The organism is Mycobacterium pseudoshottsii JCM 15466, from assembly GCF_003584745.1.
GTDB classification, from domain to species: Bacteria; Actinomycetota; Actinomycetes; order Mycobacteriales; family Mycobacteriaceae; genus Mycobacterium; species Mycobacterium marinum.
In genome coordinates this window covers 634,386-749,728 of sequence record NZ_AP018410.1, presented here as the reverse complement: position 1 = coordinate 749,728, position 115,343 = coordinate 634,386, and the positions used below count along the sequence as shown (strand labels likewise).

The following is a 115,343-nucleotide window of genomic DNA, read 5'->3' as shown; positions in this document are numbered from 1 at the left end:
AGCCTCACCGCCCGCCCCGCCGGCCCCGCCCGCGCCGGCGCTTCCGGCAAGTAGCCCACCGCCGCCACCGGCGCCGCCATTGCCACCGTTGCCACCGGCCGTCGTGACCGCGCTGGTGAAGCCGGAACCGCCCGTACCGCCGGCCCCGCCGGCCCCGCCCTCACCCACGATTCCGGCGGCGCCGCCGGCGCCGCCGTTGCCTCCGAGCCCGCCATGATTGCCGGGATTCATCCCGCTTACGCCCCCGGCCCCGCCGGAGCCGCCGGCACCGCCAGTCCCGTAGAGCCACCCGCCGGAACCCCCGGCGCCGCCCGCCCCGCCATCACCGCCGGCCCCGGAGCCGCTGGCGACTGCCCCGGCGCCGCCGGAGCCTCCGGTCCCGCCGTTGCCGATCAGCCCCGCCGCGCCACCGGCACCCCCGGCCACCCCCGGGTTGGCACCCGGCGCCCCGTTTCCACCGTTTCCGTACAGCAATCCGCCCGCCCCGCCGGCTTGCCCCGGCGCTGTCCCGTCCGCGCCATTGCCGATCAGCGGACGCCCCAGCAACGCCTGCGTGGGCCCATTGATCAGGTTGAGCAGACTCTGCTGAACGTTGGCGGCCTCGGCGGCCCCATAGCCGCCCCCGCCCGCGCTCAGCGCCGCCACGAACTGGTCATGAAACGCGGCCGCCTGCCTACCCAGCGCCTGATAGTTGTGGGCATGATCGGAGAACAACGCCGCCACCGCCGCGGACACCTCATCACCGGCGGCGGCCAGTACCGAGGTTGTCGGCGCCGCGGCAGCCGTGTTGGCCGCGCTGACCGCGGACCCGACACTCGCCAAATCCGTTGCTGCCATTGACAGCATCTCGGGCACCACCACGACAAACGACATCTGACACCTTTCGGCCGGGCCGCATGGCCCGGTCAGCGCCGACGCATCCTGAAGGATTCGATGCTATCGCGATCCCGCCGGCCCATCTGGGGTTTGACCAGGCCACTCGCCCCGCCGTCCCGCGGCCGGACGGCGCCATCAACCCGCCAACCAGCCCGGCCATGCCGGACCGACAGCAAAGCGGTGAGCCCGGTTCGGCCGACACCGGATGCCGCGCACGACCGCGCGCAGGACGCTCGTCGGTCGCAGCTTCGCCGCAGCCATCCGCTAGCAGTAGGCGCGTAGCGCACGCAGGCCGCGGTCCGACGGAATCGATCCCAAATCCCCTGACTTTCTTCGCCACTCAGCCGCACTCCGGCGCCGCCACAAAGTTGCCGCGGTGCACGGTGCACCAGTTTCAACTGGTGCGGCGACGGCAGGCAGAATGCTCAGGATGGGATCGGCAACGCGGACTTATGGCGGGGTCAGCGCCACCGAGCGCAGCGGCGCAGCCGCGAGGCGGGCTGGGGTGACCCCCCCCCCGATGAAGCTAACCGCAGCCAACGCGAGCGCCCTCGACATCCCGGTCCCGAACTATGACCGCAGCCAAATCAACATCGGCATCGCGCATTTCGGCGTTGGTGGCTTCCACCGCGCGCACCAGGCGATGTATCTTGACCGGCTGCTCAACGCCGGGCTCGCACGCGACTGGGGCATCTGCGGTATCGGCGTATTGCCGGGTGATGAGCGGATGCGCGATGCGCTGCGCAGCCAGGACCACCTCTACACGTTGATCCTCGAGCATCCCGACGGCACCCGAGAGCCCCGCGTGATCGGCTCGATCGTCGACTACCGTTACGCACCCGATGAACCCGAGTCGGTCATCGAGTTGCTCGCCGACCCGGCGATCCGCATCATCTCGCTCACCATCACCGAGGGGGGTTACACCGCACCGCGCAGCGCCGCCTTCGAGCTGGTGACCGAGGCGCTGAACCGCCGTCGCCAACGGGGCCACGGGTCACCGACGATCGTCTCCTGCGACAACATCGTGGAAAACGGCAAAGTTGCCGAGCGCGCGTTCACCAGCTACGCGGACATGTCCAATCCCGCACTCGCACAATGGATGCGAGAAAACACCAGGTTCCCCAACTCCATGGTCGGCCGGATCACGCCAGTCACCACCCCCGAGCTGATCGAGCGGCTGGACTGCGAATTCGGTGTGCGCGACGCCTGGCCCGTCGCCGCCGAGCCATTCGCCATGTGGGTTCTCGAAGACGACTTCAGCCACGGGCGGCCCCCACTGGAACAAGCCGGCGTCGAGCTGGTCGACGATGTGGCCCCGTACGAGGCGATGAAGCTGCGGCTGCTCAACGCCGGACACCAGGGCCTGTGCTACTTCGCCTACCTGGCCGGGTATCGGCTGGTGCACGAAGCCGCCCAGGACCCGCTGATCGCCGAGTTCCTCCGCCGATACTTCGACGAAGAGGCGGCGCCGACCCTGACCGCGATTGGAGGCCTGACCGAATTCAAGAACGGACTGCTCCCACGCTTCGCCAACGCATATGTCCGCGACACCGTCGCCCGGTTGTGCGCCGAATCCTCGGACCGCATCCCAAAATGGCTGCTACCGGTGGTTCGGGACAACCTCCGCTCGACCGGCCCGGTTCGGCTGTCGGCCGCGATCGTCGCCAGCTGGGCACGCTATGCCGAGGGCATCGACGAGGCCGGCCAGCCGATCGAGGTGGTGGATCGCCTCGCCGACATGTTGGAGCCGATAGCGCGTTCGCAGCGCCACGACGCACGCGCATTTCTGGCCAATCGCGCCGTGTTCGGTGACCTCATCGACCAGCCCCGCTTCGTACAGCCCTATCTGTGGGCGCTGGACTCGCTGCACCGGGTCGGTGCCCGCGCGACGCTGCAGGCGCTACTCGACAAGGACGGATCCTGATGCCCATGTCTAGACGCGGTGCGGTCCGAATGGCATCGGCGGCGCGAACGTGACCCTCGTCGCCGGCATCGACTCGTCCACCCAGTCCTGCAAGGTGCTGGCATGTGACGCCGACACCGGTGAGGTGGCCCGCAGGGGCCAGGCCGCACACCCCGATGGAACCGAAATCGATCCTGCCGCATGGGAATCCGACGCACACACAGCGATCGCGGCCGCCGGCGGATTCGACGATGTCGAGGCGGTGGCGGTGGGCGCCCAGCAACACGGCATGGTGTGCCTGGACATGGCCGAAGTGGTGGTGCGGCCCGCGCTGCTGTGGAACGACGTCCGCTCGGCCGACGCGCCCCTGGCGCTCATCGACGAACTCGGTGGCCCACGGGCGTGGGCACAAGCCGTCGGCCTGGTGCCGTTGGCCGCGGTCACGGTGGCCAAGCTGCGCTGGCTCGCCGACAACGAACCGCAACATGCCGACCGCACCGCCGCGGTCTGTCTGCCTCATGACTGGCTGACGTGGCGGTTACGCGGGGACACCGATGTCGCCACGCTGACCACCGACCGCAGCGACGCCAGCGGCACCGGCTACTACGACGCCGGCAGCGATCGCTACCGCTTTGACCTACTCGAACTGGCCATGCACGGCCGCCGCCCCAACCTGCCCAGGGTGCTCGGACCGTCGGCGCGAGCTACCCGCGGCAGCAAAATATTCGGCGCGGGTCTGGGCGACAACGCCGCCGCGGCGCTGGGCCTGGGGGCCGACGAAGGCGACGTGATGGTCTCGATCGGGACCTCGGGGGTGGTGTGCGCCGTCGCGGCCGATCCGGTTCGCGACGAGGCGGGTCTGGTTGCCGGGTTCGCCGACGGCACCGGACGCTATCTGCCGTTGGTGTGCACGCTCAACGGTGCCCGGGTGCTCGATGCGGCGGCGGCGATGTTGCGGGTCGACCACGACGAGTTGTCCCGGCTGGCGCTGTCGGCGCCGCCCGGCAGCGCCGGACTGGTTCTTGTCCCGTACTTGGAAGGCGAGCGAACCCCTAACCGGCCCAAGGCAACTGGCGCACTACATGGCCTGCGGCTGGCCAACGCCACGCCCGCGCACCTGGCCCGGGCGGCGGTGGAAGGGCTGCTGTGCGCATTGGCTGACGGCCTGGCGCAGCTCACCGAACACGGCGTGGTCGCACGCCGGGTCCTGCTGATCGGCGGCGGCGCCCGATCGCAGGCGCTGCGCGAGATCGCGCCGCTGATATTCGGTGTGCCCGTGCTGGTTCCGGACCCCGCGGAGTACGTCGCCCTGGGGGCTGCCCGGCAGGCCGCGTGGGCGCTGCGCGGCTCGACTCGGCCACCCTCGTGGCAGCCACCGGCAACCGACGAGTACACCGGCGAGCCGTCACCCGCCGTACGCCAGCGCTATGCGCAGGTGCGCGAGCTGACCGAAGGAGTGGCTAGCGTCCCGGGCCCGGGCGAAACACCGCCAGCACCCGATACTTCGCGGTGAAACTGGCCTGGTCGTATTGCTCACCCACCTCGCCGTCATGAGCAAGCACGGTCGGCGCGTCCACGGTGCTGAAGCTGAATTCGGGCACTTGCAGTTCGTGGTAGAGCGGGCTGCGCTGCAGCCGGCACAGGGCCAGCGCGGTGAGGATCCTGACGGTCGCCAAGCGGCGTCCGGTCTCGAGGATGCGCACGTCGATCAGGCCATCGTCCATGCGGGTGCGCCGCGAGGGGGCGAATCCGGCCGGCAGGTACACCGAGTTGCCGATGAGCAGCAGCGATGTCTGCAGCGTCTTGTTGTCGTACCGGATGCGCACGGGCTGGTCTTTGCGCAGTGTGTGCAACATCGCGTACATGCTGGCCAGCGGTTTGCCGATGCGCTTTTCCAGCTTTTCCCGGTACCGGACGAATTTGGGGTAGGCGCCGATGCTGGCCGTGTTGATCACCATCTGGCTTTCGTTCAGACACAACAGGTCGACGCGCGCCACGCTGCCGCGCCGGACCGCGTCGATGGTCTGTGCCACGCTGTCGCAGCCGATGTCCTTGGCGAAGTGGTTGAAGGTTCCGGCGGGAAACACCGCCAGCGGCAGTCCCGCGTCAACCGCCGCCGCCGCGGCGGCGGCCACCGTGCCGTCACCGCCACCGACCGCCAGCACTTCGGCCTGTGCGGCCGCCTCGCGCAGCACCCGCTGCGGGTCGTCGCCCGCGGCCAGTTCGACGATCCGCGCCTTCGGCAGGCCCGCACGCACCTCGTCGATGACCTGGGCCCCGGTGCCGCTGCCCGATGCCGGGTTGACCACCAAGACCACTCCGGAACCGTCGGGCCGCTGCGGTGTTTGCACCCAGAGCGGTTCCGTTTTGGGCAGCGCCGTCTCGATAATCGGTGGGACCAGCCGGCCGCCCAGCACGGCAACGCCGGCACCAATGCCGAATCCGGCCAGCACATCGCCGGGATAGTGCACCCCGGTCGCCACCCGCGACAGCCCGACCAACGCGGCCAGCACCGAAAAGCCTAGGCCCAGAGGCGGATTCTCCAGACCTACGCCGATGGCAAATGCGGCGGCGCTGGCGGAGTGCCCGGACGGCAGCGAATTGGATGTCGGCCGGCGTCGGACTCGTCTGGCCAGCGGCACCGAGTCCGAGAGCGGACGCGGGCGCTGCCGGATCCGCTTGGCCACCTGGTTGGTAAACAAGCTGGCCGTCCCCAGCGTCACCACCCCGCGCACCGCGCCCCGTTGCGCGGACTGACTTCTCGACGCGAGCAGGCCCGCGGCCATCGCGAACCACAACTTGGAATGGTCGGCCGCGCGGGTCAGCGGCGGCATGACCGTGTCGAGCAGCGGGGTGGGTATGTCGGCAATCGCTTCGAACAATTCCCGATCCAGCGCCCCCAGGCCCCGGGTGATCTGTTTGATGCTGCGCGCTCGTTGCCACGGCCGCCCGTTCATTCGCTCCACCCTAACCAGCGCCCGGGCGCGGGCTTCAGCACTGGCGGTTCGGTTTGCGCCAGTCTCCCGCGCGGCGCGCCCAAGACAGCCGGATCGGGTCGCTGGGGTGGGGTCGCAGCGGGGTGGTTTCGATGGTCATCCACCCCGAAAGCGGGAGCGACTCCACGACGGCCATCAGCTCGCCGGGGTCGCGCGCACGCCATAACCCCAGCATCCGCGGGCCGTCCGGGCCGGCCGGCAGCGCCCAGAACCGCACCAGATGACCGGCCTCGGCCAGCTCGTGACAACGGCGGGCCTCGCGCTCGGTGGCGTCGTCGACAACCCGCGCCGACGTGCCGGACGGGACGGTGAGCGTGGTCGTGATCAAGAATTCCGGCGCCTTACCGGGCCGAGGGGTTACCCCAGCACCGAGCGGGTCGTTGGGGTGGGCGCTGAGCACGGCGACCTCGTCGCTGCGCCAATCCTGCAGCGGCACCGTCGCCAGCAGCTTGCGCAGTGACGGCTCGTCGCGCGCGGCGAACAGGCCCAGGGTGCACCATTGGCCCGGTCCGCACGGCCGACGCCACAACCGCAGCAGGCGGCCCTGGGCGCCCAGCTCACGCCAGCCGGCGTTCTCGCTCACCCGGGCCCGATCGATCTCAGCCGCCGGTGTGCCCCGGGGAACCTCGATGGTCATGCTGACCAGAAATTCCATGCTGTCTCCCGGTGCCACCGTTGCGCACCGGATGCCTACAGCGCAAGAACTGCCAGGAACTTCGGGTACCGCGGTCACGCGGTAGAGCGTGTGAAGCCCTTAGAAGACGCGCACCCAGTCGACGAGCATTTCCTGGGGATACGTACCCGCCGCGGGGTCGCCGCCACCGGAACCACCGACCGCAAGGTTCAACACCGGGAACACGGTGTAGTCGGGGTCGTTGAACGGCCATTCACGGATGGGCTCGTTCAAGTCCTCGATGCCGGTGGCCGGAACGCTGAAGTAGGGCTGCATGCCGTCGGCATAGTCGAGCCAGAAGTACATGCCGGTCACGTTCCAGGTGACCCGCCAGTTGTGCCAGTTGTCGTCCACACCGATCGGGAAGGTCGCGAATGCCGTTCCGTCGGGGTTGGCGTGCACGGTGGTCCCCGACGGCCAGGAGCCGTTGCCGTACCACTCGATCAGGTCGATTTCGCCGCTGCGGCCGGGATCGTCGTTGGACAGCCACCAGGCCGGCCACATACCGGGCGCCAGGCAGTTGAACTTGATGCGGGCTTCCCAGGTGGTCCCGATGCCGCCGCGCCAGAGGCCATGCACCAGGCCACCGAAGTAGTCGTTGCCGCTCCTGGTGGCGCGCAGGACCAGGTTGGAGTTGCCGTCGAGGAAGACGTGTTGACGGTTGTCGCGGTACTGCCCCCAAAATTCGGGCCGGTCAAAGCCCACTGGGTTGCGGATTGGCGTCCGGTGGTTGGACACCTGCCACTTGGACGGATCGGGGGCAGAGCCGGCCGGGCCGTCAAACTCGTCGTGCCACAGAAATATGGGGCCGGCGCCCGCCGCGGGGGCGGCGGGGGCGGGTTCCGGGGCGGCCGGCGGGGTCGGTGCGGCGCCGGCAGTCGGGGCCGGGATAGCGGCCGCAAGCGCGCCAAATCCTGCCATCATGATCATGCGACGGCGATCAATCTCCTGCATGAGCATGGGACGATAGCAGCTAACGCCCCGCTACGTTGACTCCGAGCGAGCAATCCTGGGATAACCGCAGGTCACAACGCTAACCGGGGAACAATTCCGCGGCCTGCCAACGGGTGCCGGTCGCGGCGGGACGGCTCGGTTCCGCGATCGATCCGCGAAAAGCAGATCAGCACAACGCATCTCGGTACAGCGCGAAGTCCACCAACCCCGAAGCGCCCTAGCCACTTGAGGGTTCGCCCAGGGCTCCGGCGTTGTTGATTAGCAGGCTTGTGAGCTGGGTTGATGATCTTTGGTGCCGCGCTATTGGGGCCGGAGTGTAGGCACGGGCTATCTGGAGAACGATCGAGTTGGTTACTGTTCGTCGTTGGTCTGGAGTTGCCCGTGCCTACCGTTTCAGTATTGCCTGTGTCGTCGGTTCCAGAGGTGTTCGACCGCTGGAGTCCTGGTGAGCGCAGCGAGCTCATCGGATCGGAGTTTCTCGATGTGTTGGCCTCGGTGCCAGACCCGAGGGACCCACGCGGTCGGAGGTATTCGCTGATGGCTTTGTTGGCGATCGCGGTTCTGGCCACTGCCGCGGGGATGCGCGGCTATGCTGGTTTTGCCACATGGGCGGCCACCGCTCCCGATGATGTGTTGGCCCAATTAGGGGTCCGGTTCCGGCGGCCCAGTGAGAAGACCTTCCGCGCTGTTTTGTCTCGGCTAGACCCCGCCGACCTCAACGCCAGGATGGGCAGTTACTTCACTGCACACGTGGCCAGCCGCGACCCCAGTGGATTGGTGCCGATCGCGTTGGACGGCAAGATGCTGCGTGGTGCTTTACGCGCCAAAGCGACAGCCACGCATCTCGTGTCGGTGTTCGCCCACCGTGCCCGATTGGTGCTCGGTCAACTCGCTGTCGCCGAGAAAAGCAATGAAATTCCCTGCGTACGTGCCCTGCTCACGCTGCTGCCGGGTAGCTTGCGGTGGCTGGTCACCGTGGATGCGATGCATACCCAGGTCGTCACCGCGAAGTTGATCTGCGCCACCTTGAAGTCGCACTACCTGATGATCGTCAAGTCCAACCAAGCCAAAATACTTGCGCGTATCACCGCGCTGCCCTGGGCCGAGGTGCCCACAGCCGCTACCGACGACTCCCACGGCCACGGCCGTGTCGAGACCCGCACCCCGCAAATCATCACCGCTGCACGAGGAATCGGCTTCCCCTACGCAAAACAAATCATCCGGATCACTCGTGAACGCTTGATCACCGCCACCGACCAGCGCAGCGTGGAGGTGGTCTATGCCATCTGCAGCCTGCCGTTCGAGCACGCCCGCCCTACCGCGATCATGACCTGGATGCGTCAACACTGGGGAATCGAGAACAGCCTGCACTGGATACGCGACGTCACCTTCGACGAAGACCGTCAAAGGGCACATACCGGAAACGGCGCACAGGTCCTAGCAACGCTACGCAACACCGCGATCAATCTGCACCGCCTCAACGGCGCCGACAACATCGCCGAAGCCTGCCGGATCACCGCTTTGACCGCCAACCGCCGCCTAGACCTCCTCAATCCACAATCCCCCAGCTCACAAGCCTGCTAATCAACAACGCCGGAGCCCTGAGGGTTCGCCGAGCTTGACCAGCGTCTTGCCGATATTTGCCCCGGTAAACAATCCGTTAAGCGCATCTACGCAGGAGTCAATACCTTCGTAGACGGTCTGCCGGTGCTTGAGACGCCCCTCGGCCTCCCATTTGCGCAGGTTGGCGAAGGCCTCGTCGAAACGGCCCCATTGATCGAGCGCGTTGAACCCCTGCATCAACGCGGTCTTGGACAGCAGGTTGACGTAGTTGGCCGGCCCCGGATGTTCACCGGTCAGATAGCTAGAGATAACCCCGCACAGCACAACTCGGGCCTTGGGGGCGAGCCGGCCCAGCACCGCGTCGAGGATCGGGCCGCCGACGTTGTCGAAATAGACATCGACGCGCCGGGGGCAGTGCGCTTTGAGCGCCGCGTCCAAGTCGTCGTTCTTGTAGTCGATGCACGCGTCGAAACCGAAGTTCTCGACCACCGCCCGGCATTTCTCCCGCCCACCGGCAATGCCCACCACTCGGGCGCCGGCGATCTTGGCGATCTGCCCGGCGATCGACCCGGTGGCGCCGGCCGCGTCGGAGACCACCACGGTTTCCCCCGGCTGCGGCCGGCCGATGTCGGTCATGCCGAAGTAGGCGGTGGCGCCGGTGGGGCCGTACACCGACATGATCGCCAACTGGTCATCCTCGCCCGGAATCGGCGTGCTGAACACGTCGTCGCGGATGATCACGTACTCCTGAAACCCCGTCAACGTGGTCACCACGTCGCCGACGGCGTAAGCGTCGCAACGTGATTCGACCACTTCACCGATCCCGGCGGCCCGGATCACCTCACCCAAGCGCACCGACGGCAGGTAGCCGGGCTGGTCATCGAGCCAGGTCCGTGCGGCGGCATCGATACCGACGTAGGTGGTACGCAGGAGCGCCTCACCGTCGGCCGGTTCGGGTGCCGGCATGGTGACCAGCATCGTGTCTCCGGGTTGGACTAGGCCGCTGGGGCGACGACGCAACACGATCTGACTGTTCAGCAAGTCCGACACATACCGAAACTACCCAAGGAAGAGGCCCTATTCGGCACGAATCCGGTGTGGGAGCATCTGTGCATGAATCCAGAGGATGACCCCGAAGCTCGGATCCGCCAGCTCGAGCAACCGCTGGCCGATGCGGCGCGCGCATCCGAACTGGGCAGCTCACAGCCGGCCGGCGAGTCTGCCTACCAGAACTACCAGGGTTATCCGGGTTACCAGCCGCCGCCGGGCTCGGTGCCACCGTCACCACCGCCTTATGGCTATCAGCCGGCCTTCCCCGGGGCCACGCCGCGTTCGTCCTCGGGCAACCGGGCGTTCTGGATAATTGCCGCCGTTTTTGTCGTCGGCATCCTGGGGGCGGTGGCAGCGGTCGCCCTGTTCGCGGTAAACCGGGTTTCCGAACCGTTCACAACTTTGTCGCCCGGCACCACGGTGATCTCTACCCCACCGGGGCCGATGTCCCCGGGGAACAAGACCCAAACCCCGACCGCCGGGCCATCGACGTCGGCCGGGCCGCCCGCGGGCAGCACGATCAGCGTTGTGGGTGTCAACCAGAGCCAGACGATTACCTGCAATGACAACATCGTCACGTCAGCGGAATGTCCAACACGGTCACCATCACCGGCCACTGCGCCAGCGTTTCGGTGTCTGGGCTGCAGAACACGGTCACCGTCGAGACCGCCGACCGCATCACGGCCTCGGGACTCAACAACAAGGTGACCTACCAGTCGGGCTCACCCAAGATCAGCAAGTCCGGCAGCGGGAATGTCATCGAACAAGGCTGGCCAGCGCGGCACCCGCATCTCGCGGGCCGGCACCGGCGCGGGACCGACTACTCGGGCTCGCCGGACGAGTCGTCCAGGACGCTGACCGCGATGCCGTACGGCAAGAAGCGGACCTTGCGCCTGGAATCGGTGTTGTCCTTGTTCGCCCGCAACGCGTCCAGTTCGGTCGCATAGACCTGTTCGACGCGGGCACCGCCATCGGCATCCACCGTGTAGATGGCCCACACGCCGTCGCCGGCTTCGCCCGCGGTTTCCGGCGCGGGGCGCCGGCGATGCCCGGGATCTTCGAAGATCATCGACCACGCGGGCCGGTCACCCGGGCCGGAGACGAACCTGCCGATTCGCTCGAACGCGTCGCGCAGCCCCTCACTTCCCTCCCTGATCACCCGATCGAAGTCGTCGGGATCAAATCCGAAACCACCGTTGTCGCCCACACCATCTCCTCGCGGTTCATGCCCTTGATGCCCAGTCTGCGCGCACCCAAGCCGATGCGCCACGTGCCTACGGCCCGGGTTCGGGCGGTGGCGGCTCGACCGGCGCCGGCTCCGGCGGCGGTGCTGGGGGTGGGGGCGGGTTGATCGGAATGGGAATCGATACGAACGGCAGGTGCAGGTACATCGTCATCCGGGCTTGGGTAGGCACCGGTGGGGCCGGGGCGGGTTCGGGCACCGCGACCGGCGGCGGCACTTCCGGGGCCGGGGCCTGCACCGGGGTCAGTGCCGGAGCCTGCGGGGCCGGAGTCCGCCGGGGCTGCGTCGCGGGCGCAATGTATTGCGGCGGCGGCTTGACCACCGTTGGGCGCGGCGCCCGCACCACCGGGGGTGGCTGTACCACCGACGGCGGGGCGGCCACCGGAACCGGGGACGCTGCCGGCGCCGGACCAGGGGCGGGCACCTGCGCGGGCGCCTTGGCCGGCACCGGAGTCGCCGTCTTCGGCGGAGCCGCCGGCGACGCTGGGGTCAGAACCCCTTCTCGCGGGCTTGGCTGGGTGGCCGCAGCGGGACGGACGTCCGAGGTGAGCGTCACCACCATCAGCCCGGCGGCAAAGGCGGCAATCCCCAGCATCGCGCTACCGGCCAGCACCAGCGGCCGGCGCCGGCCCTCGACGGCGTCTTCGCCGTCATCGGCGAGGGCACTGTAGGCCAGCGCGCCGGCGCCGCGGTCCGCGTTGGCGCAGACGTCGAGGTAGCTGGGGGCGAGCGCACGAGGATTCACCTCGCCGGTGCCCGGATCCAGCGCATAGGCCAGCGCCGAGGTGGACGAGGCGAACAGCGGCGCATTGGCCGACGCCAGCGCCGCTCCCCGGGCCAGCGCCATGTCCGGCTCCTCGGGAACGCTCACCACCAGCGACGTCGCCGCCTCCAGCACGGGCTTGAGCGCGACGATGTCGACCCCACAGCCGACGACGAACACGCCCTCGGCCACCGACTGCGCGGTCGCCAGCCCGCCCACCAGCGAAGTCAGATCGGCCGCCGTGGATTCGGCACCCAACGACCTGCGGTGCAGGTCGACGATCGAGCCGTCGCCGATGTCAACTACGGCCAGCGTCGCGCTGTCGGCCTCGACGAACAGCATCGCGATGTATTCGTAGTCAAGCGCGCAGCCAACCGTTTGGGCCAGCGCGGCGGCGGCCAGCAGGGGCGAGACCAGCATGACGCTGCCGGCATCATGTCCGGCGAGTTCGGCACGCAGGGCCGCGACGTCGGTGGGTTCTGTCCAGGTCACGCCCGCCGACATCAGCCGGTAGCCGCCTTCGATCGCACCCTCGCGGGTGCCGATCAACGCGGCCACCGCGGCAGCGGGTGCGCCTTGCGAGCGGTCGGCCGTGTCGAGCTCGAACGTGTCTTCCTCGACCGTCACCCCGTCCGCATCAATGCCTTCGACCAGCACCAAGCGAACCGCGCCGGGCTCCATCGATACCCCAAGCACGATGTCCATAGCCCCTCCAAGCCGGGTGATAGCTAGCCATGGAGTCTGGGGCGGACGAGCGCACCGCGCGGGCCGCCGTCGACAGTCTTCGCGCCGCAATGCGGGTGCGACGAGTTACATCCGGATCAGCTGGCGCGTATGCAGTTTTGCCAGCTCAAACACTACTCGCCCGGGCCAGGGCGCGGACCGATTCTGATCAAGCTCAAATCGGCCGGCGCTGCGGTGCTAGCTCAGGGGGTGCCGGGGCTCATGAAGGGGTTCTGCGGGCCGGGGTTCTGCGAGACGGGACTCGGCGGCGCCTGACTGGCCGGCACCCGGATGGGTATCGGGATCGGCAACAGCGGGACATGCAACCACTCCGTGGTCATCTTGACCGTCGAGGTGGTGCTCGGCGGCGCGGTCGTGGTTGGGGGCGCCGTCGTGGTCGGCGGCGGCGTGGTCGTCGGGGTGGTCGTCGCGGCGGTGGTGGGCGGCACCGTCGTCTTGGTGGTCGTCACCGGGGGCGCCACCGTGGTTGTCGCCGTTGCGACCGGACGCGGCGGCGGCGCGACACTGGTGGGAGCGGGCGCGGCGCTGGGCGCCCGCGCGGCGCTGGCGGGCGGTGGGACAAAGCTTGGCTCCAGCGCCTTGGGCGGCGCGGAGCTCGCGGCAATGGATCGAGATGGCGCCGGTAGCGGCCCCACACTGGGCACTACCGGACTCTGGCGGCGCTCGATGGCCGTCAACGTGAATGCCACGCCCCCGATCGCGGTCATCGCCACCACGGCCGAGAGTCCGATCAGCACCTGGGACACCCGAAATCGCCGCCACGCCGGTTCTTTGAGCGGTTCGATCATGTTCAACCGCATCGACCAGCAGGGGCCCTCTTCGCTGTAGGAATCGCCCTCGAATCGCACCAGCCCTTCACTGGGAAAGTCGGTCTGTGACCAGGCCAATTCGCGATCGGTCAGGGCGTCCTGGTCGATCACCATGACGTCACCGGCCGGCGGCTCGATCACTGTCGTTGCGGCGGTAGCCGCCGAAGCCGCCGGCAAACCGATCGACGTTCGGGTGCGGAAGTCGAGTTCCTTGCCGCGGGCGGCCAGCGCCAGCGCACCGTTTGCCGCCGCGCACGCCGGTTCCGGCACGACCAGCACGGGTAGCCTGGTATGGACGGAAAGACGTTGTGTGACAAGCGGAATACTGGCGCCGCCGCCAACGGTGACCACCGCCGAGAGATCGGCCCAGCTGGCGTTGTTACGGGCGAGCAGGTCATCGAACGCATAGACGAAACCGGTGAGCTGATCCTGGATCAGGTCTTCTAGCTGATCTCGCGTGACCTCAATGGTCGTCGCGGATCCGGCGAGATCGACGGCCAATTCCGTTACCGCGTCGATGGACAACCGCTCTTTGGCCGCACGACACTGCTCTCTGAGCAGGCCGAGTTGACTGGCCGCGGCGGTCCCGGCCTGGTCGACGCCGTTGGGGCCAAGTTCCTCGATGACGTGCAACATCAACGCCTGGTCGATCTGATTGCCCGAGAAGTCCTCGTAACGCATTGTGGCGCAGACGGGCTCGAAATCCGACTTGGCCTCCATCAGCGTGACGTAGGAGGCCGAGGCACCGAAATCCAGCAGGCCCACGACCCCATCGGCCGGAATACCCAGTTCCGAGTTCGCCGCCGCCATCGCCGCCACCGCATCCGGGACCAGCCGAGGCGCCATGCCACTGCGGACAAAGCCGACGTGTGTCCGCAAGCCGTTACGCAGCGCCTGTACCGCTGTCGGTTTCCAGTGCGCCGGAACAACAATCACAATTTCGGAGGAATTCGAATCAGCCCCGGCAGCAACAACCATCGCGTCCAGCGCCTCGACCATCAGAAGATCCGGATCATGAGCCGATCCGTCCGGAGACACCAATGCGACCGAGTCACCGATGCGCTCGACAAAGCCGCTCATGAAGGTGCCGGGCTGGTCCAGGCTCGGGTTCTCGCCGAGCACACCAATTTTCGGGGCGCAGTGCGGGTACAGTGTGAGCACGGCACGGCGAATAACGGCAGGCTTACCGTTAGACGCCGCAACCAAGTTCATGGTCCCGATCGACAACCCCAGCGGGTCGTACATATGAGAATACTTTCGTCGAAAGGGTCGGTGGCCAGCGTTAACCATAGTCGTGAACGGGCCGTATATAGTTCCTTGCCAATCTGATTGGTATGCGCTCGAGGCCGTGTCGTCATCAAAAAGGTATAAACGCCACCTTGACAGACGGTGCCAAATCAGACCACGGTGAGGGGCAGCGAACGCCTGGGCTGGAACTGAAACTGTGCACCATGACTTACCTTGGCTACCAACACCTCCGGCAGCTCGTCGGCCGGTTTTTCGGTTCGCACCAGCTCAGCAGTCCAGTCGGTGTCCGTCCCGGCCACCCGAACCTCGAGGTGGGGTTCGACGGCGGTCGCGATCGCCTGCAGCGGCTGCACGGATTCCGGCGTGCACAGCGAAATCCATGCCCCGTCGTCGTGGGCCGGCGAGCGATGAACCAGCAGTCGGTCCGCAACCGTCTCGGCCACAACGTAGCCAGCGGGATTGAACAGTGGATGCAGTTCGAACACCCGCAGCACCCCTTCGGCGCCGCCGGGTAGTCCCAGCGCCCGTTGAATGCGTTCGGCGGCCAAACCGGCCACTCCGGTCAACTGGCGGGTGCCCACGGATACGGCCAGTTCGGCGTCCGCCCCGGCCCGTTCGCGCACCGCGATGCCGAACGACAGGTTGAGCAGGTGCATCTGCAGACACACTTCCTCCGCCATCCGCACCAGCGCGGAGTGCGAGAAGTCGGTGAAGTCCAGATCGGACAGGAGCGCACCCGAGTAGTCCGCCAGCCCCTCCTCGGAGGGATCGATCGCAGCTAATTTCCAAGCGGCGGCCTTGGTTTCACGGACCACGTCCAGCGCCGGAATTCCCTTGACCTCGGGATAGGCCTCGTCGATGATGACCGTCCAGGCACAGTGCGGATGCCGGTCCGCTGGGCTACGGGGCGGGCGGTGAATCGGACGCACCTGGGCGCGTGGGTTGGTTGCGATCGCGGTCGCATCGAACGTCGGGTCCTCGATGGTGTGACACATCCCGAAGACGTACTCATCGCCCATTGGTTCGACGTCGAGCAGGGCGCCGCAATGGTCCAGGTGGAATTCACCGTGCCAGCGATCATGGAGCCCATAGCGGAAGTCCATGAACTGCGGCGGAGCGCCGATGTCCAGCTGGAGGCCTTTGAAGATGGTGGGCACGTCGGTGCCCTCGAAGTTGAGCGCCCGCTGCATGCGCTTGGTGTAGATCGGGCTGGCACCCGCCCATTCTTCGATGGCGATCTGCAGCATCTCCTCGCGGCCGAACGCCTGAATGCACCAAGCCATCCCCGAACGGTCGATCAACTGGCCGATCAGCAGCAGCTCAGGTACCAGGATTGCCAGCTCGCTGCGGGACAACCCCGCGTACCGGGATTGGCTCATACTCCCAAGGTAAGCCACCGCGGGTCGAGTTCAAAGACGCGGGGCGCGCCGGGCAGCAGTTGTGCTGCAATGGCGTGATGAGCCGAAACGATGTCTCGCCCGATGTCACCGCCGACATTGCGGCGATCCAACAGGTCAAATACCGCTACCTGCGCGCGCTGGACACCAAGCATTGGGACGAATTCGCCGACACCCTGACCGAAGATGTCGTCGGCGACTACGGGTCGTCGGTCGGCACCGAGCTGCACTTCACCAACCGCACCGACTTGGTGGACTACATGCGCTCAGCACTGGGCCCCACCATCATCACCGAACATCGGGTTACCCATCCGGAAATCACCGTCACCGGCGATACGGCGACCGGCCGCTGGTATTTGCAGGACCGGGTGATCGTCGCCGAAGCCAATTTCATGCTCATCGGTGCGGCGTTCTACCGCGACCAGTACCGGCGCACCGCGGCCGGCTGGCGGATCACCGCCACCGGCTACGACCGCACCTACGAGGCGACGATGTCATTGGCCAATATCGGCTTTCAGGTGAAACCCGGTCGCGCTCTTGCCGATTGATCTGAGGGTCACTTGGCGATTGCGATCACCGCGCCGGGACGCAGCCAGCGGATGATCTGCACCAGCGTGGCATCGTCGATCGCCACGCACCCGGCGGTGGGGCCGCCGTCGGTGGTGTGAAAGAAGAACGCCGAGCCGCCCCCGGGAACTTTGTTCTTGTTGACGCCCATCACCACCGAGTGCTTGTACTGCGGAATCTGCAGGTTTTCGCTCGCGGACGTGCTGAACGGACAGTCGGACTTCTTACACACCTGCATGGAGTTGAAGGTGGGGCTGTTGTCGTCGCCGCTCCACCAGTGATTGGGTCCGACTTGGGTATAGGGCAGTCTCCCACCGGGATTCGGGGCAGTGCCGAACGCGGAGTCGAGGCTGTAGACGCCCATCGGGGTTGCCGGATAGCCGCTCTTGGCCTTCGGCGCCATCCCCGCCGAACCGACATGGGTGGTGATCCCGGCCTTGAGCGGCTGCCAGCCGGCGGTGGTGCGCTGATAGATATCCATCTTTGCGTTCGAGCCGCCGGTTGAGACCACCGAAACCACCTGGGTGGCGTTGCCGACCGAGTTGGCAAACCAGGGATTACCCGCCGCCGCGGTCACCGGCGCGAGCCCTACCGCCACACCGACGGTGCACACTCCAGCGAACAGAACAGCTACCAGTCGACGCACCGTTTCATCGTCAAGGTTGCCAAACCTGAAGGTCAAGTAAAGGTTTCGTTCCGGTTGGGCCACTGCTCCGAGATCACCCGGCGAAACCCGCAGCGCGGTAAGGCGTTAACCCGCGCTGACCAGCTCGGCCGGCTCCTGCTCAGCTACCGGGACCGGCCGAAGCACCCACAGCCAGAACAAGAAAAACACGTAGCCCAGCGCCCAACCGGCGATTACGTCGGAGGGGTGGTGCACGTTCAACGCGACTCGGGATATCCCCACCAACAACACGCTCAGCGCACCCACGACCACTGCCAGGATGCGCATCCAGTGCACCCGGATCATGGGAAGCAGGAAGGTCAACATCGCCAGGACACTGGCCGTGAGCTCCAGGGCGTGCCCCGACGGGAACGAGGCGGAATGCGCAGCGACGAGCTTGGTCACCGGTCGCGGCCGGTCCGCCAGTCCCTTGGCGATCATGGTGACGATCCAGTTCAACGGCACACAGGCCAGTAACAGCAGCGCCATCCGCATCTTGCGCTGCACCAGCGCGATCGTGATCGCCACCAAGCCGACGATCCGCGTGGTGATCGGGCCCAGCACAAACGAGACGGCGAACCAGAAGTTGACCCATCCCGGGTGCTTGACCCCAATGTCATGGGACGCGTTCAACAACGACCAGTCCATGGCGTGCAGCCAGCCCCAGTCCTGGCGATAGCCGATCCACATCAGTGCGTAGACAACGATGGCGGCCAGGGCGAGCAGAAGAGGCAAAGTCATTCGTGGGCGGGTCATGCTCAACGGATACCAGCATCGATGCAGCGCCGCGAAAACGGGCCCATACTGGCGGCATGGCGGTGATCATTCGGCGGCTGTTCGGCATCGGCAAGCTCAGCGAGGATTTTCGGGCTCAGGTCGAGGCCGAAGGGCTCATCTACCTCGAGGAGTATGTTCCGGTCACCAGGCGATTTACCGGAACCATCCCGGGCGTACGGGCCTCACACAGCGTCGCGAGCTATCCGGGCGCCTTGGCGTTCACCCAGGAGCGGGTACTGGGCACCCTCTCCTCGCTGCCCAAGCTAGCCGGCCGGGCCATCGACGTGCGCTGGGACGCACCCCACAGCGGTGCGGCGACAGCCGACATCTCGTCGACGGGGGTGCAGGTCGATATCGATGTCGCCAAGGTCGACCCGCGGTTTCACGGCGACCTCTCGCTGCACTTCAAAGCGGACATCCCCGAGGACGTGCTGGCGCGGCTGCCGCTGCGTTCACTCGCCTTCGACGTGCCGCCGGAGTACGTCTTCCGCGCGGTCGGGGTTACCTACAGTCCCTGATGGTGATGTCGGGCCACGGCGGACGCCGCAGCACCGCGAGACTGCCGATCACCGCCGCGAACAGGCCGGTGAGCACTCCGACCAGCGCGATGCGGTTCGCATCGACGGCAGGCACCCATTTCGCGTCGCCGCCGCGGATGACGAACACGCCGATCGGGACGGCAGCCAGGCCGTAGGGCTGCCCGGAGTCGGCGTCCGGGCCGCGGCGGAGCCGGCCGCGGCCTTCCTGGATCTTGGCCACCGGAATCACCGTCGCACCGTCGGGGGTGACGTGTGGCTCGCCATAGACACGTCTGACCGCCGGGTCGGCGGGCAGGTCGTCGAAAACATCGGGAACCTTCACGGGCCACCCTTTCGTTTGTCTGCCTTCGCAATGCTCGTCTTAGTGTTCGTACTCTTCCTAGTCTTCACATTTCTACGATGGCTGTGTGACTGACTACGCATTCACCGCCCAAGAACGGCAAGCGGTGTATCGCGTGATCACCGAGCGGCGGGACATGCGTCACTTCGTCCCGGGCGCCGTGGTGCCCGAGGACGTGCTGACACGCCTATTGCATGCCGCGCACGCCGCACCCAACGTGGGCCTGATGCAGCCCTGGCGGTTCATCCGGATCACCGACACGGGGCTGCGCAGACGCATCCACACCCTGGTCGACGAGGAACGGGCGCTGACCGCCGGGGCGCTGGGCGAGCGGGCCGAGGAATTTCTCGCACTGAAAGTCGAAGGCATTCTCGAGTGCGCGGAGCTGATGGTGGTGGCCCTGCGCGACGGGCGCGACGGGCACATCTTCGGACGGCGAACGCTGCCGCAGATGGATCTCGCCTCGGTGTCCTGCGCGATCCAGAATCTGTGGCTGGCCGCCCGCTCCGAAGGCCTGGGCATGGGTTGGGTGTCGCTGTTCGACCCGCATCGGTTGGCGGATCTGTTGCGGATGCCCGACGGGGCCGAACCGGTGGCAGTCTTGTGCCTGGGCCCGGTGCCCGAGTTTCCGCAGCAGCCGGCGTTGGAGCTGGACGGATGGGCCGTTGCGCGGCCACTGCCGGAGTTCGTTTCGGAAAACCGGTGGGACCAGCCGTGACCTTCGGCGCATCCGCTGCACCCGGTATCGTCGCCGCCGCGAGCGCGCTGAAGGGGTGAGGCCAAGATGACGGGTGCGGGCAGCGGCAGCAACGACGGCGGGCAAAATGTGCTGATCGTGTACTGGCACGATCTGGGGCGCTACCTGGGCGCCTACGGCCACCGCGATGTCGACAGCCCGCGGTTGGACCGGCTCGCCGGCGAGGCAATCCTGTTCACCCGCGCGCACGCCACCGCCCCGCTGTGCTCGCCATCGCGCGGCTCGCTGTTCACCGGCCGCTACCCGCAGAGCAATGGCCTGGTAGGTCTGGCCCATCACGGCTGGGAGTACCGCTCCGGTGTCCGGACCCTGCCCCAGTTGCTCGGTGAACATGGCTGGCATTCAGCGCTTTTCGGGATGCAACACGAGACTTCGCAGCCGAGTCGACTGGGCTTTGATGAGCTGGACGTCTCGAGTTCCTACTGCGACTACGTGGTGGACAAAGTGCAGAACTGGCTGCATGAGGGCGTCGCAGCCCTTGCCGGGCAGCCGTTTCTGCTCACCGCCGGGTTCTTCGAAACTCACCGCCCCTACCCGCACGAACGCTACGAGCCCGCGGACAGCTCGACCGTCGACCTGCCCGACTACCTGCCCGACACCCCCGAAGTGCGTCAGGATCTTGCGGATTTCTATGGCGCCATCACCACCGCGGACGCGGCCGTCGGCCGCATCCTGGACACGCTCGAACAGACCGGGCTGGACGCCAGCACCTGGGTGGTGTTCCTGACCGATCACGGCCCGGCCTTTCCCCGCGCCAAGTCGACGCTGTATGACGCCGGTACCGGCATTGCAATGATCGTCCGTCCGCCCAAGCGCCTGGCGGTGCCACCTCGGGTCTATGACGAATTGTTCAGCGGGGTCGACCTGCTACCAACCCTGCTGAGCCTGTTGGGAATCGACATTCCCGCCGATGTCGAAGGCCTCTCCCACGCGCACGCGCTGATCTCGCCTGAGGCCGACGCGGATGGCCGGCCGGTTCGTGAGCATGTCTACGCCATGAAGACCTACCACGACTCGTTCGATCCCATTCGGGCTATCCGCACCAAGGAATACAGCTACATCGAGAACTACGTCTCGCGGCCAATGCTGGATTTGCCCAAGGACATCGAGGAAAGCCCGTCCGGGCTGGCGGTCGCACCCCTGGTTTCGTCACCGCGTCCGGCGCAAGAATTGTATGACCTGCGCAGCGACCCCACCGAGACCGCCAACCTGCTGGCCGGCGAGGGCGCCGCGTCCGCGGATCCTGTCGCGGCCGAACTGGCGGCGCTCCTCAACGATTGGCGCCAGAGCACCGGGGACGTGATCCCTTCGGATTTCGCCGGTTCCCACATCGCGGCGCGCTATACCGAAACCTACCTGAAGAGCCATCAGCCGACGCCACGCGAGGACTCGTCAGCGGCGGCGGACCGTGACATCGAAGGTTAAGTCGCACAGGACAATAACTAGGAAACGTCAGCGGAGCGGCGGGCGCCACCCACCTCGGCCACGATGAACAACCGCCGGAAGGGGAACATGGTCGTGCCATCGGACCGCGGCGGATAGGCCTCATCCAACAGCGGAATCAGTTCTTGGCGGAACTGTTCCCAGCTCACGTCGTCGAGCCGTTCCCGCACCGGAACCAGCGCGGTGCCGGTAATCCATTCCAGCACCGGATTCTTGCCGGTGAGCTGGTGCAGATAGGTCGTCTCCCAGGCATCGACCTTACATCCGGCGTCCATCAACAAACCTGCGTAGCTTGCCGGTGAGCCGACCACGGCACCAACCCGAAATGGTATGTCGCGCATCAGTTTTGCATAGTGTTCGCGGCGGGCCAGCGCACGCACCACAGCATGCGATGGTGTTTCGAAGTTCCCCGGAACCTGAACCGCGATCCACGATCCGTGCGGCAGCTCCGTTGCCCACTGGACCATCAGGTCGGCGTGTTCGGGCACCCGGTGCAACGCGGCGCTGCTGATCACCACATCGGTGTCAGGCTTCGGCTTCCACGTGCGCAAGTCGCCTGTAGTGGCATCGATTCCACGTTCCCGGGCGGCCGCGACCATCTGCGGCGAACTGTCCCACGCTTCGATGATCGCCTCGGGCCAGCGTCGCGCCAGGTATCGGGTCAAGTTGCCCGGCCCGCAGCCGAGGTCGACCACTCGGCGCGCCCGTTTGGCACCTATCCGCGAGACCAGGTCATAGAACGGGCGGCCGCGATGATCCGCAAAGGCTAGGTAGACGTCGGGATCCCACATATCGGTCCTCCTGATCAACACCGTCGCCAGATGGGTGCCATAGGACAAACCTACTTACCGAAAACGCCCCTAACACGCACCCAAACCCACGCAGAAATTGACGATACTGTCGGAACAACCCACGCTCTGGGATATCGACGCGATAGCATCGACGGGATGTCGGAGATTTCGGAGACGTCCGGGACTTCTGAGACCGATCCCATTGATCCGCCGGTCCCGATTCCCGATGTGCCCGGCGGGGAAGCCGGTGCCGAAGGCCTGCCCCCACTGTCGGCGCTGTCGCTTCGGCAACGCCTCGTTGTCGAGTCATCGGCAGTCGGCGATATCGCGCTACGCACCTACGCGTCCTCACTGCTGTCCACCACCGTGGCACCCGCCGTGGTCGCTCACGCACTGCGCCGCCTCGACTCCGGTGGTGAGCGGGCAAACCTGAATTTCTATGCCGAGCTCGCGGCCGAACAAGATCCACGCAAGTCCTTTGCGGCGCCCACCGAATTGCCCAGGATTTCGGCCCGCCCGGCCAGCCCGCTGGCGGAGTGGATCGCCCGTGGCAGCGTCGACGACATCTCTTTCACCAGCGGCTTTCGCGCGATCAACCCCAACATGCGCCAGCACTGGAGCGCACTGACTTCCAACAACGTCGTACGCGCGCAACACTGGCGCCACGACGACGGGCCACGGCCCACCCTGTGCGTCATTCATGGCTTCATGGGGTCGTCGTACTTGCTCAACGGACTGTTTTTCTCCCTGCCGTGGTATTACCGATCCGGCTATGACGTGCTGTTGTACACGTTGCCTTTTCATGGGAAGCGAGCCGAAAGATTCTCGCCATTTAGCGGTTTCGGATTCTTCGCAAGCGGGTTGAGCGGTTTCGCCGAGTCGATGGCCCAAGCGGTGTACGACTTCCGGTCTATCGTGGACTACCTGCACCACACCGGTGTCACGCGAATAGCACTGACTGGCATATCGCTGGGCGGCTATACCTCCGCGCTGGTGTCGTCGGTCGAAAACCGGCTAGAGGCCGTGATCCCGAACTGTCCGGTCGTCACACCAGCAAAGCTATTCGAGCAATGGTTCCCGGCCAGCAAACTGGTCCGGCTCGGACTGTGCCTGTCCAGCATCAGCCGCGGCGAGCTGGATGCCGGGCTGGCGTTTCACAGCCCGCTGAACTACCGGCCGCAACTACCCAAGCACCGCCGGATGATCATCGCCGGCCTGGGCGATCGGATGGCTCCACCCGATCACGCGGAAACGCTTTGGGAACACTGGGATCGCTGCGCGCTGCACTGGTTTCCCGGCAGTCACGTGCTACACGTGAGTCAGTTGGACTATCTGCGGCGGATGACCGCGTTCCTGGGCGACTTCATGTTCGACTAGCGGTTTCGGTCGGCGCAGCGCGGTGCAACCCGGCACCCGGGGTGGACCACACCAGCCGCATCAGCAGGTTCTCCGGCGCGTCGGCGTATCCGTCGAGCGCACGGGTGGAGGACAGTTCCATGGCCGCAAGCGTGGGCCCATGGTTTCCCCGTTGCGGTATCAGGGTGGCCAACGGTGCTGCGACGGCCGGTTGCTCATCGGTGCGGAATGCGCACGCGGCGGCAACCGAATAATCGGCTCCCGACCGACCGCGCGCGGCGATCTCGATGGCCATCCAGGTTTCCAACGCCGGATGCGACCAGATCTCGGCCAGTGTGTCGGGCAGCGCAGCGTCCACAATCACCCGATATGCGGCCAGATACTCCGAGTCGCCGTGCTGCACGCCCCGCCAGGTCTCGCGGAGAGCGTGATCGGAGTCGGGATCCAGCAGCGACGGCAAGTCCTCGGCCGCGACCAAGCTGACCTCCCAGCCGATCTCGCGCAGGTGATCAGCGAGCCGGCGGGCGGTAACCCGGGCGGTCTCGTGCAACGGGATGCGCGCTGCGCGAGCCTGCAGCGCCGCCAGGTTGGTGGCCGCCGACACCGTCAGTCCGATCCAGGTCTGAGTTTCACCCGACCCGGTGGTGCGGCCGGTGATGCGAATCGCGTCAACGCGGATGCCGTAGCAGTTCAGGTATCGAGCTATTACCGGCAGCGGCAGCACGTCGATGTCGGAGGCGGGCGGCCCGATGCGCAATGTCACCGTCGTGCTGGTGTCGGCTTCGGCCCCTGGCTCAGCGGGCCGACGGCGCATCATCGCCACTCGCCGGTGCAGGATGGTTGTCAGGTAAAGCCCGCGCCACCAGGCGAAGAGCACGATCACGACGAAGGCGGCGATGCCGATCAGCCAGTAGTCCCTGCGGGAATGCCAGGGATAGGCCATCACGGCGGGCACCACCGCGAGCAGCGCCAGGGTGATCCGCCCGGAGCCCGGCCGAGGTATGGATCGATCAAAGCTCACGCGCAGTCCTTCCTTCGGCGTCCTTGCGTCGGCGCGCTATTGCCACGGTCGCCGCTACACCCGCAACGAGCACCGTCAAGGCGGCGGCGCCGGCGAACGCCACGTTTCGTGGGGTGGTGTTCCGCGGCTGCGGTGCCGGCGGAACTGACACCGGCTTTGCCGGTGCCACCTGCGGCGCACCCCCGTCGGCGGCGGGCAGCTCCCAGGTCAGCGCCGCCGCTGGGTCCAGAATTCCGGCTCCGACGACGTTGGACGGATCCCTGGCACCGTTGTGTGCCGTGGCGGTGAGGCGATGCATCACCTGCGCCGCGGTCAGTTCGGGATACTTGCTGCGGACCAGTGCGGCGACGCCGGAGACGTAGCCTGCCGCGTAGCTGGTGCCGCTGAGCGGCGTCAGTTGCTGGCGCTGGTTGGGCAGGCCGTTGGCCAGACCACCGCCGCCAGCGTTGCTCACCGAGACAATGTTTTCGCCGGGAGCGGCGATGCCCACCCACGGCCCGGCCATGGTGAACTTCGACGGCTGTCCACCCGCAGTCAACGATGCCACCGACAGCACGTAGGGCTGCCACAGCGACGGGATCGACACCGAGGTGACGCCGGCCCAGTTGCGCGGATCGTCCGGATGGCTCAGGTCGGTCAGCGGATTGGACTCACACGTGCCGCCGCTGCCCGAGCCACCAGCTCCGCTGTTGCCGGCGGCGGCCACAATCACCACGTCTTTGTCCACGGCCGCATAGCGGATCGCGGCGCCGAGCGCGGCCTGGTCGACCTGGCGGTCCGCCGGCAGACAGGTGATCGAGGAAATGTTGATCACCCGCGCGCCCCGGTCGGCGGCATGCACAATGGCCCGCCCCAGGGCCGCGACGTCGATCGTCGCTCGCTCCACCGAAGGATCCCCGCCGCTCGAGCGGGCCGAGAACTTGTCCGATGTCACTCTGATGGACAGCAGGCGTGCCGCGGGTGCCACGCCCGAGAAGCCGTCGTTACCGGGCTGGCCGGCGACGATCCCGGCGACCAGGGTGCCACGGCCATCACAGTCGGTCAGCCCGTCCGTCGAATCCACGAAGTCGCCACCGGCATCGACGTTGGGTAGCCGTGGGCCCGGCTGCACGCCGGTGTCCAGGATTGCCACCAGCTGACCTTCACCACGCGAAAACTGCCATGCGGCAGGAAGGTTCAGCATCGCTTGGCTGGCTCCCGGGACGCTGATGTCGGTACCGGGGATCAGCCCCGAGACGCTGCAGGCGCCACGTTGCTCCATCGTCTGTACGGGCCCGGGGGTGCCGCTTGGCGGCTGCACCGAGTCATCAACCGCCGGAGGGCTGATCGCCGATACCGGCGGCGCGGCCCACAACGCACCCGTGGTGAAAATGGCCAGAATTGCTGTGAGGCAGGCCGAACCGGCCCGCTTCATCGATTGAGCACCCAGGTGAACAAGCCCACCAGATACGCCATGACCGGGATAAGCGAGGCGTCCAAGCCCGCGGCGAGGAAGCCCAACAGCCGCCGCAGCGGCAGCGAGTAGCTTTCCGGCGACGCGATGACGGGATTCAGTGCGACCACAACCCAGGCCACCGCCAGCACGGCCAGCACCACCAATGCGCCGAAGGCGGCAATGAAGTGGCCGGTCGCGGCGTAGAGCACCAACAGCGTCCCGCCTACCAGATAGGGCTGGGTGAGCAGCCATGCCTTGCAGGCGGCCGAATCCCAAATTCGGGCGCGCAACGTAGCGGTCGCCGCGGTTGCCGCGACCACGTACCAGCCCAGAGCGCTCACCGTGTCCGGGCGCAGCGCGATTGCCACCGACCCCAGCACGCTGAGCAGTACGGCCGCGGCGATGAAACCGCTCTGGTGGGCGTCACTGACCCGCACCCGCCGCGGCAGGTCTTCCAACACTCGCAGCGATGGAGCCGACGGGGTGGGGTCCCCCGGCGCCGGGATCACCGGCAACGGGAAGCGCGCCCACACCGCGGAGAGCTGAGCAGACTGGATGGTGACCAGCAGCGCCGCCACGATCAACCCGCAGCCAATGCTCGACACCGGCAGCTGCCAGAGCAGTTCGGCGCCGGCCGCAAGCAACAGCGCGGCCCCGACCACAGCCACGGCGGTGAACAGCGCGACGATGCGCTCACGCTGCTCACCGGGAACCATCAGACAGATCAGCGACCAAGCGGTCACGCCGGCGGCCGCGAGCAGCACCTGCGCGGCACCAAACGATCCGGGCACCGCCAGCGCCAGCGCCGCGCCGACGGGCGCCAACGCGGCGATCGACAATGCGATACCGGTTCGTGGCGAACGGGCGCCCAACAGCAGACCGGCCAACGCCATGGCCACCGCGATCACACTGACGATGAGCAGTCCGGCCAGTGCACCGGTGGCCGCCCGGTAGGCGACCGCCAGCCCGGATCCCGCCAGCGCCACACCGATCAACGCCGCCAGCGCGCCGCGTTGCAGATGCCGGGCGTCCCAGGGCCGCAACCGCGAAGTCGAGAAGATCATGGCCGCGTCGGCGATGTCCTCAACGATTCCCGGCGCGGCCGGACCGGTGGGTACCGGCTGCAGCACGAGCAGATCGCCGTCGACCACCCCGACGGTGTCCAGGCTGGCGTCCAGGCTGAACGGCGCCCCACCGACGGGCGCCAGGCTCAGATGTCCAGCTATGCCCAGGTCGGCCGATCCAGCGTCACCGTCTTCGGCCACCGGAATCACCAACCGCTGTACGGCAGGCAGGATTTCGCGTAGCGGTAACTCCGCGGGCAGCGCAACTTCCGTCAGCCGGCTGTCCGCCAGAATCGCAACGCGGACGATCGGCATGACGGTGCCGGACATCATTGGGCCCTCGAAAGGCGCTGCGGCCGTTGCTGGGACATCATGCTCTCTTTCTCATTGCTAGGAGGTCACTAGGAGGGTTGACTCGAGAAATCTCGGGACAACCTTTGGCCGGGGAACCACTGGCCGTCCGGCAGGTTGGCGATCAGTTGGTCTATCGCGACCGCTGTCGCGAAGGGAGTCCCGGCGCTGAAGGTGGAAACCCATTCACCGTCGAAGGCGCGCGACGGGCTGACCAGCACTCGCCCCGCGGTGGTATCGACGATGCTCAGGCCGACGTCGGTGGTGGTGTGCTCGCCGTCGCGATTGCAGCCGGCGACAATCTCGACGTAGCTGCGCGGCCCGGAGAAGACGGCCTGGACCACCGGCCGCGCCGAAACTGGAATGCCGAGGTAGTCGAGAACCTCGTCGAGCGACTCGCCGGAGCGCAACCGCTCATCGGCTCTGGCACCAACCCGCATCGGCATGCTGAATTCCTCGAAGCGGGCCGGCGGCCGGGCCGACAGTCCGACCCCGAGCACCGGAACCAGGGCCCTGGGGTCGTCGATGTCCATTGCCGTGAAGGTGACCAATTGGGCCTTACGCAGCGCGACAACGGTGTTGAAGCTCGGGTGGGCCTTGCCGGCCTTGCCCATGATTCCGGCACTTTGCGCCACGATGCCGCGCAACAGATCCTCGCCGCCGTTGCCCGTGCCTGGACCCACGTAACGCAGGTCCAGCCACCGCTCGGGAAAGCAGACCACTTTGATCCACTCGGCCACCGCCGGATTGACCACACCGTCCGAGGACAACAGACCTAGCTGGGTCAGCTCATCTCGTTGCCGCGCGAAAAAGACACTGCGCTGGGCCTCATCGCTGTAGGGCGTGGTGATCGCGAGCACCCACGGAAAGGTGCCCGCGCCAACCATCTCCGCAATGAACCACGCGTTCTCGACCGTGAGTTCAACTGCGTTGGGCATTGACTCCATTTAAAGGATTAGCCGCCCCATTTTGCGGCTTCGGACGTGTCGCGAGCCAGCATGGCCATGGTGTTGGCTTCGTGGGTTCCAGACATCGACTGGTAGGCCCGCACCAGGTCTTCCATCGCCTGGTTCCACTGCGCCTGCCACGCCTGGTAGGTCACCCCGGTGTCACCTTGCCAGGCGCTGGACAACGCGGCCTGCTCGGCGGAGATGTCGGCACCCAGCCCCTGCATCGTGCCGGCGTAGCCCGACATGTCCCCGGCGTGGGCCAGCATCGCCGGGTAGTTGTACATGATCTGTGACATCACAAACCCTTTCGTTCTATGACTGAACTCAGAAACCGGTGTACGCAGAGGCGGCCGCAGCGTCGGCAGCCACATAGGTGCCGGCGGCTTCGCCCAGGTTCGCCTGCGCGATATCCAGCAAGGTGTTCACCTTGGCGGCTGCCGCGACGAAACGCGCGTGGGCGGCCTGAAAAGATGCCGCGGACTCGCCCTGGTGAAAAGCCTGCGCCGACAGCGCAGCCTGCTCGGCCTGGCTGATGGTGTGGCGCATCAATCCGGCCTTCGCACCAAACGCTGCCTGCGACGCCACCAACTGTGGAATGTGTGCATCCAAAAGACTCATAACTATCTCGTTGTCTCCTCTCGGCGTGGGTTTCGGTCACTCACTTTGTAAACCGTCTTCTCTCCCTTCCTGGGGGCTGTCCCAGCTGCCCGGCACCATCGGCATCCGGGGACCGTTTCCAAATTCGTCCACCGCGAGCTCCGTCAGGCCCGCGGCCTGCAACACCGCCTCGGTGGATACGGTGCCGGCGAAGCCGAATTGCCCGGCCCCACGCTCGGACGCCCGTGCGGCGTCGTCGGTCGCCGCCGGCCCGGTGACACCATTTGCGTCCATATCCAGGAACTCGTCGCCGTAGTCCCGCATTTCGGTTCGCCGACGTCGCCGGCTGCGCGCGGAGGCCCGGCTGGCCGCCGCCGCGCCGGCCGCCGGGATGGTCGCAGCCGGCGCCTTGGCACCGCTTCGACCGCCTACCGTTGGCCCCAGGCTGGGACCCCAATCACCGCTGCCACCAACGGCATAGAGAAAACTCGCCGGCGCCGGAGCGCCCGGGCCCGGTGGCGCAGTTCCGGGTGCGCCGGCGCCGGCGCCCGACGCAGGAGCCCCCGCGGAGCCGGTGCCCGGCGAAGCGAGGCTGGCCGCCGGGAACACAGACTTGGCAGTGACGGCCGCGGCGGCCAGTGGCGCGGCCGCGGCCGGTACCTCCGCCGCAATCTGGATGGGCGTGAACGCTATGGCGCTCAAGGCCAGACCCGGCGCCGCCGGCAGCAGGAAAGGAGAACTCAAGATCAGGGCCCAGGTCGGCCAGCCGACGAGGTTGAAGAAAATCTGATAGCTCAACGCGAACAACAGTGGGCCGTAGGTGATGATGGCCTGCAACGGGTTGGTCAGGAACGCGATGATGATCTTGATCGTGTTTCCGATTGGGTCCTGCAGGAATTCCCAGATCAAATCGAACATCCAGGTGTTGAACCCGGTGTAGGCATTCCACAGATATTGCAGCAACTGCCAAAGCAACTGCCAGGGGTCGGAGCCCCCTGCCGCTGCGGCCCCGGACTGCGCCTGGGCCGCGTCGGCGGCAAGGTGAGCCACCTGCCCACCGCCGGGGTTGACCACCTTCGGCGGCGGACCGGTGCGCGGCGCCGAGGCCAGCGCCGCACCCGCAGTCGCCTGATACAAACCCATGGTGGTAGCGGCCAGCACCCACATCCGAACGTAGTCAGCTTCATTGAGCGCGATCGGAATCGCATTGAGCCCAAAGAAGTTTGTTGCGACCAGGACACCGTGCAGGGCGTGATTTGCGCCCAGCTCGGTGAGCGTCGGCATTGCCGCCAACGCGCCCGAGTAGGCCACCGCAGCGGCCTCGTGCTCGGCCGCCTTGCCGGCACCATCGGCGCTGGCCTGCAGCAGCCACGCCACATACGGAAGATGCGCGGCCACGTACTGGAAACCGCTTGGCCCCTGCCAGGCTTCCGCTTGCACCGCCGCCAGTACCTCACTGAGTTCCGCCGCTGTCAAGGCATACTCGGCGCTGAGCGCGCTCCAGACTCCGGCCGCTGCAAGCAGCGAAGCCGGGCCGGGACCGCTACTCAGCATCGCCGAATGCACCTCGGGTGGCGACGCAATCCAGATAGGACCGGCGGCAACAGCCATTGTCAGGCGCCTGCGATCCCGTAGGTAGCAGCGGCAACCGCATCGCCGGCGAGATAGCTCACGCCGGACTCACCCACGCCGAGACCGGCTCGTCCCAACTCTTCGACACCCTCGGCCGCCACCGCAGCGTGCTCAATGCCTTGGGCACTGAACCCGGCCGCAGTCTGCAACGACACCGGATCGACCGCGGCGGGCACCACCGCTGAGATCACTGGGGATGCGCTTGCGTGCGCAGCCGCCAGCCGGGCGGTCAGCGCTTCCACCGCAGCACTAGCCGCGGCCAATCCCTCCGGAACCACTCGCAACGTCATGACTAATTTCCCTTCTGCTGCGTTTCAGTAACTGTCGCGGCCTCACCGACAAGCGGATTGACCAATTGCACGTACGTCGGATCATCACTGTCGCCCAACAACATCGCTCGTCCCGCCGGTAGGCGACTGAACCGCTGACCGCGGATCTTGCCGCTGTCTTGCGGGTTGCCCGCCAACATCAACGTGGTCGCCTGCAGATCGTTGAACCGGCGCAACAGCGGGCTGGTCATCAGCGCGTGCGCCGATCCGGACGCGCGCGCCGTGACGATCACCCGCAACCCGAGATCTGCGGCTTGGGCCAGCAGACCGATCAGCGGTGTCCACGGCCGCTGCCCGGCAAAGGGACCCGACATCGCGGCCGTGTCCGGGATCTGGTCAACGTCATCGATGATCAGGTAGTGGGTGTGGCCATGATAAGTCCACCGGGCCAGCTCCGCGGCAGACATGCCCGTCGGCGGCCGTCGTGAGTCGATCAGGTTGGCCAGGCCCAGCATCGCCGGGACGATCCGGTCGATGTTGGCGGTGTACTCGTTTTCGGGGAATAACGGCTCGTCAACGAGATGCAGCCGTCGATCCAGCACGGTGAAAGCCACCTGATCCTCGGTGGAGTGCTCACAAACGGTGCGGATGATGTGGCGCAGCAGGGTCGTCTTGCCCGATTTGCTGTCACCGAACACCATCAACAGCGGGTTCTCGGCAAGGTTGAGCACCACCGGCGCCAAGTCTTCTTCGCGCTGACCGATGACGATCTGATCCGGGCCGCGGTAGAGGTTTCCGACCGCGTCCGGGGCAAGGTCGATCGGCAACAGCCGCACCGGTGGGGCGGCCATGCCCGGGTAGCGCGCGTTGATTGCCGGCACCTGATCCAGCTCTGGCGCGGCGAACAGGAAATGCTCGGCGGCCATGGTTAGCCCGCGGCCGGGCTGGTCGTGCGGAACGGATTCGGCCGGTCGACGCAGCGCGCCGACCACCCGCACGTTGCTGTCCCGCGCGTCGTGCAACCGCAGTTCGAGACGCATCCCGAGACCGTCGCGCATCGCCAACGGCACCTCCAGCCAGCTGGGGGTGGTGATGATGACGTGGATCCCGTACGCCATGCCGACATTGACCAACTCAGTCACCCTGGCCAGCAACGGGTTACGAGTGTTGAACTGGTCGGTGTTGTCGCGGCTGAACGCGTACAGGTTGTCGATGACCAGGAATACCTCGCCGAAACCGTCGTCGGGGACCGAACCATGGGCCTGACCGTTTCCACCCCGGTCCCGGAACACCTCGCGCTGCTGACGCGCCAGCAGCAACTGCTCCAACTCACCGAAGGTGCGCCGAATGCGTTCGGGTTCCAGTGCGGATGCGACGCTACCGACGTGGGCCAGGTCCTGCAGCGCCCGCAGTTGCCCGCCGCCGTAGTCCAGGCAATAGAACGTGACCTCGCTGGGCGAATGCAGGCTGGCGGCCGACAGCATGAACGACTGCAGCGCGGTGGACTTTCCGGATTTGGGACCACCATGGATCACCAAGTTCCCGGCCGACGAGGTCGCATCGAACACCAGCGGGTCGCGGCGCATCTCGAATGGCTTGTCGATCTCGCCGAGGGGCCAGCGCCACTGTCGTTGCGCCACCCCGGCCGTGGCCAGCAGCGTGCTCAACGGGATGGGCTCGTCCAACGGCGGCAGCCACAGCCGCGGCGCCTGCGGACCGTAGCGGGCCAGCTGTTCGCCGATCGTTGCGATCAGCTTGCGCGGCGGACCAACCGGGTGCTCCTCTTCGACCTCGGAGATGACGGTGTCCGGATCCGGCTCCACCGCGGTGGCGGTGAACAACTTGGGCTCCGGGATGTTGTGCACAACCCGGGTCTTGGTCTGCTGGGGCGGCTCGTAGATGCCGTCGACGTAGGTGCTGCGGAACCGGATCGGGGCCGCACCCGGCGCCGGAACCAGAAAGCCGACGCCCTTGTGCTCTTTGCCCGCCTCGATGTGGTAGGCGTCCTCTACCCCGATGATCTGGCGAGAAACGCTGGCGCTGGCGACTTTCAGCCCGATCCGATAGGAGGTGTTCTTGTCGATGTCCTTGATCTTGCCGACATCGAGGGTCTGGGACGCGAACAGGATGTGGATGCGGAACGACCGGCCTTTACGAGCCACGTAGTCGAACAGCTCCGCGTACTCGGGATGGTCGGCCAGCATCAGGGTGAACTCGTCGGCGACCACGAACAGCGTCGGGATCGGGGGAAGGTCAAGTCCGGCAACGCCCGCCGATTCCCGGGCGTTCTCGTATTCGAGCACCGAGTTGAAGGCGCTGCCCTGGATCTTGCGGCCGGCCTCGCGCAACAGCGTCTCGCGACGAGCCACCTCACCGCGCAGGGTGTCGGCGAACCGGTCGGCCAGCGACTTCTTCTCGGCCATGTTGGAGATCACCGCGACGACCTGAGGGAAATTCCGGAAGCTGTCCGCCCCGGCCTCACCCTTGAAGTCGGCGTAGATGACGATGAGCCGCTCCGCTGAGTGAGTTGTCAACAGCGACAGCAAGATCGACATCAGGGTCTGGGATTTCCCGGACCCGGTCATGCCGATCATCAGGCCGTGTGGCCCCATCCCGCCTTCGGCCTCGTCCTTCAGGTCGAACATCAACGGCTCGCCGCTGGCGGTGATGCCGATCGGCACGCGCAACTCGTCGTCGCGGCGGCGCTGGCCCCAGATTGCCTGTACATCCAGCTGTGAAGCGTCCGGGATGCCCAGCAGCGTGGTGAAGCTCGCGCCGCGGGTGGCCGCCGAGCGCAGCCCGGCATGCGTTGGGTTGGAATCCCACCGCGACAGCCGGCGGGCCAGGTGTGAGGCTTCGTCGGCACCCAACTGGTCCGCGTGGTCAATGTAGGCCTGCCAGCCGCCGCCGGTCTGCCAGCGGGTGATGGCGCCATCCTCGATGCGCAGGATCGGCTTCTCCGGATCCGAATACTGCTCGCGGTGCGGAAGGGTGGACGAACAGTGCACGACGGTGACCCCGGCGCGGCCCATAGCCAGCATCGACGCGTTGATGTCGTAGTCGGGATCGTCGACCACGATCAGCAAGTGCCGCAACGCGTCTGCTGCTGAGCCGGCGTAGGCGGGGCGATCGAGTATCGCGGGAGCCAACATTTCGACCAGGTCATCGGGGTCGGCCGCCAGGTAGCGGGCCGGGCCCACGCCGTCGGCCTGACCGGGGATGTCGACGTGCGGCAACCACTTCAGCCAGGACCACTGGCCGCTTTCCAGGTCGCGGGTGGCCAGCGCCACTCCCAGCACCGTCGGGTCGTGCCAGGTCACCGCTTGGGCAACCCAGGCCCGCAGCGCGTCGCGCACCTGGGCACGGTCCCCGACGAGGGTGACCCGCGAGACCTTGGTCAGATCGATCCCGGTCGGCACGTCACGAACCGTGCGTTGGGTGTCGAGCAGGCTATGTAATGCACTGTGCGACACCGGCTCCAAGTCGATTTCATCCGCGGTGTCGCTAACCCGCAGGGTGGTGGTGAGCGGCACGGAATGGCGGCCGGCCCGCAGCACCAGGAAGTCGGGATCGTGCGGGTCGCGCTCCCATTGCCGACGGGATCCGGGTACCGCGGCCAACGCGTCCGGGTCGGGATGGGACCACTGCGCCGCGGCCCGCTGCTGAGCCGCCTGGGCCCGGATGTTGTCCCGCACCACCGACAGATAACGCAGGTAATCGGCCCGTTCGGCGTCGACTTCCTCGGTGCGCATCTTCTTGTCGTTGCCGCGGAAGAGCGCGGTCGCGGCCAGCAGCAGCACGAAGGGGAAGAACAGGGTCTGCGGGGAAATCATCTTCATCCCGGTCGCCACCAGGGCGATGATCATTCCGACGATGAGGATCACGATCAGAACAGGCATCGCACGCCGCAACATCGACGGCGGAATCACCCGCGGCAACTCCGGCGGAGCTTCGATGGTGATGGTGCCCTTGCGGGTATTCGGCGGCGCCAGCCGCCGGCGGGCCTCGAAGATCAGTCTGCTCATCGGGGCTCCCCCTCGGCCGATTCCGGACGACCCGGCTTGCTGTCAGGTGCCAACCCGTCGTGGGCCATCAGTGCGTCGGCGCGGGACAGCGTCGGGCCTGGCGCGAACAACGACAGGACGGACCACGGAATCAGTACCGGGGGATCTTGCAGCCCAAGCGCCTCAACCGTCTTGCGGCCGCCTTCCCCTTCAGTGTCGATGCCGTAGCGCACCCCGGTGTCGGAGACCCAGAACAACGACCCGGTGGGCGGCGCCGCAGGGCCACCACCAGCGGTCTGGGTGAAGTAGCCGGTACCTGGCGCCAGGGCAACTCGGGTTGCCACAGCACCGTTTTGCGATCCGCCACCCACCAAGTCGACGGTGTGGACCGCGTCGGGCACCGGCAACGCCGCTCCGGACAACAAGGTCAGCGAGCTGGTCGTCGCACCGACCGGTTTGCTCCAGTAGGCGCAGGTGATGGGATTGCTTTCGGTGTCGACAAGGTGCATCGGTGTGGCGGGATAGCGGGTGGTATCCAGCATTCGCGACACCGGCAGCTTGGCGACGTCATCGGCACCGATCCGCGGCGGCTGCTGCAGACCGTAGGAGTTGGTGTTGCGCAGGATGGCAGCCAGCACCGGCGAGATCGGCTGCAGTCCGTCCGGCAGCACGGCATAGTACTGAATGCTGTTGTCACCCAGGGTGTAAGCCTGAACCACTGAGCCAATAGGCCCGGGCACGGCAAAGGCCGCCGGATTGCCTGCGTCGGGAATGGCCGGTGCCGCCAGCGGTGCCGCCTCCGGTATCGCGTTGAACAAACCCGGCGCGATGGGTCGCGGCGCGGGCAGGTCGGTGCCAAATCCCAGCGCATTGGTGACCGCATGGTCGGCCAGGTCCATCCGGCTGCGCTTGCCGTCCCACAGCAGCCAGCTACTGGTGCCGTCATTGACCAGAATCACCTGCCCGGCGCCGAGCGCGGTTGCCCGGTGGCCGCTGGGCTCCGGCGAGCCGGCGATCACCGTAACGCCGGTGCTGTGGGCGGCGCTGCCGCCTTGCGACCCACTGCTGATGGCGTCGCACACCGTCCAGTCGGAGTCGCGGGCCTCGCTCTGCACCATCCGCTCGGGGGCACCAGGAATGCCGATCAGGTTGCCGCGCGGAAAACGGTCCAGCTCAGTACTTTTCACCGTCGTGGGGTTGACGGGGTGGCCAACGATCAGCCGGGCGGAGGTCAGGTTGAGCACCGGGTGCAGGGTGTCTCCGACCCGCACGTACAGCGCGGCGGTGGACCGATCGGCGAGTACCGCGTTGCCCCCCACCTGGCCGTTGGGCCGGATGAGCGAGAATACGAAGCAGCCAACCAAACCGGTGATGAAGATCGGCACACCCATCAGGACCGAACGCGACTGGGTGCTCAACGGGTCGACCAGCATCCGGGTGTCGTGCAACGCGATACCCGAAGCGATGCGGCGCATCACGAACCGCCAACCGGTCACCTGGTGACGGGTGACGAAACCGCGCCGGTACTCGACCTTGTCGGGGTTGTCGTTGACCGGGGTACGCGACGTGAACGATCGCCGGGCACCGGCCCATTCGCCATCGGGCTCATTGGTCGTCATGCGGGCACCGAAAGACCCAGGCCGCGCAGCAGCGGTTCAACCGACCTGCCCACGTCGGAGCCGGTGATTGTCATTAGCTCGTCATCGCTGAACTCGCCGGATCCAGCGTGCTCGGAGTGGTCGAGCCGGAATTCGCGTTCTTCTTCGGAACGTTCGACGATGTTACGCACGAACCGGCCGTTGCCGGCGATGTCGAGGCTGCGCCGCGAGACTCCGTTGGAGTCCGGAGTTGAGCCGGCCGCCAGCCTGGCGAACAGTCCCTCCAAGTCCTGCAGCGCCGCCGGTTCGAAGATGCTGTCGCGCTGTTCGGCCATCTTGTGTGCGATCTCCACCAGCTCGTGTGAGGTGTACGAGGGGAAGTCGATGCTGCGGGTGAATCGCGAGCGCAAGCCCTCGTTGGTATCCAGAAACTTGTCCAGGTCGGCCCGGTAACCGGCGATGATCACCACCAGCCGATCACGGTCGTTTTCCATGCGGGCCAGCAAGGTGTCGATGGCCACCAGCCCGAAGTCGTTCTTGGCGCCGGTTGCTACCAGCGCGTAGGCCTCATCGAGGAACAGCACCCCGTCCAGTGCGCTGTCGATGATGGCGTTGGTCTTGGCCTCGGTTTCGCCGATGTGTTGGCCGATGAGATCGGCGCGGTGCACCTCCCTGATGTTCTCCCGCTTCAACAGACCAAGGCCGCAATAGATCTTGGCAACCACGCGCGCAATCGTCGTCTTACCGGTCCCGGGCGGGCCGGCGAAGATCAGGTGGTGGGTGCGCTGAGCTACGGCAAGCCCCCGCTGCTTACGCACCAGCTCCATGGCCACCGAACTCTTCAGCCGGGAAACCTGGTTTTTCACCTCTTCCAGTCCGATGAACTCGGCCAGCTGAAGCTCGGCCTCGTGCAGCAGCACGCCCTTGCGCTCGTGGGCGGAGGGGTCGACGAAGTCGTCGGCGCTGGGCTCGGTTTCGGGATCCCAGGGGTCGGTACGAGCCTCGATCTGACCTGTCGTGGTGGTCACAATCCCAAAGCTGGTGTCGGAGAGCGCGTGCTCGATTTGCTCGGTCTCCGGATGGGCGGCATACAGGTCCTGCAGGACTTCGCTTGCCGACTCCTCGTCCACGTGGGCACGCAACACCAACGCCTTGGCCAGTGCGCCATCGACCGCGGCGACCGGAACGGGGCCGTCCGGTTCCTCGAGGTAGGACAGCGCCGGGGCAAACATGCCCAACCGGGCCAGCGCGGTGCCCAGGGTGATCTTGGCCGCGTGCGCAAAGGCCTCGTCAAGTTCGGAGTCGTTGACGATCGGGGTCAGCAGCTTGACGACATCCGACCAACGCTGGGCGCGGTAGTTGATGACGACCGCGAGCCAGCGCGCGTCGCGCCAGCTCGGCCGGCGGTCGACAATGCCCGACACCAACTCGTTGGCCTTGGCGAATTGCGCCGACTCTCCCGCCAGCGCCAGTGCCGCCGCGTACGCGAGATGAAAGCCATCCGGGTCGGTCGCCCGAAACCGCAGATAAAGGCCGGTGTCGTAGAGAAAGCCCAACGACCCGGCCGCCAACTCCACGTGGCGCTGCAACGTACCGGCCGTACCCGCGGTCCGCGAGACCGCCTCGAGGACTCCAATTGACTGATCTCCGGCGGCCGCCAATCCGGTCCATGCGTCACACTGATCGCTGGCGACCCGGGTCAGCGCACCGAAACCCGATCGTGCGGCGTCCAGGTCAGCTGGGCGCTTGCGGTCATAAACCGCGATGCCAAGCGCGCGGCAGCAGGTCGCGAACCGGCTGACAACGTCAGCGTCCACCCGGCCGCTTACCCGCGACGTAGGGGACTGAGCAGCAGGCATGCCGATATCACCACGTTTCACGCTTCTGCTGTCTCCTGAACCTCACGTTGTTCTGAACTACCGTCAAAATCAGCCCTGAAGTTAGCATTGCATAAGCTAACTGTCGAGGTGATTGCGAGCACGTTACTCACCACCGGACCTCGCGCCCCAGTGCGCTGAACTGCAACTTATAGTCCCCCGGCGGACTACTGCACACAGCTTGCATCCACATGATGAATATTTCCTCCCCAGACGAGCCCACCGAGCGTCACCAAGCACTCCGGAGTAGTGAACATGATTTTCATTATCAAAACTTGGTTGACGCCCGGACCACCCACCAGCCGACCCCTCACCACGGTTGATCACCCGCAGAACGCATCGCCTGGGCGGCGTAAACCACAAGCCGCCCAGTGGTCGGATCCGGGCATCCAGAAGTTCCGAGCCGAACCGAATCCGGCATCGATAACGGCATCGAATCGCTGATCAGGGCTTGGTGGCGCTCATCAGGGTGTTGCGCGCGAACATCGCCGCAACCTCGGACCCGGGACCGGGTACCGGTCGGCCCACCTCGCGCAGGTAGTTGTTCAACGGGGTGCCCAGCGCGGTCCAGCCGTGTTCGCTAAACCAGTCGGCGGCCGGGGCACATCGCTAGTTGTAGAGCAGCTGGAAAAACGGCCGCTCACCTCCAGCAGCCACGGCGGCGCGTTCTTCCTCCAACTTGGCGGCGAACTCCGCGTCGGGCAGCGGTGCACCATCCTCCACCGCGACATGACTGCCGAGGCAGGCCAGGCTGTCGATGCCGGTAAACAGTTGCTCTTGCGCCGCAGCGGGCAGATAAATCAGCAACCCTTCGGCGATCCACGCCGACGGAGCTTCGGCATCAAAGCCGCTGTCCCGTAGCGCCTGGGGCCAATCGTCTCGCAGATCGACGGCGATCTCCCGACGCTCGGTGCGCGGCCGAACACCATGGCCACCGAGCACCTCACGCTTGAAATCGAGGACCTGAGGTCGGTCCAACTCGAAGATGGTGGTCCCGTCCGGCCAGGACAATCGGTAGGCGCGCGAATCCAGCCCCGCCGCCAAGACCACCACCTGCCGCACCCCCGCCTCGACCGCGCGGCGGAAGTAGGCGTCGAAGTACTTGGTGCGGGCACCCTGGAAATTGACGAAGTGCTTGCCAAAGTCGTCGCTCTGCAATTCGTGGTCCGCTGCGTTGCCGTCCAGGACGTCGGCCCAGGAACCGCCGACGGCGCGGCAGAACAGCTCCGCGTACGGGTCCACGGCCAAGGGGTCGGGCTTCAGCGCCTCTAGTGCAAGTGCCGTGGCGACGAATAGTGCCGTCAACCCAACACTGGTGGTGATGTCCCAGCTATCGCCTTCGCTACGCACCCAACCGATATTACGCGGCTAGTCGCTCGGCGCATCCGAGTCGGTGTCCCAGGTACCCGGAAGCATCGGCATCTTCGGACCGCCACCGAACTCGTCGGCGACCAGAGTGGTCAACCCCGCCGCCGTGGCGGCCGATTCGCTGTGCACCGTGCCGGCGAATCCCAGTCGCCCGGCACCCTGCGTCGAGGCCACCGGCTCATCGTCACGGGGTCCGCCCCAGTCCGGATCGACCTCCACGTCCATGAACTCCTCGCCGTAGCCACGTTCCGTCTTGCGCTTGCGCCGACGCCGACGTGCCTCCTCGCGCGCGGCCGCCGCGGCGGCCAGCGCCGCGGAATCCGGCTCCGGCGCCTTTCTCCTGGCGCTCGCGGCCGCGCTGGCGCTCATGCCTTCGCCATAGCCGATACCGGGACCACCCCCCACCACGAAGGGGAACCCGAAGCCCGCTGTGGCCGGGGCGGGCGGGGGCGGCGGCGCGGCGTTGGCCACCGTGCTCGCCGCGGACGGCGGTGCAGATGGCGGCGTGGGCGCCGCCACCGACGCGGCGACCGTGGGGGCCAACGCAACGCTGGGCGGCATCGGCGGGGCGATCGGCGCGATGGCGGCCGGAAGGGCGGCCGAATGCAGACCGGCCAGCCCGGATAGCCCGGCCAATCCCGATATCGCCCCCAGATTGGCAACAACGCCACCGAGTGCAACGGCGAGCAACTGCGGGGATTGCGCCAGCGCTTGAATGATCTGGGCGATGTGCGTCGGCCAATCGAACAAGACGAGTTCGACCATGAACTCGATGGCGCCGATCGGATTGGTGAACAATTCCTTGATGAAGGTCTGAAAGTCCTGACCGAACTCCAGGGCACGAACCAGCCACCAGATCGGTTGGGCTGCGTTGACGTAGTCGTCGTAGGGGATGCCGTTCACGGTCCCTTCGGCGGGATCCCAGATGATCCTGCCGCCGCTGATGATGCGCAGTACCTCGGCAACGAAGTAGTCGATCGGGGTGGGATCGCCCCCATGGTCATGGTCATGGTCATGGGCGGCGGCCGGCGCTGCCAGGATGCGCGGAGCCGGAGTGCTCGGTGGCGTCGACGCCACGGCGACCGCGGATACCGCTTGATAGGTCGACATGGTGGTCGCCGCTTGAATCCACATTCGGACGTAGTCGGCCTCGTTGGCGGCGATCGGAATGGTGCTGATGCCGAAGAAGTTCGTCGCCATCAAGACCCCGTGGATGACGTGGTTGGCGGCCAGCTCCGGCATGGTCGGCATGGCCGCCAATGCGGTGGTGTAGGCGGCGGCCGCCGCCTCATGCTGTGCAGCCGCCTGCGCACTGGTCGCGCTGGCCCACATCAGCCACATCAGGTATGGCACATGGGCGGCCACATACAGCTCTGCGCTCAACCCCTCCCAGGCCCCGCCCTGCACCGCTGCGAGCACGCCCATGAGTTCGTCTGCCACCGACGCGTACTCGGTGCTCAACCCCGCCCACGCCGCAGCCCCCGACAGCAGCGACGCCGGCCCCGGGCCGCTGCTGAGCAGGGCCGAATGCACCTCAGGCGGCGAGGCGAACCACACCGGAGCCACCACGGCCAGCACTGCCAGAGATGAATATGATTGTCATTATCGACATTCGACACCACGGACGGCCACATTGCAAGTCCGGCGGGAAACCACTTCCTGGGGGTTTTGGAGGCCGCCATCAGGTCCATCAACGCCGGTGGGCGGCCCAACGGATCGGGCCGAACGGATCTGGTCAGGGCGCGCCGAAGTCCACGCCCCTTCCGTAAGATGGAGAGTCAGCCGCGTTGGCCGGACCGCCCGCTCGGGCGTTACACCAACCGACGGCCGGTCCTGATCCGGCGGTCCAGGTCCCAGAGCATGAAATTGAACGGGAACTCGCGCACGATTCGCGGCATCATCCGATTCAGCGCACCCACCACGGCAATCAACCGATCGAACCGCCGTTGCTTGGCCGCATCCCAGGGCAACCGCATCTCGTCACGGAACCGCTGCGGCAGAAAACCGGTGGTGATCAGCAGCGCCAAGCCTTCCGACCACCGCCGCAGCGGGCCCGGCAGGGCAACCCCGCGCACCCGGGACGCGGCGATCGGATACAGATATTCGCGCACGGCGTCATCAATGTGGATCTTCTGCAGCGACTCCTGCCAGTACCGATCAAAGGCGGCCCGATCCGGCGGCCACAGTTCGGCGGGCACCTGCAGGGTGGTGCCCATCGACATGCCGTCGCGATAGTGGCGATCGGCCTCCTCGTCGTCCATCTCGCCGACGAAAGTTCGATAGATATCAACGCCGCCCTTATACAGGCAGGCCGCCACCCACAGCTGCAGCTCCACGTCGAAGGCGCTGTAACTCACCGGGCTCTCCGGTGTCGAGTAGACCTGGGCATGGACCCGGTTCACGGCACGGCGAAAGGCGGCCTTTTGCTCATCGGTGCCGGCGCTGGCCACCGCAACGTAGGTGAAGGTGGTTCGGGCCCGTTTTATCGGGTGGCGGTCGATTCGACCGCTTTCGACCCGACTTTCCATCACGCCGTGTCCAACTCCAGGACGCGCCAACTCCATGATCACGTTGGCCGGACCGGCCAGCAGCGCCACCCCCATCAGCCCATCCCCGAAACCGCCGCGTTTTCGCTGCCTGACCTGGCGCGGCGGGTCAGAGATCGGCCGCTCGACATGCGGCGCAAGCCGGCCCGCCGCCTCCTGGATCGTCACCGAAACCCCCTGCCCGCGGGTATCAATTGTGAAAACACCTGTTTCCCGATGGTGTCGTGCTACCGCTTTAATGTCAAGATATTTGGCAATGACTAATAATACCGAGGGGTCCAGCGCCCCAAGCATGCGTCCGTACCGGGGAGTGGAGGCGACCGAACGGCTCGCAGCTCGCCGCAGCCAGCTACTCCAGTCCGGGCTGGAACTGCTCGGTTCCAGCGATCGCGATATCGCCGAGCTAACGGTGCGGGGCATCTGCCGCCAGGCCGGCCTGTCGGCACGCTATTTCTACGAGAGCTTCCCCGACAAGGATGAATTCATCGGCGGGGTCTTCGACTGGGTGGTCGGCGATCTGGCCACCACCATCCAGGCCGCGGTTGCGACGGTGCCCCCTCCCGAGCAGGCCCGCGCCGGGATCGCCGAAATTGTGCGCACCATCGTCGGTGACGCCCGCATCGGGCGGCTGCTCTTCAGCACCCACCTGGCCAATCCCGTGGTCGTGCGCAAGCGCACCGAATCCAGCGCACTGTTCGCCATGCTGTCGGGCCAGCATGCCGGCGATGCGCTCAGAATCCCGGCCAACGACCGGATCAAGGTGGGCGCGCACTTCATCGTCGGCGGCGTTGCCCAGACCATCAGCGCCTGGATCGAGGGCGACGTCGAACTCGAGCCCGGCCAGCTCGTCGACCAGCTGGCTTCGCTGCTCGATGAACTCTCCGATCCCAGGCTTTACGGCCTCAGGGGAACAAGGGCAGGTGCCACAGCCGCGTCCCCGGCTCAATAAGCCACAGCCGCGCCAGCGTGAGTCGCATGATGCGTTGCGCCCCGGTGATCATCACGACGGCTATCGGTAGCTCGATGAACAGCGCGGACCCCACCGACCACCAGCGGTCGCTGGGCCCCGCCGTCATCAGATCGAACCAGGCGTCACAGATCAGCAGCACACCGGTGGTGAAAGCGGTCAGCAGCAGCAGTTGGCGGCGCAGATAGCCCAGCACCGCGGTAGCCGCCATGAAGGCCACCAACAGGATGTCGAAGCCCACCCAAGTGGCCGGCCAGTTGTGCGCCACGTAGTTGCCCGGCAAGGTCAGCCCCAGAAATACCGTCCACGGGATCAGCACCAGCGCGCAACTGATGATGAGCCGCAGTCGGATACGACGAGTCCGGGAGAGGATCGTCGGGTCCACCAACTCGCCAAGCGGCCGTTCCAGCCAGGAAATCAGATCACGCCGTTGCTGCGGGCTCAGTGCCGCGATCTGATCGTCGGTCAAGATAGCGTCGGTCACGCTTACCTAGTGCCCCGCTGCCACCGGAGGCCGCCGGTCTGCCGCCGTGCGGGGCACCGCCGGCGTGTCGTCGGCAGTGAACTCCTTTATCCAGCAGGCGAATTCCAGCGTGATGCCATCGGGATCCTGGAAGTAGAAGGAGCGAACGTACACCCCCGGATGCACCGTCGCCGACACCTGGAACTCGCTGTGGTCGTGATTGAGCACGGGGCCGACCCGCACGCCCTTGTCCTTCAACCGTTGCCGGTAGGCGTCGAACTTTTCCGCCGGTACGTGAAAGGCCAGATGGTTCATGGTGCTCACGGCGCTGGTGATGTCGCCAATGCCGGGGATGGCCCCCGGCGACGAGATGCCCGGGACGCGATCGGGTGCGTCGGCGAACCAGAAGAAGGCGACGCAGTCACCGTTGCCCGCATCGAAAAAGAAGTGCTGGCCCTGGCCGCCGGGCAGGTCGAGCGACTTGATCAGCGGCATCCCGAGGATGTTGCTGTAGAAGTCCACGGTACGAGCCATGTCCGAACAGGCCAGCGCGACGTGGTTGATTCCGCCGAACTCGAATTCGGTATTGGTGTTGTGCGGCTTGATCATCTGTTGACTCCGATCAAGTGCGTGGCCTGGCCACGATTCAAATCTGAATCTAACATCAGATTCAGATTTGTTCCAGAGGAGGTACGCCAGGTGCCGGAGTTCCCGACGCACCGCGGACGCCAGACGCAGGCCGCGATCGACACCGCCGCCCGGACGGTTATTGCGCGCAAGGGCATCTTGGCCACCACGATTGCCGACATCGCCGCCGAGGCCGGCCGCTCGGCGGCATCCTTCTACAACTACTACGACTCCAAAGAAGCGATGGTCCGCCAGTGGGCACTGCGGTTTCGCGATGAAGTCAACCAGCGGGCGCTGTCGGTGACCAGCCACGGTCTCTCCAATCGGGAGCGCGCCTATGAAGCCGCCGCCGCGCACTGGAACACCTATCGCAACCGCCTCGCGGAGATGGTCGGCGTGTCGCAGTTGGCCATGGTCAATGAGGACTTTGCCCAACAGTGGGCCGATATGTGTGCAATCCCCATCAGTTTCATCAAGGAAACGGTCAAGCGCGCCCAGGCCGAGGGCTACTGCCCGGGCGACGACCCGCAGCTGGTCGCCGAGGCGATCGTGGCAATGTTCAACCAGTTCTGTTACATCCAGCTCAGCGGGTCTCGCACCAAAGAACCCGACGACCTGGCCTGCATCCAGACCCTGGCCAACATCTACTACCGAGCCATCTACGGCGTGGAGGTCTCCTGAATTGTCCGCTGCAACCGGCACGCCCGAGATCAACCGCGAGTTCGTCGGGCTGAGTTCGCCGACCGCCGGACGAGCCGGTGCCGGCGGACACCCGTGCCAAGGGCTCTATCACCGTGCCGCCGGAACCAGGCCAACGGTGGCGATGATCGCCACGCACTACCAGATCGATTTCTCCGAGCACTACCTCGCCGACTACATGGCCGCCCGCGGCATCGGGTTCCTGGGCTGGAACACCAGGTTTCGCGGCTTCGAAAGCAACTTTGCGCTGGACCACGCGCTGGTCGACATCGGGGTCGGGGTGCGCTGGCTGCGCGAGGTCGCCGGCGCGGAAACGGTGGTGCTGCTGGGTAACTCCGGAGGCGGGTCGCTGATGGCCGCCTATCAGTCACAGGCGGTGGATCCAAACGTAACGCCGCTGGCGGGAACGCGCCCGGCGGCCGGCGTCAACGAACTACCCACCGCGGACGGCTACGTGGCCACCGCCGCCCATCCCGGCCGCCCGGAAGTGCTGACGGCCTGGATGGACGCCGCCGTCATCGACGAAAACGACCCCGTTGCAACCGATCCCGACCTGGACCTGTTCAACGAGCGCAACGGGCCGCCATACTCCCCAGAGTTCCTCAGCCGCTACCGGGCGGCGCAGGCGGCGCGCAACGAGAGCATCACCGACTGGGCCGAGGACGAACTCAAACGCGTACGCGCCGCGGGATTTTCCGACCGGCCATTCACCGTGATGCGCACCTGGGCCGATCCGCGCATGGTCGACGCCAGCATCGAACCAACCAACCGAGAGCCCAATCTGTGCTACGCCGGAAAACCGGTGCGGGCAAACCGCTCAGCGCGCGGCATCGCCGCGGCCTGCACGCTGCGCAACTGGCTGGGCATGTGGAGCCTGCGGGTGGCGCAGACCCGGGCGGCACCGCACCTAGCCCGGATCACGTGTCCCGCCCTGGTGATCAATGCCGACGCCGACACCGGAGTGTTCCCCTCCGACGCGCAGTGCATCTACGACGGGCTCGCCAGCACGGACAAAGCACGCGCCTCCATCGATACCGACCACTACTTCACCACCCCCGGCGCACGCGACGAACAAGCCGACACCATCACAAACTGGATAGCGAAGCGGTGGCAGTGAACCAGCCGTTACGAGTTCTGGCCCACTTCGTGCCCGGCGAGAAAGTACTTGAATTTGTTGCCGCACAGCGCGATTGGCTCGAAATCAGGTGGTGCGCCGAAGACGACGACAGTGGCTTCTATCGGGAGTTGGACCACGCCGAGGTAATTTGGCACGTCTTGCGTCCACTCTCGGGCGCCGACCTGCAACGCGCGCCGCGGTTGCGGCTGGTCCAAAAGCTCGGCGCCGGAGTGAACACGATCGACGTGGCGACCGCGACCAAGCACGGCATCGCGGTCGCCAACATGCCCGGCGCCAACGCGCCTTCGGTCGCCGAGGGCACGGTGCTGCTCATGCTGGCGGCGCTGCGCCGGCTGCCGGAGCTCGACGCGGCGACCCGGCAGGGACGGGGCTGGCCAACCGACCCGCAACTGGGCGAATCGGTGCGCGACATCGGCAGTTGCACCGTCGGACTGATCGGTTACGGCAACATCGCCAAGCGGGTGGCCACCATAGTCTCCGCGATGGGCGCAACCGTGCTGCACACCAGCACCCGAGACGACGGGAGGCCCGGCTGGCGGCCCCTGCCCGAACTGCTGGCCACCAGTGACATCGTCTCGCTGCACCTGCCCTTGACGCCGCACACCGATCGGCTGCTCGACGCCGACGCCCTGGCCCGGATAAAGCCGAATTCGTTGCTGATCAACACTTCTCGCGGCGCCGTCGTCGACGAAGACGCCCTGGTTGACGCGCTGCGCAGCGGATCGCTGGCCGCCGCCGGGCTCGACGTGTTCGCCGTGGAGCCGGTGGTGCCCGAGAATCCGTTGCTGCGCCTGGACAACGTGGTGCTCACCCCCCACGTCACCTGGTACACCGTCGACACCATGCGGCGCTATCTGACCGAGGCCGTCGACAACTGCCGCAGCCTGCGCGACGGCCTGTCACTAGCCAATGCGGTCAACTGCCAAGCCGATTGTTAGCTTGGAGGTGCTTGGCCGATATGGCGGTTCAGCAATAAAGCAAGGGAAGGTGAGCAATGCCGATCGCGATAACCCCTGAGTATCGGGACCTGGCCGATTCGGTGCGATCACTGGTAGCGCGCGTGGCGCCGTCGGAAGTGCTGCACGCGGCTATGGAAACTCCGGTCGAGAATCCACCGCCCTACTGGCAAGCGGCGGCCGAACAAGGCTTGCAGGGTGTTCATCTCGCCGAGTCCGTCGGCGGACAGGGTTACGGGATCCTCGAGCTGGCTGTGGCGCTGGCCGAATTCGGCTACGGGGCGGTCCCCGGTCCGTTCGTCCCGTCGGCGATCGCCAGCGCACTGATTTCGGTGCATGACCCCGAGGCCAAGGTGCTTTCCGAACTCGCCAGCGGTGCCGCCATCGCGGCCTACGCGCTGGACTCGGGGCTCACCGCAACGCGCCAGGGGCTAGAGGACGGTGGCGTGCTGGTCATCCGCGGCGAGGTCCGCGCGGTTCCAGCCGCAGCCCAGGCCTCCATTCTGGTGCTGCCGGTCGCCATCGATAGCGGCGACGAGTGGGTGGTGCTGCGCGCCGAGCAACTTGAAATCGAACCGGTCCGCAGCCTCGACCCGCTGCGCCCCGTCGCACACGTCCGCGCCAACGCCGTCGAGGTTGGCGATGACGTGGTGCTGAGCAATCTGAGCATGACCACCGCCCACGCGCTGATGTCCACCCTGCTCTCGGCCGAGGCGGTGGGTGTAGCCCGCTGGGCCACCGATGCCGCGTCGGGTTACGCCAAGATCCGCGAACAGTTCGGCAGGCCGATCGGCCAGTTCCAGGCGATCAAGCACAAATGCGCCGAGATGATCGCCGACACCGAGCGCGCCACCGCCGCCGTGTGGGACGCGGCCCGCGCGCTAGACGAGGACAGCCCGCACATCGAGTTCGCCGCGGCCGTCGCCGCGACACTGGCACCGGCCGCAGCCCAGCGCTGCACCCAGGACTGCATACAGGTGCACGGCGGCATCGGCTACACCTGGGAGCACGACACCAACGTCTACTACCGCCGGGCCCTGATGCTGGCGGCCTGTTTCGGCCGCAGCGTCGAGTACCCGCAGCGGGTGGTGGACACCGCGACCACCACGGGCATGCGAGCGGTGGACATCGACTTGGATCCCGACACCGAGAAGCTGCGGGCCGAGATTCGCGCCGATGTGGAGGCCCTCAAGCGGATGGATCGGGAGCCCCGAAAGGCCGCGATCGCCGAAGGCGGCTGGGTGCTGCCATATCTGCCCAAGCCCTGGGGACGGGCCTCCAGCCCGGTCGAGCAGGTCATCATCGCCCAGGAGTTCAGCACCGGTCGGGTAAAACGGCCCCAGGTCGGCATCGCGGCGTGGATCCTCCCGTCGATCGTGGCGTTCGGTACCGAAGAGCAGAAGCAACGATTTCTGCCGCCCACCTTCCGCGGCGAGATGATCTGGTGCCAGCTGTTCTCGGAGCCCGGCGCCGGCTCGGACCTGGCCGGTCTGAGCACGAAGGCGACACGGGTAGACGGCGGCTGGCGCATCACCGGACAGAAAATTTGGACCACCGCCGCTCAGTACTCGCAATGGGGCGCGCTACTGGCCAGAACCGACCCGAACGCACCCAAGCACAACGGCATCACCTACTTCCTGCTGGACATGAAAAGCGAAGGCGTACAGGTAAAGCCGCTGCGCGAGCTGACCGGCCACGAAATGTTCAACACCGTCTACATCGACGATGTGTTCGTCCCGGACGAGTGTGTCCTGGGCGAAGTCAACCGGGGCTGGGAAGTCAGCCGCAACACCCTGACCGCCGAACGAGTATCGATTGGCAGCACCGACAACAACTTCCTGGCCACCTTGCCGCAGTTCGTCGAGTTCGTCCGGGACGGCCAGTTCGATCAGGTCGCCCAGCACCGCGCCGGACACCTGATCGCCGAGGGTCACGCCGCCAAGGTGCTCAACCTGCGCTCCACCCTGTTGACCCTCTCGGGTGGGGACGCCATGCCGTCGGCGGCGATATCCAAGCTGTTGTCGATGCGCACCGGTCAGGGCTATGCGGAGTTCGCCGTGTCGTCGTTCGGCACGGATGCCGCGATCGGCGACACCGACGAGTTGGCCGGTAAGTGGGGCGAGTACCTGCTATCCAGTCGCGCCACCACGATCTACGGCGGCACCTCCGAGGTGCAGCTCAACATCATCGCCGAGCGGCTGCTGGGCCTGCCCCGCGACCCGTAAGCCGCAAGCGGTCTGTCTGCGATTCGGTTCGATCCGCGGCGGGCTTCGCGCACCGGCCAGTTCCTTGAACCAAGGCTCGATCAGGTTCAGCCAGCAACTCGACGTCGCCATGAAATGAAGATGCCGGCGGCGGCCTGTTGTGCGCCGCACATTTCACGATCTCTGCTGTGGGATCCGCCGACAGTTTCATCGAGGCCGGTTGCTCGCCATGGGCCCCCGCTGTCTAATGACTTCGATGGAATTGATGATGCCGACCGATGCGTCCTTCCTGTTCACCGAGTCCCGCGAGCACCCCATGCATGTGGCCGGTTTGCAGCTGTTCGATCCTCCCGACGCGGCCGGTCCGGGATTTGTCGATGAGATCTATAGATGCCTGGCGGCAAATCGAGAGGGACAACCCGCATTCCGCAAGCACCCCGCAACATTGTTGGGCGGTATTACCAACCTGGGCTGGCAGTACGACAACGAGATCGATACCGACTATCACGTGCGGCGTTCGGTGCTTCCGCATCCCGGGAGGGTACGCGAGTTGCTCCAATTGGTTTCTCAGCTACACAGCCACCTGCTCGATCGCCATTACCCGTTGTGGGAAATGCACGTGGTGGACGGGTTGGCAGACGGCCGGTTCGCGATCTACTCCAAGTTCCACCATGCCCTGCTCGACGGTGCCTCGGCATTGATGCTGCTGCAGCGCGCACTTTCGGATGACCCTCGCGACACCGAAGTGCGGGCACCATGGAATCTGCCCCCGCAGCCGGATCACGCGGTTGGCTCTTCCAGGCTGGGATCGCTGGCCAACACGGCGGGATCTCTGATGGCACTCGGTCCATCGACAGTGTCCTTGATCCGCGCTGCGCTGGTTGAGCAGCAGTTGACCCTGCCATTTGGGGCTCCGCGCACCCTGTTCAACGTGAAGGTCGGCGGCGCGCGCCGATGCGCAGCGCAGTCATGGTCGTTGGATCGGTTCCGGGCCGTAGCGAAATGCGCGGGGGTCACCATCAACGATGTAGTGCTGGCAATGTGCGCCGGTGCGCTGCGCCAGTACTTGCTCGAGCAGAATGCGCTACCGGATGCGCCGCTAGTTGCCTTGGTCCCGGTTAGCCTGCGTTCGCAAACCGATGACTCCGGCGGCACCATGGTCGGGACCGTGCTTTGCGGTCTCGCGACCGACACCACGGATCCGGCGAAACGACTGGAAATGATCAGTCAGTCGATGCGCCGAAACAAGAAGGCATTTTCCGAATTGTCCCCGCTGCAGGCAAAAGCGTTGTGGGCCTTCAATATGGCGCCTTTGACGCTGACAGCTGTTCCGGGCTTCGTCCCATGGACAAAGCCGTCGTTCAATGTCATTGTGTCGAACCTGCCGGGACCGACCAAACCCATGTACTGGCACGGAGCCCGGCTGGACAGCATCTATCCACTGTCGATCGCTCACGACGGTCAGGCGCTGAGCATCACTCTGCTCAGCAACGCCGGCACGCTCGAATTCGGCCTAGTCGGGTGCCGTCGCAGTGCCCCGCACTTGCAGCGACTCCTGCTACACCTGGAGACGTCACTGTATGGCCTGGAACAGGCCGTCGGACTCTAGAAGTTCACTGCCAGCGTGGCGCGGCCCGGCGAACTGCTCATCACGGATCGTCAGACAGGCAAGCAAGAATGAGTCGATCACTGATGAATTCGGCATGACTCCGTCCTCGTTTCCAAAGCGAGGCGCCTCCCCGGCTCAGCCGAGCACTGGGCATCGACGTGCCCCGCCCCGGATTGTTCACCGGTGATTGAGGTCGTCGTCCTGTAGATGCACGGAAGTGTCTGTCCAGCAGGGAATTCGTGGGATTGCGGCGGCTCAGGTTCTCGAACCGGAAGGCACTTCGTAGGTGCAGGGCAGTTAGTGGTGGTGGACACCGACCGCCCGGTGCGATGCCGGTGGGGATGTCGCCGACGGCCGGGCGATACCAGGCGGTCGTCACCAACACCGCCACCTGACAACTAGCGCAGCCGCTACGGGCAGCGATGAACTGCGGAGCCAGTGACCGGCTACTCGATCTCCATCTCACGCAGCTCGCGTTTGAGGATCTTGCCGGTGGGGTTGCGCGGCAACTCCTCGAGGAAGATCACTTCCCTGGGCACCTTGTAGCGGGCCAGGTGGTCGCGCACGTAGTGCTTAACGGTCTCCTCGTCGAGGTCGGTGTCGGGCTTCTTGACCACGAACGCGCGCAGCCGCGCGCCCCACTCCTTGTCGTCGACGCCGAGCGCGGTGGCCTCCACCACGTCGGGATGCCCGCTGATCAGATCCTCGACTTCGGCCGGGAACACGTTTTCCCCGCCGGAGACGATCATCTCGTCGTCACGACCGCTGACGTAGAGCAGCCCGTGCTCATCGAAGTAGCCGACGTCACCTGAGGACATCAGACCGTCGATGATCTGCTTGTGGCCGCCACCAGTGTAGCCCTCGAAGGGGAAGGCGTTGCCCACGAAGATCCGGCCGACTTGGTCCTGCGAGACCTCGTTGCCGTTGTCGTCGAGGATCTTGACCTTGACGCCTTTGACGACAGGTCCCACCGTCGCGGCGTTGCGTTGCAGGTCCTCGGGCCCGGCGATGGTGGCAAATGCGATCTCGGTCGAGCCGTACATGTTGTAGATAACGGGACCGAGGTCTTTGAGTGCGCGGCTGGCCAGTTCGGCGCCCAACTGGGAGCCGGATACGAACACGATCTTCAGGCTGGACAGGTCTGGCTTCTTGTCTATCTTCTCGACCGCGTCGAGAAGACGCGACAGCATCACCGGCACCACGACCATGGCGGTCACTTTGTGCTTCTCGATGTCTTCGAGCACCAGCTGCGGCTTGAACTTGCGTCGCAACACCAGCGTCGAGCCCAGGAACATCGCGATGGTGGCGTGCAGGTACCCCAGCGCGTGGAACATCGGCGCCGGCAGCGAGGTCACCTCGTTGGCCTTGAACGGGACGTGCGACAAGATGCCCCCGACCGGCGCCAGCGTCGGCGGGGTACTGCGGTTGGCGCCCTTGGGGGTGCCGGTGGTGCCACTGGTCAGAATGATGATCGACGCATGCTTGCCGGCCTTGGGCGCCGGCGCGGTGCTGCTGCGGGCGATGAGTTCGGCCAGCGTTTCGTCGGTGCTGCCCGAGTCCTCCTCGGAATCGGGGTTGACGCCCAGCGCCCGCAGCTTGCCCAACGGCGGCTCGGCTTTGCTGACCGCGCCGGTGTACTCGTCGTCATAAATGATCAGCTTGGCGCCTTCGCGCTCCGAGACCTCTTTGATTTGTGGGCCGGAGAACTCGCTGTTGAGCAAGATGATGCGGGCGCCTGCCCGGACAGCGCCATAGTTGGCGATCAAAAACCAACGGTGGTTGCGCGCCAGGATGGCGACCCCGTCGCCGGCGGATACCCCCTTGGCCAGCAGGGCGTTGGCCACGGCGTGGGCGGCTTCGTCGAGCTGCTGGTAGGTGAATTCGCCCTCTTCGTCGATGCACGCCGCGCGGTGCGGATGACGTCTGGCGTTGAACGAGGGCAGCATGCCGAACTCGCCCCACTTCGCGATTTCGGTTGCCATCGCGGCGTAGTTCAGCGGCGACTCCAACCGGAACGCACCTGATTCGATGATCTTGCGCACGTAGTGCAGTTCGGCCGCCCCGCGGTCGACGTATTGCTGAATTTTTGCGACCCCGGGCAGGTCACTGAGGTTAGGCATAAGTTCACCATATGTGACGCCGGTCGCACCGCGACCATAGAGTGCATCGGAATTACGATTGATTCCCATGACCGGCCCGGTGTCATTGGAGTTGGCCGGTCGGCAGGTCAAGATCACCCACCCAGACCGAGTGGTCTTCCCCGGCCAGGGCGACCGGCCGAGCCGCACCAAGCTCGATCTGGTCCGCTATTACCTGTCGGTGGCCGATGGCGCGCTGCGCGGGGTGGCCGGCCGGCCGATGATGCTCAAGCGCTTCGTCAAAGGGATCGACGTGGAAGCGGTGTTTCAGAAGCGCGCCCCCACCAACCGCCCCGACTGGGTGGACGTTGCCGAGCTGCGCTACGCGTCAGGCACCTCCGCCCAGGAAGCGGTCATCCACGATGCCGCGGGACTGGCCTGGGCGATCAACTTGGGCTGCGCCGATCTGAATCCACATCCGGTGCTTGCCCGCGACCTCGATCACCCCGACGAACTACGGATCGACCTGGACCCGATGCCCGGTGTCGAGTGGCGCCGCATCCTCGACGTCGCGCAAGTGGTCCGCGAAGTGCTCGAAGATTATGGGCTCACGCCCTGGCCCAAGACCTCTGGTTCGCGGGGCTTCCACGTCTATGCCCGGATCGCGCCACAGTGGTCGTTTTCCCAGGTTCGGCTGGCCGCGCAGACCGTCGCGCGCGAGGTCGAACGGCGGATGCCCGGCGTGGCAACCAGCCGTTGGTGGAAGGAGGAACGCGAGGGAGTGTTCGTCGACTTCAACCAGAACGCCAAGGACCGCACGGTCGCCTCGGCCTATTCGGTGCGGGCCAACCCCGACGCCCGGGTGTCCACGCCGCTGCACTGGCACGAGGTGGCCGACTGCGATCCGCAGGACTTCACCCTCGACACCGTCCCCGATCGGTTCGCAGAATTGGGCGACCCGTGGTCGGGCATGGACGGCGCCGTGGGAGCGCTGGACCGGCTGCTGATGCTGGCCGAGGAACTGGGCCCGCCCCAGCGCGCTCCCGCCGGCGCGGGCAAGCGCAGCGATGGCCGCCGGCAGCCGAGCATGCCGCTGATCGAAGTCGCCCGCACCAAGACCAAGGACGAGGCGATGGCCGCCCTGGACACCTGGCGCGCTCGCCATCCCGCGGTGGCGGATCGGCTGCAACCCGCCGATGTGTTGGTGGACGGCATGCGCGGGCCGAGCTCGATCTGGTACCGCATCCGGATCAACCTGCAGCACATACCGCCCGAGGCGCGTCCCCCGCAGGAGGAGCTGATCGCCGAGTACAACCCGTGGCACGGCTACCGGCCCCCCGATGGCCGGGGCAGGCCCGGAGCCGACGGCTGATCACACCCCTAGCTGCGCCATCGGAGTCTTGCTGCGTAGGTAGCAGTGCCAGGTGACGAATAGCAGCGCGAGGAAAAAGACCACATAGAAGCGCAGCGCGGGTTCGATATTGCCGAACTGGGCCTTCGACCACGCGTAGGCCAGGGGCACCAGGAACCCACCGAAGGCGCCGACCGCCGAGATGACGCCCAAGGCACCGGCGGCTTGGCGACGCATCTGCACCATCGTGTCGGGGTCACCGCCCGCGAGCTCACCTTTGACCTTGAAGATCCGCGAGATCATGCGATAGGTCGATCCGTTTCCGATGCCGGTGGCCACGAACAAGAACATGAAGCTGGCGAAGAACAGCGGCGAGTTGACGTTCTGCACCGACCACAGCGCGGCGGCCGCCCCGATCGCGAGCATCAGAAAGCTGACCGCGGTGACGCGGGCGCCGCCAACGCGATCGCCCAGCCTGCCGCCCAGCGGCCGGATCACCGATCCGATGCCCGCCCCCAGAAAGGCCCAGCCCAAGGCGATGTCGCCGCGATCGAAGACGGTCTTGAGCAGTGTCGGAAACGCCGCCGAGTAGCCGATGAAGGATCCGAAGGTACCGATGTACAACAGGGCCAGGATCCAGGTGTCGGCGTGGCGCAGCGACTGCCAAACCGGCTTCACGTCGGCCTTCGCCTCGGCGAGGTTGTTCATGAACGCAAAGGCGCAGACCGCGGCGACGACCGCCAGCGGCACATAGAACAATCCGGCCCGCGCCAGCGCCATCCCGCCACCGGCGACCACGATCGGCGGGATGATCTTTTGCACTACCGCGACGCCAATGTTGCCTCCGGCCGCGTTGAGGCCCAGTGCCCAGCCTTTGTCCTTCTCGGGGTAGAAGAACGAAATGTTGGCCATCGACGAGGCGAAGTTGCCGCCGCCCACACCGGCGGTCGCGGCAATCAGCGTCAGCAGCACAAAGGGTATGCCGGGGTGACTTACCGCCCAGGACAGCAGCAGACAGGGAATCACCAACAAGCTTGCGGAGATGGTCGTCCAGTTGCGGCCGCCGAAAACCGGGATCGCGAAGGTATAGGGCAATCGCAACAGTGCGCCGACACCGCTGGGAACAGCGACCAGGCACAGGGCTTGGCTGGGCGAAAGTGCCCAGCCCGACGCGGCGGGATGGCTGGGATGCCCCGGTGCGCCAACGGCCATCATCTGCACGACCACGATGCTCCACAACATCCACACGCTGAACCCGATGTGCTCGGCGAAGATGGAGAAAACCAAGTTGCGCCGGGCGATCGGCCGGCCGATCGTGTCCCAGAATTCGGGATCTTCGGGGCGCCAGTCATGAATCCAGTGGCGTCCGACGTGCTGCTCGCACGGTGCGGTGTGCTGGCGTACCGGGGTGATGGTCATCTACGTCTCCTGTGCAAGAGAGCGGCCAATCCGCGGCCGAATGGGCCGAGGACGCACGAACGAGTCGACGCTAACGACGGGCTGTTACCGAACTAGGTGGTCGCAGTTACGTCGTCGCAACGCAAAAATCACAACGGTCGCGGCCCCGCTGTTAGAAAAATCGCCGCACCCACGCACGCGCGGTGCCCCGGCCAAGCGTGCACCAGCCGGTGCTGTGGCGGGGTGACGGTCAGGCACGCGATAATCTCACGCGATGCAACAGGGATGGAGTCGGCGCGGATTCCTGCAGGTCGCGGCGGCCACAGGGCTGCTCGCCAGCGGGGTCGCGGCGTGCTCGTCATCCAAGCCGCAGGCGGGCACCGCTGATACCGGGGCGGTGACCATCACCCACTTGTTCGGCCAGACCGTCATCAAGGAGCCGCCCAAGCGCGTGGTCAGCGCCGGTTTTACCGAACAAGACGACTTACTCGCGCTGGGGGTCGTGCCCATCGCCGTCACCCGATGGTTCGGGGACCAGCCGTTCGCGGTGTGGCCCTGGGCGCAGCCCAAACTCGGCGCGGCACAGCCGGTGGTGTTGAGCCTCGACGACGGGATTCAGGTCGGCCAGATCGCGAACCTCAAACCCGATCTCATTGTGGCCATCAACGCCGGAGTCGACGCCGAGACCTATCAGAAGCTGTCTGCGATCGCCCCCACCATCCCGCAATCGGGCGGTGACGCGTTCTTCGAGCCCTGGAAGCTGCAGGCCAGCACAGTCGGTGAGGCGGTGTTTCAGAGGGCGCAGATGAAGTCCCTGATCGACGCCGTCGACCAGAAGTTCGCCGCTGTGGCACAACAGCATCCGCAATGGATGGGCAAAAAAGCACTGTTACTGCAGGGGCGGCTTTGGCAGGGCAATGTCATCGCAACGATGGCCGGCTGGCGGACCGACTTTCTCAACGAGATGGGTCTGGTCATCTCCGAGGGCATCAAACCCTTCGCCGTCGATCAACGCGGTGTGATCCCGCGCGATCACATCAAGGAGGTGCTCGATTCCGCCGACGTGCTGATCTGGCTGACCGAGAGCCCCGAAGACGAACAGGCGTTGCTGGCCGACCCCGAGATTGCGGCATCAGCGGCGACCGAGCAGAAACGCCATGTCTTCACCACCGGCGATCAGGCCGGCGCGATCGCGTTTGCGTCGCCCCTGAGTTATCCCGTGGTGGCCGACGAATTGCCCGCGCTGATCGCGAAGGTATTGGGCTGAGATTGCCGATTATTCGGCCACCGACCGCGCGGGTCTGAGCATCCGCTAAGGCCCTTCTGGCAGTGCTCGAAAATTTCTCGCCCACCGCCGAATCCGGGGCTAACGTCGAAGAATGAGTGTGACCGATATCTCAACCGAGCTTGCGGCGGACATGGTGACGCGCAACATTTTCGACTACGGCGATCAAGCGCTGATGCTGGAGTGTGACAGCACCGCGCAGGTCTTGGCGTGGACGCAGACCCTACGCGCCGCTGCGCTGCCCGGCGTGGTCGACATCGTCGGGGCCTCCCGCACGGTGTTGGTGAAGCTCGCCGGTCCCCGCTTCCAAGGGGTTACCCGGCAGCGGATACGCCGGCTGCCCGTCGACCCCGACCTGCTCGCGTCCGAGCACCAGGGCGAACCGCTGCCGGCGCCGGTCATCGACGTCATCTACGACGGCCCCGATCTTGCCGAGGTCGCCAGCCATACCGGTCTGACCACCGCACAGGTCATCCACGCCCACACCGCCACCCGGTGGCGCGTCGGGTTCAGCGGATTCGCGCCCGGGTTTGCCTACCTCATCGGCGGCGATCCTCGGCTGCAGGTGCCCCGCAGGTCCGAGCCGCGGACCTCGGTGCCGGCCGGGTCGGTCGCGCTGGCAGGCGAATACAGCGCGGTATACCCGCGGCACTCCCCCGGCGGGTGGCAGATCATCGGCCATACCGACGCGGTGTTGTGGGACATTGACCGGCCCAACCCGGCCCTGCTCACCCAGGGCATGTGGGTACAGTTCCGGCCGGCGTAGCGAGGAGGATCTGTCGTGATAACCCTGGAAATACTGCGCAGCGGGCCGTTGGCCATCGTCGAGGACCTCGGCCGGGCCGGTCTGGGCCACCTGGGAGTCGGGCGGTCCGGGGCGGCCGACCGTCGCTCGCACACGCTGGCGAACCGCTTGGTCGCCAATCCCGACGACTGGGCGACCGTCGAGGTCACGCTGGGAGGCTTTTCGGCCCGGGTTCGTGGCGGCGACATCGACATCGCGGTGACCGGAGCCGACACCGACCCAACCGTCAACGGAACGTTGTTCGGCACCAACAGCATTCATCATGTCCGCGATGGCTCGGTAATCTCACTGGGAACTCCCAATGCGGGACTGCGTACCTATCTAGCGGTGCGCGGTGGTATCAGCGTCACCCCCGTGCTGGGTTCACGCAGCTATGACGTGATGTCGGCAATCGGCCCGGCACCATTACGGACCGGGGATGTGCTGCCGATCGGCGACCGTTCGCAGGATTATCCGGAACTCGACCAGGCGCCGGTGGCCGCCATCGCCGACCGGGTGGTCGAACTGCGGGCGATACCGGGACCGCGCGATGACTGGTTCGTTGATCCCGAAGCGCTGGTACACACCGACTGGGTGGTCTCCGGTCAAAGCGACCGGGTGGGAACGCGATTGGTCGGCCGCCCGCTGACGCACCGCAATCCAGACCGCCAGTTGCCCAGCGAAGGGACCACTCGCGGCGCAATCCAGGTGCCGCCCAACGGATTACCGGTGATCCTGGGGCCCGATCACCCGATCACGGGCGGCTACCCGGTGGTGGGTGTGGTGATCGATGACGACATCGACAAGGTGGCCCAGGTGCGGCCCGGTCAGCACGTATGGCTGCACTGGGCACGCCCTCGCCGCTGACGCGCGGGCACTGGTAGACAGAAATAGTGCATACCGAGGTTCACACGGCTCGGCTGGTCCATACCGCCGATCTGGACAGTGAGACGCGTCAGGGCATTCGCCAGATGGTCACCGCCGCCTTTGCCGGCGACTTCACCGATCACGATTGGGAACACGCCCTGGGCGGTATGCACGCCCTGATCTGGCATCGCGGCGCGATCATCGCGCACGGCGCCGTGGTGCAGCGGCGCCTTATCTACCGCGGTAGCGCCCTGCGTTGTGGCTATGTCGAAGGTGTTGCGGTGCGAGAGGATTGGCGTGGCCAAGGACTGGCGACTGCGGTGTTGGACGCCACCGAGCAAGTGATTCGTGGCGCCTACGAACTGGGGGCGCTCAGTTCCTCGGCGGGCGCCCGCCGGCTGTACACATCTCGAGGCTGGTTGCCGTGGCACGGCCCGACATCGGTGCTGTCCCCCACCGGCCCCATTCCCACACCCGATGATGACGGAACCGTGTTTGTGCTGCCGGTCGATGCCAGCCTGGACACCTCCGCCGAATTGATGTGCGACTGGCGCGCGGGAGACGTCTGGTAATACCTCGGCGCCGCGCCTTCCTGCCAGCCAGTTTTCAGATAACTGCGATTCAACTTTCAGCCCATATCCACCCCTTCGAGTTGACCGGCTTGCATGATCGATGTGAGCATCGAAACAGGCGGTGGCGCATGCCTCTTCATTCGTGATTCATCTCGAGACTCGCCTGACTTCTCAACGCATGCTTGCCGGAAAAGCGGCGCCACCGTCGGCGAAAGGTGCAGACGCCAACATGAACCGCAACCATCGGATCGAGCACTGGGATCCCGAAGACGCCCAGGCTTGGGAGGCCAGCAACCACGCCGTCGCTCGCCGCAACCTGCTGTGGATCACCGCATAGCGACCACGTCGCCTTTGGGGTTTGGACGCTCTGGCCGGTGTTGGTGCTGTTCATGCCCTACGACGTTTACGGCTTCTCCGCTGCGGACAAATTCCTGCTCGGCGCCACAGCCACCTTTGTTGCGGCCTGCCTGCGCATCCCGTATTCGCTGGGTATCGCCACCTTCGGCGGCCGGAACTGGACCGTGTTTTCGATTGCGGTGCTGGCCATTCCCACCATCGGCACGATCTGGTTGCTGAGCCACCCGGGGTTGCCGCTGTGGCCGTATCTGGCATGCGCCGCATTGACCGGATGCGGTGGCGCCAACTACGCGGCGTCGATGACCAACACCAACGCCTTCTACCCGCATCGGCGCAAAGGCTTCGCTCTCGGGTTCAACGCCGGCGCCGGCAATCTCGGCGTCCCCATGATTCAGCTGGTGGGGCTGCTGGTGATCGCGATCGCCGGCTATCACCAGCCGTATTGGGTGTGTGGACTGTATCTGTTGCTGTTGACGGTCGTCGCCGTCGGAGCGGCCCGCCAGATGGATAACCTGGCGCACGCCACCTATGACGTGGGCCATTTGCGGGCCATCCTCACCCAGCGCGACACCTGGGTACTGGCCCTGCTCTATCTGGGCACTTTCGGCTCCTGGATCGGGTTCTCCTTCGCGTTTGGCCAGGTGCTGCAGATCAACTTCGTCGGTAGCGGACAAAGCCACGCACAGGCCGCCCTGCACGCGGCCGAGTTCGCCTTCATCGGGCCGGCGCTGGGCTCGCTAGCCCGGATCTACGGCGGCCGACTGGCGGATCGGGTCGGCGGCAGCCGGGTCACCCTGGCGGTCTTCATCACGATGGCGTTGTTTACCGGGCTGTTGGTGGCCATCAGTACCCACGGCGACCACACCCCAGGTCCGGCCACCGTGGCGATGACGGCGGGCTACATCGGCGGCTTCCTGGCCCTTTTTGCGCTCGCCGGCCTGGGCAACGGTTCGGTATACAAGATGATCCCCTCGGTCTTCGAGGCGCTCAGCCACCGGAACCAGATCACCGAATTCGAGCGACGCCGCTGGTCACAGGCCATGTCGGGAGCGGTGATCGGATTTGTCGCCGCCTTTGGCGCCCTCGGGGGCGTGGGCATCAATCTGGCGCTGCGACAGTCCTATCTGAGCACCGGAACAGACACCTCCGCCTATTGGGTCTTCCTGCTGTTTTACGTCGGCGCCGCGCTTCTGACCTGGTCGAGATACGGGCGCCGAGCGGTCCCGGTCGCCGGTACCGCGGGGACGGCATCCGGATCCCGGCTGGCCCGAGTGTGACTGGGGTCGCAGGGGTGGGCAATGCGGGCAGCAATTGCTTGGTAACGCATCCGAAACCTCACACGCTTAGACACGACATATGGCCCAGCAAAAATCTGAGCCACTGCGGGGCTACCGGATTGCGGTGACGTCTTCTCGCCGGGCCGAGGAGTTGTGCGCACTTCTGCGCCGCCACGGTGCCGACGTCTGCAGTGCCCCTGCGATCAACATGATCGCGCTGCCCGAAGACGACGAACTCCAGGGCAATACGGAGGCGTTGATCGCCAACCCACCCGACATCCTGGTGGCCCACACCGGTATCGGTTTCCGGGGCTGGGTAGCCGCGGCCGAGGGGTGGGGGCTGGCCGGCGAACTCGTTGATGCGTTGTCGGTAGGCCGGACCATATCGCGCGGACCGAAGGCGACCAGCGAGCTACGCGCGGCGGGCTTGCGCGAAGAATGGTCGCCAGAATCGGAATCCTCGCAAGAAGTTCTGGAATACCTGCTTGAATCCGGGGTCGCCGGTCAGCGGATCGCCATTCAGCTACACGGCGCGGCCGATGGCTGGGATCCCTTCCCCGAGTTTGTCGGCGGCCTCCGCGCGGCGGGGGCCGAGGTGGTGCCCATTCGGGTGTACCGCTGGAAGCCAACGCCATTGGGCGGCGCGTTCGACCAATTGGTCACCGAGATCGCCCGGCGACAGTTCGACGCGGTGAGTTTCACCTCTGCGCCCGCCGCGGCCGCGGTGCTCGAGCGTGGCCGCAAGCTGGATATCGAAGAGGAACTGCTGGAGGCGCTGCGCAACGACGTACACGCGATGTGCGTCGGCCCCGTCACCTCTCGCCCCTTGATCCGCAAGGGGGTGCCCACCTCATCGCCGGAGCGAATGCGGCTGGGCGCCTTGGCCCGTCATATCGCCGAGGAACTTCCGCTACTTGGCTCCTGCACCGTGAACGCCGCAGGCCACGTCGTCGACATCCGCGGAACCTGCGTGCTCGTCGATGGCTCCATCAAGACACTGTCGGGGTCGGGCATGGCGATATTGCGCGCCTTGACCAAGCGCCCCGGAGACGTCGTCGCCCGCAGCGAGCTGCTGAATGTGCTTCCCGGAAACGGCGACGACACTCACGCGGTAGACACCGCCGTATTGCGGCTGCGCACGGCGCTGGGCGACAAAAACATCATCGCGACGGTGGTCAAGCGTGGTTACCGGCTGGCGCTCGACACCCAGGACGACACCGCATGCACCTGATACTCACGGCGCACGGCACCCGCCGGCCGGCCGGTGTCGCGATGATCGGCGACCTGGCGGCGCGGGTGAGCGCGCTGCTGAAGCAGACCGTGCAGGTGGCGTTTGTCGACGTGTTGGGTCCCACACCCAGCGAAGTGCTCGGCCGACCTGCGCCGGGACGGGGCTCGGCGCAATCGGCAATCGTGGTACCCGCCTTCCTGTCCCGCGGCTACCACGTCCGCATCGACCTGCCGGCGCACGTCGCGGCCAGTGGCCACCCCGACGTCACCGTCACCCCGGCACTGGGCCCCAGCCGAGAGATCGCCAGAATCCTCATCCAGCAGCTGCTGGAATCCGGCTGGCGCCCGGATGATTCGGTGATATTGGCCGCGGCTGGGACATCGGATCGACGGGCGCTCGACGACCTGCGCACGGCGCGCGCGTTCCTGTGCGCACTTACCGGTTCACCGGTGACCCTCGGGTTTGCCGCAACCGGCCGTCCCGACCTCCGCACCGCTGTTCGCGCCGCGCGGCGCAACGGGGCCCGCCGGGTCGTGGTCGTCTCCTATCTGCTGGCCGAAGGCCTGTTCCAGGAGCGGCTGCGCGCCTGCGGCGCCGACGTGGTGACCCCGCCGCTGGGCAACCACCCCGGCTTGGCCGAACTGATCGCGACGCGGTTCCACAGCGCCATCTCGGCTGCGGTGCCTACGGTTCCACGATCACCGATGCACACCCGAGCCGAATCACATGAAACACAAAGCATTGTTGGTTGAGAACGCCGACGTGGACAATGCTTGATCTTTGACCATATCCGGGTGATCCTGACACCATGGCCAATAACGAAGAGCCCTCCCGCGGGCTCCTCGATCCGGTGGCGAAGCTGCTGCGTTTGCCCTTCGGCACACCGGAGTTCATCGACGAGATTGTCGCCGGCAGTGTCAACCAGGTCGGCCGCCGGACTCTGTACATGCTGATCACCACGTGGGACGCGGCGGGCGGCGGCCCGTTCGCCGCCAGCGCTGTCGCCTCCACCGGCCTGGCCAAGATGGCCGAAATCGTCCAGTCGATGTTCATCGGGCCCATCTTCAACCCACTGCTCAAAATGCTCGGCGCGGATAAGATCGCCGTCCGCGCGTCATTATGTGCCTCGCAATTGGTCGGCTTGGGCATCATGCGCTACGGGTTGCGCTCCGAACCAATGCATTCAATGTCAGTGGATGCGTTGGTGGACGCCATCGGCCCCACCATGCAGCACTACCTTGTCGGCGACATCAGCCGGGGGTAGGCGCCCAAGCCGCCTGCCACGATATCGGGCGGGCATCCTGGGGCTTGACCGTGCGCATGGGGCGTCACATCGTGAGCTGGATCGCCACGGCTGCACCCCCGGATCCGTGGGCTCACGCCCAAATCCGTAGACCCGGTCAGGCGGCCAACCGCGCGACCTGAATCTTGCCTTCCGCAGTGACACGCGCCGGGTACACCGGCACCGAAACGCGTGGATCATCAAGGCAGCTACCGTCGTCGAGCGCGAACGCCTGTTTCTGAATCGGAGATTGAACTGCCGCACGGCCGTCCCGATCACCGACGATGCCACGGGACAGCACGGCCGCACCGGAGAACGGGTCGATGTTTCCCAGCGCGTGCACCGAGCCGTCGTCCAGCCGGAACAGAGCCGCCTGACTGCCGTCATCGAGCAGCACACCCACACCCCGGCCGGGGATCAGATGGTCGTATGCACAGGCGGTGGTCCATACCTGAATGTCGTTGAGAAGTGTCACACTACCTCCTAGAATCTTCGCGACTTCATGATCGGACCCGCGGAATGCCAATGGAGACAGGAACTTTACGTCCCGCACGCTCGGTGAATGTCACTGCCGGGTCGGCGGCGTCGGGGGCATTGACGAAAGAGACGAACCGCGACAGCTTGTCCGGGTCCTCCAGCACGCCCTTCCACTCGCACTTGTAGTTGGCGACGTGGTGCTGCACCGCCGCTTCGAACTCTTCGGCCAGGCCCAAGGAGTCGTCACACACGACCTCGCGGACGTGATCGAGTCCGCCCTCAAGTGATTCGACCCACGGCGCGGTGCGCTGTAGCCGATCGGCCGTTCGGACGTAGTACATCAGGAACCGGTCGATCTAGCGGACCAGCGTCTCAGTGTCGAGGTCGCTGGCCAGCAGCTGAGCATGCTTGGGAGTCATGCCGCCATTGCCGCCGACGTACAGGTTCCAGCCCTTTTCGGTGGCGATGACGCCGACGTCCTTGCTGCGGGCTTCGGCACACTCGCGCGCGCAACCCGAAACGCCCAGCTTGAGCTTGTGCGGCGCCCGCAGGCCTCGGTAACGCAGTTCCAGGTCGATGGCCAGCTGCACCGAATCCTGTTGCCCGTAACGACACCAGTCACTACCCACGCAGCTCTTCACCGTCCGCAACGCCTTGCCATAGGCGTGGCCGGACTCCATGCCCGCATCGACCAGCCGCTTCCAGATCAGCGGCAGCTGATCGACTCGCGCACCGAACATGTCGATCCGCTGGCCGCCGGTGATCTTGGTGTAAAGCCCGAATTCCTGGGCGATTTGGCCGATCAGAATCAGATGCTCCGGCTTGATGTCGCCACCAGGGACCCGCGGCACCACCGAGTAGCTACCGTTCTTCTGGATGTTGGCCAGGAAGTGATCGTTTGAGTCCTGCAGCGAAGCCTGCTCGCCGTCCAGGATGTGGTCGGACCCGGTGGACGCCAGGATCGACGCGACCACGGGTTTGCAGATGTCACAACCCTTTCCGCGACCAAAGCGTTGTAGCAGTCCCGAGAAGGTCCGGATTTCGGTAGCCGAAATGATCTGGAAGAGTTCCGCGCGCGATTGGCTGAAGTGCTCGCAGAGCGCCTTGGACTGTTCGACACCCTCGGCTTCCAGCAGTTGCTTCAGCAGCGGCACGCACGAACCGCACGAGGTACCGGCCGCGGTGCACGCCTTGAGCGCGGGCACATCGGCGCAGCCGTCGGCGATCGCACACTTCAGCTCGCCCTTGGTGACGTTGTTGCAGGAACAGATCTGTGCCGAATCGGGCAGTGCGCCAATGCCCAAGGCACCAGCACCGTCGCCAGAGGCGGGCGAGATCAGCGCCAACGGATCGCCGGGCAACTCGCTGCCGACCATCGGGCGCAACACCCCGTACGCAGAAGCGTCGCCCACCAGCACGCCGCCCAGTAGCGTCTTGGCGTCATCGGAGAGCACCAGCTTGGCGTAGGTGCGATTCACCGCGTCGTTGACGGCTACCTCGAGGCAGTTCTCGGTAGCACCCATCGCGTCGCCGAAGCTGGCCACGTCAACGCCGAGCAACTTGAGCTTGGTCGACAGGTCGGCTTCGGGGAACTCCGCGACACCGTTGAGCAACCGGTCGGCCACCACCTCGGCGCTGGTGTAGCCGGGCCCGACCAATCCGTAGCAGCGCCCCTCGATGGCGGCCACCTCACCGACCGCGTAGATGTCGGGATCGCTTGTCTGACAGGACAGATCGGTGAGCACGCCGCCGCGCTCGGCGATCGCGAGGCCGGCCGCCCTGGCCAATTCGTCGCGGGGCCGGATACCCGCCGCGAAAATCAATGCGCCGGCGTCGATGACGTCGCCGCCGGCCAGCCGCACCCGTAGCGACGTCGCGCCATCGGAATGCTCGACAGACTCAATCGAGTCGGTGCCCGTCCCGACGTGCACAGCGATCCCGAGGTCGGAAACCATCCGGGCCAGTAGCGCGCCCCCGGCCTCATCGATCTGTTGGGCCATCAACCGCGGCATCATCTCGATGACGTGCGTCTGCAACCCGAACTGGCGCAACGCGTTGGCGGCTTCCAGCCCGAGTAGGCCACCGCCGATGACCACGCCGGCGCCACCGTGGCCATCGCGCAGTGCGCGTTCGGCGCAGGCATGGATAGCGTCGAGGTCATCGAGCGTGCGATACACGTGGCAGCCGGGCAGGTCATGGCCGGGCACCGGAGGGACAAAGGCGTAGGACCCGGTGGCCAGCACCAGGGCGTCATAACCGTGTCGCGTGCCGTCGGCGGTGACCACCGACTTGGCCGCGCGGTCGATCTCGGTGACCCGCGTGTTCAGCAGCACCCGAACCCGCTCGTCACCGGCGTAGTCGTTGCCCGGCAATGCCAGCTGAGCCCGATCCCAGGTTTCGGTGTAGGAGGTCAGGCCCACGCGGTCATATGCCGCATCCGCTTCCTCGGCCAGCACCGTGACCCGCCAGCGATCGTCGGTGTCGCGGGCCCGAAGCGCCTCGACCATCCGGTGGCCCACCATGCCGTGGCCCACCACGATGACGTGTCGCGGGACACCGGGGTTCGCATCGTGCGCACGCACAGTTCCGCCTGGGGCCATGGCATGAAGGCTAGAGGCGGGAAATTACCGAAAAATCGCCAAATGTGACACGTGGGTGACGTGGCGCTCACACCTGCCAACGGACTGTGTGACCCCGTTCGCTCTGGGCGAAACCCCAGGTGGAACTTTAGCGTGGTCAACTCATGTTCTTGCTAGTAGCCGACCGGCGAGGAGCCGGACACAGCTAACTCACACGGAAGCATAAGGAGAAAATCATGAGCAATCTCGCGTTGTGGTCGCGTCCGGCCTGGAGCACCGATCGCTGGCTGCGGGACTTCTTCGGACCAGCGGCGGCATCCGATTGGTACAAGCCGCTGGCCACCGGATTCAATCCGGCCGCGGAGATCGTCAAGGACGGCGACGACGCAGTGGTCCGCCTCGAGCTGCCCGGCGTGGACGTGGAAAACGACGTCAATGTCGAGGTGGAGCGCGGCGAGCTGGTCATTCGCGGCGAACACCGCGACGAGCACGCCCAGGAAGCTGGGGAAGCCGACCGCCGCACGTTGCGCGAAATCCGGTACGGATCGTTCCGCCGGTCGTTCCAGCTGCCCGAACACGTCACCAGCGAGGCCGTCTCGGCTTCCTATGACGCGGGCGTGCTGACCGTGCGGGTGCAAGGCGCCTACCGGGATCCGGCGGCGAGTGAGCCGCAGCGCATCGCAATCACCAAGTAGGTCCGGCCGGCTCGCTGGGCGCACTGATCCGGCGGAGTGAACGGCTCCGCCGGGTCAGCGGCATTCGACTCCGGTCAGCGCCAGCGGGCCAGCAGCTCGGTCGCCCGGCCGGACAGGGCGGCCTGCAGAAAGGGGCCGAAGCTGATCCGGGCGACACCCAACCGGCCGAATGAGGCTGGATCGTCCTGGTCGGGCAGCGCGATCGCGTTGATCGGCAGCGGCAACTGCGCCGCCAACCGCCGCAACGTATCCGGGTCGTGACGGCCCACCGGGTACAGCACATCGGCGCCGGCGGCCGCGGCCTCGGTCAACCTCGCCACGGCCCGCTCGAAGCGGTCTGCCGGGTCACCGTCGCGACGCAGGAAAAGATCGGTGCGCGCGTTGAGGACGACATGCACGCCGGCCGCGTCGGCGGCCGACCGTAACGCGCCGACCAACTCGGCGTGTTCGCGGCGAGACCTCAGTCTTGCGCCTTCGGAGTGCACCGTGTCTTCGATGTTCAGCCCAACAGCGCCCACGCTCAGCAAGCCCTCGATCAACCGCTGCGCATCCAGCCCATACCCGGATTCGATGTCCACCGACACCGGGATGTCGACGGCCGCCGTGATCTGCGCGACCCGGGCGAGCACGTCGTCGAACGACATCCCCTCGTTGTCAGGTTTTCCGATCGAATCGGCCAGTGGGTGGCTGCCCACCGTCAGGGCGGCGAAGCCGGCGTTCGCGGCCAGCCGCGCCGACCACGCGTCCCACACCGTCGGCAGCACCACCGGGTTGCCGGGCTGATGCAGCGCGAGCAACGCCAGGGCGCGCTCGGCGGTGACATTCAAACCTTGCTCGGATGGCATGGCGACCTTGGTTTCCTGCCCGCGCTATGTCTTGACTGCCGTCTGCCAGAGACTGTGGATAGTATCGGTGGGCGTACTGTGATCCGTAACACCATCAGCCCGTAGGGAGCATGCGTTGTCCCCCACAAACGAACTCGCCGAACTGCACGATCTCATCGGCGATCTGAGGCGGTGCGTGACCTCGCTGAAGTCGCGATACGGCGACGATTCAGGCATGCGCCGCGTCGTCATCGATGCCGATCGGATCCTCACCGACATCCAATTACTCGACACCGATATCGCAGAATTGGACCTGGATCGAGCTTCGGTGCAGCAATCCGTCGAGAAGATCGCCATCCCCGACACCGACTATGACCGCGATTTCTGGCGCGATGTCGACGACGAAGGTGTCGGGGGTCACAGTAGATACTGACAATCAAGCCCCGCCGAAATCAGGGTCCTCTATCTGTGTACCCTTCGACGAGATACCACTCGAAGAGGATCGCACTAGATGAGCGCACCCACGGCGAACCGTCCCGATACTGGCGTTTTCTCACCCAGCCGGGCCAAAATCCCGCAGCGGACGCTACGTACCGACCTCTGGTGGTGGGCGCCGCTGGTCACCAACATCGGATTCCTGGCGTTCATCGTCTATGCCACCACCCGGGCGTTTTGGGGCAGTGGCTACTGGGTGGAGAAATACCATTACCTGACACCCTTTTACTCGCCGTGCGTCAGCGCGTCCTGCGCACCGGGCGCAAGCCACCTTGGTGTCTGGTTCGGGCACTTTCCCTGGTGGATTCCGTTGGGAAGTCTGGTATTACCGTTCCTGCTCGGTTTCCGGCTCACCTGCTACTACTACCGCAAGGCTTACTACCGTTCGGTATGGCAATCACCGACCGGCTGCGCGGTACCCGAACCACGCGCGCACTACACCGGGGAAACCCGTCTGCCGCTGATCATTCAGAACAGCCATCGGTATTTCTTCTACGTTGCGGTAGTGGTGTCACTTATCAACACCTACGACGCAATTATGGCCTTCCACTCGCCCACGGGTTTTGGATTCGGTTTAGGCAATGTCATTTTGGTGACCAACGTGCTCTTACTCTGGGCCTACACCATTTCCTGCCATTCATGCCGGCACGCAACCGGCGGCCGTCTAAAGCATTTCTCCAAACACCCAGTGCGTTACTGGATCTGGGCACAAGTGAGCAAGCTCAATACCCGGCACATGCTATTCGCGTGGATCACGCTGGGCACCCTGTCGCTCACCGATTTCTACATCATGCTGGTGGCTACTAACACCATCACAGATCTCAGATTTATTGGCTGACAAGCCGTTTCAGGATTTATCAAGAAATAGCTGAGCGAGGTTTTCAATGGTTGAGGTCGAACGGCACTCCTACGACGTTGTCGTGATCGGTGCCGGCGGCGCGGGGCTGCGGGCGGTCATCGAGGCACGCGAGCGCGGCCTGAAAGTCGCGGTCGTGTGCAAATCGCTGTTCGGCAAGGCCCACACGGTGATGGCCGAGGGTGGCTGCGCGGCCGCGATGGGTAACAGCAACCCCAAAGACAACTGGAAAACCCACTTCGGCGACACCATGCGAGGCGGGAAGTTCCTCAACAACTGGCGCATGGCCGAACTGCACGCCAAGGAAGCCCCGGACCGGGTCTGGGAGCTCGAAACCTACGGCGCGCTGTTCGACCGCCTCAAAGACGGCAAGATCAGCCAGCGCAACTTCGGTGGGCACACCTATCCGCGGCTGGCCCACGTCGGTGACCGCACCGGCCTGGAGTTGATCCGCACCATGCAGCAGAAGATCGTGTCGCTGCAGCAGGAGGACTTCGCCGAGGTCGGCGACTATGAGGCTCGGATCAAGGTGTTCGCCGAATGCACGATCACCGAGCTACTCAAAGACGGTCCCGAAAACGGCGGGCGGATCGCCGGAGCCTTCGGCTACTGGCGGGAAAGCGGCCGCTTCATCCTGTTCGAGGCGCCCGCCGTGGTGATGGCCACCGGCGGGATCGGCAAGTCCTTCAAGGTCACGTCCAACTCCTGGGAGTACACCGGCGACGGGCATGCCCTGGCACTGCGGGCCGGCGCGACGTTGATCAACATGGAGTTCGTTCAGTTCCACCCGACCGGCATGGTGTGGCCGCCCAGTGTGAAGGGGATCCTGGTCACCGAAGGTGTTCGCGGTGACGGCGGGGTGCTCAAGAACTCCGATGACGATCGATTCATGTTCGGTTACATCCCGCCGGTGTTCAAAGGCCAATACGCGGAGACCGCCGAAGAAGCCGACCAGTGGCTCAAAGACAACGACTCGGCCCGTCGCACCCCTGACCTGTTGCCGCGAGACGAGGTGGCCCGCGCCATCAACTCCGAGGTCAAGGCGGGCCGGGGCACCCCGCACGGCGGCGTCTACCTCGACATCGCGTCGCGGCTGACCCCCGAGGAGATCAAGCGCCGGCTGCCGTCGATGTATCACCAGTTCATGGAGCTGGCCGGGGTCGACATCACCAAGGAGCCGATGGAAGTCGGGCCGACCTGCCACTACGTGATGGGCGGCATCGAGGTCGACGCCGACACGGGCGCGGCCACGGTCCCCGGGCTGTTCGCCGCCGGCGAGTGCTCGGGCGGCATGCACGGCTCCAACCGGCTGGGCGGGAACTCGCTGTCCGACCTGCTGGTCTTCGGTCGGCGGGCCGGCCTGGGCGCCGCCGACTACGTGCGCGCGCTGAGCAGCCGTCCGACCGTCTCACCGGAGTCCGTCGACGCCGCCGCCAGGCTGGCCCTGGCGCCGTTCGAAGGGCCCACCGACGGCACCGCTCCGGAAAACCCGTACGCGCTGCAGATGGACCTGCAGTTCCTGATGAACGACCTGGTCGGCATCATCCGCAACGCCGACGAGATCAGCAAGGCGTTGACCCTGTTACGGGAGCTGTGGGCACGCTACGAGCATGTGCAGGTCGAAGGCCACCGCCAGTACAACCCGGGCTGGAACCTCGCGATCGACATGCGCAACATGCTGACCGTCAGCGAGTGTGTGGCTCGGGCCGCGCTGGAACGCACCGAGAGCCGGGGCGGGCACACCCGCGACGACCATCCCGGCATGGACCCGAACTGGCGCAACGTCTTGTTGGTCTGCCGGGCCGCCCAGGAAGCCACCGACGGTTCCCACATCACCATCACCCGCCAGCCGCAGGTACCAATGCGGCCGGACCTGCTGGACCTCTTCCAGATTTCCGAGCTGGAGAAGTACTACACCGCCGAAGAGTTGGCCGACCATCCAGGACGGAGAACGTAATGGGTTACAACGCGAGCTTGCGCGTGTGGCGCGGCGACGAGAGCAACGGCGAGCTGCGCGACTTCACCGTCGAGGTCAACGAGGGTGAAGTGGTGCTCGATGTCATCCACCGTCTGCAGCAGACCCAAACGCCCGACCTGGCGGTGCGCTGGAACTGCAAGGCCGGCAAGTGTGGATCCTGCTCGGCGGAGATCAACGGCAAGCCGCGACTGATGTGCATGACCCGAATGTCGACCTTCGCCGAAGACGAGATCGTCACCGTGACGCCGCTGCGCACCTTCCCGGTGATTCGCGACCTGGTCACCGATGTCTCGTTCAATTACGAAAAGGCACGCGAGATTCCCTCTTTCGCGCCTCCCGAGGAGCTGCAGCCGGGCGAGTACCGGATGGCCCAGGTCGACGTCGCGCGCTCGCAGGAGTTCCGCAAGTGCATCGAGTGCTTCCTGTGCCAGAACGTCTGCCACGTGATCCGCGACCACGAGGAGAACAAGAAGGCGTTCGCCGGTCCGCGGTTCTTGATGCGCATCGCCGAACTGGAAATGCATCCCCTCGACACTCGGGACCGGCGCAACGAGGCACAAGAGGCGCATGGCCTGGGGTACTGCAACATCACCAAGTGCTGCACCGAGGTATGCCCGGAAAACATCAAGATCACCGACAACGCGCTGATCCCGATGAAGGAGCGCGTGGTCGACCGCAAGTACGACCCGGTCGTGTGGCTGGGCAACAAGCTGTTCCGACGCTGACTTGGCGGCCCTAGCGTTAGGCCCGGGGCCGCGCCGGGTACCCCGCAGTGATGCGAGAAACGACCAGCATTAGCGACATCCGAACCGCGATCCGCGAGTTGACCGTCCGCGCTGAACTCGCGCACAAGCAGGGCCGCCACGATGACGCCGCGGAGATCGAGCGCCGTATCGCGGGCTACCGAGACGAACTCGGGGACCGCCCGTAGCGGATTGGCCGCGGACAGAAATCGGGTAGCCGATGCGGGCCTAGTCGGCGGGAGCGAGCCGCTTGGCCGAGTAGGCCGCCGCCACATTGAGCAGCAGAACGATCATCACCGGCCACACCACATCGTGGAACTGGGCGAGGATGCCTAGCAGCGAACTCAACCCCACCAGGCCCGCGCTGATGACAAGTCGCCCGAAGGCGATCAACGAGATTCTCAGCGTGGGATCGGCATTGTGGGCAATCCACAGTTGCCCCGCGGTGAACACGCTTTGGTTGGCGATTGACGCCAATGCGATCACCAGGCTGATGGCCACCAGGTTGGGCCAGGATCCGGCCAGCTGAAACGCGATGGCGATCACTGCCGCGGCGATGCTGAGAATCGCACTGCCCGCAAACAAGCCGACCAGCCCGAATCTTTCGCGGATCCGATTCCACACCCGTATCCCACCCACGAGTCCGACACAGACGAACAAGACCAAGACGACGACGTTGTCGTGCTCGTCCCCGGGTATTGCGGCAACGCGGATGCTGTAGAACGAGCTCCCCAGCACGACCGATCCGAACAGCAGCTGAACTGCCCGGTAGCGGCGATACCAACTTTCACGACGCAGGGCCGCCAGCCCGACGTGCACGACCTTGTTCAGCCCCGGGGCCTTGTGCACGGGCGGGACGATCCGCTGCGGCAACCCCAGACAAATCAGCCCGGAGATTGCCATCGCCGCAGTGGCGGTCCACAGCAGGCGGATGTTGTTGGTCAAGTGGTCTTCATGGGGCACGAAGGACAACGCCACGGTGACGATCGCCGTCAACGCCGCGCCGACGCCGGCTTCGGTGAGCAGCACCTGCGCCCTATCGGTTCCCGACGGCATCGCTGCCACCAAATCCGCGAACGCCACGAAGGAGAAGGCTGACACCGCCCCGATAAAGAGCACATTCACCAAGAACAGCGATCCGGCTTCGTTTCCGTCGCCCATGGTTGCGCCCATCGCATTGACGGCGGCCAGGACGGTCAGCCCGAACACAATAATGACCAATCGGCGGCGTCTCGGGACCGCGGCGAGCACGGCGGGCGCGAGCATATTTCCAATTGCCGCTCCGGCTGTGAACGCGGGAAAAATTAGTGCCGCCATCCACAATTCCGCGTGGAGTTCGGCCACCACAAACGGCAAAACGATGGGGACATTGCCAAGCTGAAGTGCCGTCCGGTAGAAGCCACTTTGCGTGATGACCAGCCACAGAACACGCTTGCTCGGGCCATCGATGCGTCCTTCCGGACGCGATGTTTCCACCACGTTCTGCTACCCGCCGGCCACCCGGGTCGCCCCCACGTCGGGCGCATTCGCAAACCAGCACGAATGGCCCGAGGGGCCCTTCCAGCGCATGGGTGACGCGATCAATCCGGCAACGCCCTCAGCCCCACCAATGATCGCCGCAAAAGCATCAGAATCTGCGGTATCGGGGGCACCAGGAATCGAGTGGGCGAAGTCGCGGTCGATTCCCATCTGCACCTCCTGCACGGAAACGCAAAAAACAGGGTACTAATTAGTACCGCCGCGGCGCCAGGCATTCGTGTCCACAATTTGGCGCCCCACACCCGCACCCGCACGAAAAGAAAGCGACCCCCGCGCGCTACGCCGGCCCGAAAATGGTGCGCCGGATCATCACCGCCAGGTCAAGACCCGTGATTCCCCACCAGAACACGGCGGATCGTGTTCGAGAAGTTCGACTGGTCACACGCCCAGGCGACGAAACACACTTCGGTGAAATACGATCGGCGCCACCTGCGCGTCCACGGTGACCTCGCTGACCCGCAACACCACGATGGTGTGGTCCCCGGCGGGAATCAGCTGCTCAATGGCGCTTTCCAGCCACAAACTGGTGCCCTTGATGAAGACGGCACCGCTGTCGTTGCACACCGTCTCCAAACCGGCGAAGCGGTCCCCCGTCTTCGCGGCCAGCGTGCGCGCCGCCTCGTCATGAGCTTCGCCGAGCACGCTGATACCCAGCATGGGTGCGCCTTTGAGTTTGGGCCAGGTCGTCGAAACGTTCTGCACACAAAAAGAAACCAGCGGCGGATCCAGCGAGACGGGAACAAAGGTGCTGGCCGCGAGGCCTTCCCGCGCGCCATTGATCTCCGCGGCGATCGCCACCACACCGGATGGAAAGTGGCCAAACGCTTCGCGCAGCGACGATGGTGTCAGGTTGCTCTGTGGATTCACCAGACTTCAAGCGCCCCTTGAGCCGAGGACAATTTCTGGTCACCGACCCTACTCGCCGGATACCCGCGGGCAGTGACCAGATCGGGATGACCGGCAATCGGGCTGTCCAGAGCTGGCGGCGCGAGTCCGCGCCCCCAACTGAGCCCGCCGCCCCGATCGGGGGAGCCGAATTAGGCATGAATCGCTGACCGACACCAATAAACGGGTCGCGCGCACCGCCTCCGAGGAAATGGCACAAACGCAGTGCGTGGGCGGCCACGCGGCGGCCATTACGCAGGCCCGGTTGGCCCGCAGATCCGCCATTCGACCCCGTGGTGACGCGCCCCACATCCGCCATGCCGCCGCCATCACCGCAGCTAGAGGACACCGCCGGTGGATCGGAAACCATGGTCCCAACCGGTTGGTTGGTTTGGTCGTGCAATGTAGCTCACATCAACTTGCGAACAAGTATCAAACCGATATATTTTACCAGTGTTACTGGTGGGTAACTTAGAACCTAGTACCCAACCATCATGTGGCATTCTTCAACGAGGAGGACCGTAGTGAGCCACTACAAGAGCAACGTCCGTGACCAGGTATTCAACCTCTTCGAGGTGCTGGGCGTTGACAAGGCTTTGGGCGAAGGTCAGTTCAGCGATCTGGACACCGACACCGCCCGCGAAATGCTGACCGAGATCAGCCGGCTGGCCGAAGGCCCGGTCGCCGCGTCGTTCATCGAGGGTGACCGCAACCCGCCGGTTTTCGACCCGAAGACCCACACGGTGACTCTGCCGGAGTCTTTCAAGGACTCGGTGCGTGCCGTCATCGAAGCCGGTTGGGACAAGGCCGGCCTGGACGAGGAACTCGGCGGCATGCCGATGCCCCGGGCCCTGATGGGGGCGCTGCACGAGCACCTTCTCGGCGCCAACCCGGCGGTGTGGATGTACTCCGGCGGCGCTGGCTTCGCCCAGATCATGTACCACCTCGGTACCGAGGAGCAGAAGAAGTGGGCCGTGATGGCCAGCGAGCGCGGCTGGGGTTCGACGATGGTGCTCACCGAGCCGGACGCCGGCTCGGACGTAGGCGCCGGGCGGACCAAGGCCGTCGAGCAGGCCGACGGTTTCTGGCACATCGACGGGGTCAAGCGGTTCATCACCTCGGGTGACTCCGACGACCTGTTCGAGAACATCTTCCACTTGGTGCTGGCCCGCCCCGAGGGCGCCGGTCCGGGCACCAAGGGGCTGTCGCTGTTCTTCGTGCCCAAGTTCCTGTTCGACTTCGAGACCGGCGAGCTGGGCGAGCGCAACGGCGTATTCGTCACCAACGTCGAGCACAAGATGGGCCTGAAGGTATCCGCGACCTGCGAGCTGTCGCTTGGCCAGCACGGCGTGCCGGCCAAGGGCTGGCTGATCGGGGAGGTACACGAGGGCATCGCGCAAATGTTCGAGGTCATCGAGCAGGCCCGCATGATGGTCGGCACCAAGGCGATCGCCACGCTGTCGACCGGCTACCTCAACGCACTCGAGTACGCCAAGTCCCGCGTACAAGGCGCCGACCTGACCCAGATGACCGACAAGACGGCACCCCGGGTCACCATCACCCATCACCCCGACGTGCGTCGTTCGCTGATGACCCAGAAGGCATACGCCGAGGGCCTGCGTGCGCTGTACCTCTACACCGCCACCTTCCAGGACGCCGCGGTCGCCGAGGCCGCGCACGGTGTGGACGCCAAGCTGGCGGTCAAGATCAACGACCTGCTGCTGCCGGTGGTCAAGGGTGTCGGCTCCGAGCAGGCGTACGCCAAGCTCACCGAGAGCCTGCAGACCCTCGGTGGGTCCGGCTTCCTGCAGGACTACCCGATCGAGCAGTACATCCGGGACGCCAAGATCGACTCCCTGTACGAAGGCACCACCGCCATCCAGGCTCAGGACTTCTTCTTCCGCAAGATCGTCCGCGACAAGGGTGTGGCGCTGGCCCACGTTTCCGGCCAGATCCAAGAGTTCGTCGACAGCGAGACCGGCAACGGCCGTTTGAAGACCGAACGCGCACTGCTGGCCAAGGCGCTCACCGACGTGCAGGCAATGGCAGCCACCCTGACCGGCTACTTGATGGCCGCGCAGCAGGACATCAACAGCCTCTACAAGGTCGGCCTGGGTTCGGTGCGCTTCCTGATGAGTGTCGGCGACCTTGTCATCGCCTGGTTGCTGCAGCGTCAGGCAGCGGTGGCCGTCGCGGCACTCGACGCGGGCGCCACCGGCGACGAGCGGTCGTTCTACGAGGGCAAGGTGGCGGTGGCGTCGTTCTTCGCCAAGAACTTCTTGCCCCTGCTGACCAGCACCCGCGAGGTGATCGACACGCTGGACAACGACATCATGGAGCTCGACGAAGCCGCCTTCTAGAGCGCCCCGATCAACAGTTGAGCCCCCGTTCCAGGAACGGGGGCTCAACTTTTTTCTCAACCAAAAAGACCGCCGCTGGCTCCCCCTCGTTCCAGCGGCGGCCCTTTTCGTACGCCCGTCAATACCGATGACCGGCGGTCGATCTAACGGATTGCCCCGCGTTGCGGTCGGGGTCGGGGGTCAGACCACAATACGGGGCTTTCCAATCAGTTAGATACCCATCAGATGGGGTTACAAACCGCGGGCACCGAAGTTCCGCCGAGCGGCCGGCGTCAACTGGGGGTTCAGGCCTCCAGGATTGCGGCCACGCCCTGACCGCCGGCAGCGCAGATCGAGATCAGCGCGCGCACGGGCTGGGCCGATCCCTTGCGCTCGGCCTTCTTCTCGGCCAGCTGCTTGGCGGTCTGCGCCAGTATCCGTCCACCAGTCGCCGCGAACGGGTGCCCGGCGGCCAACGATGAACCGTTGACGTTGAGCTTGGACCGGTCGATCGAACCAAGCGCGGCGTCCAGTCCCAGGCGCTGCTTGCAGTACTCCTCGGACTCCCATGCCTGCAGGTGCGCCAACACCACCGAGGCGAAGGCCTCGTGGATCTCGTAGAAGTCGAAATCTTGCAGCGTCAACCCGTTGCGGGCCAGCAATCGCGGCACGGCGTAGGTGGGCGCCATCAACAGACCGTCGTTGCCGTTGACGTAGTCCACCGCGGCCGTCTCGGCGTCCACGAGGTAGGCCAGCGGCGACAACGAATGCTCCTGCGCCCATTGCTCGCTGGACAGCAACGCAACCGAGGCACCGTCGGTCAGCGGAGTCGAGTTGCCCGCCGTCATGGTGGCGTCGCCGGCCTTGACGCCGAATACCGGGCGCAGCGAGGCGAGCTTCTCGACGCTCGAGTTGGGGCGCAGGTTGTCGTCGCGGTACAGCCCCAAGAATGGCGTCACCAGGTCGTCGAAGAATCCGCGGTCGTAGGCGTCGGCCATGTTGCGATGACTGGCCGCAGCCAGTTCGTCCTGGTCAACGCGTTTGATACCCATCTGCTTGGCGGTGATGGCGGCGTGATCGCCCATCGACAGCCCGGTCCGGGGCTCGCTGTTGGCCGGGATCTCGACTCCCAGATTGGCCGGCAGCCCACCCACCAGGCGCAGCCTGTGCACGTTGGACTTGGCCCGACGCAGCCGCAGCAGGGTGCGGCGCAGGTCCTCACCCAGCCCGATCGGCGGGTCCGAGGTGGTGTCCACGCCGCCGGCCGCCGCAACCTCATAACGTCCGGCGGCGATCCCGTCAGCGGCAGCGATCGCGGCCTGCAGGCCGGTCCCGCAGGCTTGCTGCAGGTCACACGCCGCGGTGTACGGGGACAGCTCTGATCCCAACACGCATTCGCGCATCAGGTTGAAGTCGCGGCTGTGCTTGAGCACGGCACCACCGACGACGGCGCCCAGCCGTTGCCCGCGCAGGTCAAACCGGTCCACCAGCCCGGCCAGCGCCGCGGTGAACATGTCCTGGTTGGACGCTTCGGCGTAAGCGCCGTCGGACCGGGCGAAGGGGATTCGATTACCCCCCAGGACGGCGACTCGCCGCTTGGTCTGGGCATTCTTCTCAGCAGCAGGGGCCACTTTTCTCTCCGTAGGTACTTGAGCTCTCGGTATGTACGTATGTACTTGAGCTTTGGGTTTTGGGGGATCGGCAGTCGGGGGCCATACTACCCACTGTTCTTACTCTGAAGTAAGTTCGTCCTCGATACGGTGGCTCCTACATCGCACACCCGACACGGAAGGCAGCTCAGTGGCACCCCGGCTCTCGTCCGATCTGTTCTCGCAGGTCGTCAACTCCGGCCCCGGAACGTTTGTGGCCAAGCAACTTGGTGTTCCGCAAGCCGAGACGCTGCGCCGTTATCGCCCGGGGGACCCGCCGCTGGCCGGTTCGCTGCTGATCGGGGGTGAGGGCCGGGTGGCCGAGCCGCTGCGCGCCGCCCTCGCCAAGGACTACGACCAGGTGAGCAATAACCTGGGCGGGCGCTGGGCCGACTCGTTCGGCGGCCTTGTTTTCGACGCTACCGGCATTACCGACCCGGCCGGACTCAAAGGGCTGCACGACTTCTTCAAGCCCGTCCTGCGCAATCTGGGCGCCTCCGCGAGGGTGGTGGTGGTGGGCACCACACCCGACGCCATCGACAACAGTCATGAGCGGATCGCGCAGCGGGCGCTGGAGGGCTTCACCCGGTCGCTGGCCAAGGAATTGCGCCGGGGCAGCACCGCGGCGCTGGTCTACCTGTCGCCGGAGGCCAAACCGGCCGCCACCGGGCTGGAATCGACCGTGCGGTTCATCTTGTCGGCGAAGTCGGCATATGTCGACGGCCAGGTCTTCTACGTCGGCGCGGCCGACTCCACACCGCCGGCCGACTGGGACCGGCCGCTAGAGGGCAAGGTCGCCATCGTGACCGGCGCCGCCCGCGGCATCGGGCAGACGATCGCCGAGGTGTTCGCCCGTGACGGCGCCAGCGTCGTCGCGATCGACGTGGAGTCCGCCGCAGACGCGCTGGCCGAGACGGCCGCCAGCGTCGGCGGCACCCCGCTGTGGCTGGACGTGACCGCCGACGACGCCGTGGACAAGATCACCGAGCATCTACGCGACCACCACGGCGGGAAGGCCGACATCCTGGTCAACAACGCCGGCATCACCCGAGACAAGTTGCTGGCCAACATGGACGACGCCCGCTGGGACTCGGTCATCGCCGTCAATCTGCTCGCCCCGCTGCGCCTCACCGAGGGCCTGGTCGGCAATGGCAGCATCGGTGCGGGTGGCCGGGTGGTCGGGCTGTCCTCGATCGCCGGAATCGCGGGCAACCGTGGGCAGACCAACTACGGCGCCACCAAGGCCGGCATGATCGGCATCGCTCAGGCGCTGGCACCGAGCCTGGCCGAGAAGGACATCACGATCAACGCCGTCGCGCCGGGATTCATCGAGACCAAGATGACTGCCGCCATTCCGCTGGCCACCCGCGAGGTGGGACGCCGGCTGAACTCCTTGCTGCAGGGTGGACAGCCCGTCGATGTCGCCGAAGCCATCGCGTATTTCGCCAGCCCGGCATCAAACGCAGTGACCGGAAACGTCATTCGCGTCTGCGGCCAGGCCATGATCGGCGCCTGACCGCGAAGGGGAATCAAAGTGAACCAGCCAAGCGGCCTGAAAAACATGCTGCGCGCGGCGGCAGGGGCATTGCCCGTGGTGCCGCGTGGGGACGCGCTGCCCAACCGCACGGTCAGCGTCGAGGAACTTCCCATCGACCACACCAACGTGGCGGCCTATGCGGCGGTCACCGGCTTGCGGTACCGCAACAACGTGCCGCTGACCTACCCGTTCGTGCTGGCCTTTCCATCGGTGATGGCACTGGTCACCGGGTTTGACTTTCCCTTTGCCGCAATGGGATCGGTGCACACCGAGAACCACATCACGCAGTACCGGCCGATCGCGGTGACCGACACCGTCGGTGTCAAGGTGCACGCCGAGAACCTGCGAGAGCACCGCAAGGGCCTGATGGTCGACCTGGTCACCGACATCAACGTCGGCAACGAACTCGCCTGGCATCAGGTGACGACGTTCCTGCACCAGCAACGCACGAGCCTGTCCGGCGAACCCAAGCCGCCGCCGCAGAAGCAGCCCAAGCTGCCGCCGCCGGCAGCGGTGCTGCGGATCACGCCTGCCCAAATCCGCCGCTACGCGGCGGTCGGCGGCGATCACAACCCGATCCACACCAATTCGATCGCGGCGAAACTGTTTGGCTTCCCTACCGTTATTGCGCACGGGATGTTCAGCGCTGCAGCGGTATTGGTGAACATCGAAGCCAAGATCCCGGATGCGGTGCGGTATTCGGTCCGGCTCGGAAAGCCGGTGTTGCTGCCGGCCACCGCGGGCCTCTATATCGACGAGGCCGACGCGGCCGACCCCGGCTGGGAAATTGCGTTGCGCAACATGTCCAAGGGCTACCCGCACCTGACCGCGACCATTAAGCCGCTCTAGGGCGGTGGGGCTCAGCCCGCCCGGTGGTCGCGCAGGGGCAGTCGACGCCCCAGCACGAGCGTCTTGAGCCCGTGGGCGCCCACCGCGGTGACCAGAAAGACCACCAGCATCCAAATCGGTGGCCGGGCCAGCTCCCAGACGAAGATCGCCGCCCAGATGGGTGAGCCCTGAGTGACCGCGAGCACTCCGGCGGCAGCGGCCAGCGAGATCACCGGCCCATGCAGGTGGGTTCCGGCGACCGCGTCGATTGCCAGGACCAGCAATGATCCGGCGGCGGCGCCGGTGGCCAACGACGGCGTGAGCATGCCGCCCGCTCCCCCGACCCGCAAGAACAGCGCGGTGAGCAGCGGTTTGAGCACCAAGATCACGGCCGCGGCCGACAGCGTCATCCCGCTGGCAAGGCTGACCGTGAGGATGCTCTTGCCGTTGCCGGGTAGCTCCGGCCACCAATGCGAACCGATGCCGATCGCCAGCCCGGCGGCGGCGAGGCCGGGGATCAACGTCCAGGACCGCACCAGGCTGGCCGGCCGCGCCGCGGCCATGATGCGATTGAAGGCCACACCCACCACGAAGGCCACCGGGGCCAACGCCAACGCATGTGCACTCAGTAGATACGTTGATTCCGCACTGGGCCAATCGAGTTCGGGCCGATCGTGGGTGACGAGCGAACCGATCGCGACGGCCAGGCTGGACGTGATCAGCGCCGCACCGAGGGCCCGGATATTCCAGGTGTTCAACATGATCCGCAGCGCGAAAAGCGCCCCTGCCAACGGGACGGCATAGACCGCCCCCAGCCCGGCCCCCGCCCCGGCCCCGGCCCCGGCCCCGGCCCCGGCCCCGGCCAGCAGAATCTCTCGATCTCCGGGTGACAGCCGCCTCAACCACGTAGTCGCGAAATCGCTTAACGCCGCTGCGAATTGACGTGGGGCGCCCTCTCGGCCCAGCGAAGCACCCGAGCCGACCAACACAACTTGCAGCAGCGCACCGATGCTCCAGGTCCGCCGCGGTATCCGGGCGTGATCGGCGATGGTTCCCGTCAGCGGCGGCACATCGGTTCTGCGGCGCAGTAACCACCAGCCCAGGCCCGCCAACGCTCCCCCAACCATCGGCCCCAGGGCCCGGCGAACGGGGCTGCTGCCAGTGATGCCTTCCAGCAGGGAGCCGAAAGCGTAGTGGTAGGTGAGGTGTTCGACGAAGCGCAGCACCACGGTGGTGGACAATCCGGCGACCCCGGCCAGCAGCCCGACAATGACTACCGCACAGAAGAAGTCGACATCGGGCCGGGATGCTCGCCTGAGGACGGACGCGAAGCGGCCCGAGAAGGAGGCGGGCAATATGGTCACCGCCCGAATCTAGCCCGCGGCGAAGTTCGAGCCGATCTCCCGATCCGACGGCGCGCCCTTGAGGCCGCGCCAGAAGAGATCGATCATCATCTCGGCCGCCTCGTCGACATCGGTGTCACCAGCGCTGAGCCGGTTGGCCACGGCCTCGCCCGCGCCCACCAGGGCGGCCGCCATCATGTCGATTTCGGCGTCGGAGCGCGGGCTCCGGGTGCCGGCGCGCAGCATCCCGGCCACCAGTTCGACGATCTGGTCGCGCCCCTCCCGCACCGTCTGAGCGAAGGCCTGTGAGCTGACCGCCTGGGTGTACATCACGATCCACGACGCCTGGTTTTGGTCGATATAGCGCAGGAAGGACACGATGGCGTTGCGCAACAGGTCCTTGGGGCTCTGACTCAAGTCGATGTCGGCGCGCACCGCATCGATGAACCGGCTCATCTCACGGTTCAGACAGGCGCCGAACAAATCTTCCTTCGAGCCGTAGTACAGGTAGAGCATCGGCTTGGAGATCTGCGCCGCGGCGGCAATCGTGTCCATCGAGGTCTCGTGGTACCCGTTGGCCGAGAACATCTGCACGGCCGCATCAAGCATCTGCTGCTCACGGATGGCGCGCGGTAGCCGCTTGGTGCCACCTGCCATTGCTATCCCCTTTTTGGCCCTTTCTTGGCCTCACTAGCCGGTCTATCTGACCCTAGAGTAGGCAATACCGCCTCGCCGCACACCCGCTAGTGCCCACAGCTGCCGCTGACGTTCTTCATCCGCGCCACCCGGACCAATGATGCGTCGACCGCCGACATCTGCAGCTCACCGGCGGCCAGCGCCTGTTCCAACCGATCCAGCACGGCGGGCACCTCTTCAGTACTTACCCACAATGCGATGTCGGTACCGGCCTGCAAGCTGCGCAGCACCGCCTCGGTCACGCCGTAGCGGTCGGAGATCGCGGCCATGCTGGATAGGTCGTCACTGAAGATCGGGCCATCGAACGGCGGTCCGCCATAACCGGTGCCGTTACGCAGCAGCTCCACCGCGTTCTTGCTGAGGCTGGCCGGCTCGTCGCCGGTCAGACCCGGGACCTGGAGGTGGCCGAGCATCACCGCCACCGGGGTTTGGGTCACCAGCGTCCGATAGGGCACCAGATCGCTGTCCTGCAAGTCACTCAGCGGCGGCGTAACGACCCCGCCGGTGTGCGAATCACCCGAGGCACGCCCGTGCCCGGGGAAGTGTTTGAGCACCGGCAACAGCCCGGCGTCGCGCAAGCCGCGCGCGTAGGCACCGGCATATTCGGTGACCGTCTCCGGGTTAGAACCAAACGACCGGTCCCCGATCACGGTGTCGTCCGGGGCATCGGTGACATCAACCACCGGCGCCAGGTCAACGGTGATGCCCAGCTCCTTCATCTTGCGGCCCCGCTGCAGCGCCACGTCGTAGACCTGGTCGACGGTGTCGGTGCGGGCCAGCTCCCGCGCCGAGGGCCCCCGGCCTCCGAGCAATGACTTCAGCCGGGACACCCGGCCGCCTTCTTCGTCGACGCTCACCGCCACCGGCAGCGGGCCGGAGCCGGCAACGATGTCCTTCAGCACACCGTTGGTCAAGATCGACAAATCGGTGTCGCTACCGATGAGGATCCCGCCCACGCGGTAGTTGGTGACCACGGCCCTGGCGTCATCGCCATCGCGGACGCCGACCATGAGCAACTGGGCCAGTTTGTCTCGAACGTTGGGCATCGCCGCCGGCACGGCCGCGGGGTCAGCACAAATCCGGGGGGCCGCAGCGGCCATCGGGGTCGAGCTGGTGGCTGACGGGCTAGCGCCCGCCGAGGTCGTGGTCGAGGAGGATCCGGTGCGTGTTCCGCCGTGGCTGCAGGCCGCCACCAGCGCTGACGCGGCGGCAAGTACCGCCAGTGTGCGCGGAAAAGCCATCCGGACATGCTGTCACGCTGTGTTTCATCGCGGGCCCGGGGGGCAACCCCTGTTACGTTGTCGACCGACCCCGTACCGAAGTGGGGCTAGAGGGACGAGCTGTATGCCCGGGTTCACCCTGGCCGCGGCGGCCAGCATCGCGGCCGGCCTGTCGATCGGTGCGGCGGCCACCGTTGGCCTAACCCTCGTGGTGCACAGCGGCAGCACGGTCTCCACCGATGTGCCGTCGGATCCCGCAGCGCCCACCATCGTGGAGTACGGGGACCGTTGCCTGCATGACTACTGCCCACACCCATGCGGTGAGACGACGTGTTTGAACAGTCAACAACGCCCGGCCGATCGCTCCCGGCAGCCATGAGCGCTTGTTCTGCTAGGTTGACGGCTAGGTTTTTCTAGCCACGACCCCACGCCTCAAGGAGCCATTCGATGAACCGGATCGTCGCGCCTGCCGCCGCGAGCGTGGTGGTTGGTCTGTTGCTGGGCGCGGCCGCAATCTTCGGGATCACCGTGATGGTGCAGCAGGACACGAAACCGCCACTTCCCGGGGGCGATCCGTCGTCGTCAGTGCTCAACCGGGTCGAGTACGGCAACCGTAGCTAGTCCGGCGGCGCAGGCCCCCGAGGCCGGAGCTGCACAAACGGCAGCTCGCCCGCCGGTCACACCGCTTTCGCGCCGATGGCTGCTGCTGGTGGCAGCCGTCTCGTTGGCGCTGACATTCGCCCAATCCCCCGGGCGCGTCTCCCCCGACACCAAGCTCGATCTCACCGCCAATCCGCTGCGGTTCCTGGCCCGCGCAACCAGCCTGTGGAACAGCGAACTCCCGTTCGGCCAATCCCAGAACCAGGCCTACGGCTACATGTTTCCGCACGGCACGTTCTTCCTGGTCGGACACCTGCTGCAGCTACCCGGGTGGATTACCCAACGGCTGTGGTGGGCGCTGCTGCTGACAATCGGTTTCTGGGGGTTGCTGCGGGTTGCCGAGGCGCTGGGCATCGGTAGCCCGACCTCGCGCATCATCGCGGCCGCGGCATTCGCGCTGTCGCCCCGGGTGCTGACCACCCTGGGCTCGATCTCGTCGGAAACCCTGCCGATGATGCTGGCGCCTTGGGTGCTGCTGCCCACGATCTTGGCCCTGCGGGCGACATCGGAGCGACCACTACGAACGCTGGCCGCCCAGGCCGGGTTGGCGGTCGCGTTGATGGGCGCGGTGAATGCCATCGCGACGTTGGCGGGTTGTCTACCCGCGATGATCTGGCTGGCCTGCCATCGGCCCAATCGGCGGTGGTGGCGCTACACCGCATGGTTCATGTTGGCGCTGCTCCTGGCGACGCTGTGGTGGCTGGTCGCATTGACCCAACTGCGTGGTGTCAGCCCGCCGTTCTTGGACTTCATCGAATCCTCCGGTGTGACGACCCAGTGGTCTTCGCTGGTCGAGATGCTGCGCGGCACCGACAGCTGGACTCCGTTCGTGGCGCCCAACGCCACCGCCGGCGCACCGCTGGTGACCGGGTCCGTCGCGATACTGGGGACCTGCCTGGTGGCGGCCGCGGGACTGGCCGGTCTGGCGAGCCGGGAGATGCCGGCCCGGGGCCGGCTGGTGACGATGCTGCCGGTGGGGGTGGTCCTGCTGGCCGTCGGTTATAGCGGTGGCCTGGGTTCGCCACTCGCCCATCAAGTCCAGGCGTTTCTCGACGCCGAGGGCACACCGCTGCGCAACGTGCACAAGTTGGGGCCGGTGATTCGGCTGCCACTGGTGCTGGGCCTCGCGGAGCTGCTGGGGCGCATTCCGCTGCCCGGCAGCGCACCGAAGCCGGTGTGGCTGGGCGCATTCGCCCACCCCGAACGGGACAAACGGGTCGCGGCGGGAATCGTCGCGCTGACGGCGCTGCTGGTCAGCACCTCGCTGGCATGGACGGGCCGGCTCACCCCGCCCGGCACGTTCACCGCGATACCTGCGTACTGGCACCAGGCCGTCGACTGGCTCAGCGAGCACAACACCGGCGCTCCGGCGCCGGGGCGGGTGCTGGTGGTCCCGGGCGCGCCGTTCGCCACCCAGGTCTGGGGCACCAGCCATGACGAAGTGCTGCAGGTTTTGGGCGCGAGTCCATGGGGTGTGCGCGACTCCATTCCGCTGACCCCGCCGCAAACCATCCGCGCCCTGGATTCGGTGCAGCGCCTGATCGCGTCCGGACGCCCCTCGGTGGGGCTGGCCGATAGCCTTGCCCGCCAGGGAATCTCATATCTGGTGCTACGCAACGACTTGGATCCCGAATCATCCCGGTCGGCCCGTCCGATCCTGGCGCATCGCGCCATCACGGGATCACCGCGACTGCAGAAGGTGGCCGAGTTCGGGGAACCGGTGGGGCCGGGTTCGCTGGCGGGTTTCGTCAACGACAGCGGACTGCGGCCCCGGTATTCCGCCATCGAGATATTCCGGGTGATCGACCAGGTGGGTGGCGCCGGCAATCCGGGCGCACCGTATTTCGCCGACACCGCGTCGCTGCCGCGCGTTGATGGCGGCCCCGAGGTGCTGCTGCGCCTCGACGAACGCCGACGGCTCTTGGGGCAGACGGCGCTGGGCCCGGTGCTGCTGACCCAGGATGCTCGGGCCGCGCAGCTGCCGGTCCCCGTCGTCACGGTCACCGACACTCCGGTCGCACGGGAAACCGACTATGGCCGGGTCGATCAGCACTCCTCGGCGGTCCGGGCCCCGGGCGACGCCCGGCATACCTACAACCGGGTACCCGACTATCCGGTACCCGGCGCCGAGGTGGTTTACGGGGGGTGGACCGGCGGCCGCATCACCGTTTCGAGTTCGTCGTCGGACTCCACCGCCATGCCCGACGTCGCCCCGGGGGCCTCGGTGGCGGCCGCGGTCGACGGCGACCCGGCGACCGCGTGGGTGTCCAACGCGCTTCAAGCCGCGGTCGGGCAGTGGCTGCAGGTGGACTTCGACCATCCGGTGACCAACGCCGTCATCACATTGACGCCCAGCCCGACCGCCGTCGGCGCCCAGGTGCGCCGCATCCTGGTCGAGACCGTCAACGGCAGCACCACCCTGCGGTTCGACGACGCGGGAAAGCCCCTGACCGCGGCGCTGCCCTACGGGGAGACTCCGTGGGTGCGGATCACCGCGGCCGGTACCGATGACGGATCCCCCGGGGTGCAGTTCGGCATCACCGACCTGACGATCACCCAATACGACGCATCCGGATTCGCACACTCGGTCCAGTTGCGCCATACCGTTTTGGTACCGGGGCCCCCACCGGGCGCGGAAATCGCACGCTGGGACCTGGGATCGGAACTGTTGGGCCGGCCGGGTTGCGCCCCGGCACCGGACACGATGCGCTGTGCGGCGTCGATGGCTCTGGCGCCGGAAGAGCCGGTCAATCTGAGCCGCACGCTGACGGTGCCGCACCCGATGACGGTGACCCCGACGGTCTGGGTGCGACCACGTCAGGGCCCAAAGCTGGCCGATCTGATCGCCCAACCGGACACCACCCGCGCCCGCGGCGATTCCGACGGTCTGGAAGTCCTCGGCTCGGCGTATGCGGCCACCGATGGCGATCGGGCAACCTCGTGGACGGCGCCGCAGCGGGTGGTACAGCGCAAAACGCCGCCGACGCTGACGCTCACCCTGCCGCGGCCCACCGAGGTGACCGGGCTGCGGGTGGCTCCCAGCCGGTCGGCACTGCCCGCCCATCCGACGATGGTGGCCATCAACTTGGGCGACGGTCCGCAGATCCGGAGCCTGAGCCCCGACGGCGGGCCGCAGACCGTCTCGTTGCATCCGCGCGTCACCGGCACCGTCACCGTCAGCCTGCTCGACTGGGAAGACGTCATCGACCGCAACGCTCTGGGCTTCGACCAGCTCAAGCCCCCCGGGCTGGCCGAGCTGGTAGTGCTGGGTGCGGGCGGTCGCCCAATCGCGCCTGCCGATGCCGCACACAACCGCGCGCGCGAGGTCAGGATCGGCTGTGACCATGGCCCGGTCATCGCGGTGGCCGGCCGTTTCGTGCACATGTCGGTGCGAACCACGGTCGGCGCACTGTTGGACGACGAACCGATTCAGGCGCAGCCATGCGAGCCCGAGCCGATTGCGCTGCCGCCCGGCCAGCAAGAGCTGTTGATCAGCCCCGGCACCCAGTTCGTCGTCGACGGCGCCCAGCTGACGCCGCCGGCGGCTGGCGAATTACCCGGCGCCGCGGCGGTACCCGCGGAGACCGGCGCCTGGAGTGCGACTCGTCGCGAGGTGCGGGCCCCCGCATCACAAACCCCCCGGGTGCTGGTCATCCCGGAAAGCATCAATCCGGGCTGGGTGGCCCGCACCGGCGCCGGAGCCCAGCTGACACCCGTCGCGGTCAACGGATGGCAGCAGGGTTGGGTGGTACCCGCCGGAGACCCGGGCGCCATCACACTGAGCTTTGCCGCCAACTCGCTGTACCGCGCCGGCCTGGCGATCGGGTTGTCCTTGCTGCCCGTATTGGTTCTGCTCGTCCTGTGGCGGGCGCGCCGACGCGGTCCGGACGACCCACCGGCGCGGCCATGGACAACCGGGTGGGCGGCCGCGGTCGCGGCCCTGGCGGCCGGTGCGCTGATTGCCGGGCCCCTCGGAGCGGTGCTGGTGGGAGCCGCCCTCGGTGTCTGTTACGCCTTGCGCCGACGGGAGCGCCTGCGTGACCGACTCACCATCGCAACCAGTGCGGGTGGGCTGATCTTGGCCGGCGCGGCGCTATCCCGTCACCCCTGGCGCTCGGTGGACGGCTATGCCGGCCATTCCGCGATCGTGCAACTGCTGGCACTAATTTCGATCGCCGCGTTGGTGGCGGCCACGGTGGCGCCAGGCCTTACGCGTGGGGAAAAGTGAGCGCTACGGGCCGATCTTCTGGACCGTGCCATCAAGTGCCATCAACCAGGTCTCCACATCGATACCCGGATGGCGCCTGAGCGCTTCCTGCCGAAAAGTGCCGAGGATTCGTTCGTGGGTGGCGGTCTCGATTTCCGGCGTGGAGATCGAATCCTCGCCGTAAGCGATCTGCACGGCGCCGCAATCGCGGTGATTGACCGCAATCACTCCGTCAATCGAGTGCAGCTCGATCGAGGCCGCGAGGTTATCCCAGAAGGTGTTGTGCCACGACTCCCAGTGTTGGGAAACGGCTCCGGCGGCGGCCCCGGCCAACGCAAACTGGCTGTACCGGTTGAGCAGACCGCGCTGCACCATGTACTCGTTGGTGGGGTGCACGAAGCGGGGGTCGATACACATCAGCAGCAACGCTTCGTAGCCCTCCGGCGGCGGGTCGGTTGTCGCGTTGCCCGGCGCGTTGGAAGCCAGCGCACCCAGCCCGAGAGTCCCGGCGCCAAGCTCTAGTAATCGCCGGCGCCCCAATTTCAAGCCAATGTGTTCAGCGCTGTTCACGTTCCCCTCCATCAACGATCAAACGACGCGGATGATGAAACCTAGCAAAGGGGTCGCACCCCACATGCGCTGGCCCCGAGATGAGTCTGGCAACACCGCGGCCGCCGATCATGCCGTTGGCTGCCGCCGCCGCATGGGAGATACTTAGCCGATGGGCGGAGATGCTCACCCGCAGGAGGTGGAATTCCTTCGCGATGCGCGGCGGATTGCCATGGCGCACCGAGGATTCACCTCGTTCAGGTTTCCCATGAACAGCATGGGAGCGTTCCACGAGGCGGCCAAGATCGGGTTCCGGTACATCGAGACAGATGTTCGGGCCACCCGCGACGGCGTCGCAGTGATCCAGCATGACCGCAAGCTGGCACCCGAATCGGGAGTGGCCGGCGCGGTCGACCAGTTGACCTGGCCGGAGGTCAGCACCGCGGACCTAGGGGGCGGAGAACCGATCCCGACCCTCGAGGAGCTGCTCGTGGCGCTGCCGCAGATGCGGTTCAATATCGACATCAAAGCCGATTCGGCGGTCGAGCCGACGGTCGAGGTCATCGAGCGGTTGCAGGCACATCGCCGAGTGCTGATCGCGTCGTTCTCCGAACGCCGTCGCCAACGCGCGCTGCGTCTGATGTCCCAGCGGGTCGCCAGCGCGGCCGGCATGGGGGCATTCCTGGGGTTCATGGCCGCGCGAACGGCCGGTCGACGGGCATCGGCGATGCGGATGCTGCGCGACAGTGACTGCCTACAGCTGCCCGCGCGATTCGGCGGCCTGCCCGTCATCACCCCGGCACTGGTGCGGTCGGTTCACGCATCGCGGCGGCAGGTTCATGCCTGGACCATCGATGACCCGGCCATGATGCACGCGCTGTTCGACATCGGCGTGGACGGAATCATCACCGATCGCGCGGATGTGCTGTGTGATGTGCTCGGCGCGCGGGGAGAGTGGTAGCGCGAAACCGCCTGGAGCAACAGACATGATTGATCTGTTGGACCGACGTGCCGGGGGCACTCGGGCAAGCACGCTTTGACTTGTTATGGGCTTCTAGGGCTGTCACCGGCTGAGGAGTACTGCCATGGAATGGTTTTCGGCATCCGAATACTGGCTGGGCCGCCTCGTGCTCGAACGTGGCGTTGCGGCCGTCTATCTCACCGCGTTTGTCGCCTCGGCACTGCAGTTCCGGGCCCTCATCGGCGAGCACGGCATGCTGCCGGTGCCGAGGTATCTGGCCCACCGGTCCTTTTGGAGGACGCCGAGCGTATTTCACTTCCGCTATTCTGACCGGCTTTGCGCCGGAGTCTGTTGGTTGGGCGCAGCACTGTCGGCGGCGGTGGTCGGCGGGACCGCCGACCTGGTGCCGCTGTGGGGCGCAATGCTGATGTGGCTGACGCTGTGGGTGCTGTATTTGTCGATCGTCAATGTGGGTCAGGTCTGGTACGGGTTCGGCTGGGAATCATTGCTGTTGGAAACCGGCTTCCTGGTGGTCTTCCTCGGCAATGACCGGGTTGCCCCACCGCTGGTGATGCTGTGGCTGGTGCGCTGGCTGCTGTTTCGGGTCGAATTCGGCGCCGGACTGATCAAAATGCGCGGTGACGCATGCTGGCGCAACCTGACCTGCCTGTACTACCACCACGAGACACAGCCGATGCCGGGACCGCTGAGCTGGTTCTTTCATCGCATGCCCCGACCACTGCACCGTATCGAGGTGGCGGGCAACCACTTTGCTCAACTCGTGGTGCCGTTTGGACTGTTCGCTCCGCAACCGATCGCCAGCATCGCGGCCGTGATCATCATCGTCACCCAACTGTGGTTGGTGATGTCGGGCAATTTCTCCTGGCTCAATTGGCTGACGATCTTGCTGGCGTGCAGCGCGATCGAGCAGTCAGCCGCGCGCAAGGTGCTACCCATACCCGTGCGGGCCGCACTGCCGCCGCCGCCAACGTGGTTTGCCGCACTCGTGCTGATCTTCGCGGCAACAGTGTTGGTCCTCAGCTACTGGCCGGCACGCAACATGCTCTCCCCCCGGCAGCGAATGAACATGTCGTTCAACCCCGTGCACCTGGTCAACACCTACGGCGCGTTCGGCCGTTTTGACCCGGTGTGCCGCCAACCTGGCCGCCGCTTCCGCCGTTGACGCCGTTGCCGCCGTTGCCGCCGTTGCCGTACGGCGACGCTTCGTAAGTACCGTTGATGACCAACCCGGCGTTGCCGCCGTCACCGCCGTCGGCGGCCGCGACGCCGGCACCGGCATCGCCGCCATTGCCGCCCGCGCCGATGAGCCCGAGCCCGCCAGCACCGGCGCCGCCGCTGCCGCCGTTACCGGTGGGCGCCGCACCACCGTGCCCGCCGGCACCGCCGATGCCAACCCCCAATCCACTGGCGGCCCCGCCCGCAACGCCGTTGCCGCCCGCCCCACCCGTCCCGGTGGCGGCTCCACCGTCTCCGCCGGCACCGCCGCTGTAGGCGCCGAAGAGCGGCGTCGTCCCCGAGCCACCGTTGCCGCCGGCCCCGGCCGATTCCACCGGCACCGGAGGCCGCACCACCGGAGCCGCCGTCGCCGCCATGGGCCACACCGAACCCAAAGAAGTCGAAATTCTCGACGAAGCCACCATTTCCGCCGCTCCCAGCGGTCCCGGTGGTCGCCGTGCCGCCGTCGCCGCCCGCACCGCCCAGGTTCACGTCGATGGCAAAGATGCCCTCGGAAATGCTGACGCCGCCCGCGCCGCCGTCGGCGCCACTAGTACCCGAACCGCCGTGCCCGCCGGCACCACCGATACCGATGTCGATCCCGATGGGGCTGTGGGCGACGGCCACTCCGCCGTTGCCGCCGAGTCCACCGCCGCCGGTGGAAGCGTCGCCGCCGGCGCCGCCGGCCCCACCGATGCTGAAAAACAGGCTCTCCGCACTGCCACCGGATCCACCGAACCCGCCGAAACCACTGGTACCGGCCTGACCCTGACCTCCGGATCCGGCAATGGCGGCCAGCACTGCGTGGGCGCCACCGCCCCCACCACCGTCACCGCCGTTGCTGCCGACACCGGTGCCGGCGCCGCCACCGTCGCCGCCCGCCGCGATCAACCCGAAGCCCGTCCCGCCGAGACCGCCAGCGCCGCCGGCCGCGGCGGTCGCGCCGGCACCGGTGGCCGCCCCACCAACCCCGCCGACTCCGCCCACGCCCGAGCCCACGATCGCCACCGCCGAGGCCACCACTGCCGGCGGCCCCACCGGTGCCGCCAGCACCGCCATGGGCCGCGGCAAAGCCGACGAAATCGAATGCGACGCAGCTGCCGCCGCTACCGCCCGCCCCGGCCATCCCCGTGCTCGCCGCACCGCCGATGCCTCCAGCGCCGCCTTGGCCGAAGGCGATTCCGACATAGCCCGAATAAGCGGAACCACCGCCACCTCCGGCACCGCCCGTAGCGCCGGCGCCCCCGTGCCCGCCAGCACCGCCGACGTTGAAATTGATCCCCGCGGGGATACGAGCGGTGGCCATGCCTCCGGCGCCGCCGGCACCGCCGATTCCCGTGGTGGCATCGCCGCCGTGTCCGCCGGCTCCGCCGAGGCTGACGATCAGGCCGTCCGCGTTGCCTCCGGCGCCGCCGACTCCGCCGGTTCCGCTGCTAGCGGCGCCGCCATCGCCACCGACTCCGCCGATCGCGATGAATGCCCCTCCCGCGCCTCCGGCACCACCAGCCCCGCCGTTGCCGATCAGCCCGGCCGACCCGCCGGCGCCCCCGGCCATCCCCGCCGAACCCGATCCGCCGTTGCCGCCGTTGCCGAACAACAGCCCGCCGGGTCCGCCGGCGTCCCCGCTTCCCGGGGCACCGTTGGTGCCGTTGCCGATCAGGGGGCGCCCCAACACGGCGGCGGCGGGCGCGTTGACCATCCCCAGCAGGTCTTGCCCGAGGGTCTGCAACGACGCCGTATTAGCGGTCTCGGCGGCCGCATACATCTGAACGCCACCGGTCAGCGCCTGGACGAACCGGCCGTGGAACGCCACCGCCTCAGCGCTCACGGCCTGGTACTGCAGGGCATGGTCGGAGAACAACGCCGCGATGGCGGCCGACACCTCATCACCGGCAGCGGCCATCAGCCGGGTGGTCGAAACCGCGGCTGCCGCATTGGCCGCATTGATAGCCGCACCGAGACCGGCCACATCCGTGGCGGCCGCCGTCAAGGTGTCCAGGGCCGCGATCACACCAGACATGAGCTCCCCTTACCCCGGCCAGCCGTCGATCCAGATTCAAGCACAACTCCGGTGCCCCATCCGGGGATTGCGCTGACAGGTACTCCGGCCGACGCAGCCGCGGCTTCGCGGCACCGGCCAGCACCGCCCCCGGCACGGGCCCTGGATTGAAACTCCTTGCAGGACTGGATGGTTTGATGCTGACCGCGCTTACGCCAGTGCTACCCAACTGGCCGGCAGCATCGGCACCCGCGCGCCGGCGCACGGGTCGGCGCCGCCGACGGTGACCAACCCACCGGCCGGCAGGGTTGTCGGGTTGGGCATGGTTGCGGCGAATCCGACCAGGCCAACGCCTTGACCGGGCGCCGCGGCGGCTGCGGCGGTCACCGCTGCCGCGCTCGTCAGCACCCCCAGTGAACCCACCGCGGCATCCGCGACCGGCGCAGCCGCAACGGCCGGCAGCGCCAACCCCGCGGCAAGATTGGCACCCAACGCCCCAACCGAGCCCAAAGCCGCACCGCCACCGAGAATCCATTCGATCACCGCGGCGACGACCAACAACGGATCGAACACGATCTGCAGCGCCGGCAGCACGACAAAGCCAAACCAGAGCATCGCGTAATTCCATAGCAGGGAAAGCGCAACGGAAAACTGGCCGGTCAAGAAATCCAATAGCGCCAGCAGCGGGAGTTTCAGTCCGTACGTCGACAGCACAACGATGCCGACAATCAATTCAAATACATTGATGAATTCGGCTCCGACCAGCGTCGCCAACTCGAGCAATAACCGCTGGATCGGCGTTTCAGCGACAGCCTGGACGACGGCGCTGGCGAATTGCGCTGCGGCATCGGCCCCGGACTTGATGATGACCGGCGCCGGGGGCGTGCGCGGTACGGCGAGTAGCGCATCAGCCGCAACCGCCTGGTAGACGCTCATGGTGGTGGCGGCTTGGATCCACATCCGCACGTAGTCGACCTCGTTGAGCGCAATGGGGATGGTGTTGAGGCCGAAGAAGTTGGTGGCCACCAACACCGCGTGGGTGGCATGGTTAGCCGCCAACTCGCCCAGCGTCGGCATCGCGGCCAGGGCGCCGGTGTAGGCCGTCGCGGCGGCCTGATGGGCCGCTGCTGTTGCCGCACTGTCGGCGCTGGCCTGCATCAACCAGGACAGGTACGGGAGATAAGCCGCGATGCAACACTGCGCGCTGGGGCCGTCCCAGGCGCCGGCTTGGACACCGGTCAATATCGCGGTCAGTTCTTCGGCCACCGCCAGGTATTCGGCGCTGAGCTCCGTCCAGGTTTGCGCCGCCGCCAGCAGTGAACCTGGTCCCGGCCCCGCGCTCAGCAGCGCCGAATGCGCCTCCGGCGCAGAAGCCATCCACAGCGGCGCTGTAGTGTCGAGTCCGCCGGGCCCGCGCTTCGCCCCTCACCGCGGCCCCCGAACGCCGTTGCCGCCCGCAACGGCGGCCGCGTCGCCGAACCGACAGTCAGCGACCCACCGGGACAGGGCTCCGGCGTTGTTGATTAGCGGGCTTGTGAGCTGGGGGATTGTGGATTGAGGAGGTCTAGGCGGCGGTTGGCGGTCAAAGCGGTGATCCGGCAGGCTTCGGCGATGTTGTCGGCGCCGTTGAGGCGGTGCAGATTGATCGCGGTGTTGCGTAGCGTTGCTAGGACCTGTGCGCCGTTTCCGGTATGTGCCCTTTGACGGTCTTCGTCGAAGGTGACGTCGCGTATCCAGTGCAGGCTGTTCTCGATTCCCCAGTGTTGACGCATCCAGGTCATGATCGCGGTAGGGCGGGCGTGCTCGAACGGCAGGCTGCAGATGGCATAGACCACCTCCACGCTGCGCTGGTCGGTGGCGGTGATCAAGCGTTCACGAGTGATCCGGATGATTTGTTTTGCGTAGGGGAAGCCGATTCCTCGTGCAGCGGTGATGATTTGCGGGGTGCGGGTCTCGACACGGCCGTGGCCGCGGGAGTCGTCGGTAGCGGCTGTGGGCACCTCGGCCCAGGGCAGCGCGGTGATACGCGCAAGTATTTTGGCTTGGTTGGACTTGACGATCATCAGGTAGTGCGACTTCAAGGTGGCGCAGATCAACTTCGCGGTGACGACCTGGGTATGCATCGCATCCACGGTGACCAGCCACCGCAAGCTACCCGGCAGCAGCGTGAGCAGGGCACGTACGCAGGGAATTTCATTGCTTTTCTCGGCGACAGCGAGTTGACCGAGCACCAATCGGGCACGGTGGGCGAACACCGACACGAGATGCGTGGCTGTCGCTTTGGCGCGTAAAGCACCACGCAGCATCTTGCCGTCCAACGCGATCGGCACCAATCCACTGGGGTCGCTGCTGGCCACGTGTGCAGTGAAGTAACTGCCCATCCTGGCGTTGAGGTCGGCGGGGTCTAGCCGAGACAAAACAGCGCGGAAGGTCTTCTCACTGGGCCGCCGGAACCGGACCCCTAATTGGGCCAACACATCATCGGGAGCGGTGGCCGCCCATGTGGCAAAACCAGCATAGCCGCGCATCCCCGCGGCAGTGGCCAGAACCGCGATCGCCAACAAAGCCATCAGCGAATACCTCCGACCGCGTGGGTCCCTCGGGTCTGGCACCGAGGCCAACACATCGAGAAACTCCGATCCGATGAGCTCGCTGCGCTCACCAGGACTCCAGCGGTCGAACACCTCTGGAACCGACGACACAGGCAATACTGAAACGGTAGGCACGGGCAACTCCAGACCAACGACGAACAGTAACCAACTCGATCGTTCTCCAGATAGCCTGTGCCTACACTCCGGCCCCAATAGCGCGGCACCAAAGATCATCAACCCAGCTCACAAGCCTGCTAATCAACAACGCCGGAGCCCTGGCGCCGTAGTGGCAGGCTGGATACTGGCCCGATTCATGTAATCAACCCAGCGATAAGGAAGTCAGCGTGCCAATCGCCACGACCAACCCGGCGACCGGGGAGACAGTCAAGACTTTCACTGCAGCATCCAACGATGAGGTCGACGCCGCGATAGCGCGCGCCTACGCGCGGTTCCAGGACTACCGCCGCAACACCACGTTCGCCCAGCGCGCCGAGTGGGCTCACGCCACGGCCGATCTGATAGAGGCCGAGGCTGACCAGACTGCCGCCCTGATGACGCTTGAAATGGGCAAGACGATCGCATCGGCCAAGGCCGAAGTCCTCAAGTCCGCCAAGGGTTTTCGCTACTACGCCGACAACGCTGCGGCGCTGCTCGCCGACGAGCCCGCGGACGCCGGCAAGGTGGGCGCCTCTCAGGCCTACACCCACTACCAGCCGCTGGGTGTGGTGCTGGCCGTGATGCCGTGGAACTTTCCGTTGTGGCAAGCCGTCCGGTTCGCCGCGCCCGCTCTGATGGCCGGCAACGTCGGGCTGCTCAAGCACGCCTCGAACGTGCCGCAGTCCGCACTCTACCTCGCCGACGTCATTGCCCGCGGCGGCTTCCCGGACGGCTGCTTCCAGACGTTGCTGGTCTCCGCCAGCGCGGTGGAAGGCATCCTGCGTGACCCCCGCGTGGCCGCGGCCACGCTCACCGGTAGCGAGCCCGCGGGTCAATCGGTCGGCGCCATCGCCGGCGACGAGATCAAGCCCACCGTGCTCGAGCTCGGCGGCAGCGACCCGTTCATCGTGATGCCGTCGGCAGACCTGGACAAGGCGGTCAGCACGGCGGTGACCGGACGGGTGCAGAACAACGGCCAATCCTGCATCGCCGCCAAGCGATTCATCGCCCACGCCGACATCTATGACGCGTTCGTCGACAAGTTCGTCGAGCAGATGTCGGCGCTGACAGTGGGTGACCCGACCGATCCGCAAACCCAGGTCGGTCCGCTGGCCACCGAACAAAGCCGCGACGAAATCGCCCAGCAGGTCGATGACGCCGCCGCGGCCGGGGCCGTGATCCGCTGCGGCGGCAAGCCCCTGGCCGGCCCCGGCTGGTACTACCCGCCGACGGTGATCACCGACATCACCAAGGACATGAACCTCTACACCGAAGAGGTCTTCGGCCCCGTCGCCTCGGTGTACCGGGCCGCCGACATCGATGAAGCGATCGAGATCGCCAACGCCACCACCTTTGGGCTGGGATCCAATGCCTGGACCCAGGACGAGGCGGAGCAGCGCCGTTTCATCAACGACATCGAAGCCGGTCAGGTCTTCATCAACGGCATGACGGTCTCCTACCCCGAACTCCCATTCGGCGGCATCAAGCGGTCCGGCTACGGCCGCGAGCTCGCCGGGCACGGGATCCGCGAGTTGTGCAACATCAAGACCGTCTGGGTCGGCTAGACGCGCGCCGGCTTCGGCTCGAGGTCGACGTTTTGCAGGAAGGTTCGAGCAACGTCCTGCGAAACGTCGCCCTGGCCGCGACGGCCTCACTCCGCCAGCGGCGCGCGCGCCCACACGCGCGTCAGGTGACCTTTCGAACCTCGACGGTCAGGCTCGGGGAGTAGGCCGCCGCCAGCACCGCCACCAGCCGGCGCACGGCCAGCGCAGGCTGCTCCGGGGTGGGCTCATCGAGCCCGAGGATGGGGTCCAGACCACGCATGTAGGGCGCCAGCGCCAGGTGCGGAAAAATCATCAGCAGCAGCGACAACAACGCATCTGTATCCGAATCCGCACGCAGATCCCCGCGGGCCAGCGCATCTCGCACCAGCGGCCGCAGCACCTCCAGGTAATGGCGATGTATGACGCTGCGCACGCTGATGCGGGCATCGGTGTCGACCTCTAGGGTCGCGGCGGCATGCAGCGCGCGTTCGCGCGGGTGCTCGGCGAAGTAGGCCACCCAGCCGTCGAGTAGGTCGGTGAGGAATTCGAAGAATGGCCGGCTGGAGTCGAGTTCCCGGATCAGACCTTCGATGTGGGTGCGCACCCGCTGACTGGCGGTGTCGGCGATGTACGCATACAGGTCGCGCTTGTCCGCGAAGTACTGGAACAGGCTGCCCTTGGCGACCCGAGCACGGCGGGCAATGACGTTCAGGCTGCCCTGGGAGAAGCCGTGTGCCCCGAATTCGGCCTCTGCGGCTTCCACGATGACCGCCCGACGAGCCGGATCCACCCGCGCCCAAGTCACCGTCGGCATCAAGCCTCCTCGCGCCAATGACCGTTGGTCATTTCACTGTGCGGGGCTCACGGTTAACGATTACCGCCCCGCACCGAGGTTGCCACGGTTTTACCGAATCAGGGGCGCATTTCGTAGGCGCCGTTGAGCGGCAGGACGTGTTCCTTCCAGACCTGGTCGTAACGCGCCGCGTCATGCGCCGGGCGGCGGATCATCCGCATCGCGAACTGGGCCTGTTGGTCGGTCGTGGCCGCCTTGTCATTCAGTTCGACGGCGTAGCTGTTGAAGTCCCGCACCAGCAGGCCGAAGATCTCGTCGAGCAGCGCGTCGTCCACGCCCGACAGCGGCGCCTCCTCCAAGATCAGCTGCGCATAGGGCACCAGCGCGAAGATCTGGCCGACACCGAACGCGAAGTCGATGTCCTTCTGCTGGGACGCATCCGGGGTGGCGCCGGCCAGCATCTCGGTCAGCACGTCGATCTGCTCCCGCAGCAGCGCGACATTGGGCAGGTGACCGTAGCTGTCGAACGGGGCGCGCCAGTCGTGGAAGCGCACCTTGCCCAGCCCGCCGGTGGGGCCCTGGTTGAACAGGAAGGTGTCGTCGGCCGCGTCGTCGCGACGGGGAATCAGCGGCAGCGCGGCGTCGGGGGCGAACAGGAAGTTGGGCATGAACTTGGCCAACAACCCGATATTGATGTGGACGGTTCCCTCCAGCCTGGGCAGCAGGCCGATCTCGCGGGCCACGGTCTCGAAGAAGGTGTCCTTCTCCACTCCCTTGGCGGCGATGACGTCCCACAACGCGGCAATCACGCGCTCGCCCTCGCTGGTGACCTTGGCCTTGGTCAGCGGGCTGTAGAGCAGGTAGCGACGATCCTCGGCCGAGGCGCTGCGCATGTAGTCGCTGGCCCGGCTGGCCACCAGCCGCATGGCGACCAGGCGCGCATAGGCGTCGGTCAACAACCGACGCACGTGGCTGAAGTCGGTGACGACGGTGCCGTACAGGTGGCGGTTGGCCGCGTGCGTGATGGCTTCGTAGAAGGCGTGGGTGCACATGCCGACCGCGCCCCAGCCCAGGTTGTACTTGCAGACGTTGACCGTGTTAAGCGCGGCATGGAAGGCCCCCATCCCGCGGTGCAGCAGGTCGGCCTCGGTGACCGGGTAGTCGTGCAGCGCGTAATTCGCCACGTAGTTCTGCGAATTCACCACGTTCTTCTTCAGCTCATACCGATCGTGCTGCGAGTCGGCGGCGAAGAAGACGTACTCCGGTTCCTTTGACGAGTCCTCGATCTTGCCGAAGGTCGAGACCATCCGCGCAACGTTGGCGTTGCCGATGTAGTACTTCTCGCCGCTGGCGGTCCAGCCGTGCTCGGACGGCGTCAGGATCATGTCGGTCTGGTAGACGTCGGCGCCGTGGGCCTGCTCGGACAGTCCGAAGGCGAAGACCTCGCCCTGCTCCAACTGCGCGGCCGCCTTGCGCTTGGCGTCCTCGTTGTCACTCATCCAAATCGGGCCCAGGCCCAACGCCGTCACCTGGAACGGGTACCAGTAGCTCAGCCCGTAGAAACCGATAATCTCGGCGAACTCACTGATGCGGTAGGTGTCCCAGCGGCAATCGTCAGCGCCATATTCGGACGGCGTCAACAACGAGGCGAAGATGCGGTGCTCGGCGATGTGGTTGAGAAAGTCCGAGTACCAGGCCCGGTCGTGGTCGTCGCGCTTGAGGCGCGCCTTTCCGCGGGACTCGAAAAAGTCCACTGTCGCGGCCATGATCTCCGCCGAGCGCGCGTCCGGGTATTTGCGTTGCAGGCGGTTGGGGTTGAGCAGCATGAGGGGAGCTCCCATGACTTGACTTCGAAAAGGACGAGCTTAGACGGTACGCCACGCGCCTCACCGCGACCGCGCCGGTAGGCACAAACCGTCGATAACGCCAGGTCGAACGGCTAAAGCCAATCAGCAATTCGGCTGAAATTCGCTGCGTTCTTTCCGTTTCCGGCCGCCACGAATGTGTATTCCGGCGGCCGCCACATCCGCTACACCGTAATAGCGGTGAGCCATTCCCGGCCCCTGGTGCGGCCGCGCGGCGCGAAGGATTTGGCCGGTTCGAGCACGGAAATGAGCCGGGCAAACACCCCTGTTGGCCAGGCCATTATCGACCTAGCATCGCTGATGTGTCAGCGCTAAATACCGCTCGCGGACCCATCGATACCGCTGATCTAGGCGTCACGCTCATGCACGAGCACGTGTTCATCATGACCACCGAAGTCGCCCAGAACTACCCCGAGGCTTGGGGTGACGAAGAGAAGCGGGTGGCTGATGCGATCACCCGGCTCAACGAATTGAAGTCGCGCGGTGTGGACACCATCGTCGACCTGACCGTGATCGGCCTGGGCCGCTATATCCCGCGCATCGCCCGGATCGCCGCCGCCACCGACCTCAACATCGTCGTGGCGACGGGCCTCTACACCTACAACGACGTCCCGTATCGTTTCCACTATCAAGGCCCCGGTGGGATGCTCGACGGCCCGGAGATCATGACCGACATGTTCGTCCGGGACATCGAACAGGGCATCGCCGACACCGGCGTCAAGGCGGGCATCCTCAAGTGCGCCACCGACGAGCCCGGCATCACCCCCGGTGTCGAGCGGGTATTACGTGCGGTGGCCCAGACGCACAAGCGCACCGGGGTGCCGATCTCCACCCACACCCACGCCGGGCTGCGACGCGGACTCGAGCAACAGCGCATCTTCGAAGAAGAAGGTGTCGACCTGAGCCGGGTGATCATCGGGCACTCCGGTGACAGCACCGACGTCGGCTACCTCGAGGAGCTCATCGCCGCTGGCTCCTACCTGGGGATGGACCGCTTCGGCATCGACCTGATCCTGCCGTTCGAGGACCGAGTCAACATCGTGGCGACGATGTGCGAGCGTGGCCACGCCGACAAGATGGTGCTCTCCCACGACGCCAACTGCTATTTCGACGCGCTGCCCGAGGAGCTGACAGCGGTGGCCACGCCGAACTGGCACTACCTACATATCCACAACGACGTGATCCCGGCGCTCAAAGAACGAGGGGTGACCCACGAACAGGTGCACACCATGCTGGTGGACAATCCGCGCCGGATCTTTGAACGACAGGGCGGCTACCAGTAGCGACGCGTCCCCGCCGCAGGCGCGTTCGCGGATAGGCCAGCAAATTCACCGAAGTCCGGCGAAGCGCCGGATCGGCAAGCCGGAATGCGATATGCTCGCCGCGCGGCCGAATACTCAATCCAGCTGACCAGGCACGATGGTCGGTAAGCGGGAGAAGAGAGGGGTAGCAGCGTGCCCTTTGTGGTCACGATTCCCGAGCAACTATCAATAGCAGCAACAAGTCTGGCGAACATCGGTTCGACCATCAGCACGGCCAATACGGCCGCGGCCGCCCCCACCACCACGCTGCTAGCCGCCGGGGCTGACGAAGTATCGACGGCCATCGCCGCACTGTTCGGCTCACACGGCCAGGCATTTCAGGCACTGAGCGCCCAGGCCGAAAACCTGCACGGACAATTCGTCACGACCCTCAACTCCAGCGCGTTCTCGTATGCGAGTGCCGAGGCCGCCAACGCGAGCCAGAACCTGGTCAACGCGCTCAACATGCCCGCCGAGGGGCTGCTGGGCCGGCCCCTGATCGGCGATGGCACCGACGGCGCGCCCGGGACCGGACAAGACGGTGGCGACGGCGGCATCCTGTGGGGCAACGGCGGCAACGGCGGCTCCGGCGCGCCCGGCCAGCGCGGCGGCGACGGCGGGGATGCCGGGCTGTTGGGCAAGGGCGGTTACGGCGGCAACGGAGGAGCCGGCCAAACCGGCGGAACCGGCGGGTCCGTTGGGCTATTCGGCAACGGCGGAGGCGGTGGCGGCGGCGGAGGTACCGGCGGGGCGGGAGGAGCCGGCGGCACCTTCTGGGGCCCGGGCGGCGCCGGCGGCAGCGGCGGCCACGGCGGAGCAGGTATCGCCGGCAACGGCGGGGCAGGTGGGCCGGGCGGCGCGGTGTTCGGTACGGGCGGCGACGGCGGGCAAGGGGGCCTTGGCGGCTCTGGCGGCAACGGCGGAGCAGGCGGCGACGGCGGCTTGCTGTTCGGCACGGGCGGGCAGGGCGGCGAAGGCGCATCCAACAACAACACGGGGGGCGCGGGTGGAGCGGGCGGCAATGGCGGCCTGCTGTTGGGTGACGGCGGGCAAGGCGGGGCGGGCGGAAAGGCGAGCGTCGGCGGCGGCGGGGCCGGCGGCGCCGGCGGCAGCGCCGGCCTGCTGATCGGAAACGGCGGAGCCGGCGGCGACGGCGGGATAGGAACCACCGGCGGCGGGCACGCCGGAGCCGGTGGCGGCGCGGCCCTGCTCATCGGCAACGGCGGCGATGGCGGACAGGGCGGCAACGGTATCAATGGCACCGGCGCGAACGGCGGGGCCGGCGGCGATGCTGGCCTGCTGCTAGGCACCGGTGGCAACGGCGGGGGCGGCGGGACCGGCACGGGTGCTGTGGGTGGAAACGGCGCGGCTGGAGGCAAAGCCGGGCTGATCGGCGGCGGCGGAAGCGGCGGGGCCGGCCGGAACGGCAGCAACGGCGGTAACGGCGGCAACGCCCAGCTGATCGGCAACGGCGGCCACGGCGGACATGCGGGAATCGGGGCAATTCGGGGCACCGCTGGTACCGGCGGCTACGGCGGGCTGCTGCTTGGCCAGAACGGGTCGAACGGGTCCGCTTAGCAGGGTGGGCTGCGTGTGCTGCTGAAGCCGCGGGGTAGGACTTCATTCGCCAGAGGTTCGAGCTCCTAGCAGACGACTGAGCGCATCCTCGTTAATGATGGGGATGCCGTACTTGCGCGCCTTCCTTGCCTTTCCAGTGGCCGAGTCGGGATCGGCAGCGACCAACAGGCGCGTCCTGCGGGTAAGCGACCCGACCTCGATGCCGCGCTGAGCTAGTTCTGCCTCCCACTCAGACCGGCGGCGCCGCATCGACCCCGTGAGGCATAGAACGTCGCCCGCCGCCAACGCGAACTCGGCGCAGGCCGAACGTGCAGAAGCCATTGCCAGAGCGGCATCCACGCGGTCGGCGGACAGCCCGAGGAGTTCAGCGACCTGAAGCAGGTCAGCGCGCTCGTCGTCGGTGACAACCCCATCGGCAACCGCAACCCTCGCCATCGACCGCAGGTAGTCGTGGTGGATCTCGTCGAGCAGCCGACGCGAGAGGCCCAAGCTGTCGGCCATCTCAACCAGCGCATCCTCCTCGTGGCAGGACAGGTAACAGTCGAGGAGGGCGGATTCGAGGATTTCGAGGTAGGACTCGACGCGAGGGTCGTCCTCGTGGGGCATGCGCGCGACGATGCGATCAAGCCACCCTGCCGGGGGACGTGGAGGCGCTGCCCCCCACGCCGCGCGCGTCACCAACCGCACTTCCGGGCCGGCCACCTGCGGCCACTCAAAGTCCTCGGCGCCGTCTATCTCCTTAGCCCACGGCGGCGGGCTCCCGCAATGGTCGATGAGGTACTTCAGCAGACTCGCCGTAGCCCGGGCATCTGCGAGCGCGCGATGGGCGTCAGTGAGGACGACGCCAGCGGCATCGCAACAATCCGGCAGCTTCCGCGACGCAGCCGGAAGCAGGCGACCGGCCCACCTCATCGTGCACAATCCGGTCAGCCACGGGTTATCCAACGGCACTCCGGCCCGACGCAACTCTGCCAGCAAAAATCGCTGATCAAAGTTGACGTTGTGGGCCACGAAAACCCGCCCACGGAGGTCCCGTAACAACCTCGGGATGATCGCCTCGAAGGCGGGCGCGCCGAGTACGTCACGCGCCCGGATTCCATGCCTCTCGGTAGCACCAACATCGCGATGAGGATTGATCAGAGTTGACCACTCGTCCTCGATGTCCCCCTCCGCCGACAGCAGCACGAGGCCAACCTCGACCACACGGTCGTACTCGGCGGCGAATCCGGTGGTCTCGAAGTCCAGGACGGCAAAACCGGCCACGTCTACTACTCCTCGATTCGGCGGCTCCCATCCTGCCGAAGAGTAAACGGACCCCCAACAGGAAGCCTGGCGTTCAATCAAATTAGAACGCGCGACGGGAACTACTTTGAAGTCATGGAGTTCACCACGAGACGGCTGTGGGGCCAATGTTTGACCCGTTCTGTAGAGAATTACCCACCAAGGAGCGGCCCGCTCCCCCAGGGCTCCGAGCAGCAACGGCGACTGCGCAAAGAGGGGCTGTTGCCCGAACTCGTCCCAAAGGGGCATTTGTTCGGGCGATCGTGGAATCACGAGGACTCAAAGATGACAAATAGGGATCACCGCGTCAGCGGGGCGCGCGGGATCATGTATGCACTCCAAATGCCCCCGTATGGACCGGGCGCTTTTGGGAAACAATTTGGGGACCACAAGATTCGATTCTCACTCAGGTCGGTGATCGTTCGGGCCACGTCGGTCACGAAGCAGCCAAGCCGGTCGATGGCAGCAACGACCACGGTGTCTCCAAGGCGCGAATAGTCGGGCATCGCCGACAACCCGGTCGGGCCCCCTTGGCCGATCCCAACAGTTTGTCGGCAATGACGCGTTCCAAGGCATGCCTGGTCGCAGCAAGCGCCACGAGCAGGGCGTCGAGGTCCTGACCGGCGGTGCTGACGCAGGCGTAGCCCACGGTATGGCGCCAACGAAGAGACCGCAGCGGCCGAGATGGCCGCCGTGCGACCCAGGTTGGTCTAGATGGTGCTGACCCTTTCCCAAGTCCAGGCATGGAGCACCGAGCACCTGATCGAGGCGGCCACCTACTGGAGCAAGACCGCCGATCAGTGGGAAGACGTGTTTCTCCAAATGCGCAACCAATCCCACACCCTCGTGTGGGAAGGCGCTGGCGGTGATGCGCTACGGCAGCGAACCGGTGCTGACCTGGCGATCGTGAGCACCAAGGCCGACGAACTACGCCAAGCCAGCAAAATCGCCCGCGATGGCGCCGGAACCATCGGCATTGCCCAACGCAGGGTGCTCCATGCCGTTGAAGACGCCCACAACGCCGGTTTCACTGTCGGAGAAGACTTCTCAGTCACCGATATCCGAACCAGCCGCAGCTCCGCCGAGCAAGCAGCCCGCCAAGCACAAGCACAAGCACAAGCACTCGCTACCGACATCCGCCAACGCGCAGTCGAGCCGCTGCCGCCTCCTGCCCCGGGACGGCTGCCGCCCCTGACCCCAGGCGAAATGGCGACCCCCAGACTGCCAGCACCCCCACCGCAGCCTCCGATACGGGGCGGCGCCGATCTCGCGCCGGCCGAACCCCCACCTGTTGTGCGCACACCTATGGGGCCACCAGCCCGTCTAGGCGGCCCCATTGCGGGCGGCCCGGTACCGCCAGAATCCATCCCACACCCCGTTCAACCGCCGCACAGCCACCACGGGCCACCTGTGCTGGGCAAAGACGAGCTACCGGACTTAGGTGAATTCAACCCAGGATGACAAGAGGAACTTAATTACTTTCTAAGACAACGGATTAGAGCGTCTCAAAGTGCTGCGTGACCAGACGATTACACCCCAGGAGGGGACTGTCGCCTCCGCTGCTCGCGACGTATTCCTTCCCCCCACCGTTCGATATTCTCAATTTCCTCGGCCGTGCGGATGCGGCCGCCGTTCGGAAACAATAATTTGGCGCGCTCGTAGCCGCCGATTTTGCGTTGCAGGCCACGCAGCAAGCCCATTGGCTCGGCGTCAGAGAACCTTGTACCGATCTCGAAATCCAGACCCGCACCGATCAAGCTGCTGGCGAACGTGACTTCAGACAATAACAGCACCCGCGCTCAATCCAGATCTGTCAAGGGCTCACGATCGGTGACAGCACGCTCAAGACGCACGATGAGTTCGCCGAACTGCTCCCAGGTTGATAACCCCAGCACCTGGAACGGAAACGGCTTCCCGGCCGCCGACCTCCGCCACTCGTCCAATGTCTGCCGAATGAAATCGCGCTCATCCCCGGTCAGCTCGACCGCCACCAACTCAGAGGAATTTGTCATTGAGTCGATCGTACGGCCAGCACCTGACGTACGAGGGTGTCGACTGCCACGATGATGGGGCTACCTTGACCAGGTTTTAGCCAGTCCAGCAATCTTGCGACTCCCGACGACGACACGCCCGTAGTCCCTGACCCGTGTCTCGCGCCAACTCGACGCCCGTGAAGCCCTCCGGGTCCGGGCACCCTCTGAGACAAGATGTGAGGCGTCTCGGTTCTCTAGAAGTGAGACACGTCGGGCGTTCGCCCAAGCCCCTGGGATGGTAGCTGGCCGCCGTTGTTGTGTTTGCCTACACTTCGGTTCGTGGGGTATTCGTTGCGTGTGGATACCGCGGGCGTGCAGGCGATGGCCTGGCGGTGGGGTATCGCAGCTGGGGAGCTGACCAGCATGGATGCGCCGGCGGGGCTGGGGTTGTACTGCCAGCTCAGCGCGGCCGCAGTCGATGCCGCCCATGGTGAGGTGGCGGCGTTTACTACCGGGCTAGCCATTCAGGTGAACGCACGCACCGCGGGCGTGACTCAAGCCGATAGTGGCTATCTGGCCAATGAAGCTGCCTCGGCCGATGTGCTGGCAGCGGTGGCTCCATCGGTGACCCGCGTGTAGTAATGGCAGCGTCGGGAATTCCGGACCTGTCAGCGTTGTTGGCTTGGCCCACCGATCATCTCACTGAGGCGGCTGCTCATTGGGACAACGTAGGCGAGCACACCTATGCGGTGGCCCACCAGCTGTGGCGCGATGCAACGTCGATTGATTGGAGCGGCCATGCCGCCGGCGCGTTGCGCGCCGCAACGCACGCCGACCTGCAAACTACCAGCGCGGCAGTCGACCAGTTGCAGGAAGCGGCCCGTGTCGCGCGTAATGGGGCCTCGGATCTTTACGCCGCCCGTTCGCGGGTGCGGTACGCAGTCACCGACGCCCAGGCAGCGGGATTTCAAGTAGAAGAAGACCTTTCGGTCACCGATCGCATGACGGGCGGATCAGCGGCCCAGCGCGCGGCCCGGCAAGCCCAAGCCCAGGCCTTCGCCGGCGACCTCCGTCAGCGTGCCGCCCAACTGGTGGGCCTGGACGCTCAAGTCGCCACAAAAGTTACGGCCGCGGTGGCCGGGATCGGCAGCAGTTTCCCGCAAATTCCTGCACCCGCCGCCCCGCCAATGGGCAACCCGGTCCGCGCCGTCGACAACCGCACGTTCAAACAAAACCCGCCACCAGCGCCGGTCGACCCCAAGGACATGACCGCAGAGGAGGCTCGCGCAGCATGGGCGGACATCAACAGTGAAATAGGCAAGTACAACGCCCGGTGCGGGCGCACCTTCGTCTTGCCGACCGAACAGGGCGCTTACGACGCCTGTATCGCCGACAAAGGACCCCTACTCGATCGCCAAGCTGCCATCCGAGCCCGCCTCGGGCAACTAAGTATACCCGTCGAAGGCGAAGACCCAACCCACCCAGGAACCGCGGAACCACCATTTCCACCACCCACCCGAATCAACGGGCTGACAGAACATGGAGCACAACGTGTCGAAGGGCGAGACGGCCACGGGGTCAACGACAATGCAATGCAAGACGCCGTCGCGCATCCGATAGAGCCACCACAGTTCATGCCTGATCAATATGGTGGCACCTGGCGATATATCGGCAAGGACGCGACGGTTAGTCTGAACGAAAACGGGCAAGTGACAACGGCCTGGGCAAATAGCCGCAATGGATGGAGGAATCCGTGAACAACATTCTCGATGTCGTTCCATCCGAGCACCGCGTTCTTATCATGGATGAGCTGACACGCCGTAACCCCGATCTCCTTGCGGAGCTTCGCACCGTGCAGAAGCCAACCAACGACCAGAGCGACACCGTTGTGGATGCGCTGTCGCATGCGTTGAGCGCGAACTACGGGCCAGGGCATGTACCAAACGACTATGGACTAGCGGTTGAACGCGCAATTGACGCCTACCTCGAAGCGTGGCCCATATACAGGTAGACACCGTGTCCCCCAGGGCTCCGGCGTTGTTGATTAGCAGGCTTGTGAGCTGGGTTGATGATCTTTGGTGCCGCGCTATTGGGGCCGGAGTGTAGGCACGGGCTATCTGGAGAACGATCGAGTTGGTTACTGTTCGTCGTTGGTCTGGAGTTGCCCGTGCCTACCGTTTCAGTATTGCGTGTGTCGTCGGTTCCAGAGGTGTTCGACCGCTGGAGTCCTGGTGAGCGCAGCGAGTTCATCGGATCGGAGTTTCTCGATGTGTTGGCCTCGGTGCCAGACCCGAGGGGCCCACGCGGTCGGAGGTATTCGCTGGTGGCTTTGTTGGCGATCGCGGTTCTGGCCACTGCCGCGGGGATGCGCGGCTATGCTGGTTTTGCCACATGGGCGGCCACCGCTCCCGATGATGTGTTGGCCCAATTAGGGGTCCGGTTCCGGCGGCCCAGTGAGAAGACCTTCCGCGCTGTTTTGTCTCGGCTAGACCCCGCCGACCTCAACGCCAGGATGGGCAGTTACTTCACTGCACACGTGGCCAGCAGCGACCCCAGTGGATTGGTGCCGATCGCGTTGGACGGCAAGATGCTGCGTGGTGCTTTACGCGCCAAAGCGACAGCCACGCATCTCGTGTCGGTGTTCGCCCACCGTGCCCGATTGGTGCTCGGTCAACTCGCTGTCGCCGAGAAAAGCAATGAAATTCCCTGCGTACGTGCCCTGCTCACGCTGCTGCCGGGTAGCTTGCGGTGGCTGGTCACCGTGGATGCGATGCATACCCAGGTCGTCACCGCGAAGTTGATCTGCGCCACCTTGAAGTCGCACTACCTGATGATCGTCAAGTCCAACCAAGCCAAAATATTTGCGCGTATCACCGCGCTGCCCTGGGCCGAGGTGCCCGCAGCCGCTACCGACGACTCCCGCGGCCACGGCCGTGTCGAGACCCGCACCCTGCAAATCATCGCCGCTGCACGAGGAATCGGCTTCCCCTACGCAAAACAAATCATCCGGATCACTCGTGAACGCTTGATCACCGCCACCGACCAGCGCAGCGTGGAGGTGGTCTATGCCATTTGCAGCCTGCCGTTCGAGCACGCCCGCCCTACCGCGATCATGGCCTGGATGCGTCAACACTGGGGAATCGAGAACAGCCTGCACTGGATACGCGACGTCACCTTCGACGAAGACCGTCAAAGGGCACATACCGGAAACGGCGCACAGGTCCTAGCAACGCTACGCAACACCGCGATCAATCTGCACCGCCTCAACGGCGCCGACAACATCGCCGAAGCCTGCCGGATCACCGCTTTGACCGCCAACCGCCGCCTAGACCTCCTCAATCCACAATTCCCCAGCTCACAAGCCTGCTAATCAACAACGCCGGAGCCCTGCCGTGTCCCCGAGGACAGGACAGCGTTCCCATCATCGTGGCACCTTCGGCCGGGGACAAGAACCCAGTCGTCACGTTTCTTTATAAACGAGACTGTGCAAGGCGGGTGAGCTTGCAACAGTGGGCGGCTCGGCGGTCCAGCGATACGTCGGCAGGATCGAGACGAGATTCGAGCTCAAATCTCTAGAAAAGAGACATTCATAGCTGATCTAAGTAGCGTCACCTCGAGCAAGACTCCCGCGCGATCGCAGAGCACGGAACCGCGCGTGATTGAGCCATTGTGGCGCGATGGCCATCTGGCTTGCGATGTGAGTTGTTATCCATGAGCTCGCCGTTAAACCCCCAAGAATGCAACCGGGTCAGCTGCGGGTCGAGGTCCCTCAGCTAGAAGCCACGGCTGGCGAATGGAGTCAACGAAGCGCCACTCTGGCCGCCTTAACACCCCCTTCACCAGGACAGCCGTTTCAGCCCACCACAGCCGCGGTGAGCAGTGCCCACACAGCTGTTGGCCTCGCCGCAGCAGCGCTTACAACCCGCACCCAAGAGACAATCGTTGCCGTCGAGAGCGGTGCGACACGGTATGCCACCAACGAAACGACCTCACCAGCCGAGATGGCTGCCGTGCAACCCAGGTTGGTCTAGGTGGTGCCGACCCTGTCCCAGGTTCGGGCATGGAGCACCGGGCATCTGATCGAAGCGACTAGCTACTGGACTCAGACCGCCGATCAGTGGGAAGACGTGTTCTTGCAGATGCGCCACGAAGTAGCGTCGCACGGCCCGGGCCAGGTGGTCCGATTACGAGGCTGCACGATGGCTCGGCCTACGATGGGTGCCCCTGAGCCCGCCGTCACACTTTCCGGGGATGGAGCCGGGTCTGCTGCGGGTCGCTGTCCGACAGCTGCAAACCACCGCCATTCAATGGAGTCAACAAGCCGTTGAACTTGCCGCTGCCTCCCTCACCAGGGGAGCCGCTTCAACCCGCCGCGGCGGCGGGCAGGGCCGGGAGCCAGGGCTCCGGCGTTGTTGATTAGCAGGCTTGTGAGCTGGGGAATTGTGGATTGAGGAGGTCTAGGCGGCGGTTGGCGGTCAAAGCGGTGATCCGGCAGGCTTCGGCGATGTTGTCGGCGCCGTTGAGGCGGTGCAGATTGATCGCGGTGTTGCGTAGCGTTGCTAGGACCTGTGCGCCGTTTCCGGTATGTGCCCTTTGACGGTCTTCGTCGAAGGTGACGTCGCGTATCCAGTGCAGGCTGTTCTCGATTCCCCAGTGTTGACGCATCCAGGTCATGATCGCGGTAGGGCGGGCGTGCTCGAACGGCAGGCTGCAAATGGCATAGACCACCTCCACGCTGCGCTGGTCGGTGGCGGTGATCAAGCGTTCACGAGTGATCCGAATGATTTGTTTTGCGTAGGGGAAGCCGATTCCTCGTGCAGCGGCGATGATTTGCGGGGTGCGGGTCTCGACACGGCCGTGGCCGCGGGAGTCGTCGGTAGCGGCTGCGGGCACCTCGGCCCAGGGCAGCGCGGTGATACGCGCAAATATTTTGGCTTGGTTGGACTTGACGATCATCAGGTAGTGCGACTTCAAGGTGGCGCAGATCAACTTCGCGGTGACGACCTGGGTATGCATCGCATCCACGGTGACCAGCCACCGCAAGCTACCCGGCAGCAGCGTGAGCAGGGCACGTACGCAGGGAATTTCATTGCTTTTCTCGGCGACAGCGAGTTGACCGAGCACCAATCGGGCACGGTGGGCGAACACCGACACGAGATGCGTGGCTGTCGCTTTGGCGCGTAAAGCACCACGCAGCATCTTGCCGTCCAACGCGATCGGCACCAATCCACTGGGGTCGCGGCTGGCCACGTGTGCAGTGAAGTAACTGCCCATCCTGGCGTTGAGGTCGGCGGGGTCTAGCCGAGACAAAACAGCGCGGAAGGTCTTCTCACTGGGCCGCCGGAACCGGACCCCTAATTGGGCCAACACATCATCGGGAGCGGTGGCCGCCCATGTGGCAAAACCAGCATAGCCGCGCATCCCCGCGGCAGTGGCCAGAACCGCGATCGCCAACAAAGCCACCAGCGAATACCTCCGACCGCGTGGGTCCCTCGGGTCTGGCACCGAGGCCAACACATCGAGAAACTCCGATCCGATGAACTCGCTGCGCTCACCAGGACTCCAGCGGTCGAACACCTCTGGAACCGACGACACACGCAATACTGAAACGGTAGGCACGGGCAACTCCAGACCAACGACGAACAGTAACCAACTCGATCGTTCTCCAGATAGCCCGTGCCTACACTCCGGCCCCAATAGCGCGGCACCAAAGATCATCAACCCAGCTCACAAGCCTGCTAATCAACAACGCCGGAGCCCTGGGCCGGGAGCGGTTGGCGCGTTCCACTGGGGGTATCGGCGTTCGGGCCCCAGGTCCGGCCGGCGGTGACGACATGCCCGACTACCAGCGCGTCAACGTTGGATGAACTGCCCATCGCGCCCACCAGACCGCGATACGCTGTATTCCTGACTGATTCCTCGACCCACTGACCAGGCGGCGGCCGGTGAGCTGACGAGAGGACTGGCTCATGTCGTTCGTTTCCGTCATCCCTGAACAGCTGACTGCGGCAGCCACGAACCTGGCCGGTGTCGGATCGACGATCAGCACGGCCAATGCCACCGCGGCCGGCCCCACTGCCGCGGCGTTGGCCGCCGGCGCCGATGATGTTTCGGCGGCCGTCTCATCATTTTTCGGCGCCTACGCGCGGGACTACCAGGCGTTCAGCGTGCAGGTGGAGGCCCTTCACGACCAGTTCGTGCGCGCCGTCACCTCCGGTGCGGCGTCGTATGCGGGCGCCGAGGCCACCAGCGTCCAACAGATCCTGCTCGACGCGATCAATGCGCCCACCCAAGCGCTGCTGGGACGCCCGCTGATCGGCAACGGCGCCAATGCGGCCCCGGGATCCGGGGCAAACGGGGGCGACGGCGGCATCTTGTACGGCAACGGCGGCGCGGGTGGCTCCGGAGCGGCCGGCGGCAACGGCGGGGCCGGCGGGGCCGGCGGCACGTTGTCCGGCATCGGCGGGCACGGTGGAGCCGGCGGGCTCGGCCAAGTCAGCGGGGGCGCGGGCGGGGACGGCGGAAACGGCGGCGTGTTCTTCGGTGGGGGCAGCGACGGCGGTATCGGCGGGCACGGCATAACCGGCACCGGCGGCACCGGCGGGAGCGGCGGGAGCGGCGGGAGCGGCGGGACCGGCGGCTTCCTGCCCGGCGGCGCCGGAGTCGCCGGGCTGATCGGCGATGGCGGAGCGGGCGGACACGGCGGCAGCGGCGGCAGCGGCGGCGGGACCGGCGGCAGCGGCGGGAGCGCCGGCACGCTATTGGGCAATGGCGGGGCCGGCGGCGGCGGTGGATCGGGCAGCACCACCGCGGGCGGTGGCGGCAGCGGCGGCGACGCCGGCGCGCTGTTCGGCAATGGCGGGGCCGGCGGAGCGGGCGGATCCGGCGCCGCCACCGGCGGATCCGGGGGAACCGGCGGCTCCTCCGCGCTCCTGTTCGGCACCGGCGGGGTCGGCGGGGTCGGCGGCAGCGGCGGCGACAGCGGCGGGACCGGCGGGGCCGGCGGACAGGGGGGCGCGATGTTCGGCAACGGCGGGGCCGGCGGAGGCGGCGGAGACGGCATCAACGTCGGAGGCAAAGGCGGGGCCGGAGGAGCGGCCGCCACACTGTTCGGCAGCGGAGGCACCGGTGGGGACGGCGGAAACGCCGGCGCCGGCGTCACCTTCGGGGGCGCCGGCGGGGAGGGCGGGGCCGCCGCCTTGCTCGGCGGAAACGGGGGTTCCGGCGGGCATGGCGGAATCGGTAATGTCGGCGGCAAGGGCGGGGCCGGAGCTGCCGGCGCGATGCTGCTCGGCAACGGCGGCGATGGTGGAAATTCCCTTGCCAGTCTCGCCGGTGCGGGAGGAGCCGCCGGTAACGCGGGGCTGATCGGCAGCGGCGGCACCGGCGGGGCCGGGGGCCAGAGCTTCTCCGGCACCGGCGGTAAGGGCGGCGATGGCGGCAGCGCCCTGTTGATCGGCGACGGCGGCAACGGCGGCAACGGCGGGACCGGGGCTACCGCTGGTGTCGGCGGCACCGCGGGCACGGGTGGCTTCCTGTTCGGACTGGACGGGATGAACGGGTCGCCGTAGCTGTGCGGCGCTCAGGGCGCGATCGCGTCCGCTTCCCGGTCGATGTCCTGCCCGGCGCTGTGCTCGGTCCGTTTCGCCCAGCGGCGCAATGCTTCTCGACAGGGTGACTCCACCAGCGCATAGCTGACGGCGGCGATCGCGAAGCCAAAGATCAATGTCAGCACCAGCACCGTCGGCATCCGTCCGGTGAACGCAAAGGTGCCGATCACCGGGAACACCATGTCCAGGGCGGCCAAATGCCAGATGAACAGCCCGTAGGACCAGCGCCCCAGGGTCACCATGGTGGTGCTGCCCAGTAGCCGGTGGGGCGTGCCGGGCCGGTCCAGCACCAACGGCGCCACCAGCGCGAACGCCACCACGGCACCCATCGCGGTCTTCACCGCGAATTGCGTCGCCGAGCCCTGGACCAGGCCGGCCGGACCGGCCAGCGGTGATGCCGCCGCCAGATACGCCAGCATCGCCACCACACCGATCAGCACGCGGTGGCGCGCCAACCGGTGTACCAGCCCGATCGGGCTGTGCACCCACTCGGCCAGCAACATGCCGGCGGCGAACCAAGAGAAGAAGGCCGGCGGCCAGTTCAGCGGGTTCATCCCGGAACCGGCGGCCACCGGCAACCACGCCCAGGCCAGACTGAGCGCGGCCGCGGCGGCGATGACGGGCACCCGGGCCCCGACTGGCACACGGCGGGCCAGGAACGCGAGCAGCGGCAACGCCAGGTAGAAGCCGACCTCGACGGACAGGCTCCACATCTGGGTGAGGCCCCCGGTCAGCGTCAATGGCACGTAGATCTGGGTAAGGGTCAAGTTCGCCAGCCACACGGTCAAACTCGCGTGGTCCGAATCCGGCAGCAGGGACAAGATCACAACCACCGCGACCACGTAGGCGGGCATGATCCGGACCGCCCGCGACCGCAGATAGTGACCCGTGCGGGGACGCGGTGATCCGCCCCGAGCGGCCGCAGCGTGCCCCCGCCACAACAGAAACCCCGACAGCGCGAAGAACACCGCCACCGCCAGATCGAAGCGGCCGAACAGCCGGCCGGCGACTCCACTGGAGTGGCCGGTCTGGAAGGCGACATGGGT

General features: G+C 66.2%; 95 protein-coding genes and 9 pseudogenes (2 of these 104 cut by a window edge). 49 read left to right on the top strand and 55 right to left on the bottom strand.

What is annotated here, in order from left to right; all coding sequences use genetic code 11:
* A pseudogene (locus MPSD_RS03450) lies at positions 1-873 on the bottom strand (PE family protein) (its annotated part extends 378 nt beyond the left edge of the window); the annotation flags it as partial.
* Between the two features lie 523 nt (positions 874-1,396).
* Between MPSD_RS03450 and MPSD_RS03445 the strand changes: the two are divergent.
* Entirely contained in the window at positions 1,397-2,800 is a 1,404-nt protein-coding gene (locus MPSD_RS03445) for a mannitol dehydrogenase family protein (protein WP_020784965.1), read from the top strand.
* A gap of 49 nt (positions 2,801-2,849) precedes the next feature.
* On the top strand, positions 2,850-4,292 hold the full coding sequence (locus MPSD_RS03440; RefSeq protein ID WP_086085793.1) for a xylulokinase: 1,443 nt from the start codon (positions 2,850-2,852) through the stop codon (positions 4,290-4,292).
* On the opposite strand, the gene MPSD_RS03435 is transcribed toward MPSD_RS03440, so the two are convergent.
* The 3 genes from MPSD_RS03435 to MPSD_RS03425 form a co-directional block, all read right to left on the bottom strand.
* Positions 4,240-5,736 (bottom strand): bifunctional phosphatase PAP2/diacylglycerol kinase family protein, encoded by a 1,497-nt coding sequence (locus MPSD_RS03435; RefSeq protein ID WP_086085792.1) that lies wholly within the window; start codon positions 5,734-5,736, stop codon positions 4,240-4,242. The genes MPSD_RS03440 and MPSD_RS03435 overlap by 53 nt on opposite strands.
* 34 nt (positions 5,737-5,770) lie before the next feature.
* A complete protein-coding gene (locus MPSD_RS03430; protein WP_036425843.1) occupies positions 5,771-6,430 on the bottom strand; it encodes a muconolactone Delta-isomerase family protein in 660 nt (219 codons plus the stop codon).
* A 99-nt stretch (positions 6,431-6,529) separates the two neighbouring features.
* The gene (locus tag MPSD_RS03425; protein WP_086085791.1) at positions 6,530-7,408 is read right to left on the bottom strand and encodes a glycoside hydrolase family 16 protein; all 879 of its coding nucleotides are present in this window, start codon (positions 7,406-7,408) and stop codon (positions 6,530-6,532) included.
* A 375-nt stretch (positions 7,409-7,783) separates the two neighbouring features.
* Between MPSD_RS03425 and MPSD_RS03415 the strand changes: the two genes are divergently transcribed.
* Entirely contained in the window at positions 7,784-8,986 is a 1,203-nt protein-coding gene (locus tag MPSD_RS03415) for an ISAs1-like element IS2404/ISMul1 family transposase (RefSeq protein WP_420811862.1), read from the top strand.
* Here the strand turns inward: MPSD_RS03415 and MPSD_RS03410 are convergent, their stop codons facing one another.
* Complete coding sequence (locus MPSD_RS03410; RefSeq protein ID WP_086084876.1) at positions 8,987-10,015, bottom strand: NADP-dependent oxidoreductase; 1,029 nt, start codon at positions 10,013-10,015, stop codon at positions 8,987-8,989.
* Between the two features lie 63 nt (positions 10,016-10,078).
* On the opposite strand from MPSD_RS03410, the pseudogene MPSD_RS03405 reads away from it, so the two are divergent.
* Positions 10,079-10,785: pseudogene (locus tag MPSD_RS03405) on the top strand (DUF3060 domain-containing protein); the annotation flags it as partial.
* A 50-nt stretch (positions 10,786-10,835) separates the two neighbouring features.
* On the opposite strand, the gene MPSD_RS03400 reads toward MPSD_RS03405, so the two are convergent.
* The 4 genes from MPSD_RS03400 to MPSD_RS03385 form a co-directional block, all read right to left on the bottom strand.
* A complete protein-coding gene (locus tag MPSD_RS03400) occupies positions 10,836-11,222 on the bottom strand; it encodes a hypothetical protein (protein WP_020784971.1) in 387 nt (128 codons plus the stop codon).
* Between the two features lie 67 nt (positions 11,223-11,289).
* Positions 11,290-12,726 carry a DUF7159 family protein gene (locus MPSD_RS03395; protein ID WP_020784972.1) on the bottom strand — a complete coding sequence of 479 codons (1,437 nt, stop codon included), beginning with the start codon at positions 12,724-12,726 and terminating at the stop codon, positions 11,290-11,292.
* A gap of 221 nt (positions 12,727-12,947) precedes the next feature.
* Positions 12,948-14,819 carry an Hsp70 family protein gene (locus tag MPSD_RS03390; protein WP_086084875.1) on the bottom strand — a complete coding sequence of 624 codons (1,872 nt, stop codon included), beginning with the start codon at positions 14,817-14,819 and terminating at the stop codon, positions 12,948-12,950.
* Between the two features lie 152 nt (positions 14,820-14,971).
* The gene (locus MPSD_RS03385; RefSeq protein WP_015354294.1) at positions 14,972-16,201 is read right to left on the bottom strand and encodes a hypothetical protein; all 1,230 of its coding nucleotides are present in this window, start codon (positions 16,199-16,201) and stop codon (positions 14,972-14,974) included.
* A gap of 59 nt (positions 16,202-16,260) precedes the next feature.
* Here MPSD_RS03385 and MPSD_RS03380 point away from each other — a divergent pair, with 59 nt between their 5' ends.
* The gene (locus MPSD_RS03380) at positions 16,261-16,767 is read left to right on the top strand and encodes a nuclear transport factor 2 family protein (RefSeq protein ID WP_036425850.1); all 507 of its coding nucleotides are present in this window, start codon (positions 16,261-16,263) and stop codon (positions 16,765-16,767) included.
* An 8-nt stretch (positions 16,768-16,775) separates the two neighbouring features.
* Here MPSD_RS03380 and MPSD_RS03375 read toward each other — a convergent pair whose 3' ends face one another.
* Positions 16,776-17,432 carry a L,D-transpeptidase family protein gene (locus tag MPSD_RS03375; protein WP_036426966.1) on the bottom strand — a complete coding sequence of 219 codons (657 nt, stop codon included), beginning with the start codon at positions 17,430-17,432 and terminating at the stop codon, positions 16,776-16,778.
* Between the two features lie 105 nt (positions 17,433-17,537).
* On the bottom strand, positions 17,538-18,206 hold the full coding sequence (locus MPSD_RS03370) for a phosphatase PAP2 family protein (protein WP_020784976.1): 669 nt from the start codon (positions 18,204-18,206) through the stop codon (positions 17,538-17,540).
* Between the two features lie 56 nt (positions 18,207-18,262).
* Here MPSD_RS03370 and MPSD_RS03365 point away from each other — a divergent pair, with 56 nt between their 5' ends.
* Entirely contained in the window at positions 18,263-18,745 is a 483-nt protein-coding gene (locus MPSD_RS03365) for a hypothetical protein (protein ID WP_086084874.1), read from the top strand.
* On the opposite strand, the gene MPSD_RS03360 is transcribed toward MPSD_RS03365, so the two are convergent.
* A complete protein-coding gene (locus MPSD_RS03360) occupies positions 18,729-19,088 on the bottom strand; it encodes a hypothetical protein (RefSeq protein ID WP_020784978.1) in 360 nt (119 codons plus the stop codon). The two genes, MPSD_RS03365 and MPSD_RS03360, sit on opposite strands and share 17 nt — an antisense overlap.
* Before the next feature lie 154 nt (positions 19,089-19,242).
* Here MPSD_RS03360 and bluB point away from each other — a divergent pair, with 154 nt between their 5' ends.
* Positions 19,243-19,824 carry a 5,6-dimethylbenzimidazole synthase gene (gene bluB / locus MPSD_RS03355; protein ID WP_232022858.1) on the top strand — a complete coding sequence of 194 codons (582 nt, stop codon included), beginning with the start codon at positions 19,243-19,245 and terminating at the stop codon, positions 19,822-19,824.
* Between the two features lie 66 nt (positions 19,825-19,890).
* Entirely contained in the window at positions 19,891-21,288 is a 1,398-nt protein-coding gene (locus MPSD_RS03350; RefSeq protein ID WP_086084872.1) for a sulfatase family protein, read from the top strand.
* Positions 21,289-21,305: 17 nt separating this feature from the next.
* On the opposite strand, the gene MPSD_RS03345 is transcribed toward MPSD_RS03350, so the two are convergent.
* Complete coding sequence (locus tag MPSD_RS03345; RefSeq protein WP_086084871.1) at positions 21,306-22,097, bottom strand: trans-aconitate 2-methyltransferase; 792 nt, start codon at positions 22,095-22,097, stop codon at positions 21,306-21,308.
* Between the two features lie 156 nt (positions 22,098-22,253).
* On the opposite strand from MPSD_RS03345, the gene MPSD_RS03340 reads away from it, so the two are divergent.
* On the top strand, positions 22,254-23,474 hold the full coding sequence (locus MPSD_RS03340) for an alpha/beta hydrolase family protein (RefSeq protein ID WP_020784982.1): 1,221 nt from the start codon (positions 22,254-22,256) through the stop codon (positions 23,472-23,474).
* On the opposite strand, the gene eccE is transcribed toward MPSD_RS03340, so the two are convergent.
* The 14 genes and pseudogenes from eccE to MPSD_RS03270 form a co-directional block, all read right to left on the bottom strand.
* Positions 23,461-24,474, bottom strand: coding sequence for a type VII secretion protein EccE (eccE, locus tag MPSD_RS03335; protein WP_012392516.1), 1,014 nt, complete (start codon positions 24,472-24,474; stop codon positions 23,461-23,463). The genes MPSD_RS03340 and eccE overlap by 14 nt on opposite strands.
* Positions 24,464-25,888, bottom strand: coding sequence for a type VII secretion system ESX-3 serine protease mycosin MycP3 (gene mycP3 / locus MPSD_RS03330; RefSeq protein ID WP_020784983.1), 1,425 nt, complete (start codon positions 25,886-25,888; stop codon positions 24,464-24,466). Before mycP3 ends, eccE begins: the two co-directional genes overlap by 11 nt.
* A complete protein-coding gene (gene eccD / locus MPSD_RS03325) occupies positions 25,885-27,303 on the bottom strand; it encodes a type VII secretion integral membrane protein EccD (protein ID WP_086084877.1) in 1,419 nt (472 codons plus the stop codon). Before eccD ends, mycP3 begins: the two co-directional genes overlap by 4 nt.
* A 71-nt stretch (positions 27,304-27,374) precedes the next feature.
* On the bottom strand, positions 27,375-28,271 hold the full coding sequence (locus tag MPSD_RS03320; protein ID WP_086084870.1) for an ESX secretion-associated protein EspG: 897 nt from the start codon (positions 28,269-28,271) through the stop codon (positions 27,375-27,377).
* An 8-nt stretch (positions 28,272-28,279) separates the two neighbouring features.
* Entirely contained in the window at positions 28,280-28,570 is a 291-nt protein-coding gene (locus MPSD_RS03315) for a WXG100 family type VII secretion target (protein WP_012392512.1), read from the bottom strand.
* A 28-nt stretch (positions 28,571-28,598) separates the two neighbouring features.
* Positions 28,599-28,892 (bottom strand): type VII secretion system protein EsxG, encoded by a 294-nt coding sequence (esxG, locus tag MPSD_RS03310; RefSeq protein WP_011739406.1) that lies wholly within the window; start codon positions 28,890-28,892, stop codon positions 28,599-28,601.
* 36 nt (positions 28,893-28,928) lie between these two features.
* Positions 28,929-30,482 carry a PPE family protein gene (locus MPSD_RS03305; protein WP_086084869.1) on the bottom strand — a complete coding sequence of 518 codons (1,554 nt, stop codon included), beginning with the start codon at positions 30,480-30,482 and terminating at the stop codon, positions 28,929-28,931.
* A 2-nt stretch (positions 30,483-30,484) separates the two neighbouring features.
* Entirely contained in the window at positions 30,485-30,793 is a 309-nt protein-coding gene (locus MPSD_RS03300; protein ID WP_011739404.1) for a PE family protein, read from the bottom strand.
* 2 nt (positions 30,794-30,795) lie between these two features.
* Positions 30,796-34,797: a type VII secretion protein EccCa gene (gene eccCa / locus MPSD_RS03295; RefSeq protein WP_086084868.1), complete on the bottom strand. Its 4,002-nt coding sequence runs from the start codon at positions 34,795-34,797 to the stop codon at positions 30,796-30,798.
* The gene (gene eccB / locus MPSD_RS03290) at positions 34,794-36,395 is read right to left on the bottom strand and encodes a type VII secretion protein EccB (RefSeq protein WP_020784987.1); all 1,602 of its coding nucleotides are present in this window, start codon (positions 36,393-36,395) and stop codon (positions 34,794-34,796) included. The genes eccCa and eccB overlap by 4 nt, the downstream gene beginning before the upstream one ends.
* Positions 36,392-38,254, bottom strand: a complete 1,863-nt coding sequence (gene eccA3, locus MPSD_RS03285) for a type VII secretion system ESX-3 AAA family ATPase EccA3 (RefSeq protein WP_015354278.1) — start codon at positions 38,252-38,254, stop codon at positions 36,392-36,394. The genes eccB and eccA3 overlap by 4 nt, the downstream gene beginning before the upstream one ends.
* A gap of 441 nt (positions 38,255-38,695) precedes the next feature.
* Positions 38,696-39,601, bottom strand: a pseudogene (locus MPSD_RS03280) (class I SAM-dependent methyltransferase).
* Between the two features lie 18 nt (positions 39,602-39,619).
* Positions 39,620-41,197 carry a PPE family protein gene (locus MPSD_RS03275; protein WP_036426968.1) on the bottom strand — a complete coding sequence of 526 codons (1,578 nt, stop codon included), beginning with the start codon at positions 41,195-41,197 and terminating at the stop codon, positions 39,620-39,622.
* 233 nt (positions 41,198-41,430) lie between these two features.
* Positions 41,431-42,333: an oxygenase MpaB family protein gene (locus tag MPSD_RS03270; protein ID WP_086084867.1), complete on the bottom strand. Its 903-nt coding sequence runs from the start codon at positions 42,331-42,333 to the stop codon at positions 41,431-41,433.
* 124 nt (positions 42,334-42,457) lie between these two features.
* On the opposite strand from MPSD_RS03270, the gene MPSD_RS03265 reads away from it, so the two are divergent.
* Positions 42,458-43,114, top strand: a complete 657-nt coding sequence (locus MPSD_RS03265; RefSeq protein WP_188069094.1) for a TetR/AcrR family transcriptional regulator — start codon at positions 42,458-42,460, stop codon at positions 43,112-43,114.
* Here the strand turns inward: MPSD_RS03265 and MPSD_RS03260 are convergent.
* Positions 43,068-43,616 (bottom strand): hypothetical protein, encoded by a 549-nt coding sequence (locus MPSD_RS03260; RefSeq protein WP_020784993.1) that lies wholly within the window; start codon positions 43,614-43,616, stop codon positions 43,068-43,070. The genes MPSD_RS03265 and MPSD_RS03260 overlap by 47 nt on opposite strands.
* Before the next feature lie 6 nt (positions 43,617-43,622).
* On the bottom strand, positions 43,623-44,204 hold the full coding sequence (locus tag MPSD_RS03255) for a VOC family protein (protein WP_086084866.1): 582 nt from the start codon (positions 44,202-44,204) through the stop codon (positions 43,623-43,625).
* A 90-nt stretch (positions 44,205-44,294) separates the two neighbouring features.
* On the opposite strand from MPSD_RS03255, the gene MPSD_RS03250 reads away from it, so the two are divergent.
* The 5 genes from MPSD_RS03250 (at position 44,295) to MPSD_RS03230 (ending at position 50,828) form a co-directional block, all read left to right on the top strand.
* Positions 44,295-44,903: a TetR/AcrR family transcriptional regulator gene (locus MPSD_RS03250; RefSeq protein WP_020784995.1), complete on the top strand. Its 609-nt coding sequence runs from the start codon at positions 44,295-44,297 to the stop codon at positions 44,901-44,903.
* A 1-nt stretch (position 44,904) separates the two neighbouring features.
* Positions 44,905-46,038 carry an alpha/beta hydrolase gene (locus tag MPSD_RS03245; RefSeq protein ID WP_015354271.1) on the top strand — a complete coding sequence of 378 codons (1,134 nt, stop codon included), beginning with the start codon at positions 44,905-44,907 and terminating at the stop codon, positions 46,036-46,038.
* Positions 46,029-46,997, top strand: coding sequence for a 2-hydroxyacid dehydrogenase (locus MPSD_RS03240; protein WP_015354270.1), 969 nt, complete (start codon positions 46,029-46,031; stop codon positions 46,995-46,997). Before MPSD_RS03245 ends, MPSD_RS03240 begins: the two co-directional genes overlap by 10 nt.
* 56 nt (positions 46,998-47,053) lie before the next feature.
* Entirely contained in the window at positions 47,054-49,240 is a 2,187-nt protein-coding gene (locus MPSD_RS03235; protein WP_020784996.1) for an acyl-CoA dehydrogenase family protein, read from the top strand.
* Positions 49,241-49,475: 235 nt separating this feature from the next.
* Positions 49,476-50,828, top strand: a complete 1,353-nt coding sequence (locus tag MPSD_RS03230) for a WS/DGAT/MGAT family O-acyltransferase (protein ID WP_036426971.1) — start codon at positions 49,476-49,478, stop codon at positions 50,826-50,828.
* 446 nt (positions 50,829-51,274) lie between these two features.
* On the opposite strand, the gene fadD2 is transcribed toward MPSD_RS03230, so the two are convergent.
* Entirely contained in the window at positions 51,275-52,948 is a 1,674-nt protein-coding gene (fadD2, locus tag MPSD_RS03225; protein ID WP_020784999.1) for a long-chain-fatty-acid--CoA ligase FadD2, read from the bottom strand.
* A gap of 67 nt (positions 52,949-53,015) precedes the next feature.
* Here fadD2 and MPSD_RS03220 point away from each other — a divergent pair, with 67 nt between their 5' ends.
* Positions 53,016-54,278: a DNA polymerase domain-containing protein gene (locus MPSD_RS03220; RefSeq protein WP_036425865.1), complete on the top strand. Its 1,263-nt coding sequence runs from the start codon at positions 53,016-53,018 to the stop codon at positions 54,276-54,278.
* On the opposite strand, the gene MPSD_RS03215 is transcribed toward MPSD_RS03220, so the two are convergent.
* Entirely contained in the window at positions 54,279-55,676 is a 1,398-nt protein-coding gene (locus MPSD_RS03215; protein ID WP_086084865.1) for an MFS transporter, read from the bottom strand.
* A gap of 253 nt (positions 55,677-55,929) precedes the next feature.
* Here MPSD_RS03215 and MPSD_RS03210 point away from each other — a divergent pair, with 253 nt between their 5' ends.
* From MPSD_RS03210 to MPSD_RS03175, 8 genes and pseudogenes are all read left to right on the top strand, one after another.
* Positions 55,930-56,922, top strand: a complete 993-nt coding sequence (locus MPSD_RS03210) for an ABC transporter substrate-binding protein (protein ID WP_020785002.1) — start codon at positions 55,930-55,932, stop codon at positions 56,920-56,922.
* Positions 56,923-57,034: 112 nt separating this feature from the next.
* Positions 57,035-57,706, top strand: a complete 672-nt coding sequence (locus MPSD_RS03205; RefSeq protein WP_012392491.1) for a 5-oxoprolinase subunit B family protein — start codon at positions 57,035-57,037, stop codon at positions 57,704-57,706.
* A gap of 15 nt (positions 57,707-57,721) precedes the next feature.
* Positions 57,722-58,591: a 5-oxoprolinase/urea amidolyase family protein gene (locus MPSD_RS03200; RefSeq protein WP_020785003.1), complete on the top strand. Its 870-nt coding sequence runs from the start codon at positions 57,722-57,724 to the stop codon at positions 58,589-58,591.
* Between the two features lie 26 nt (positions 58,592-58,617).
* Complete coding sequence (locus tag MPSD_RS03195; RefSeq protein WP_086084864.1) at positions 58,618-59,163, top strand: GNAT family N-acetyltransferase; 546 nt, start codon at positions 58,618-58,620, stop codon at positions 59,161-59,163.
* Between the two features lie 229 nt (positions 59,164-59,392).
* Positions 59,393-60,797, top strand: a pseudogene (locus MPSD_RS03190) (nitrate/nitrite transporter).
* A gap of 79 nt (positions 60,798-60,876) precedes the next feature.
* The gene (locus MPSD_RS03185) at positions 60,877-62,028 is read left to right on the top strand and encodes a uroporphyrinogen-III synthase (protein ID WP_015354262.1); all 1,152 of its coding nucleotides are present in this window, start codon (positions 60,877-60,879) and stop codon (positions 62,026-62,028) included.
* Entirely contained in the window at positions 62,019-62,780 is a 762-nt protein-coding gene (locus MPSD_RS03180; protein WP_012392486.1) for a sirohydrochlorin chelatase, read from the top strand. The genes MPSD_RS03185 and MPSD_RS03180 overlap by 10 nt, the downstream gene beginning before the upstream one ends.
* Positions 62,781-62,836: 56 nt before the next feature.
* On the top strand, positions 62,837-63,292 hold the full coding sequence (locus MPSD_RS03175; protein ID WP_086084863.1) for a TetR/AcrR family transcriptional regulator: 456 nt from the start codon (positions 62,837-62,839) through the stop codon (positions 63,290-63,292).
* A 136-nt stretch (positions 63,293-63,428) separates the two neighbouring features.
* Here MPSD_RS03175 and nirD read toward each other — a convergent pair whose 3' ends face one another.
* Together nirD and nirB are read right to left on the bottom strand one after the other, a co-directional pair.
* The gene (gene nirD / locus MPSD_RS03170; protein ID WP_012392485.1) at positions 63,429-63,785 is read right to left on the bottom strand and encodes a nitrite reductase small subunit NirD; all 357 of its coding nucleotides are present in this window, start codon (positions 63,783-63,785) and stop codon (positions 63,429-63,431) included.
* A gap of 25 nt (positions 63,786-63,810) precedes the next feature.
* Positions 63,811-66,387, bottom strand: a pseudogene (nirB, locus tag MPSD_RS03165) (nitrite reductase large subunit NirB).
* A gap of 215 nt (positions 66,388-66,602) precedes the next feature.
* Between nirB and MPSD_RS03160 the strand changes: the two are divergent.
* Positions 66,603-67,061, top strand: a complete 459-nt coding sequence (locus MPSD_RS03160; protein ID WP_015354258.1) for an Hsp20/alpha crystallin family protein — start codon at positions 66,603-66,605, stop codon at positions 67,059-67,061.
* A 74-nt stretch (positions 67,062-67,135) separates the two neighbouring features.
* On the opposite strand, the gene MPSD_RS03155 is transcribed toward MPSD_RS03160, so the two are convergent.
* Positions 67,136-67,906 carry an isocitrate lyase/PEP mutase family protein gene (locus MPSD_RS03155; RefSeq protein WP_015354257.1) on the bottom strand — a complete coding sequence of 257 codons (771 nt, stop codon included), beginning with the start codon at positions 67,904-67,906 and terminating at the stop codon, positions 67,136-67,138.
* Between the two features lie 115 nt (positions 67,907-68,021).
* Here MPSD_RS03155 and MPSD_RS03150 point away from each other — a divergent pair, with 115 nt between their 5' ends.
* The 5 genes from MPSD_RS03150 to MPSD_RS27985 all read left to right on the top strand — a co-directional run bounded on the left by MPSD_RS03150 (position 68,022) and on the right by MPSD_RS27985 (position 72,145).
* Positions 68,022-68,318 carry a hypothetical protein gene (locus MPSD_RS03150; protein ID WP_012392481.1) on the top strand — a complete coding sequence of 99 codons (297 nt, stop codon included), beginning with the start codon at positions 68,022-68,024 and terminating at the stop codon, positions 68,316-68,318.
* Between the two features lie 78 nt (positions 68,319-68,396).
* Entirely contained in the window at positions 68,397-69,218 is an 822-nt protein-coding gene (locus MPSD_RS03145; RefSeq protein WP_020785009.1) for a hypothetical protein, read from the top strand.
* 46 nt (positions 69,219-69,264) lie between these two features.
* A complete protein-coding gene (locus MPSD_RS03140; protein ID WP_012392479.1) occupies positions 69,265-71,193 on the top strand; it encodes a fumarate reductase/succinate dehydrogenase flavoprotein subunit in 1,929 nt (642 codons plus the stop codon).
* Positions 71,193-71,939, top strand: coding sequence for a succinate dehydrogenase/fumarate reductase iron-sulfur subunit (locus tag MPSD_RS03135; RefSeq protein WP_020785010.1), 747 nt, complete (start codon positions 71,193-71,195; stop codon positions 71,937-71,939). Before MPSD_RS03140 ends, MPSD_RS03135 begins: the two co-directional genes overlap by 1 nt.
* A gap of 50 nt (positions 71,940-71,989) precedes the next feature.
* Positions 71,990-72,145, top strand: coding sequence for a hypothetical protein (locus MPSD_RS27985; protein WP_015354256.1), 156 nt, complete (start codon positions 71,990-71,992; stop codon positions 72,143-72,145).
* Between the two features lie 40 nt (positions 72,146-72,185).
* Here the strand turns inward: MPSD_RS27985 and MPSD_RS03130 are convergent, their stop codons facing one another.
* From MPSD_RS03130 to MPSD_RS03120, 3 genes are all read right to left on the bottom strand, one after another.
* Entirely contained in the window at positions 72,186-73,436 is a 1,251-nt protein-coding gene (locus tag MPSD_RS03130) for an MFS transporter (protein ID WP_086084862.1), read from the bottom strand.
* Positions 73,437-73,442: 6 nt separating this feature from the next.
* Positions 73,443-73,646, bottom strand: a complete 204-nt coding sequence (locus MPSD_RS03125; protein ID WP_015354254.1) for a hypothetical protein — start codon at positions 73,644-73,646, stop codon at positions 73,443-73,445.
* Positions 73,647-73,874: 228 nt separating this feature from the next.
* Positions 73,875-74,363: a flavin reductase family protein gene (locus tag MPSD_RS03120; RefSeq protein ID WP_012392475.1), complete on the bottom strand. Its 489-nt coding sequence runs from the start codon at positions 74,361-74,363 to the stop codon at positions 73,875-73,877.
* Positions 74,364-74,905: 542 nt separating this feature from the next.
* Here MPSD_RS03120 and MPSD_RS03115 point away from each other — a divergent pair.
* Positions 74,906-76,741, top strand: coding sequence for an acyl-CoA dehydrogenase (locus tag MPSD_RS03115; protein WP_086084861.1), 1,836 nt, complete (start codon positions 74,906-74,908; stop codon positions 76,739-76,741).
* A 284-nt stretch (positions 76,742-77,025) separates the two neighbouring features.
* Here MPSD_RS03115 and MPSD_RS03110 read toward each other — a convergent pair whose 3' ends face one another.
* Positions 77,026-78,351 (bottom strand): acetyl-CoA C-acetyltransferase, encoded by a 1,326-nt coding sequence (locus MPSD_RS03110; RefSeq protein WP_011739368.1) that lies wholly within the window; start codon positions 78,349-78,351, stop codon positions 77,026-77,028.
* Between the two features lie 169 nt (positions 78,352-78,520).
* Here MPSD_RS03110 and MPSD_RS03105 point away from each other — a divergent pair, with 169 nt between their 5' ends.
* Together MPSD_RS03105 and MPSD_RS03100 are read left to right on the top strand one after the other, a co-directional pair.
* Positions 78,521-79,885, top strand: coding sequence for a 3-oxoacyl-ACP reductase (locus MPSD_RS03105; protein WP_086084860.1), 1,365 nt, complete (start codon positions 78,521-78,523; stop codon positions 79,883-79,885).
* A gap of 18 nt (positions 79,886-79,903) precedes the next feature.
* A complete protein-coding gene (locus MPSD_RS03100; RefSeq protein WP_020785014.1) occupies positions 79,904-80,755 on the top strand; it encodes a MaoC/PaaZ C-terminal domain-containing protein in 852 nt (283 codons plus the stop codon).
* Between the two features lie 11 nt (positions 80,756-80,766).
* Here the strand turns inward: MPSD_RS03100 and MPSD_RS03095 are convergent, their stop codons facing one another.
* The 3 genes from MPSD_RS03095 to MPSD_RS03085 form a co-directional block, all read right to left on the bottom strand.
* Positions 80,767-82,089, bottom strand: coding sequence for a chloride channel protein (locus MPSD_RS03095; RefSeq protein WP_165601449.1), 1,323 nt, complete (start codon positions 82,087-82,089; stop codon positions 80,767-80,769).
* 18 nt (positions 82,090-82,107) lie between these two features.
* The gene (locus MPSD_RS03090; RefSeq protein ID WP_020785016.1) at positions 82,108-82,734 is read right to left on the bottom strand and encodes a TetR/AcrR family transcriptional regulator; all 627 of its coding nucleotides are present in this window, start codon (positions 82,732-82,734) and stop codon (positions 82,108-82,110) included.
* 86 nt (positions 82,735-82,820) lie between these two features.
* Positions 82,821-84,014, bottom strand: a complete 1,194-nt coding sequence (locus MPSD_RS03085) for a glycoside hydrolase family 3 N-terminal domain-containing protein (protein ID WP_086084858.1) — start codon at positions 84,012-84,014, stop codon at positions 82,821-82,823.
* A 103-nt stretch (positions 84,015-84,117) separates the two neighbouring features.
* On the opposite strand from MPSD_RS03085, the gene MPSD_RS03080 reads away from it, so the two are divergent.
* The 3 genes from MPSD_RS03080 to MPSD_RS03070 all read left to right on the top strand — a co-directional run bounded on the left by MPSD_RS03080 (position 84,118) and on the right by MPSD_RS03070 (position 88,881).
* Entirely contained in the window at positions 84,118-84,372 is a 255-nt protein-coding gene (locus MPSD_RS03080; protein ID WP_086084857.1) for a DUF2613 domain-containing protein, read from the top strand.
* A gap of 68 nt (positions 84,373-84,440) precedes the next feature.
* Positions 84,441-84,614 carry a DUF2613 domain-containing protein gene (locus MPSD_RS03075; protein WP_012392467.1) on the top strand — a complete coding sequence of 58 codons (174 nt, stop codon included), beginning with the start codon at positions 84,441-84,443 and terminating at the stop codon, positions 84,612-84,614.
* Positions 84,615-84,693: 79 nt separating this feature from the next.
* The gene (locus tag MPSD_RS03070; RefSeq protein ID WP_174714230.1) at positions 84,694-88,881 is read left to right on the top strand and encodes an alpha-(1->3)-arabinofuranosyltransferase; all 4,188 of its coding nucleotides are present in this window, start codon (positions 84,694-84,696) and stop codon (positions 88,879-88,881) included.
* A 3-nt stretch (positions 88,882-88,884) separates the two neighbouring features.
* Here the strand turns inward: MPSD_RS03070 and MPSD_RS03065 are convergent, their stop codons facing one another.
* On the bottom strand, positions 88,885-89,430 hold the full coding sequence (locus tag MPSD_RS03065; RefSeq protein WP_020785020.1) for a carbonic anhydrase: 546 nt from the start codon (positions 89,428-89,430) through the stop codon (positions 88,885-88,887).
* A 178-nt stretch (positions 89,431-89,608) separates the two neighbouring features.
* Here MPSD_RS03065 and MPSD_RS03060 point away from each other — a divergent pair, with 178 nt between their 5' ends.
* Positions 89,609-90,370 carry a glycerophosphodiester phosphodiesterase family protein gene (locus tag MPSD_RS03060; protein WP_181005676.1) on the top strand — a complete coding sequence of 254 codons (762 nt, stop codon included), beginning with the start codon at positions 89,609-89,611 and terminating at the stop codon, positions 90,368-90,370.
* A 124-nt stretch (positions 90,371-90,494) separates the two neighbouring features.
* Positions 90,495-91,526: pseudogene (locus tag MPSD_RS03055) on the top strand (lipase maturation factor family protein); the annotation flags it as partial.
* On the opposite strand, the gene MPSD_RS30990 reads toward MPSD_RS03055, so the two are convergent.
* From MPSD_RS30990 to MPSD_RS03035, 5 genes and pseudogenes are all read right to left on the bottom strand, one after another.
* Positions 91,483-91,791, bottom strand: coding sequence for a hypothetical protein (locus MPSD_RS30990; RefSeq protein ID WP_476703747.1), 309 nt, complete (start codon positions 91,789-91,791; stop codon positions 91,483-91,485). The pseudogene MPSD_RS03055 and the gene MPSD_RS30990 sit on opposite strands and share 44 nt — an antisense overlap.
* A complete protein-coding gene (locus tag MPSD_RS30985; RefSeq protein ID WP_476703746.1) occupies positions 91,736-92,497 on the bottom strand; it encodes a hypothetical protein in 762 nt (253 codons plus the stop codon). Before MPSD_RS30985 ends, MPSD_RS30990 begins: the two co-directional genes overlap by 56 nt.
* Before the next feature lie 412 nt (positions 92,498-92,909).
* Positions 92,910-93,626 (bottom strand): annotated as a pseudogene (locus MPSD_RS30980) (PE family protein); the annotation flags it as partial.
* 189 nt (positions 93,627-93,815) lie between these two features.
* The gene (locus MPSD_RS03040; protein ID WP_086084856.1) at positions 93,816-94,982 is read right to left on the bottom strand and encodes a PPE family protein; all 1,167 of its coding nucleotides are present in this window, start codon (positions 94,980-94,982) and stop codon (positions 93,816-93,818) included.
* A 146-nt stretch (positions 94,983-95,128) separates the two neighbouring features.
* Entirely contained in the window at positions 95,129-96,331 is a 1,203-nt protein-coding gene (locus tag MPSD_RS03035) for an ISAs1-like element IS2404/ISMul1 family transposase (protein WP_420811861.1), read from the bottom strand.
* A gap of 209 nt (positions 96,332-96,540) precedes the next feature.
* Here MPSD_RS03035 and MPSD_RS03025 point away from each other — a divergent pair, with 209 nt between their 5' ends.
* Positions 96,541-97,917, top strand: coding sequence for an NADP-dependent succinic semialdehyde dehydrogenase (locus tag MPSD_RS03025; protein WP_020785024.1), 1,377 nt, complete (start codon positions 96,541-96,543; stop codon positions 97,915-97,917).
* Positions 97,918-98,038: 121 nt separating this feature from the next.
* Here MPSD_RS03025 and MPSD_RS03020 read toward each other — a convergent pair whose 3' ends face one another.
* The gene (locus MPSD_RS03020) at positions 98,039-98,710 is read right to left on the bottom strand and encodes a TetR/AcrR family transcriptional regulator (RefSeq protein WP_020785025.1); all 672 of its coding nucleotides are present in this window, start codon (positions 98,708-98,710) and stop codon (positions 98,039-98,041) included.
* A gap of 98 nt (positions 98,711-98,808) precedes the next feature.
* Entirely contained in the window at positions 98,809-100,515 is a 1,707-nt protein-coding gene (locus tag MPSD_RS03015; protein WP_020727873.1) for an acyl-CoA dehydrogenase family protein, read from the bottom strand.
* Positions 100,516-100,856: 341 nt separating this feature from the next.
* On the opposite strand from MPSD_RS03015, the gene MPSD_RS03010 reads away from it, so the two are divergent.
* Positions 100,857-101,837, top strand: a complete 981-nt coding sequence (locus MPSD_RS03010; RefSeq protein ID WP_036425873.1) for a phosphotriesterase family protein — start codon at positions 100,857-100,859, stop codon at positions 101,835-101,837.
* Positions 101,838-102,008: 171 nt separating this feature from the next.
* Entirely contained in the window at positions 102,009-103,433 is a 1,425-nt protein-coding gene (locus tag MPSD_RS03005; protein ID WP_165601487.1) for a PE family protein, read from the top strand.
* Between the two features lie 42 nt (positions 103,434-103,475).
* Here MPSD_RS03005 and MPSD_RS02995 read toward each other — a convergent pair whose 3' ends face one another.
* Positions 103,476-104,696, bottom strand: a complete 1,221-nt coding sequence (locus MPSD_RS02995; RefSeq protein WP_086085824.1) for an exonuclease domain-containing protein — start codon at positions 104,694-104,696, stop codon at positions 103,476-103,478.
* Between the two features lie 732 nt (positions 104,697-105,428).
* On the opposite strand from MPSD_RS02995, the pseudogene MPSD_RS28780 reads away from it, so the two are divergent.
* A pseudogene (locus MPSD_RS28780) lies at positions 105,429-105,860 on the top strand (hypothetical protein); the annotation flags it as partial.
* A gap of 383 nt (positions 105,861-106,243) precedes the next feature.
* On the opposite strand, the gene MPSD_RS28775 reads toward MPSD_RS28780, so the two are convergent.
* Both MPSD_RS28775 and MPSD_RS28770 read right to left on the bottom strand, forming a co-directional pair.
* Positions 106,244-106,507, bottom strand: a complete 264-nt coding sequence (locus tag MPSD_RS28775; protein ID WP_020785031.1) for a hypothetical protein — start codon at positions 106,505-106,507, stop codon at positions 106,244-106,246.
* A 6-nt stretch (positions 106,508-106,513) separates the two neighbouring features.
* The gene (locus MPSD_RS28770; RefSeq protein ID WP_223161057.1) at positions 106,514-106,705 is read right to left on the bottom strand and encodes a hypothetical protein; all 192 of its coding nucleotides are present in this window, start codon (positions 106,703-106,705) and stop codon (positions 106,514-106,516) included.
* Between the two features lie 321 nt (positions 106,706-107,026).
* Between MPSD_RS28770 and MPSD_RS02975 the strand changes: the two genes are divergently transcribed.
* The 6 genes and pseudogenes from MPSD_RS02975 to MPSD_RS28760 form a co-directional block, all read left to right on the top strand.
* A complete protein-coding gene (locus MPSD_RS02975; RefSeq protein ID WP_232022737.1) occupies positions 107,027-107,326 on the top strand; it encodes a hypothetical protein in 300 nt (99 codons plus the stop codon).
* A gap of 2 nt (positions 107,327-107,328) precedes the next feature.
* Complete coding sequence (locus tag MPSD_RS02970) at positions 107,329-108,444, top strand: hypothetical protein (protein ID WP_020785034.1); 1,116 nt, start codon at positions 107,329-107,331, stop codon at positions 108,442-108,444.
* Positions 108,429-108,698 (top strand): hypothetical protein, encoded by a 270-nt coding sequence (locus MPSD_RS02965; RefSeq protein ID WP_036425879.1) that lies wholly within the window; start codon positions 108,429-108,431, stop codon positions 108,696-108,698. Before MPSD_RS02970 ends, MPSD_RS02965 begins: the two co-directional genes overlap by 16 nt.
* A gap of 156 nt (positions 108,699-108,854) precedes the next feature.
* Positions 108,855-110,057, top strand: coding sequence for an ISAs1-like element IS2404/ISMul1 family transposase (locus MPSD_RS02955; protein WP_420811860.1), 1,203 nt, complete (start codon positions 108,855-108,857; stop codon positions 110,055-110,057).
* 367 nt (positions 110,058-110,424) lie between these two features.
* Positions 110,425-110,718, top strand: coding sequence for a hypothetical protein (locus tag MPSD_RS28765; RefSeq protein ID WP_083866393.1), 294 nt, complete (start codon positions 110,425-110,427; stop codon positions 110,716-110,718).
* Positions 110,719-110,859: pseudogene (locus MPSD_RS28760) on the top strand (hypothetical protein); the annotation flags it as partial. It lies immediately after the preceding gene.
* 244 nt (positions 110,860-111,103) lie between these two features.
* Here MPSD_RS28760 and MPSD_RS02940 read toward each other — a convergent pair.
* The gene (locus MPSD_RS02940) at positions 111,104-112,306 is read right to left on the bottom strand and encodes an ISAs1-like element IS2404/ISMul1 family transposase (RefSeq protein WP_420811859.1); all 1,203 of its coding nucleotides are present in this window, start codon (positions 112,304-112,306) and stop codon (positions 111,104-111,106) included.
* Between the two features lie 119 nt (positions 112,307-112,425).
* On the bottom strand, positions 112,426-112,563 hold the full coding sequence (locus MPSD_RS27970; RefSeq protein WP_167470886.1) for a hypothetical protein: 138 nt from the start codon (positions 112,561-112,563) through the stop codon (positions 112,426-112,428).
* A gap of 93 nt (positions 112,564-112,656) precedes the next feature.
* Here MPSD_RS27970 and MPSD_RS02925 point away from each other — a divergent pair, with 93 nt between their 5' ends.
* A complete protein-coding gene (locus MPSD_RS02925; RefSeq protein ID WP_119571698.1) occupies positions 112,657-114,258 on the top strand; it encodes a PE family protein in 1,602 nt (533 codons plus the stop codon).
* An 11-nt stretch (positions 114,259-114,269) separates the two neighbouring features.
* Here the strand turns inward: MPSD_RS02925 and MPSD_RS02920 are convergent, their stop codons facing one another.
* Positions 114,270-115,343, bottom strand: the 3' portion of a protein-coding gene (locus MPSD_RS02920; protein WP_369797278.1) for an acyltransferase family protein. 171 nt of this gene lie beyond the right edge of the window; only the last 1,074 of its 1,245 coding nucleotides appear in the window; its start codon lies beyond the right edge, outside the window; it ends in the stop codon at positions 114,270-114,272.

Coding starts and splice junctions, on each gene's coding strand:
- MPSD_RS03445 (WP_020784965.1), top strand. CDS start 1,397: ATGAAGCTAACCGCAGCCAACGCGAGCGCCCTCGACATCCCGGTCCCG.
- MPSD_RS03435 (WP_086085792.1), bottom strand. CDS start 5,736: ATGAACGGGCGGCCGTGGCAACGAGCGCGCAGCATCAAACAGATCACC.
- MPSD_RS03430 (WP_036425843.1), bottom strand. CDS start 6,430: ATGGAATTTCTGGTCAGCATGACCATCGAGGTTCCCCGGGGCACACCG.
- MPSD_RS03425 (WP_086085791.1), bottom strand. CDS start 7,408: ATGCTCATGCAGGAGATTGATCGCCGTCGCATGATCATGATGGCAGGA.
- MPSD_RS03395 (WP_020784972.1), bottom strand. CDS start 12,726: ATGGACATCGTGCTTGGGGTATCGATGGAGCCCGGCGCGGTTCGCTTG.
- MPSD_RS03390 (WP_086084875.1), bottom strand. CDS start 14,819: ATGTACGACCCGCTGGGGTTGTCGATCGGGACCATGAACTTGGTTGCG.
- MPSD_RS03385 (WP_015354294.1), bottom strand. CDS start 16,201: ATGAGCCAATCCCGGTACGCGGGGTTGTCCCGCAGCGAGCTGGCAATC.
- MPSD_RS03370 (WP_020784976.1), bottom strand. CDS start 18,206: ATGACCCGCCCACGAATGACTTTGCCTCTTCTGCTCGCCCTGGCCGCC.
- MPSD_RS03365 (WP_086084874.1), top strand. CDS start 18,263: ATGGCGGTGATCATTCGGCGGCTGTTCGGCATCGGCAAGCTCAGCGAG.
- bluB (WP_232022858.1), top strand. CDS start 19,243: ATGCGTCACTTCGTCCCGGGCGCCGTGGTGCCCGAGGACGTGCTGACA.
- MPSD_RS03350 (WP_086084872.1), top strand. CDS start 19,891: ATGACGGGTGCGGGCAGCGGCAGCAACGACGGCGGGCAAAATGTGCTG.
- MPSD_RS03345 (WP_086084871.1), bottom strand. CDS start 22,097: ATGTGGGATCCCGACGTCTACCTAGCCTTTGCGGATCATCGCGGCCGC.
- MPSD_RS03340 (WP_020784982.1), top strand. CDS start 22,254: ATGTCGGAGATTTCGGAGACGTCCGGGACTTCTGAGACCGATCCCATT.
- mycP3 (WP_020784983.1), bottom strand. CDS start 25,888: ATGAAGCGGGCCGGTTCGGCCTGCCTCACAGCAATTCTGGCCATTTTC.
- eccD (WP_086084877.1), bottom strand. CDS start 27,303: ATGTCCGGCACCGTCATGCCGATCGTCCGCGTTGCGATTCTGGCGGAC.
- MPSD_RS03320 (WP_086084870.1), bottom strand. CDS start 28,271: ATGGAGTCAATGCCCAACGCAGTTGAACTCACGGTCGAGAACGCGTGG.
- MPSD_RS03315 (WP_012392512.1), bottom strand. CDS start 28,570: ATGTCACAGATCATGTACAACTACCCGGCGATGCTGGCCCACGCCGGG.
- esxG (WP_011739406.1), bottom strand. CDS start 28,892: ATGAGTCTTTTGGATGCACACATTCCACAGTTGGTGGCGTCGCAGGCA.
- MPSD_RS03305 (WP_086084869.1), bottom strand. CDS start 30,482: ATGGCTGTTGCCGCCGGTCCTATCTGGATTGCGTCGCCACCCGAGGTG.
- MPSD_RS03300 (WP_011739404.1), bottom strand. CDS start 30,793: ATGACGTTGCGAGTGGTTCCGGAGGGATTGGCCGCGGCTAGTGCTGCG.
- eccCa (WP_086084868.1), bottom strand. CDS start 34,797: ATGAGCAGACTGATCTTCGAGGCCCGCCGGCGGCTGGCGCCGCCGAAT.
- eccB (WP_020784987.1), bottom strand. CDS start 36,395: ATGACGACCAATGAGCCCGATGGCGAATGGGCCGGTGCCCGGCGATCG.
- MPSD_RS03265 (WP_188069094.1), top strand. CDS start 42,458: ATGCGTCCGTACCGGGGAGTGGAGGCGACCGAACGGCTCGCAGCTCGC.
- MPSD_RS03255 (WP_086084866.1), bottom strand. CDS start 44,204: ATGATCAAGCCGCACAACACCAATACCGAATTCGAGTTCGGCGGAATC.
- MPSD_RS03235 (WP_020784996.1), top strand. CDS start 47,054: ATGCCGATCGCGATAACCCCTGAGTATCGGGACCTGGCCGATTCGGTG.
- MPSD_RS03230 (WP_036426971.1), top strand. CDS start 49,476: ATGGAATTGATGATGCCGACCGATGCGTCCTTCCTGTTCACCGAGTCC.
- fadD2 (WP_020784999.1), bottom strand. CDS start 52,948: ATGCCTAACCTCAGTGACCTGCCCGGGGTCGCAAAAATTCAGCAATAC.
- MPSD_RS03220 (WP_036425865.1), top strand. CDS start 53,016: ATGACCGGCCCGGTGTCATTGGAGTTGGCCGGTCGGCAGGTCAAGATC.
- MPSD_RS03215 (WP_086084865.1), bottom strand. CDS start 55,676: ATGACCATCACCCCGGTACGCCAGCACACCGCACCGTGCGAGCAGCAC.
- MPSD_RS03210 (WP_020785002.1), top strand. CDS start 55,930: ATGCAACAGGGATGGAGTCGGCGCGGATTCCTGCAGGTCGCGGCGGCC.
- MPSD_RS03205 (WP_012392491.1), top strand. CDS start 57,035: ATGAGTGTGACCGATATCTCAACCGAGCTTGCGGCGGACATGGTGACG.
- MPSD_RS03185 (WP_015354262.1), top strand. CDS start 60,877: ATGGCCCAGCAAAAATCTGAGCCACTGCGGGGCTACCGGATTGCGGTG.
- MPSD_RS03180 (WP_012392486.1), top strand. CDS start 62,019: ATGCACCTGATACTCACGGCGCACGGCACCCGCCGGCCGGCCGGTGTC.
- MPSD_RS03175 (WP_086084863.1), top strand. CDS start 62,837: ATGGCCAATAACGAAGAGCCCTCCCGCGGGCTCCTCGATCCGGTGGCG.
- MPSD_RS03160 (WP_015354258.1), top strand. CDS start 66,603: ATGAGCAATCTCGCGTTGTGGTCGCGTCCGGCCTGGAGCACCGATCGC.
- MPSD_RS03155 (WP_015354257.1), bottom strand. CDS start 67,906: ATGCCATCCGAGCAAGGTTTGAATGTCACCGCCGAGCGCGCCCTGGCG.
- MPSD_RS03145 (WP_020785009.1), top strand. CDS start 68,397: ATGAGCGCACCCACGGCGAACCGTCCCGATACTGGCGTTTTCTCACCC.
- MPSD_RS03140 (WP_012392479.1), top strand. CDS start 69,265: ATGGTTGAGGTCGAACGGCACTCCTACGACGTTGTCGTGATCGGTGCC.
- MPSD_RS03135 (WP_020785010.1), top strand. CDS start 71,193: ATGGGTTACAACGCGAGCTTGCGCGTGTGGCGCGGCGACGAGAGCAAC.
- MPSD_RS27985 (WP_015354256.1), top strand. CDS start 71,990: ATGCGAGAAACGACCAGCATTAGCGACATCCGAACCGCGATCCGCGAG.
- MPSD_RS03125 (WP_015354254.1), bottom strand. CDS start 73,646: ATGGGAATCGACCGCGACTTCGCCCACTCGATTCCTGGTGCCCCCGAT.
- MPSD_RS03090 (WP_020785016.1), bottom strand. CDS start 82,734: ATGGCAGGTGGCACCAAGCGGCTACCGCGCGCCATCCGTGAGCAGCAG.
- MPSD_RS03085 (WP_086084858.1), bottom strand. CDS start 84,014: ATGGCTTTTCCGCGCACACTGGCGGTACTTGCCGCCGCGTCAGCGCTG.
- MPSD_RS03080 (WP_086084857.1), top strand. CDS start 84,118: ATGCCCGGGTTCACCCTGGCCGCGGCGGCCAGCATCGCGGCCGGCCTG.
- MPSD_RS03075 (WP_012392467.1), top strand. CDS start 84,441: ATGAACCGGATCGTCGCGCCTGCCGCCGCGAGCGTGGTGGTTGGTCTG.
- MPSD_RS03040 (WP_086084856.1), bottom strand. CDS start 94,982: ATGGCTTCTGCGCCGGAGGCGCATTCGGCGCTGCTGAGCGCGGGGCCG.
- MPSD_RS03020 (WP_020785025.1), bottom strand. CDS start 98,710: ATGCCGACGGTGACTTGGGCGCGGGTGGATCCGGCTCGTCGGGCGGTC.
- MPSD_RS03015 (WP_020727873.1), bottom strand. CDS start 100,515: ATGCTGCTCAACCCCAACCGCCTGCAACGCAAATACCCGGACGCGCGC.
- MPSD_RS02970 (WP_020785034.1), top strand. CDS start 107,329: ATGGCAGCGTCGGGAATTCCGGACCTGTCAGCGTTGTTGGCTTGGCCC.
- MPSD_RS02965 (WP_036425879.1), top strand. CDS start 108,429: ATGGAGGAATCCGTGAACAACATTCTCGATGTCGTTCCATCCGAGCAC.
- MPSD_RS28765 (WP_083866393.1), top strand. CDS start 110,425: ATGCAACCGGGTCAGCTGCGGGTCGAGGTCCCTCAGCTAGAAGCCACG.
- MPSD_RS27970 (WP_167470886.1), bottom strand. CDS start 112,563: ATGGGCAGTTCATCCAACGTTGACGCGCTGGTAGTCGGGCATGTCGTC.
- MPSD_RS02925 (WP_119571698.1), top strand. CDS start 112,657: ATGTCGTTCGTTTCCGTCATCCCTGAACAGCTGACTGCGGCAGCCACG.